This is a genomic window from Mycobacterium terramassiliense, assembly GCF_900157385.1.
GTDB lineage: Bacteria > Actinomycetota > Actinomycetes > Mycobacteriales > Mycobacteriaceae > Mycobacterium > Mycobacterium terramassiliense.
Map to the genome: position 1 here is coordinate 1,043,523 of NZ_LT717701.1, position 111,182 is coordinate 1,154,704.

The 111,182-nt window shown below is 67.0% G+C and carries 118 protein-coding genes, 5 tRNA genes and 1 pseudogene (2 of these 124 cut by a window edge); 59 read left to right on the forward strand and 65 right to left on the reverse strand.

Features of this window, described 5'->3' with window-relative positions:
* The 10 genes from MTAB308_RS19615 to MTAB308_RS19665 form a co-directional block, all read left to right on the forward strand.
* Positions 1-225 carry the final stretch of an MCE family protein gene (locus MTAB308_RS19615; RefSeq protein WP_077101390.1) on the forward strand. It extends 831 nt beyond the left edge of the window, so 225 of the gene's 1,056 nt are visible here — the last part of the coding sequence; its start codon lies beyond the left edge, outside the window; the stop codon is at positions 223-225.
* The gene (locus MTAB308_RS19620) at positions 218-1,273 is read left to right on the forward strand and encodes an MCE family protein (RefSeq protein WP_066916149.1); all 1,056 of its coding nucleotides are present in this window, start codon (positions 218-220) and stop codon (positions 1,271-1,273) included. Before MTAB308_RS19615 ends, MTAB308_RS19620 begins: the two co-directional genes overlap by 8 nt.
* Positions 1,270-2,388 carry an MCE family protein gene (locus tag MTAB308_RS19625; RefSeq protein WP_235852798.1) on the forward strand — a complete coding sequence of 373 codons (1,119 nt, stop codon included), beginning with the start codon at positions 1,270-1,272 and terminating at the stop codon, positions 2,386-2,388. The genes MTAB308_RS19620 and MTAB308_RS19625 overlap by 4 nt, the downstream gene beginning before the upstream one ends.
* Complete coding sequence (locus MTAB308_RS19630) at positions 2,385-3,614, forward strand: MlaD family protein (RefSeq protein ID WP_077101391.1); 1,230 nt, start codon at positions 2,385-2,387, stop codon at positions 3,612-3,614. The genes MTAB308_RS19625 and MTAB308_RS19630 overlap by 4 nt, the downstream gene beginning before the upstream one ends.
* Positions 3,611-4,870, forward strand: a complete 1,260-nt coding sequence (locus MTAB308_RS19635) for an MlaD family protein (protein ID WP_066916145.1) — start codon at positions 3,611-3,613, stop codon at positions 4,868-4,870. Before MTAB308_RS19630 ends, MTAB308_RS19635 begins: the two co-directional genes overlap by 4 nt.
* Before the next feature lie 25 nt (positions 4,871-4,895).
* Positions 4,896-5,612, forward strand: coding sequence for a tetratricopeptide repeat protein (locus tag MTAB308_RS19640; RefSeq protein WP_077101393.1), 717 nt, complete (start codon positions 4,896-4,898; stop codon positions 5,610-5,612).
* 15 nt (positions 5,613-5,627) lie between these two features.
* The gene (locus tag MTAB308_RS19645; protein ID WP_077101395.1) at positions 5,628-6,398 is read left to right on the forward strand and encodes a mannan-binding lectin; all 771 of its coding nucleotides are present in this window, start codon (positions 5,628-5,630) and stop codon (positions 6,396-6,398) included.
* Positions 6,399-7,096: 698 nt separating this feature from the next.
* The gene (locus MTAB308_RS19655; protein WP_077101397.1) at positions 7,097-7,351 is read left to right on the forward strand and encodes a hypothetical protein; all 255 of its coding nucleotides are present in this window, start codon (positions 7,097-7,099) and stop codon (positions 7,349-7,351) included.
* Positions 7,352-7,808: 457 nt separating this feature from the next.
* A tRNA-Thr gene (locus MTAB308_RS19660) sits at positions 7,809-7,884 on the forward strand.
* A gap of 34 nt (positions 7,885-7,918) precedes the next feature.
* Positions 7,919-8,326 (forward strand): HNH endonuclease, encoded by a 408-nt coding sequence (locus tag MTAB308_RS19665; RefSeq protein ID WP_066916137.1) that lies wholly within the window; start codon positions 7,919-7,921, stop codon positions 8,324-8,326.
* Between the two features lie 111 nt (positions 8,327-8,437).
* Here MTAB308_RS19665 and MTAB308_RS19670 read toward each other — a convergent pair whose 3' ends face one another.
* A complete protein-coding gene (locus MTAB308_RS19670; protein WP_066916135.1) occupies positions 8,438-9,166 on the reverse strand; it encodes a hypothetical protein in 729 nt (242 codons plus the stop codon).
* Between the two features lie 159 nt (positions 9,167-9,325).
* Between MTAB308_RS19670 and phoP the strand changes: the two genes are divergently transcribed.
* Both phoP and MTAB308_RS19680 read left to right on the forward strand, forming a co-directional pair.
* On the forward strand, positions 9,326-10,045 hold the full coding sequence (gene phoP, locus MTAB308_RS19675; RefSeq protein WP_077101399.1) for a two-component system response regulator PhoP: 720 nt from the start codon (positions 9,326-9,328) through the stop codon (positions 10,043-10,045).
* A gap of 23 nt (positions 10,046-10,068) precedes the next feature.
* Positions 10,069-11,511, forward strand: coding sequence for a sensor histidine kinase (locus MTAB308_RS19680; RefSeq protein ID WP_066916131.1), 1,443 nt, complete (start codon positions 10,069-10,071; stop codon positions 11,509-11,511).
* Here the strand turns inward: MTAB308_RS19680 and MTAB308_RS19685 are convergent.
* Positions 11,499-11,903: an HIT family protein gene (locus tag MTAB308_RS19685; RefSeq protein WP_066916215.1), complete on the reverse strand. Its 405-nt coding sequence runs from the start codon at positions 11,901-11,903 to the stop codon at positions 11,499-11,501. The two genes, MTAB308_RS19680 and MTAB308_RS19685, sit on opposite strands and share 13 nt — an antisense overlap.
* 95 nt (positions 11,904-11,998) lie before the next feature.
* On the opposite strand from MTAB308_RS19685, the gene MTAB308_RS19690 reads away from it, so the two are divergent.
* Positions 11,999-12,655: a dihydrofolate reductase family protein gene (locus MTAB308_RS19690; protein WP_077101401.1), complete on the forward strand. Its 657-nt coding sequence runs from the start codon at positions 11,999-12,001 to the stop codon at positions 12,653-12,655.
* A gap of 116 nt (positions 12,656-12,771) precedes the next feature.
* Entirely contained in the window at positions 12,772-14,202 is a 1,431-nt protein-coding gene (locus tag MTAB308_RS19695; RefSeq protein WP_077101403.1) for a hypothetical protein, read from the forward strand.
* A gap of 7 nt (positions 14,203-14,209) precedes the next feature.
* Here MTAB308_RS19695 and MTAB308_RS19700 read toward each other — a convergent pair whose 3' ends face one another.
* From MTAB308_RS19700 to MTAB308_RS19740, 9 genes are all read right to left on the reverse strand, one after another.
* Positions 14,210-14,632: a ketosteroid isomerase family protein gene (locus tag MTAB308_RS19700; protein ID WP_077101405.1), complete on the reverse strand. Its 423-nt coding sequence runs from the start codon at positions 14,630-14,632 to the stop codon at positions 14,210-14,212.
* Positions 14,633-14,649: 17 nt separating this feature from the next.
* The gene (locus tag MTAB308_RS19705) at positions 14,650-16,650 is read right to left on the reverse strand and encodes an NAD(P)/FAD-dependent oxidoreductase (protein ID WP_077101407.1); all 2,001 of its coding nucleotides are present in this window, start codon (positions 16,648-16,650) and stop codon (positions 14,650-14,652) included.
* A gap of 19 nt (positions 16,651-16,669) precedes the next feature.
* Positions 16,670-17,797 (reverse strand): NDMA-dependent alcohol dehydrogenase, encoded by a 1,128-nt coding sequence (locus tag MTAB308_RS19710; protein WP_066916122.1) that lies wholly within the window; start codon positions 17,795-17,797, stop codon positions 16,670-16,672.
* A 145-nt stretch (positions 17,798-17,942) separates the two neighbouring features.
* Entirely contained in the window at positions 17,943-18,497 is a 555-nt protein-coding gene (locus MTAB308_RS19715; RefSeq protein ID WP_077101409.1) for a nuclear transport factor 2-like protein, read from the reverse strand.
* Between the two features lie 3 nt (positions 18,498-18,500).
* Positions 18,501-18,710: a ferredoxin gene (locus MTAB308_RS19720; protein WP_077101411.1), complete on the reverse strand. Its 210-nt coding sequence runs from the start codon at positions 18,708-18,710 to the stop codon at positions 18,501-18,503.
* A gap of 13 nt (positions 18,711-18,723) precedes the next feature.
* Complete coding sequence (locus MTAB308_RS19725) at positions 18,724-20,076, reverse strand: cytochrome P450 (RefSeq protein ID WP_066916116.1); 1,353 nt, start codon at positions 20,074-20,076, stop codon at positions 18,724-18,726.
* On the reverse strand, positions 20,073-20,897 hold the full coding sequence (locus MTAB308_RS19730) for an SDR family oxidoreductase (RefSeq protein ID WP_066916114.1): 825 nt from the start codon (positions 20,895-20,897) through the stop codon (positions 20,073-20,075). The genes MTAB308_RS19725 and MTAB308_RS19730 overlap by 4 nt, the downstream gene beginning before the upstream one ends.
* On the reverse strand, positions 20,898-22,124 hold the full coding sequence (locus MTAB308_RS19735) for a cytochrome P450 (RefSeq protein ID WP_077101413.1): 1,227 nt from the start codon (positions 22,122-22,124) through the stop codon (positions 20,898-20,900). It lies immediately after the preceding gene.
* Positions 22,125-22,751: a TetR/AcrR family transcriptional regulator gene (locus tag MTAB308_RS19740; protein ID WP_066916110.1), complete on the reverse strand. Its 627-nt coding sequence runs from the start codon at positions 22,749-22,751 to the stop codon at positions 22,125-22,127.
* Between the two features lie 211 nt (positions 22,752-22,962).
* Here MTAB308_RS19740 and MTAB308_RS19745 point away from each other — a divergent pair, with 211 nt between their 5' ends.
* The 4 genes from MTAB308_RS19745 to MTAB308_RS19760 are packed head-to-tail and all read left to right on the forward strand — an operon-like array spanning position 22,963 to position 26,485.
* Entirely contained in the window at positions 22,963-24,432 is a 1,470-nt protein-coding gene (locus tag MTAB308_RS19745) for an aldehyde dehydrogenase (RefSeq protein WP_066916108.1), read from the forward strand.
* A 14-nt stretch (positions 24,433-24,446) separates the two neighbouring features.
* The gene (locus MTAB308_RS19750; RefSeq protein WP_066916106.1) at positions 24,447-25,196 is read left to right on the forward strand and encodes an SDR family oxidoreductase; all 750 of its coding nucleotides are present in this window, start codon (positions 24,447-24,449) and stop codon (positions 25,194-25,196) included.
* The gene (locus MTAB308_RS19755; protein ID WP_077101416.1) at positions 25,193-26,050 is read left to right on the forward strand and encodes an NAD(P)-dependent oxidoreductase; all 858 of its coding nucleotides are present in this window, start codon (positions 25,193-25,195) and stop codon (positions 26,048-26,050) included. The genes MTAB308_RS19750 and MTAB308_RS19755 overlap by 4 nt, the downstream gene beginning before the upstream one ends.
* Positions 26,051-26,485 carry a carboxymuconolactone decarboxylase family protein gene (locus MTAB308_RS19760; RefSeq protein WP_066916102.1) on the forward strand — a complete coding sequence of 145 codons (435 nt, stop codon included), beginning with the start codon at positions 26,051-26,053 and terminating at the stop codon, positions 26,483-26,485.
* Positions 26,486-26,563: 78 nt separating this feature from the next.
* Here the strand turns inward: MTAB308_RS19760 and MTAB308_RS19765 are convergent, their stop codons facing one another.
* Entirely contained in the window at positions 26,564-27,649 is a 1,086-nt protein-coding gene (locus tag MTAB308_RS19765; protein ID WP_077101418.1) for an aldo/keto reductase, read from the reverse strand.
* Positions 27,650-27,731: 82 nt separating this feature from the next.
* On the opposite strand from MTAB308_RS19765, the gene MTAB308_RS19770 reads away from it, so the two are divergent.
* Together MTAB308_RS19770 and purD are read left to right on the forward strand one after the other, a co-directional pair.
* Complete coding sequence (locus tag MTAB308_RS19770; RefSeq protein WP_077101420.1) at positions 27,732-28,139, forward strand: MarR family winged helix-turn-helix transcriptional regulator; 408 nt, start codon at positions 27,732-27,734, stop codon at positions 28,137-28,139.
* A gap of 24 nt (positions 28,140-28,163) precedes the next feature.
* Entirely contained in the window at positions 28,164-29,432 is a 1,269-nt protein-coding gene (gene purD, locus MTAB308_RS19775) for a phosphoribosylamine--glycine ligase (protein WP_077101422.1), read from the forward strand.
* On the opposite strand, the gene MTAB308_RS19780 is transcribed toward purD, so the two are convergent.
* Complete coding sequence (locus MTAB308_RS19780) at positions 29,429-31,012, reverse strand: gamma-glutamyltransferase family protein (RefSeq protein WP_077101424.1); 1,584 nt, start codon at positions 31,010-31,012, stop codon at positions 29,429-29,431. The genes purD and MTAB308_RS19780 overlap by 4 nt on opposite strands.
* A 10-nt stretch (positions 31,013-31,022) precedes the next feature.
* A complete protein-coding gene (locus MTAB308_RS19785; protein ID WP_077101426.1) occupies positions 31,023-31,940 on the reverse strand; it encodes an alpha/beta hydrolase-fold protein in 918 nt (305 codons plus the stop codon).
* Between the two features lie 61 nt (positions 31,941-32,001).
* Here MTAB308_RS19785 and MTAB308_RS19790 point away from each other — a divergent pair, with 61 nt between their 5' ends.
* Complete coding sequence (locus MTAB308_RS19790; RefSeq protein ID WP_066916058.1) at positions 32,002-32,619, forward strand: TetR/AcrR family transcriptional regulator; 618 nt, start codon at positions 32,002-32,004, stop codon at positions 32,617-32,619.
* Between the two features lie 4 nt (positions 32,620-32,623).
* Here the strand turns inward: MTAB308_RS19790 and MTAB308_RS19795 are convergent, their stop codons facing one another.
* Positions 32,624-33,358, reverse strand: coding sequence for a DUF429 domain-containing protein (locus MTAB308_RS19795; RefSeq protein ID WP_077104552.1), 735 nt, complete (start codon positions 33,356-33,358; stop codon positions 32,624-32,626).
* A gap of 104 nt (positions 33,359-33,462) precedes the next feature.
* Between MTAB308_RS19795 and purB the strand changes: the two genes are divergently transcribed.
* Positions 33,463-34,881, forward strand: coding sequence for an adenylosuccinate lyase (gene purB, locus MTAB308_RS19800; RefSeq protein ID WP_077101427.1), 1,419 nt, complete (start codon positions 33,463-33,465; stop codon positions 34,879-34,881).
* Complete coding sequence (locus tag MTAB308_RS19805; protein WP_066916054.1) at positions 34,878-36,125, forward strand: cytochrome P450; 1,248 nt, start codon at positions 34,878-34,880, stop codon at positions 36,123-36,125. The genes purB and MTAB308_RS19805 overlap by 4 nt, the downstream gene beginning before the upstream one ends.
* 72 nt (positions 36,126-36,197) lie before the next feature.
* On the opposite strand, the gene MTAB308_RS19810 is transcribed toward MTAB308_RS19805, so the two are convergent.
* Positions 36,198-36,827: a hypothetical protein gene (locus MTAB308_RS19810; protein ID WP_077101429.1), complete on the reverse strand. Its 630-nt coding sequence runs from the start codon at positions 36,825-36,827 to the stop codon at positions 36,198-36,200.
* A gap of 41 nt (positions 36,828-36,868) precedes the next feature.
* Here MTAB308_RS19810 and MTAB308_RS19815 point away from each other — a divergent pair, with 41 nt between their 5' ends.
* On the forward strand, positions 36,869-37,762 hold the full coding sequence (locus MTAB308_RS19815) for a phosphoribosylaminoimidazolesuccinocarboxamide synthase (protein WP_066916050.1): 894 nt from the start codon (positions 36,869-36,871) through the stop codon (positions 37,760-37,762).
* Positions 37,759-39,921 carry a S9 family peptidase gene (locus MTAB308_RS19820; RefSeq protein ID WP_077101430.1) on the forward strand — a complete coding sequence of 721 codons (2,163 nt, stop codon included), beginning with the start codon at positions 37,759-37,761 and terminating at the stop codon, positions 39,919-39,921. Before MTAB308_RS19815 ends, MTAB308_RS19820 begins: the two co-directional genes overlap by 4 nt.
* Here the strand turns inward: MTAB308_RS19820 and MTAB308_RS19825 are convergent.
* A complete protein-coding gene (locus MTAB308_RS19825) occupies positions 39,850-40,296 on the reverse strand; it encodes a DoxX family protein (RefSeq protein ID WP_066916046.1) in 447 nt (148 codons plus the stop codon). The two genes, MTAB308_RS19820 and MTAB308_RS19825, sit on opposite strands and share 72 nt — an antisense overlap.
* 91 nt (positions 40,297-40,387) lie before the next feature.
* On the opposite strand from MTAB308_RS19825, the gene MTAB308_RS19830 reads away from it, so the two are divergent.
* Entirely contained in the window at positions 40,388-40,945 is a 558-nt protein-coding gene (locus MTAB308_RS19830) for a TetR/AcrR family transcriptional regulator (protein WP_077101431.1), read from the forward strand.
* Positions 40,946-40,951: 6 nt separating this feature from the next.
* Here the strand turns inward: MTAB308_RS19830 and MTAB308_RS19835 are convergent, their stop codons facing one another.
* Positions 40,952-42,550, reverse strand: a complete 1,599-nt coding sequence (locus tag MTAB308_RS19835; protein ID WP_077101432.1) for a DHA2 family efflux MFS transporter permease subunit — start codon at positions 42,548-42,550, stop codon at positions 40,952-40,954.
* Positions 42,551-42,759: 209 nt separating this feature from the next.
* Between MTAB308_RS19835 and MTAB308_RS19840 the strand changes: the two genes are divergently transcribed.
* Positions 42,760-43,464, forward strand: a complete 705-nt coding sequence (locus MTAB308_RS19840; protein ID WP_066916040.1) for a DUF2334 domain-containing protein — start codon at positions 42,760-42,762, stop codon at positions 43,462-43,464.
* A gap of 48 nt (positions 43,465-43,512) precedes the next feature.
* Entirely contained in the window at positions 43,513-45,180 is a 1,668-nt protein-coding gene (locus MTAB308_RS19845) for an FAD-binding dehydrogenase (RefSeq protein ID WP_066916038.1), read from the forward strand.
* 49 nt (positions 45,181-45,229) lie between these two features.
* On the opposite strand, the gene MTAB308_RS19850 is transcribed toward MTAB308_RS19845, so the two are convergent.
* Positions 45,230-45,868 (reverse strand): MBL fold metallo-hydrolase, encoded by a 639-nt coding sequence (locus MTAB308_RS19850; RefSeq protein ID WP_066916036.1) that lies wholly within the window; start codon positions 45,866-45,868, stop codon positions 45,230-45,232.
* Here MTAB308_RS19850 and MTAB308_RS19855 point away from each other — a divergent pair.
* The 3 genes from MTAB308_RS19855 to purQ are packed head-to-tail and all read left to right on the forward strand — an operon-like array spanning position 45,845 to position 47,535.
* A complete protein-coding gene (locus MTAB308_RS19855) occupies positions 45,845-46,576 on the forward strand; it encodes an ATPase (protein ID WP_211145755.1) in 732 nt (243 codons plus the stop codon). The two genes, MTAB308_RS19850 and MTAB308_RS19855, sit on opposite strands and share 24 nt — an antisense overlap.
* Before the next feature lie 48 nt (positions 46,577-46,624).
* Entirely contained in the window at positions 46,625-46,864 is a 240-nt protein-coding gene (gene purS / locus MTAB308_RS19860) for a phosphoribosylformylglycinamidine synthase subunit PurS (protein ID WP_066916032.1), read from the forward strand.
* Positions 46,861-47,535, forward strand: a complete 675-nt coding sequence (gene purQ / locus MTAB308_RS19865) for a phosphoribosylformylglycinamidine synthase subunit PurQ (RefSeq protein WP_066916030.1) — start codon at positions 46,861-46,863, stop codon at positions 47,533-47,535. The genes purS and purQ overlap by 4 nt, the downstream gene beginning before the upstream one ends.
* A 26-nt stretch (positions 47,536-47,561) precedes the next feature.
* Here the strand turns inward: purQ and MTAB308_RS19870 are convergent, their stop codons facing one another.
* Entirely contained in the window at positions 47,562-48,377 is an 816-nt protein-coding gene (locus MTAB308_RS19870) for a lysophospholipid acyltransferase family protein (protein ID WP_066916028.1), read from the reverse strand.
* Positions 48,378-48,474: 97 nt separating this feature from the next.
* The gene (locus tag MTAB308_RS19875) at positions 48,475-48,945 is read right to left on the reverse strand and encodes a YbjN domain-containing protein (RefSeq protein WP_066916027.1); all 471 of its coding nucleotides are present in this window, start codon (positions 48,943-48,945) and stop codon (positions 48,475-48,477) included.
* A 233-nt stretch (positions 48,946-49,178) separates the two neighbouring features.
* Between MTAB308_RS19875 and MTAB308_RS19880 the strand changes: the two genes are divergently transcribed.
* Entirely contained in the window at positions 49,179-49,439 is a 261-nt protein-coding gene (locus MTAB308_RS19880; RefSeq protein WP_066916026.1) for a hypothetical protein, read from the forward strand.
* A 46-nt stretch (positions 49,440-49,485) separates the two neighbouring features.
* Here the strand turns inward: MTAB308_RS19880 and MTAB308_RS19885 are convergent.
* Positions 49,486-49,712 (reverse strand): annotated as a pseudogene (locus tag MTAB308_RS19885) (UTRA domain-containing protein); the annotation flags it as partial.
* Positions 49,713-49,820: 108 nt separating this feature from the next.
* Between MTAB308_RS19885 and MTAB308_RS19890 the strand changes: the two are divergent.
* On the forward strand, positions 49,821-50,219 hold the full coding sequence (locus MTAB308_RS19890) for a VOC family protein (RefSeq protein ID WP_066916025.1): 399 nt from the start codon (positions 49,821-49,823) through the stop codon (positions 50,217-50,219).
* On the opposite strand, the gene MTAB308_RS19895 is transcribed toward MTAB308_RS19890, so the two are convergent.
* The 8 genes from MTAB308_RS19895 to MTAB308_RS19930 all read right to left on the reverse strand — a co-directional run bounded on the left by MTAB308_RS19895 (position 50,213) and on the right by MTAB308_RS19930 (position 57,366).
* Positions 50,213-50,683, reverse strand: a complete 471-nt coding sequence (locus tag MTAB308_RS19895) for a cupin domain-containing protein (RefSeq protein WP_066916023.1) — start codon at positions 50,681-50,683, stop codon at positions 50,213-50,215. The genes MTAB308_RS19890 and MTAB308_RS19895 overlap by 7 nt on opposite strands.
* Before the next feature lie 3 nt (positions 50,684-50,686).
* A complete protein-coding gene (locus MTAB308_RS19900) occupies positions 50,687-52,141 on the reverse strand; it encodes a dihydrolipoyl dehydrogenase family protein (RefSeq protein WP_077101433.1) in 1,455 nt (484 codons plus the stop codon).
* Between the two features lie 36 nt (positions 52,142-52,177).
* Positions 52,178-52,858: a haloacid dehalogenase type II gene (locus MTAB308_RS19905; RefSeq protein ID WP_066916019.1), complete on the reverse strand. Its 681-nt coding sequence runs from the start codon at positions 52,856-52,858 to the stop codon at positions 52,178-52,180.
* A 95-nt stretch (positions 52,859-52,953) separates the two neighbouring features.
* A complete protein-coding gene (locus MTAB308_RS19910; RefSeq protein WP_077101434.1) occupies positions 52,954-53,835 on the reverse strand; it encodes a DUF427 domain-containing protein in 882 nt (293 codons plus the stop codon).
* Positions 53,836-53,889: 54 nt separating this feature from the next.
* The gene (locus MTAB308_RS19915) at positions 53,890-54,936 is read right to left on the reverse strand and encodes a zinc-binding alcohol dehydrogenase family protein (protein ID WP_077101436.1); all 1,047 of its coding nucleotides are present in this window, start codon (positions 54,934-54,936) and stop codon (positions 53,890-53,892) included.
* Positions 54,937-55,085: 149 nt separating this feature from the next.
* Positions 55,086-55,742 carry a TetR/AcrR family transcriptional regulator gene (locus MTAB308_RS19920; RefSeq protein ID WP_066916094.1) on the reverse strand — a complete coding sequence of 219 codons (657 nt, stop codon included), beginning with the start codon at positions 55,740-55,742 and terminating at the stop codon, positions 55,086-55,088.
* A complete protein-coding gene (locus tag MTAB308_RS19925; protein WP_077101438.1) occupies positions 55,735-56,418 on the reverse strand; it encodes a TetR/AcrR family transcriptional regulator in 684 nt (227 codons plus the stop codon). The genes MTAB308_RS19920 and MTAB308_RS19925 overlap by 8 nt, the downstream gene beginning before the upstream one ends.
* A gap of 75 nt (positions 56,419-56,493) precedes the next feature.
* Positions 56,494-57,366, reverse strand: a complete 873-nt coding sequence (locus tag MTAB308_RS19930; RefSeq protein WP_066916011.1) for an alpha/beta fold hydrolase — start codon at positions 57,364-57,366, stop codon at positions 56,494-56,496.
* A gap of 298 nt (positions 57,367-57,664) precedes the next feature.
* On the opposite strand from MTAB308_RS19930, the gene MTAB308_RS19935 reads away from it, so the two are divergent.
* Complete coding sequence (locus MTAB308_RS19935) at positions 57,665-59,368, forward strand: MOSC domain-containing protein (RefSeq protein WP_077101440.1); 1,704 nt, start codon at positions 57,665-57,667, stop codon at positions 59,366-59,368.
* 14 nt (positions 59,369-59,382) lie between these two features.
* Here MTAB308_RS19935 and MTAB308_RS19940 read toward each other — a convergent pair whose 3' ends face one another.
* Positions 59,383-60,123 carry an SDR family NAD(P)-dependent oxidoreductase gene (locus MTAB308_RS19940; protein ID WP_077101442.1) on the reverse strand — a complete coding sequence of 247 codons (741 nt, stop codon included), beginning with the start codon at positions 60,121-60,123 and terminating at the stop codon, positions 59,383-59,385.
* A gap of 163 nt (positions 60,124-60,286) precedes the next feature.
* Between MTAB308_RS19940 and MTAB308_RS19945 the strand changes: the two genes are divergently transcribed.
* Entirely contained in the window at positions 60,287-61,186 is a 900-nt protein-coding gene (locus MTAB308_RS19945) for a LysR family transcriptional regulator (protein WP_077101443.1), read from the forward strand.
* A gap of 129 nt (positions 61,187-61,315) precedes the next feature.
* On the opposite strand, the gene MTAB308_RS19950 is transcribed toward MTAB308_RS19945, so the two are convergent.
* A complete protein-coding gene (locus tag MTAB308_RS19950) occupies positions 61,316-62,113 on the reverse strand; it encodes a family 1 encapsulin nanocompartment shell protein (protein ID WP_066916003.1) in 798 nt (265 codons plus the stop codon).
* Entirely contained in the window at positions 62,110-63,171 is a 1,062-nt protein-coding gene (locus tag MTAB308_RS19955; protein WP_216823684.1) for a Dyp-type peroxidase, read from the reverse strand. The genes MTAB308_RS19950 and MTAB308_RS19955 overlap by 4 nt, the downstream gene beginning before the upstream one ends.
* A gap of 10 nt (positions 63,172-63,181) precedes the next feature.
* Between MTAB308_RS19955 and MTAB308_RS19960 the strand changes: the two genes are divergently transcribed.
* Together MTAB308_RS19960 and MTAB308_RS19965 are read left to right on the forward strand one after the other, a co-directional pair.
* Entirely contained in the window at positions 63,182-64,438 is a 1,257-nt protein-coding gene (locus MTAB308_RS19960) for a M18 family aminopeptidase (RefSeq protein WP_173842211.1), read from the forward strand.
* 14 nt (positions 64,439-64,452) lie between these two features.
* Positions 64,453-64,800: a VOC family protein gene (locus MTAB308_RS19965; RefSeq protein ID WP_077101447.1), complete on the forward strand. Its 348-nt coding sequence runs from the start codon at positions 64,453-64,455 to the stop codon at positions 64,798-64,800.
* Between the two features lie 108 nt (positions 64,801-64,908).
* On the opposite strand, the gene MTAB308_RS19970 is transcribed toward MTAB308_RS19965, so the two are convergent.
* Entirely contained in the window at positions 64,909-65,304 is a 396-nt protein-coding gene (locus tag MTAB308_RS19970; RefSeq protein WP_077101449.1) for a nuclear transport factor 2 family protein, read from the reverse strand.
* A 125-nt stretch (positions 65,305-65,429) separates the two neighbouring features.
* On the opposite strand from MTAB308_RS19970, the gene MTAB308_RS19975 reads away from it, so the two are divergent.
* From MTAB308_RS19975 to purM, 6 genes are all read left to right on the forward strand, one after another.
* Complete coding sequence (locus MTAB308_RS19975; RefSeq protein ID WP_077101452.1) at positions 65,430-66,221, forward strand: helix-turn-helix domain-containing protein; 792 nt, start codon at positions 65,430-65,432, stop codon at positions 66,219-66,221.
* Positions 66,222-66,239: 18 nt separating this feature from the next.
* Entirely contained in the window at positions 66,240-68,537 is a 2,298-nt protein-coding gene (purL, locus tag MTAB308_RS19980) for a phosphoribosylformylglycinamidine synthase subunit PurL (RefSeq protein ID WP_077101454.1), read from the forward strand.
* A complete protein-coding gene (locus tag MTAB308_RS19985; RefSeq protein ID WP_077101456.1) occupies positions 68,534-69,151 on the forward strand; it encodes an Rv0804 family intramembrane glutamic endopeptidase in 618 nt (205 codons plus the stop codon). Before purL ends, MTAB308_RS19985 begins: the two co-directional genes overlap by 4 nt.
* Positions 69,152-69,155: 4 nt before the next feature.
* Positions 69,156-69,557, forward strand: a complete 402-nt coding sequence (locus MTAB308_RS19990) for a sterol carrier family protein (protein WP_077101458.1) — start codon at positions 69,156-69,158, stop codon at positions 69,555-69,557.
* A gap of 125 nt (positions 69,558-69,682) precedes the next feature.
* Entirely contained in the window at positions 69,683-71,209 is a 1,527-nt protein-coding gene (gene purF / locus MTAB308_RS19995; RefSeq protein WP_077101460.1) for an amidophosphoribosyltransferase, read from the forward strand.
* Positions 71,210-71,280: 71 nt separating this feature from the next.
* Entirely contained in the window at positions 71,281-72,375 is a 1,095-nt protein-coding gene (gene purM / locus MTAB308_RS20000; protein WP_077101461.1) for a phosphoribosylformylglycinamidine cyclo-ligase, read from the forward strand.
* A 77-nt stretch (positions 72,376-72,452) separates the two neighbouring features.
* Here the strand turns inward: purM and MTAB308_RS20005 are convergent, their stop codons facing one another.
* Both MTAB308_RS20005 and ygfZ read right to left on the reverse strand, forming a co-directional pair.
* Positions 72,453-72,647 (reverse strand): DUF3073 domain-containing protein, encoded by a 195-nt coding sequence (locus tag MTAB308_RS20005; RefSeq protein ID WP_077101463.1) that lies wholly within the window; start codon positions 72,645-72,647, stop codon positions 72,453-72,455.
* Between the two features lie 147 nt (positions 72,648-72,794).
* Complete coding sequence (gene ygfZ, locus MTAB308_RS20010; protein ID WP_077101465.1) at positions 72,795-73,889, reverse strand: CAF17-like 4Fe-4S cluster assembly/insertion protein YgfZ; 1,095 nt, start codon at positions 73,887-73,889, stop codon at positions 72,795-72,797.
* Between the two features lie 61 nt (positions 73,890-73,950).
* Here ygfZ and MTAB308_RS20015 point away from each other — a divergent pair, with 61 nt between their 5' ends.
* On the forward strand, positions 73,951-74,817 hold the full coding sequence (locus tag MTAB308_RS20015; RefSeq protein WP_108637457.1) for an aminodeoxychorismate lyase: 867 nt from the start codon (positions 73,951-73,953) through the stop codon (positions 74,815-74,817).
* Between the two features lie 250 nt (positions 74,818-75,067).
* On the opposite strand, the gene MTAB308_RS20020 is transcribed toward MTAB308_RS20015, so the two are convergent.
* The 7 genes from MTAB308_RS20020 to lmeA form a co-directional block, all read right to left on the reverse strand.
* On the reverse strand, positions 75,068-75,715 hold the full coding sequence (locus MTAB308_RS20020; protein WP_077101469.1) for a heme-binding beta-barrel domain-containing protein: 648 nt from the start codon (positions 75,713-75,715) through the stop codon (positions 75,068-75,070).
* A gap of 143 nt (positions 75,716-75,858) precedes the next feature.
* Positions 75,859-76,161 carry a DUF1416 domain-containing protein gene (locus MTAB308_RS20025; protein WP_067883672.1) on the reverse strand — a complete coding sequence of 101 codons (303 nt, stop codon included), beginning with the start codon at positions 76,159-76,161 and terminating at the stop codon, positions 75,859-75,861.
* 1 nt (position 76,162) lies between these two features.
* Positions 76,163-76,996: a sulfurtransferase gene (locus tag MTAB308_RS20030; protein ID WP_077101471.1), complete on the reverse strand. Its 834-nt coding sequence runs from the start codon at positions 76,994-76,996 to the stop codon at positions 76,163-76,165.
* Positions 76,997-77,032: 36 nt separating this feature from the next.
* Positions 77,033-77,497 (reverse strand): DUF4395 domain-containing protein, encoded by a 465-nt coding sequence (locus MTAB308_RS20035; protein ID WP_077101473.1) that lies wholly within the window; start codon positions 77,495-77,497, stop codon positions 77,033-77,035.
* 105 nt (positions 77,498-77,602) lie between these two features.
* Positions 77,603-77,695 carry an Ms5788A family Cys-rich leader peptide gene (locus MTAB308_RS30620; protein ID WP_425436289.1) on the reverse strand — a complete coding sequence of 31 codons (93 nt, stop codon included), beginning with the start codon at positions 77,693-77,695 and terminating at the stop codon, positions 77,603-77,605.
* A gap of 29 nt (positions 77,696-77,724) precedes the next feature.
* Positions 77,725-78,141: a thioredoxin family protein gene (locus MTAB308_RS20040; RefSeq protein WP_077101475.1), complete on the reverse strand. Its 417-nt coding sequence runs from the start codon at positions 78,139-78,141 to the stop codon at positions 77,725-77,727.
* On the reverse strand, positions 78,138-78,950 hold the full coding sequence (gene lmeA, locus MTAB308_RS20045; RefSeq protein WP_077104554.1) for a mannan chain length control protein LmeA: 813 nt from the start codon (positions 78,948-78,950) through the stop codon (positions 78,138-78,140). The genes MTAB308_RS20040 and lmeA overlap by 4 nt, the downstream gene beginning before the upstream one ends.
* 175 nt (positions 78,951-79,125) lie before the next feature.
* On the opposite strand from lmeA, the gene MTAB308_RS20050 reads away from it, so the two are divergent.
* The 6 genes from MTAB308_RS20050 to pstB all read left to right on the forward strand — a co-directional run bounded on the left by MTAB308_RS20050 (position 79,126) and on the right by pstB (position 84,873).
* A complete protein-coding gene (locus tag MTAB308_RS20050; protein WP_077101477.1) occupies positions 79,126-79,899 on the forward strand; it encodes a winged helix-turn-helix transcriptional regulator in 774 nt (257 codons plus the stop codon).
* Complete coding sequence (mshD, locus tag MTAB308_RS20055) at positions 79,896-80,819, forward strand: mycothiol synthase (RefSeq protein ID WP_077101479.1); 924 nt, start codon at positions 79,896-79,898, stop codon at positions 80,817-80,819. Before MTAB308_RS20050 ends, mshD begins: the two co-directional genes overlap by 4 nt.
* Before the next feature lie 147 nt (positions 80,820-80,966).
* Positions 80,967-82,091 carry a phosphate ABC transporter substrate-binding protein PstS gene (gene pstS, locus MTAB308_RS20060; protein WP_077101481.1) on the forward strand — a complete coding sequence of 375 codons (1,125 nt, stop codon included), beginning with the start codon at positions 80,967-80,969 and terminating at the stop codon, positions 82,089-82,091.
* A 44-nt stretch (positions 82,092-82,135) separates the two neighbouring features.
* A complete protein-coding gene (pstC, locus tag MTAB308_RS20065; protein WP_425436290.1) occupies positions 82,136-83,173 on the forward strand; it encodes a phosphate ABC transporter permease subunit PstC in 1,038 nt (345 codons plus the stop codon).
* A complete protein-coding gene (pstA, locus tag MTAB308_RS20070) occupies positions 83,170-84,084 on the forward strand; it encodes a phosphate ABC transporter permease PstA (protein WP_077101485.1) in 915 nt (304 codons plus the stop codon). Before pstC ends, pstA begins: the two co-directional genes overlap by 4 nt.
* 12 nt (positions 84,085-84,096) lie before the next feature.
* Positions 84,097-84,873: a phosphate ABC transporter ATP-binding protein PstB gene (gene pstB, locus MTAB308_RS20075; RefSeq protein WP_077101488.1), complete on the forward strand. Its 777-nt coding sequence runs from the start codon at positions 84,097-84,099 to the stop codon at positions 84,871-84,873.
* Here pstB and phoU read toward each other — a convergent pair.
* The 5 genes from phoU to MTAB308_RS20100 form a co-directional block, all read right to left on the reverse strand.
* On the reverse strand, positions 84,870-85,538 hold the full coding sequence (gene phoU, locus MTAB308_RS20080) for a phosphate signaling complex protein PhoU (protein WP_077101490.1): 669 nt from the start codon (positions 85,536-85,538) through the stop codon (positions 84,870-84,872). The two genes, pstB and phoU, sit on opposite strands and share 4 nt — an antisense overlap.
* Before the next feature lie 58 nt (positions 85,539-85,596).
* Complete coding sequence (locus MTAB308_RS20085; RefSeq protein ID WP_077101493.1) at positions 85,597-87,648, reverse strand: LCP family protein; 2,052 nt, start codon at positions 87,646-87,648, stop codon at positions 85,597-85,599.
* Between the two features lie 165 nt (positions 87,649-87,813).
* Positions 87,814-88,947, reverse strand: a complete 1,134-nt coding sequence (gene dusB, locus MTAB308_RS20090; RefSeq protein WP_077101495.1) for a tRNA dihydrouridine synthase DusB — start codon at positions 88,945-88,947, stop codon at positions 87,814-87,816.
* Between the two features lie 3 nt (positions 88,948-88,950).
* Positions 88,951-89,973: an acyl-ACP desaturase gene (locus tag MTAB308_RS20095; protein ID WP_077101497.1), complete on the reverse strand. Its 1,023-nt coding sequence runs from the start codon at positions 89,971-89,973 to the stop codon at positions 88,951-88,953.
* 143 nt (positions 89,974-90,116) lie between these two features.
* Positions 90,117-90,731: a TetR/AcrR family transcriptional regulator gene (locus tag MTAB308_RS20100; RefSeq protein ID WP_108637363.1), complete on the reverse strand. Its 615-nt coding sequence runs from the start codon at positions 90,729-90,731 to the stop codon at positions 90,117-90,119.
* A 66-nt stretch (positions 90,732-90,797) separates the two neighbouring features.
* On the opposite strand from MTAB308_RS20100, the gene MTAB308_RS20105 reads away from it, so the two are divergent.
* Positions 90,798-91,805, forward strand: coding sequence for an oxygenase MpaB family protein (locus MTAB308_RS20105; protein ID WP_077101499.1), 1,008 nt, complete (start codon positions 90,798-90,800; stop codon positions 91,803-91,805).
* Positions 91,806-91,826: 21 nt separating this feature from the next.
* Here the strand turns inward: MTAB308_RS20105 and MTAB308_RS20110 are convergent, their stop codons facing one another.
* The 3 genes from MTAB308_RS20110 to MTAB308_RS20120 are packed head-to-tail and all read right to left on the reverse strand — an operon-like array spanning position 91,827 to position 93,030.
* A complete protein-coding gene (locus MTAB308_RS20110) occupies positions 91,827-92,030 on the reverse strand; it encodes a zinc transporter Slc39a7 (protein WP_077101501.1) in 204 nt (67 codons plus the stop codon).
* Between the two features lie 42 nt (positions 92,031-92,072).
* Positions 92,073-92,483: an ArsR/SmtB family transcription factor gene (locus MTAB308_RS20115; RefSeq protein WP_077101503.1), complete on the reverse strand. Its 411-nt coding sequence runs from the start codon at positions 92,481-92,483 to the stop codon at positions 92,073-92,075.
* Between the two features lie 46 nt (positions 92,484-92,529).
* Positions 92,530-93,030: a nucleoside deaminase gene (locus MTAB308_RS20120; RefSeq protein WP_245831454.1), complete on the reverse strand. Its 501-nt coding sequence runs from the start codon at positions 93,028-93,030 to the stop codon at positions 92,530-92,532.
* An 88-nt stretch (positions 93,031-93,118) separates the two neighbouring features.
* Here MTAB308_RS20120 and MTAB308_RS20125 point away from each other — a divergent pair, with 88 nt between their 5' ends.
* The gene (locus MTAB308_RS20125; RefSeq protein ID WP_077104558.1) at positions 93,119-94,027 is read left to right on the forward strand and encodes a class I SAM-dependent methyltransferase; all 909 of its coding nucleotides are present in this window, start codon (positions 93,119-93,121) and stop codon (positions 94,025-94,027) included.
* On the opposite strand, the gene MTAB308_RS20130 is transcribed toward MTAB308_RS20125, so the two are convergent.
* Positions 94,017-94,826: a TIGR04255 family protein gene (locus MTAB308_RS20130; protein WP_077101507.1), complete on the reverse strand. Its 810-nt coding sequence runs from the start codon at positions 94,824-94,826 to the stop codon at positions 94,017-94,019. The two genes, MTAB308_RS20125 and MTAB308_RS20130, sit on opposite strands and share 11 nt — an antisense overlap.
* 131 nt (positions 94,827-94,957) lie before the next feature.
* Positions 94,958-95,030, reverse strand: a tRNA-Lys gene (locus MTAB308_RS20135).
* Between the two features lie 135 nt (positions 95,031-95,165).
* On the opposite strand from MTAB308_RS20135, the gene MTAB308_RS20140 reads away from it, so the two are divergent.
* From MTAB308_RS20140 to MTAB308_RS20150, 3 genes are all read left to right on the forward strand, one after another.
* A tRNA-Glu gene (locus MTAB308_RS20140) sits at positions 95,166-95,238 on the forward strand.
* 31 nt (positions 95,239-95,269) lie between these two features.
* Positions 95,270-95,346 (forward strand) — tRNA-Asp (locus MTAB308_RS20145).
* 26 nt (positions 95,347-95,372) lie between these two features.
* A tRNA-Phe gene (locus MTAB308_RS20150) sits at positions 95,373-95,449 on the forward strand.
* Between the two features lie 32 nt (positions 95,450-95,481).
* Here the strand turns inward: MTAB308_RS20150 and MTAB308_RS20155 are convergent.
* From MTAB308_RS20155 to MTAB308_RS20175, 5 genes are all read right to left on the reverse strand, one after another.
* Positions 95,482-96,639, reverse strand: a complete 1,158-nt coding sequence (locus MTAB308_RS20155) for a site-specific integrase (protein ID WP_077101508.1) — start codon at positions 96,637-96,639, stop codon at positions 95,482-95,484.
* On the reverse strand, positions 96,640-96,873 hold the full coding sequence (locus tag MTAB308_RS20160) for a helix-turn-helix transcriptional regulator (protein WP_077101510.1): 234 nt from the start codon (positions 96,871-96,873) through the stop codon (positions 96,640-96,642).
* Positions 96,874-96,883: 10 nt separating this feature from the next.
* The gene (locus MTAB308_RS20165) at positions 96,884-98,230 is read right to left on the reverse strand and encodes a cell division protein FtsK (protein WP_077101512.1); all 1,347 of its coding nucleotides are present in this window, start codon (positions 98,228-98,230) and stop codon (positions 96,884-96,886) included.
* Positions 98,227-98,649, reverse strand: a complete 423-nt coding sequence (locus MTAB308_RS20170; protein ID WP_077101514.1) for a plasmid replication, integration and excision activator — start codon at positions 98,647-98,649, stop codon at positions 98,227-98,229. The genes MTAB308_RS20165 and MTAB308_RS20170 overlap by 4 nt, the downstream gene beginning before the upstream one ends.
* A 98-nt stretch (positions 98,650-98,747) precedes the next feature.
* Positions 98,748-99,527, reverse strand: coding sequence for a GntR family transcriptional regulator (locus MTAB308_RS20175; RefSeq protein ID WP_077101516.1), 780 nt, complete (start codon positions 99,525-99,527; stop codon positions 98,748-98,750).
* Positions 99,528-99,619: 92 nt separating this feature from the next.
* Between MTAB308_RS20175 and MTAB308_RS20180 the strand changes: the two genes are divergently transcribed.
* The 3 genes from MTAB308_RS20180 (at position 99,620) to MTAB308_RS29005 (ending at position 102,782) form a co-directional block, all read left to right on the forward strand.
* Positions 99,620-100,048 (forward strand): NUDIX hydrolase, encoded by a 429-nt coding sequence (locus tag MTAB308_RS20180; RefSeq protein ID WP_077101518.1) that lies wholly within the window; start codon positions 99,620-99,622, stop codon positions 100,046-100,048.
* 140 nt (positions 100,049-100,188) lie between these two features.
* A complete protein-coding gene (locus tag MTAB308_RS20185; RefSeq protein ID WP_157900980.1) occupies positions 100,189-102,171 on the forward strand; it encodes a hypothetical protein in 1,983 nt (660 codons plus the stop codon).
* Positions 102,171-102,782, forward strand: a complete 612-nt coding sequence (locus MTAB308_RS29005) for a hypothetical protein (RefSeq protein WP_157900981.1) — start codon at positions 102,171-102,173, stop codon at positions 102,780-102,782. The genes MTAB308_RS20185 and MTAB308_RS29005 overlap by 1 nt, the downstream gene beginning before the upstream one ends.
* A gap of 25 nt (positions 102,783-102,807) precedes the next feature.
* Here the strand turns inward: MTAB308_RS29005 and MTAB308_RS20190 are convergent, their stop codons facing one another.
* From MTAB308_RS20190 to MTAB308_RS20205, 4 genes are all read right to left on the reverse strand, one after another.
* Positions 102,808-104,280, reverse strand: a complete 1,473-nt coding sequence (locus tag MTAB308_RS20190) for an FAD-dependent oxidoreductase (protein WP_077101523.1) — start codon at positions 104,278-104,280, stop codon at positions 102,808-102,810.
* Positions 104,281-104,350: 70 nt separating this feature from the next.
* Positions 104,351-105,457: a phosphate ABC transporter substrate-binding protein PstS gene (pstS, locus tag MTAB308_RS20195; protein ID WP_077101525.1), complete on the reverse strand. Its 1,107-nt coding sequence runs from the start codon at positions 105,455-105,457 to the stop codon at positions 104,351-104,353.
* Between the two features lie 37 nt (positions 105,458-105,494).
* A complete protein-coding gene (locus MTAB308_RS20200) occupies positions 105,495-106,169 on the reverse strand; it encodes an arsenate reductase/protein-tyrosine-phosphatase family protein (protein WP_173842259.1) in 675 nt (224 codons plus the stop codon).
* Between the two features lie 164 nt (positions 106,170-106,333).
* Positions 106,334-106,693, reverse strand: a complete 360-nt coding sequence (locus MTAB308_RS20205) for an Rv2640c family ArsR-like transcriptional regulator (RefSeq protein ID WP_077101527.1) — start codon at positions 106,691-106,693, stop codon at positions 106,334-106,336.
* Between the two features lie 102 nt (positions 106,694-106,795).
* Between MTAB308_RS20205 and MTAB308_RS20210 the strand changes: the two genes are divergently transcribed.
* Positions 106,796-107,275, forward strand: coding sequence for an ArsI/CadI family heavy metal resistance metalloenzyme (locus MTAB308_RS20210; RefSeq protein WP_077101529.1), 480 nt, complete (start codon positions 106,796-106,798; stop codon positions 107,273-107,275).
* Positions 107,276-107,434: 159 nt separating this feature from the next.
* Here MTAB308_RS20210 and arsA read toward each other — a convergent pair whose 3' ends face one another.
* The 3 genes from arsA to arsB all read right to left on the reverse strand — a co-directional run.
* Complete coding sequence (gene arsA / locus MTAB308_RS20215) at positions 107,435-109,204, reverse strand: arsenical pump-driving ATPase (protein WP_077101531.1); 1,770 nt, start codon at positions 109,202-109,204, stop codon at positions 107,435-107,437.
* Between the two features lie 11 nt (positions 109,205-109,215).
* A complete protein-coding gene (gene arsD, locus MTAB308_RS20220) occupies positions 109,216-109,623 on the reverse strand; it encodes an arsenite efflux transporter metallochaperone ArsD (RefSeq protein WP_077101533.1) in 408 nt (135 codons plus the stop codon).
* A gap of 94 nt (positions 109,624-109,717) precedes the next feature.
* A protein-coding gene (gene arsB, locus MTAB308_RS20225; protein WP_077101535.1) for an ACR3 family arsenite efflux transporter crosses the window boundary here: on the reverse strand, positions 109,718-111,182 show its 3' portion. The gene runs 128 nt beyond the window's last position; the window shows 1,465 of its 1,593 coding nt (coding positions 129-1,593); its start codon lies off the right edge, out of view; the stop codon is at positions 109,718-109,720.

The window sequence follows — 111,182 nt, forward strand, 5'->3', positions numbered from 1 at the left end:
ATCGAACCCCAGCTGGCCTACTTCGGCGACAACATGCCGCTGCTGCTCAAGGGGCTCGCCAGAGTCGGCGACCAGGGCGCCTACGGCAACGCCTACGTGTGCGACGTGAACTTCATGGCGTTCTACCCCGGCTTCAACGACATCGTGCCGATCATCATCAATGCCGCCACACCCGGAAACAAGGCGTGGCACAGCCCGAGATGTCGGAGCACAGCAGATGGCTGATTCGTCCGTATGGCTCCGACTTACGAGTATGAGGAAACGTCCGCTCGAGAGCTACAACAAGATGTGGCTTGGGTCTATCGCGGTCGCGGTGGTGGCGGTGCTGATCGGCACCATGTTGTTGGTTCACGCACTCGGCGCCGGGTATCGGCATTATACCGCGGAGTTTCTGCAGGCTGCCTCGCTGCGAGACGGTAACCCGATCGTGGTCGCGGGCATCCCCGTCGGCAACGTCACCAGCATGAAACTCGTCGGCGACCATGTCGAGGCGGGCCTGAAGATTCGCGGAAATGTCGTGCTGGGCAAGGACTCCAAGGCGAAGATCAAAGTGACTACCATCCTGGGTTCGCGTTACCTCTCCGTGGAGCCCAACGGCCCGGCGTCCCTGCCCAACAACACGTTCGATTTGTCACACACCGAAGTTCCCTACGATCTTCAAGCCGCATTGCGGGACGCCACGACAACTTTCGAGCAGGTCGACTCCGACAGATTTGCGCAATCCCTAGCGGTGCTGGGCAAGCAACTCGAGGGCCTGCCCTCGGTCGTGCCGCAGGCGATCGCAAACATCAACTCGCTCTCCTCGGTCATCGCCGTGCGACGCGACCAACTGGGCCAGCTCCTGCGAAGCACTGAACAGGTGACCAACACGCTGCGGCGCCAGCAAGCAGGCATCGGCAATCTGGTCGACCAAGGGCAAGACTTGCTGAGTCAATTCGTGGCGCGGCGAGCCGTTTTCCACGCGATGATGCGATCACTGACCAGCCTTGTCGACAACATGAGCCAGCTCGTGGTCAACGATCGTTCGGGTCTTGACTCGCTGCTCAACGACATGCGCGACTTCACCACCCTGATTGGTAAACACGACGACCTGCTGCGCAACCTCCTGCAAGTTACCCCGATCTTCTTCCGCGAGGCGGCCAACCTCACCGGTGACGGCAACGCGATCAACTTCAACGCCCCCAACATCCCCGCCATCGACTCATGGATGTGCGCGATCAGCGGCCGCGCCAAACAGTTTGGCATGATCCAATACTTCAAGGATTGCAAGTGACCAGGCTCACGGGCAGGCTCAAGACCACGGTCATCACCGCCGTCATCGCAGCGCTCACGGCGATCGGCGTCGGGTGGTGGTACCTGGGCACCGGGGACGACCCAATCACCGTCACCGCGCAATTCGACAGCGCCTCAGGATTGTACGAAGGCAACGTCGTAGCCGTTTTAGGCATGCCGGTAGGCAAAATCACCAAGATCATCCCCAGGGGAGGCTATGTCGAGGTCCAGTTCACGGTCGACCGCAACGTCAAGGTTCCCGCGGACGCTCAGGCCGTCACTGTGTCGACGTCCATCCTCACCGACCGGCAGATCGAGCTCACCCCGCCGTACCACGGCGGTCCTGCCTTGGAGAACCACGACACGATCGGCTTGACCCGAACCAAGACACCAGTCGAGTTCAGCCGCGTGCTCAGCGTTCTCGACAAGGTGACCAAATCACTTGAGGGAGACGGCCATGGCGGCGGGCCCGTCGCTGACGTTCTCAACAGCGGCGCCGAGGTAGTCGACGGCAACGGCGGCAAGATCAAAGCTGCGCTCGATGAACTTTCCAAGGCGTTGCGGCTCAGCAGCGACGGTGGCGCCCAGACGCGCGAGCAGATCAGCACCATCGTCAAAAACATCAGCACGCTGTTCGACGCCGTGGCCGCCAATGACGCAAAGCTGCGCGAATTCGCCTCCACTCTCCACCAAGTCAGCCAAGTCATGGCAGACGAGGATTTTGGCAGCGGCGACACAGGGAAGAAGCTTCAGCAACTGGTCCAGCAGGCCGGCGACCTCCTCGACGCCAATCGCGACAGCATCAAGCACGCCCTGCCCAACGGCAACAACATTCTGCAGACGGTGACCGACGAGCGCCGCGGCCTCGCCGAACTTCTGGACCTCGGCCCACTCGTGGCCGACAACGCCTACAACATGATCGATCGGGCCAACGGAAGCGTGCGTGCGCGCTTCCTCACGGACCGAATGGTCTTCGACAGCCAGTACACCAAGGAGATCTGCAACTTGATGGGCCTTCGACAACTCGGATGCGGTACCGGGACGCTTCAGGACTTCGGCCCGGATTTCGGGTTGACGTACGTGCTGGACGGCTTGTCTGCGATGGGGCAGGAATGATGACCAGGCGGGCGAAGGCCAGGAAGACCGCGGCGACGATCGTAGCCGCCGCAATCGTCAGCTCCGGATGTGCCACGAATGGCCTTGCCAGCTTGCCCCTTCCGGCCCCCGGCCTCGGTTCGGGCGGCTACACGCTGACCGCGGTATTCTCCAACGCGCTCAACCTACCTATGAAAGCGAAGGTGAAACTGGCCGGTGCGGACGTCGGCCAGGTCGAATCTATGGTTGCCCGCAACTACACGGCGGTCACCACCCTGCGCATTCGCGATGACGTACAACTGCCACGCGGAAGTACCGCCGAATTGCGTACGGCAACACCACTTGGCGACGTGTTCGTGTCGCTTCGGCCGCCCGCGCCGGCTGACCCGAACACGCCGGTGTTGAAGAACGGCGACACCATCGGTCTGGGTTCGACAGCGGCAGCCGCGACCGTTGAATCGGTGCTCAGCTCGGCCGCGATCCTGGTCAACGGCGGCGCGGTGCGCAACTTCACCAACATCATCAACGGTTTCGGGAGGGCGACCGGCAACCAGGGCCAGGCGTTCGGAGACCTGATCCGCAAGTCCGACCAGCTGGTCGGGACGCTCAACTCCCGGTCCGACCAGATCTCGTCCGCACTGACCGAACTATCCGGCCTTTCAAGGCAACTCGACATCAAGAACCACGCCATCACCGAACTGATGGGGGCGGCCAGCCCCGCCACCTCGGCTCTGTCCGCCAACACCACTGAGCTCTCGGACCTGGTCAAGCAAGCCGGTGATACCGCTCGGTTGCTGGGCAGGTTCCCGTCGATCGGAGGAACCGACACCAGCGGCCGCAGCTTGATCCGCGACCTGAACACGATCGCCAGGGCCGCCAACGACGTTGCAGTAAGTCCGGACACGAGTCTGCTGGCCTTGAACCGGCTAATCGGCCCGATGGTCAAAACCACAGCGGGGAACTCGATTTCGGTGCACGTCAGCGTGGACAAACTGGCGCTCGGATCGATCCCCGACATCGGATTCCCCGGCGACATAGGCCTGCATGGACCGCACCGATACAACTGGAACCAGCTCATCGGCACCTTCAAATACACCCTGTGGCGTCTGCAGGAACGTGTGGTCGGCCGAGGCCCGAACTCCCCGCAGGTTCCCGTCATACCGGACCCCATCATCCCCGGCCAGATCGATATCGTCCCCGGTCCTCCCCCGCCTGCACCGAGCCCGCCGCCGGAGCCCCAGCGATGACCCGAGCAGTCGCCGGCCTCGCCGATGTCGTGGTCCGAGTAGTGCGGGCAGGCCACCGGCAACAGATTTGGCTGTCGGTAGCGGGATTGGTGCTCACCTTGATCGTGGCGACCGCTTACCTGCTCGTCGGCGGGTTGCGAGTGACGCCGTTCGCATCGTCCTACAGGGTCACCGTGCAGTTGCCGGAATCCGGCGGCTTGCTGCCCCATCAGGATGTCTCCCTGCGCGGTGTGCGAATCGGACGTGTCGAGTCGCTGCAGATCACCGGCAGGGGCGTGGATGCCGTCGCCAACATCACGTCAAGCGTGCGGATACCGGCGAGCAGCGTCGCGCACGTGTCGGCGCTATCGCCCGCAGGCGAGCAATACATCAATTTCGAAGCCGAATCCGACGCGGGGCCTTATCTGCACGACGGCAGCGTCCTCGCGCTCGACCGTACTAGCGTCCCGGTCAGCTTGGCGCAGTTGCTCGGCGACGCCGACGGAATGCTGGCACAGGTCGATCCACACAAGGTCGAGTCGATCAAGAAGGAACTCAGCCTCAGCAAGGAGGGACCCGGGAAGTTGGCTGCCATCATCGACGGCGGCACGTTCCTGCTATCGACGCTCGATTCGGTGCTACCCCAAACAACCAGCATCCTCAAGACCAGCCGCATAGTGCTCACCCTGGCGAGCGACAAGAATGCCGGCCTCGCCGCCACCACCACCGAACTCAACCGAACGCTGGCCGGCGTCGCCGGAATGCAAAGCGGCTACCGGCGTTTAACCGGGCAGACACCCCAAACACTTTCGGCCGTCGACAACCTTTTCGCCGACAATTCCGACACCATGGTGCAGTTGCTGGGCAGCATGGCCACCATGTCGCAGCTGCTCTACTTGCGCGTGCCCGCGCTCAACGCGCTGTTCCCCGACTACCGTGGTTCGGTGCTGGACGCCATGGCAAGTTCGTTCCACGACCATGGCGTCTGGGCGACGGCGAGTCTCTACCCGCGATATGTCTGCGACTACGGCACGCCGTCGCATCCGCCTTCTTCCGCCGACTACTACGAGCCGTTCATGTACACCTACTGCCGCGACGACGATCCCGGAGTCGGTATCCGTGCGGCCAAGAACGCGCCACGGCCCGGAGGCGACGACACCGCAGGACCGCCACCTGGCGCGGATCTGGGACGCAGAACAGATCCAACACCGCGGGGCCGCTTCACGATTCCGACTCCCTACGGCGGCCCGGCCCTGCCGATCGAACCGCCGCACTGAGACCGACCCAGCCCAGCACAAGGAGATGATTATGGCCGTGACAACCGATACCGAGGACGAAAAGTCGGAAACCACAATCGAAGACATCGGGGCTGAAGACAGCGATGTTGAAGACGCCGAAGCGCAAGAGGAAGCCGTCGAGGAAACGGCCGAAGCCGAAGACAACGGTGCGGCCAAGGACTACCCCTTGGGCGGGACCGACGACTCCGGTGAACAGAAAACGCTTCTCGGGGCGGACGAACCCAGAAGCTGGAGGCGACGGCCATGGGGGCAATACCTTCGTCGCAGCATACTGCCGGTGTTACTCGTTGCGTCTCTTGCGATTTCCGGCTTCCTCGGATGGAAACAGTGGCAAGAGCACCAGGTGGAACTGGCCGGCCAGCAGGCCCAACAAGCGGCGGTCAAGTACGCCGAGGTGCTGACCAGCATCGATTCCAACAACGTCGACCAGAACTTCCGTCAGGTCCTCGATGGCGCAACCGGCGAGTTCAAGGACATGTACACCCAGTCCAGCGTGCAGCTTCGACAGCTGCTAATCGACAACAAGGCGACCGCGCACGGGGTGGTGGTGGACTCGGCGATCGCCTCCGAATCCCCGAATAAGGTTGTGGTGCTGGTCTTTGTCGACCAGACCGTGACCAACATGGCTGCGCCCGATCCGCGCATCGACCGCAGCAGAATCAAGATGACCATGGAGAAGGTCGACGGCCGCTGGCGGGCAAGCAAAGTCCAGCTGCTCTAATCGTTCGGAGCAAGGATGCTGATCGCAAAAGTCATCGCAACATCGGTATTGGTCGCGGCGACAACCGTTCTCGATGCGGGTGCAGCGCACGCATCCGCGCAGTCATTTTGCGGCGAGCTCGGTGGAAACTGGGACGGCCTGTATTGCCACACCTCGGTGACCTCCGAACGCAATGCCCTGCGCGACATCAAGGTCGCTGTGCCGGACGACCTCGTCGACAACCCGACCACGGGTCCGGTGGTGCGCGATTATCTGCGCACCCTCGTCAACAATTGGAGGACCGCCGGAGCCCACATGGTCGCGGACAGCTTCGGCGAGGAAAATTATCAAGTGTTCCAGCACGGCAGCCTGCTCAGCGTGGTGTTCCACGAGGATTACCACGCCGACGGGCCCAAGCCCAACAATGCCTACCGCACGTTCACGTTCGACATGGCACGAGGCAGGCGACTACAGCTGTCGGACCTCACCACGGCAGATCCCCTCACCGCCATCCCCCCGCTGGGTGCGCCGTTCATCCAAACCGCGCTCGACCAGGCCCCGCCACCCCACGATCCGGGCAGCTACCCGTTCGTCTTCGACCGCTGGACTCCCGACAAGGTCTACTCGGGCGCATACAAAGCCTGGGCGCTGACCCCCAATGAGCTGATTCTCTACATGCCCGACTACCCGGTGGCGCACGACGAGCCGATCAACTTCGCGCCGGGAGCCCTGCAGTGGTTCATGGACGGGGGCAGCGTAAAAGCGCACATCCCGCTGTCAGCCCTGGCCCCCGTGCTGCGCATCTAAACACTTGCCGGCCCGCCAGGTGTCAGCGTTGCCGGCCTTCCACCCTGGATGCTGTACTCCTTGAGCGCTTCATCCGGGAATCCGCATCTATCGAACGTGACGATCACTTCGGCCGTCTCTCGTACGGCGGCAGCGAGGACGTGTCTGTCCTCGTTGTTCTTCATCACAGGAATTAGGTCCCGGTAGCCCGTGATCTCGGCGTCAACGAAATTTTCCTGCATCAGTGTTAGACGCCGATCGGCTTTGTCCGCTTCTCCACCATGGTTCTGCGTGTCTCGGCCAGGATGTCCGACGACCACAACGGCCTTTAGGTCTGTTCATCCGCCAGCCGGAGCAGCATATCGGCCAGCGGGTACGGCGCAAGCACACGTCGCCGGTCATGGGCGATGTTGAACCGGCACCCGACGACGGCCCTTTCTAATTAGATGGGCTCAAATCCAGTTGTTGGTTGCAACGGGCAGGTGCCTTCGCGGGCATCCGCGAGTTGAGCAGTGAGCTGTCTAGGAGCGCAATCTATTTCAGACTGAAACATGTTAAGCGTCCTCTAAGGTTGAGCATGTAAAACGAGGGCCCGTGAAGCTGCGATGTTTATCTAGGCGCCATGACTGGCGGCATGACGACGTTGCGCAAGAAGGTCGGGGGCGCGCATTGCGGAACCTCGAAGTGGTTTCCCTACCAATGAGCAGACAGGGGCGCCCATGAGTACACCGCCCGAGGTCAAGGCGCTCATCGAAGCCCTCGCCGGCGACATTTACGAAGCTTTCCTCGCTAATGCTGCGTGGGATGGCGAAGAACACGAGAACCATCCCCGCGCGGTGGGGGCGGCGAGGTTCTTGTCACGCCACCTCGTCAAGAGGGGATGGGGGCGAGCGCAGATCGAGTTGCCGAAATGCCCGTATGGAACACCGATTTGCTTCGATCCGGAACCGCACACGTTGTGCATGAAAAGCTAGCCGTCGGACTGTTGCGCGGCCATCGTGTTCGACGGTAAAGAGGTCGCTTCGATGCCTTCGTATTGCGTGTTGCATTCAACGGTCCACGGCCCCCACGTGCCCCCACCCAAGTCGGTGATCTTCGCCGCGACGTTGCCGCTTGCACCTGTGACGAACGGTCCGACCGTCCAGGGTCCCGCCGCCCTGTGGTGAAGGCCCCGTTAGCGGACGTGGGTTGCGGGAAGGCGAGTGTCACTGTGCCGTCTTTGTTGATCGTCGCGACGGGCGCAGCGTCGGAGCCCCCTGTCAGGATTGAGCTGACGACCGCTCGCTCACCAGGCGCTCCTTCCGCGAGTTTCGGCCCGGCATGACGACACGACCGCGCTGCCGGCCAGCACATCCGCCGGCTTGGGTCGGCGCGCAGCTCCGACGGAACCACCCCGTCGTAGAATCCTCATGGCTCATTGAGCCGGCCCCGGCCGCGTTAGCTCAGTTGGTAGAGCGTCGCTCTTGTAAAGCGGATGTCGAGAGTTCGAGTCTCTCACGCGGCTCCATTCATGTCGGCATTGAGGGATAGCGTCTGTCCTTATGTCAATGGCCTGTCTCGGGTGCGGAGTCGTTTTCGAAGGCCATCGGCTAAAGGTGTTCTGCACCAATGCATGCCAGCAGTCACACCGCCGACGCTTGCTTTTGGAGGCCTGGCTCGAGACCGGAGTCTGTGGTCGCACGTCCTACCAGGGCCACTACGTCCGGGACTACCTCTATGAGCAGCAGGGGGGTCGTTGTGCGATCTGCGGGATCGAGGACAAGTGGAACGGCGTGACCCTGGCGCTGATCGTCGACCACATCAATGGGGACGCAAACAACAGTCGCCGTGAGAATCTGCGGCTCATTTGTCCCAACTGCGACAGCCAGCTGCCGACGTACAAAGCGAGGAATCGCGGCAGCGGTCGCTACCACCGGCGACTGCGGTACGCCGACGGCAAGTCCTATTGACGCTCCAGCCGCCTGAGCATCCAACTAACGTTCGGCCCGCCCGTTTACCAAGGCGAGTGCTCTACCACTGAGCTAAGGAGGCCGGGTAAATCAGGGTGCCAGCCTAGCCGCTCACTCCTCGCCTTCGATGATGCGCGTGGAGCGCACCGACCGCGGCGACGTACGCCTTCCGGGGCGGCGGCCGGGGAACGGAATCCGGTCGGCGATGTTGCTCAACGGGTTGACCACCATGGTGAGCCCGATGACGGCGTCCTGCAGGGTGGCAATCGCCGGCTCCAGCGCTTCCATCCCGGGGGTCAGCCGCGCCAGCGTGTCGGCGACGTCGGCGAGCTGGTCCAGCGGACCGCGCTTGGCCGTCAGCTTGTCGATCAGCCCGCCCTCGGAAAGCAGCCGGTCCGCCAGACCGTCCTCCGACAACACCCGCTCGACCAACCCGTCCTCGTCGAGCAGCTGGTCGGCCAGCCCGCCGGGTTGCAGGGCGCGCTGCAGCGCGCCGCCCTCGGCGGTCAGCCGGTCGAGCACGCCGCCCTCCGACGTCAGCATGTCCACCACCCCGCCCGGGCGTAGGAGTCGGTCGAGCGGCCCGTCGGGCGCCACGGCGCGACCCAGCGGCGCGTCATCGTCGAGCAGCCGGGCCAACCGGTTGGCGCGGGTGATCGCGTCGTCCAGCCCGAACATGGAGGCCATCGCGTTGGTCCTGGCGTCACTGCCCGCCTCGCCCAGCGCGCGCTTCGCCACGCCCACCGCCGCGGCGGCGACGGTCAAGCTCGCGTCGGCGGCGGCGAGCCCGGCTCGCGCGGGGGCGGTCGCAAGCGACACGATGTCTTTGGCGAAGTTCATGCCATCAGAGTCTATTCGCGACACGGCAGGTAAATCCGCATCATTCCAAGGTCATGCGATGATTCCTGGCAGACTGTTAGCAGACGACTGGCACCGAGCTTTCAGGAATCGCACAATAATCGGAAAGGCAACGTTCAAACAAAGGGACGGAATTACCTCATGACAGCGCCAACCTCAATCGAAACCAAACCGGAGGCTCGCGTACTCGTAGTCGACGACGAGGCCAACATCGTCGAACTGCTCTCAGTCAGCCTCAAGTTCCAGGGGTTTGAGGTCTACACCGCAACCAACGGGGCCCAGGCGCTGGATCGCGCCCGTGACGCGCGGCCCGACGCGGTGATCCTCGACGTGATGATGCCCGGCATGGACGGCTTCGGGGTGCTGCGCCGGCTGCGCGCCGACGGCATCGACGCCCCGGCGCTGTTTTTGACCGCCCGCGACTCCCTGCAGGACAAGATCGCCGGCCTGACGCTGGGCGGCGACGACTACGTGACCAAACCGTTCAGCCTCGAGGAGGTCGTCGCCCGGCTGCGGGTCATCCTGCGGCGCGCCGGCAAGGGCGGGGCCGAGCCTCGCAACGCCCGGCTGAGCTTCGCCGACATCGAGCTCGACGAGGAGACCCACGAGGTGTGGAAGGCCGGCGAACCGGTGTCGCTGTCGCCGACCGAGTTCACCCTGCTGCGCTACTTTGTGATCAACGCGGGCACCGTGCTGAGCAAGCCGAAGATCCTCGACCACGTCTGGCGCTACGACTTCGGGGGCGACGTCAACGTTGTGGAGTCCTACGTGTCGTATCTGCGGCGCAAGATCGACACCGGGGAGAAGCGGCTACTGCACACCCTGCGAGGGGTCGGCTATGTCCTGCGGGAGCCGCGCTAAGAGCGGAGGCGAAGAATAAGAGGATGGCCGACAAGGTTCGACGCGGGGTGCCGTTGCGGGTGGGTCTGGTGGCCGCCACCCTGCTGTTGGTGGGCTGCGGGCTGGCCGTCTCGGGGTTCGCCGTCACCTCGATCCTGCGTCACGTCCTGATCGGCCGGATCGACCAGACGCTGCTCGAGGCCTCCCGCGGCTGGGCGCAGGCCCCGCGGCGCCAATCGCCGCCCCCGTACGAAGGGCCCGACCCGGGACGGCCGCCGTCGAAGTTCTACGTGCGGGGCATCGGCACCGACGGCACCCCGTTCACCGCCATCAACGACCGCAACGCCGAACCGGCGCTGCCGCCCGACAACGACGTGGGCCCGAGCCCGACGACGCTGCCCTCGATCAACGGCTCCGACATTCAATGGCGCGCGGTGTCGGTGCGCGGACCGCACGGCCTGACGACGGTCGCGATCGACCTGTCCGACGTCCAGCACACCCTGAGCTCCCTGGGCTGGCTGCAGTTCGGCATCGGGGTCGCGGTGCTGGTGGTCGTCGGGATCGCCAGTTTCGCCGTGGTGCACCGCAGCCTGCGCCCGCTCGTCGAGGTCGAGCACACCGCCGCGGCGATCGCCGCCGGCCAGCGGGATCGCCTTGTTCCGGAGCGTGATCCCCGAACCGAGGTGGGCCGACTTTCGTTGGCGCTCAACGGGATGCTCACCCAGATACAGCAGGCGCTGGCGTCCTCGGAGTCGTCGGCTGAGAAAGCCCGCCGCTCCGAGGACCGGATGCGACGGTTCATCACCGACGCCAGCCACGAACTGCGCACGCCGCTGACGACCATCCGCGGCTTCGCGGAACTGTATCGGCAGGGCGCGGCCCGCGACGTGCCCATGCTGTTGTCGCGAATCGAAAACGAAGCCAGCCGGATGGGCCTGCTGGTGGACGACTTGCTGCTGTTGGCCCGGCTGGACGTGCAACGACCGCTCGAACGCCACCGGGTCGACCTGCTGGCGTTGGCCAGCGACGCCGTCCACGACGCGCAGGCGATCGACCCCACGCGCACCATCACCATGGAGGTCCTCGACGGCCCCGGCACCCCGGAAGTGCTCGGCGACGAACCCCGGATTCGCCAGGTGCTCAGCAACCTGGTCGCCAACGCCCTGCAGCACACCCCGGACAGCGCCGATGTCACGGTTCGCGTCGGCACCGAGGGCAACGACGCGGTGCTGGAAGTGGCCGACAAGGGTCCCGGCATGAGTCAGCAGGACGCGTCGCGGGTGTTCGAACGTTTCTATCGCACCGACTCGTCCCGGGCCCGGGCCAGCGGCGGCACCGGACTGGGGTTGTCCATCGTCGACTCGCTGGTGCGCGCGCACGGCGGCGACGTCACCGTGCTGACCTCACCCGGCGAGGGGTGCTGCTTCCGCGTCACGCTGCCCCGCGTCAGCGAGGTCCCCGCGCCGGCGCCGGCTCACGCCAGCTGAGCCAGCGCGGCCTTGATCTTGGCCTGGGCGTTGTCGAGCGACTCCTGTGACGGGTTGCGGTCGACGTTGGCAAAACCGAAGTCGCTCAGGCTGCGGGTGGGAAAGACGTGGACGTGCAGATGGGGCACCTCGAGGCCGGCGATGATCATCCCGGCGCGCTCGGTCTTGAACGCCTTGCACACGGCCTTGCCGATCAGCTGGCTGACCGCCATCACCCGGGCGAACACCGCACCGTCGACGTCCTGCCACTGGTCGATCTCGGCGCGCGGCACCACCAGCGTGTGGCCCTGGGTCATCGGCTCGATCGTCAGGAACGCGACGATGTCGTCGTCCTCGTAGACGAAACGGCCGGGCAGTTCGCGGTTGATGATCTTGGTGAAGATCGAAGCCATGGGCCCCAGCATATGTTCGGCCACTGATCGATGAGTTCCGCGGGTGTTGATGGTCAGTCCGGAAAGGACCCACAACGAAGGAACGAGATTTCGTCATGTCACAGGTGCGAGTGCACAACTTTTCGGTTTCCCTCGACGGTTTCGCGACGGGCATCGGACAAAGCCTGCACGAGCCGTTCGGGCACGCGGGCGGCCGGCTACACGAATGGTTTTTCGCCACCCGCACGTTCCGCGCGATGCACGGAGAGGCGGGCGGGACCACGGGCATCGACGACGCCCTGGCCGGCATGTGGGCGCCGGGCATCGGCGCCGAAATCATGGGACGCGGCAAGTTCGGGCCGCAGCGCGGCCCGTGGAGCGGCCAAGCGGGTCGTGCGGAGTGGAATGGCTGGTGGGGCGCCGAGCCGCCGTTTCACACCCCGGTCTTCGTGCTGACCCACCATCCACGACCCTCGATCGAGATGGCTGGCGGCACCACCTTCCACTTCATCGACGCCGGCCCCGTCGAATCCCTCGCGTTGGCACGAAAGGCCGCCGGACACAGCGACATTCGCCTCGGCGGTGGACCGTCGACCGTTCGTCGATTCCTCGCCGCTGACCTCGTCGACCATCTGCACATCACAGTGGTACCGATCGTCCTGGGGCGCGGCGAGCGATTGTGGGACGGATTGGAGGGCCTCGAGCAGCGATTCGCGGTGGAATCGGTGAGCAGCCCCAGCGGCGTCACGCATCAGATCTTCACGCGCCGCTAGCCAACTGCCGACCGGTGTGCCACGCCGTCTCGAAGCCGAATCGTTAGTCCAGCGTTGCGGATTCGTTCTGTGACCTCGGGAAAATCACTGTACGCAATTCACGGGAGGAGACCTCTGTGCGGTTTCCCGTGGCATTGCTGACCGCGTGCGCCGTGTCCCTTGCCCCCGCCCTTGTCTCGGGCGCCGACGCGCGGGCCGCCGACGCGTGGGGGCCGTTCGCACCGCCCAACCCGTTCATGGCGCCGCTGGGCCTCGCGTCGTTGCACAACGACGCCGAATCATCCGACGCCGGGCCGCTTCCCGGGCCCGGCGCACACCTCAACGCGATCTTCGGCTACCCGCTGCTGGCGGCCTGCCCGACGATCATGCAGGGCACCGACGGCCTGGTGTTGGCCCTGTGCACCAGCGACCTCACGCAGACCCCGACGATCTTCCTGATCGATCCCGGCGGCCGCGTCCCAGTCTTCGTCCCGCTGGCCAAACTTCAAGTCGCCAAGGGCAGCCTGCTCGGCGGCGTCTACGCCTACCTGGACAACAACAACCAGGTGGTGATGATCGACGGGACCAACCACCTGCTGCGCATCGCGCACGCCAAAGGGGGGCCGCTGGGCTGCTGGAAGCTGATCGTCACCGAGTCCACCGACCTGTCTGGAGCGATACCGGCCGGCGACAACTCGGTGGGCCTGGTTCCCGACTATGCGGGCAACGTCTGGTTCGCCACCGGTAGCGGCGTCGTGGGTGTGGCCAAGACGGGCGGCGGCGTCGCCACTGTGCAGCTGCCCGCGGGAGAACAGGTGGCCAACAGCATCTCGTCGGCGCCGAGCGGTCGCGTCGCGGTGGCCACCACTTTCGCCCTCTACGAGCTGAACCTCGACATCGCCGGCAACCCCCAAACCCTTTGGCGGTCCGCCTATGACCGCGGCCCCGCCCGCAAGCCGGGGCAGCTCAGCTGGGGGACCGGCTCCACGCCCGTCTACTTCGGCCCCGTGACGGGCGCCGATTACCTGACCATCGTCGACAACGCCAGCCCCCAGGTGCACGCGCTGATCTACCAGTCCGGTACGGGCCAATTGATCTGCCAGCAAACGGTTTTGACTCAGGGCGGCCCGGGCAGCGAAAACGCGCCGATCGGGCTCGGCAACTCGGTGTTCGTGTCCAGCACCTACGGCTACCCCTACCCCGCGGTCCCTGCGGGCGCCCCTCCGGCCGTTCCCGCGACGGCGCCGTTCGTCGGCGGCATGACCAGGGTGGACGTCGACAATCCGGGCTGTCATACCGTGTGGGAGAACAAGGTTCGCAGCGCCGCGCTGCCGCACCTGTCCGCCGCCGACGGCCTGCTCTACACCATCACCCGGATCGGGGTCGACCGCACCACGCCGCTCGACCTGTTCGCCTACGGCGTCGTCGACGCCGGCAACGGGGCGCTGCTGTGGCAGCAGCCGAAATCGGCCACCATCCTCAGCGATCCGCTGCAGACCCCGACCATGGTGCTGACGGACCATCGGGCCATGCAGGGCAACCTCACCGGGCTCGGCCTCATCGGCTGAGCGGGCCTCACCCCTCCTGGCCGAACTCCATCATGTCGAGGTTCCAGTAGCCGCGCATGTTGGTGATCAGGCCCGCGTCGTTGACCTTGTAGGTGAACACCCCGCGCACCGTGCTGGTGACGCCGCCCTCAAACCTGCTGCGCAGCACCAGGATGTGCGCGATCTCGTCGGGCGAGCTCGACGGGAACGTCTCCTCGCAGGTGATGGTGAGCTGGTTGGCCGCGATGTTGGTGTCGTAGAAGGCCGCGACGCCCTCCTTGCCCCGCACCCCGGTGCCGTCGGGATTGGTGACGGACTTGCCGATCGGGTCCTCGACGACGACGTCGTCGGCCATCAGCGCCAGCCAGCCCTCGCGGTCGTGCGCTTGCACGCAACGCCACGAGGATTGCGAGGCGGTCAGCGCGGGGGAGGCCTGCGCGGTTTCGGTCATTTCTCTCTCCTCTATCTCTAGATCGCGCACGCGGCGCGTGCGCCCTCCTCGGTGGCCTTGCGGATGAGTCCCAGCCCGGTGCAGTCGCCGGCCGCGTGCACCTCGGAGCCGGGCAGGGCCGCGACCAGGCTGTCGAACAGGCGGGTGTCCGGTTGAACCGTCCCCGCGACGACGACGCTGTCGGCGGGCAGCTCGCGAGGCGCGCCGCCGGCCGGCGTAAACACCACGTCGCGCGCGGTGATCCGGTCGACGGCCGCGCGGACGTGCACCGTGACGCCGAGCCGATCGAGACGATCCATGTGCTCGGTCTTGCGTTTGTTACCCACCTCGGGGGCGATGTCCTTGCCCGGCTCGAGGATTGACACCTGTCGGCCCCGGCTCGCCAGAAACTCGGCAAGTTCGAGGGCGACCAGGTCGCCGCCGATGATCGCGACGCGCCGGCCGATCGGCATCCAGGCCCGGGTCGCGAGCCGGAACGCGGCGGGACGTACCAGTCGCTGCCGCCAGCCGGCGAACAACTCGCGCAGCGCGGGACCGGTGCGCACGTGGGGCAGGTCGGCACCCGGGATGGCAGGCACCGCGACGTGGCCGCCGGTGGCCACCACCACCGCGTCGGGTGCGGATCGGGCGATGTCGGCGGCCGAAACGCGCTGCCCTAAATGGACTTTCGCCGTGCTGAGCTTGATCTCGTCAAGCAGGTAGTGCAGGAACGGCTGGTTTTCCGGGTGCAGCACCGCCGCCCAGCGCAAGGCCCCGCCGAGTTGGCCGCTGCGCTCGAAAAGCGTGACGCGGTGGCCGCGCTCGGCCGCCACGCGGGCGGCCTCCAGCCCGGCCGGTCCGCCGCCTACCACCACCACCCGCTTGGCCCGGCCGGCGCGGCGGGCGGCCAGTTCGCGCTCCTTGCCGGCGCGGGGGTTGACCGCGCAGTCGACGGAAAAGCGTTGTTCCATTGCGTCGATGCAGTTTTCGCAGGAGATGCACTTGCGCACCCGGCGCGCCTGGCCGGACCGCAGCTTGCGGGGCAGCTCGGGGTCGGCCAGCAGCGGCCGTCCCATCGCGACGAAATCGGCGCGGCCCTCGGCCAGGATCCGCTCGGCCGCGACCGGGTCATGGATGCGGCCGACGACTATCACCGGCACGTCGACCACCTGTTTGACCGCGGCCGCCGCGCCGACATTGACCCCGTCGCCGTCGTCGGCGCCGTTGACCATTCCCGTGACCAGCCGGTCGATCACCCCGCCGCTGACATGGAACGCGCTGACCCCGGCGGCCACGAGTTCGGGTGCCAGCCGCGCGGTTTCGTAGCTGGGTCGCCCGCCCGCGACCCGCTCGTAACCGGAGATGCGCAGCGTGATCGGTAGGGCGTCGCCGACCTCGGAGCGAATCGCGGCCAGCGTCTCCACCACCACTCGCGCCCGGCCGCGCGCCGAGTCACCCCGGTAGTCGTCGGTGCGCCGATTTCGTTGGGGAGCAAGGAAAGACCCCAGCAGCATGTAGCCGTGCGCGGCGTGCAGCTCGATGCCGTCGTAGCCCGCCTCGGCGGCGCGGCGCACCGCGGCCTTGAACTGGTCGAACACCTCGCACAGCTGACGCTTGCTGATCTCGGCCGACGGACGCCCGGTGAGGTAGGACGGAATCACCGACGGCCCCAGGGAGGTGACGCCGAACATCTCCGGCCCCAGGCCGTCGGGCCCGGCGTGCACGATCTGCGGCTGGATCTTGGCGCCGTGTTCGTGCACCACCTCGACCAACGCCCGGTGCGCGTCCACCGCCTCGTCGGTCGCCAGGTGGAGGCCACCGGGCGTCTCGGGGTGATGGTGGTCGACGCCGGTGGCGCCGACCGTGATCAGGCCGACGCCACCCTCGGCGCGGGCGGCGAAATAGTCGCGGGTGCGCGCCGACGGCAGCCCGTCGGGGGTGCCGTACATCGTCTCCATCGGAGACATGACCACCCGGTTGCGCACCGTCATGGCGCCGATTCGTCCCGGCGCCAGCAGGTGTGGGAAGCCGGTGCTCACCGGCGCGGCTGCGGTGGACTTACCGATCGGCGTCGGTGTAGCGGATGACGCCGCGAATGTTCTTGCCGTCCAGCATGTCCTGGTAGCCGTCGTTAATCTGCTCGAGCTTGTACTGGCGGGTGATCATGTCGTCCAGGTTGAGCTTGCCGGCCTTGTACATCGACAGCAGCTGCGGGATGTCGTACTGCGGGTTGCCGCCGCCGAAGATGGTGCCCTGCAGGTTCTTCTGCATCAGGGTCAGCATCGCCAGGTTCAGCGTCACGTTGGTGTCCAGCAGGCTGCCGATGGCGGTCAGCACGCAGGTGCCGCCCTTCTGGGTGATGTTCAGGTAATTGTCGATGTCGGCGCCGTGCAGCTCGCCGACCGTGACCACCACCTTGTGGGCCATCAGGCCGTAGGTGACCTCGGCCATGCCGGCCATCGCGGCCATGATGTCGGGGTAGACGTGCGTGGCGCCGAACTTCAGGGCCTGGTCGCGCTTCCACTCCACCGGGTCGATCGCGAAGATGTAGCGCGCACCCGCGTTGACGGCACCCTGCAGCGCGGCCATGCCGACGCCGCCGACGCCGACGATAGCGACGTCTTGACCCGGCCGGATGTCGGCGGTGCGGACCGCCGAACCGTAGCCGGTGGTGACGCCGCAGCCGACCAGGGCGGCCACCTCGAACGGCACCGACGGGTCGATCTTCACCACCGAGCTGCGGTGCACGACCATGTACGGCGAGAAGGTGCCCAGCAGCGTCATGGGAAAGACGTTTTGGCCGCGGGCCTGGATGCGGAACGTGCCGTCGGACACCGCGGCACCGCCCAGCAACCCGGCGCCCAGGTCGCACAGGTTGCGCAGGCCGGCCTGACAGGTCGGGCAGGACCCGCAGGACGGGATGAACGACAGCACCACGTGGTCGCCGGGGGCGATGTCTTCGACGCCGGGCCCGACCTCGGTGACGATGCCGGCGCCCTCGTGGCCGCCGAGCACCGGGAAGCCCGCCATCGGGATACCGCCGGTGACCAGGTGGTGGTCGGAGTGGCACATGCCGGCCGCTTCCATCTGGATCTTGACCTCATGCGCTTGCGGGTCGCCGATCTCGATTTCCTCGATGGACCACGGCTGGTTGAACTCCCAGATCAGAGCGCCTTTTGTCTTCACGTTGGACCTGACCCCATTTCGCCTTTGAAGTGAGACTGCCCGACCCGTCTTGCCCGGCAGCAGTGGTGACGAGTGCCACAGGGCACCCCTGTCGCGCCAGCATAGCGCGTACAACAAATCAAATGCTTGGTTGGGTACACACCGCTCACCAGATCGGGACGGGCGCCTGCCCGAGCGGGTAGTAGCCCGGCAGCTTCTCGCCGGCGATGCTGCGTTGGATCCGGTTCTGCATGCCGGCGGACAGGTCGCCGGACTCGATGAGGTTCGCGAACATCTTCGCGACGTGACCGAAGTCGAAGAAGTCCCGCTGCCACTCGATGAGCAGGTCGTCGTCGAGGCGGAACCAGCTGCCGCCGATGCCGTAGATCTCGTCCTGGGTGCCGTCGGTCTTGTTGACGATCTGCTTCCAGAAGCCGACGATCTCGCCCTGCTTCTCGTCGATGAGCACCTTCTGGTACTCGTACACCCAGTTCTCCAGGCCCTCCATCTCCAGACCGAGGGCGATGTCGCGGATCTCGTCGACGCCGACGCACATCACGTCTTCCTTAGGGCCGATGTTCCAGCCGTAGGTGGCGTCTTTGGTGTAGAAGTCGGCCAGCGGTTTCCAGTCACCGGCCTTTTCGCAGTCCTTGTTGGCCTGCAGCCAGCGGTCGACCCATGCTTCGAGATCCGCGCGTGAACCTGACGCCTTGAAATTCATGGGTCAGCCTTCTTTCTCTTTGATGAACAGTGCTTGCGTAGGGCACATCGCGACCGCGCGCTCGACCTCATCGCGGGCGTCTTCGGGCGGTTCGGGGTCGAGGATCTCGACCTTGCCCCGTTTGGGCACCCGGAAGTAATCCGGCGCCTCCAGCTCGCACATGGCGTGGCCCTGACACAAATCCAGATCGGCCTCGACCCTGAATCCGCCCATCGGTTTCCACTCCTTACCCGTTGCGCTTGCGGTAGCGCACCTTGGCCGGCCGGGCGAGCTGGACAACCATCTTGGAGTGGTCGTTGTGGTAGCTGTCGGCCGGCTGGGCCATCTCGAACCGGTACTCGCGCAATAGAACCGAGAAGATGGCCTTGATCTGCATCTGGGCGAAAGCGGCCCCCACGCAGCGGTGTCGGCCGGCGCCGAACGGGATCCAGGTCCACCGGTTGACGATGTCGGCCTGCTCGGGCTTGTTGTAGCGATCGGGCTTGAAGGCGTCCGGATCGGGAAAGTCCTCGGGAATCCGGTTCGAAATCGCCGGGGACGCCGCCACATAGTCTCCGGCATGGATCGGGAAGCCCTCGACCTCGAACTCGCCCTTGGCGACCCGCATCAGGATGATCAGCGGCGGATGCAATCGCAGTGTTTCCTTGACCACGTTGTCCAGCTTCGGAATCGAGCGCAGCGCATGGAAACTCACCGCCTGGCCGTCGGCGTAGAGTTCCTCGAGCTCGGTGAGCACCTCGGCGTAAACATCGGGGTGGCGGATCAGCTCGATCAACGTCCACGCCGACGTGCCCGAACTGGTGTGGTGCCCCGCGAACATCAGCGAGATGAACATCCCGGTGACCTCGTCGGCGGAGAAGCGCGGCCTGCCGTCCTCGTCCTTGATCGAGACCAGCACGTCGAGCATGTCGCGGTCGGCCTTGTCCTTCGGCGGATTGGCCAGCCGCTGGTCCATGATCTCTTGCACCACCGCAACGAGTTTCACGCGTGCTTCATCACGACGCTGGAAGCTCTCGATCGGCAGGTAGGGGTCGACATAGCACAGCGGGTCGGTGCCGCGTTCCAGCTCGTGGTAGTACTCGGCGAACCGGTGGTCGAGCTGCTCCCGGAACTTCAGCCCGATCAGGCAGGCCGTCGAGGTGTAGATGGTCAGCTCGGCGAAGAAGTCGAGCAGCTCGATCTCGCCCTCGTCGCCCCAGTTGGCGATCATCTTTTTGACTTCGCCCTCGATGGTGGCGGCGTGGCCCTTCATCTGCTCGCCCCGCAGCGCCGAGTTGTGCAGCATCTCCTTGCGCCGCTCGGGGCTGGCATCGAACACCACGCCCTTGCCGAAGATCGGCGTCATGAACGGGTACGCCTCGGCCTGATCGAGGTCCTCGTCGGCGGAACGGAAGAAGAATTCGTTGGCGCCCGCGCCGGAGAGCAGGATCACGTGCTTGTCGACCAGCTGGAACCAGCCGACATCTCCGCATTCATCGCGGACGCGCTTCATCAAACCGATGGGGTCGGTGCGGAACTCCTCGAGGTGGCCGTGCTCTTCTTCGCCGCCGGAAACCCGCGGCACGATGGCGGTTGTCATGAGTCCAATGCCTTTTCGTCGAGTGCGAGCTTCTGGCGATCTTTCTTGTCGGCCAACGGGGCTTCGGGCTGCAGCTCCATGTTCGCGATGAAGCCACCGCGCGGGGTCTCGGCGACGAACGTGATGGCCCGCGCCAAATCCGCCGCCCGCAGGAAGTAGTCGTGGCGGGCCTGGCCCCACTTGGCCCAGTCTTCGAGTGCGGGGCCGACCTTCTCGGCCGGCAGGCTCCAGCCCATCGATGTCTTCGTCGGGCCGGGGTGCACGATCGAGGCCCGCACGCCGGTGCCCTCGAGCTCCATCTGGAAGTTGGTGACCATCGCGACGAGCGCGGCTTTGGCCGCGCCGTAGGCGCCCATGTGCGGCCGCTGGCGCAGGGCCACGTCGGAGCCGACGAAGATCAAATCGCCGCGCTGCCGCTCCAGCATGCCGGGCAGCACGGCGGCGGCCAGCCGGTTGGCGCCGACGAGGTGGATCTGCAGCTGCGACTCGAACTCGTCGGTGGTGATCTCGGCCAGTTTGCCGAAGTACGTGTCGCCCGCGCCGGCCACCAGCACCTCGATGTCGCCCAGCGCGTCGACAGACTGTGCGACAAAGGATTTCACCGAATTCGGGTCGGTGACGTCCAGGTGGAATCCGACCGCCTCGCCGCCTTCGGCGTTGATCTTGCCGACGATGTCGTTGAGCTTCTCCACCCGGCGGGCGCCCAGCGCGACCGGGAAGCCGTGCGCCGCGAGCTCGATGGCGGTGGCCTCTCCGATGCCGGACGAGGCGCCGGCCACGATCGCCGGCCGGCGTTCGGGCAACGGGTCAAAGCGGGGCATTCAGCGGACCTCCACGCTCATGGGTAGGTGAGCGAATCCGCGGACATTGCTGGAGTGGACGCGGACGGCGTTGGCCTCGTCCACCTGATATCCGCGGATTCGCTTGAACAACTCGCTCAGCGCGACCCGGGCCTCCATCCGCGCCAGGTGCGCGCCCAGGCAGAAGTGTGCGCCGCTACCGAAACTCAATAGCTTGGGCCCGATTTCGCGCCCGATCACATAGTCGTCCGGGTTGTCGAAGACCCGCTCGTCGCGATGGCCCGAACCGGGCAGCAGCAGCAGGACGTCGCCCTCGGGGATCGTGGTGCCGTAGAGAGTGAGTTCCCCGGCCACGGTGCGGGCCAGGATCTGGCTCGAGGTGTCGTAGCGCAGGGTCTCCTCGACCCACGGTGGCACCCGGGACAGGTCGGCGTAGACCGGGGCCAGCTGATCGGGGTTTCGGTGCCCCCAAAACGCCGCGTTGGCAAGCAGTTTGGTGGTGGTCTCGTTGCCGGCGATCACCATCAGGAACATGAAGCCGAGCACCTCGTCGTCGGTGAGCCGGTCGCCGTCGATCTCGGCCTCCAGCAGCGCCGACGTCAGGTCATCGGTCAGCATCTTGCGCCGCTCGGCCACCATCCCCTGGTAGTAGACGATCAGGTTGAGGGACGCCTCGACCGCCTCCGGTGGCACGTCGGTGACGCCCTCGGCGCGGTGCATCACGCCGTCGGCCCAGGCCCGGACCTGGACCCGATCCGGCTCGGGGACGCCCATCAACTCGGAGATGACGTCCATGGGCAGCTTGCCGGCGAACTCGTCGACGTAGTCGACCGTGCCGTCCGCCGAAGACCGGGCCTTGTCCAGCATCGTGTCGAGGTGCTGGGTCGCGATCTCGGTGACACGGGGTTCCAGCTCCCGAATCCGCCTGGGGGTGAACCCTTTCGAGACCAACGTCCGCAGCCGCAGGTGGGCGGGATCGTCCATCGCCAGGAATGACATCGTCTTGGACGCGTGCGGGCCGCGCGACGCGGGATCCAGCGAGACGCCGTACTTGTTGGACAGCGTCGTGCTGTTGCGGAAGCCTTGGAGCACATCCTGGTGCCGCGACAGCGCCCAGAACTTCAACTCGTCGTTGCGATACAGCGGCGCCTCGTCGCGCAGCCGCTGGTAATACGGATACGGATCCTCGTGGAAGTCGTAGTCGTAGGGATCCAGGACCAGCTCGTGGTCGCCGACGTGCACGGTCATCTAAGTACCTGTCTCCTCGCTGGCGGCGCCCAAGATGAGTCCCGCCACGTCGCCAAGGCGGTCGGCTATCTCGCGGTAGGTGAGCTGCCCGCTGGCGGCCTGCACCAGGGCGCCGAAAAACGCCATCTCGAGCGCGGATACGGTGGCCGCGTCGGCGCCCGGACCGATCGCCGAGGCGATGCGGCGGTGAATTTCCGCCCCAATTCGGTCGCGTGCCGCACACACGGCGGGATCGGTCCCGCCCCCCAGCAGCGCCGCCGTGCACGCCGCGCCGACCTCGGGTTCGTCGGCGACCACCAGCGCCAGATGGCGCAATACCTTGTCCACGCGGGTGGGCATGGGGTCGTTCACGTCGGTGAAGTAGGGGACCTGCCGCACCAGGTCGAGGTAGACCTCGGCGATCAGATGGTTCTTCGACGAGAAGTAGGTGTACGCGGTGGCCGGGGCCACTTTGGCGCGGGCCGCCACCGCGCGCACCGTCAGGTCGGCGTATGACTTCTCGCGCAGGGTTTCTATGCCGGCCGCGAGGACCTTGCGGAAGGTCTCCTCCTGGCGGCGGTTGCGCAAAGTCGCTCCGGCCTGACGGTCGGCGTGGGATGCGATCGTAACCGGTGCATCGCTGGACACATGTCCAAGCTATCGGATGTCGGCGACGGGAAGCAAGACTGGTTTGCAAATACCCAGCTTAATCGGGTAAGTCGCCGGTGGTTGTGGTGGCCGGCGCGATCCGCTCTTGCACCGCCGACGACCTGGCGACTATGGTTCGATGCGACTATATCGGACAACTGTCCACTCAATCGGCATGCATCACTGAGCCGCGCAAAGACGGGAGCGGGAGATGGCCTTGTTGGCCGACGGCGCGAGCGCACTGTTCATCGACGGGAAGCTGTCGCCGGGCAACGCCGGCACGTTTTCCACGATCAACCCGGCAACCGAAGAAGTGCTCGGAGTTGCCGCCGACGCCGACGCCGACGACATGGGTCGCGCCATCGACGCCGCGCGGCGGGCCTTCGACGACACGGACTGGTCCCGCAACACCGAGCTGAGGGTTCGGTGTGTGCGGCAGTTGCGCGGGGCGATGCAGCAGCACCTCGAAGAGCTGCGCGACCTGACCATCGCCGAAGTCGGCGCGCCGCGAATGCTCACCAGCATCGCCCAGCTGGAGGTCCCGGTAAACGACCTGGCATTCGCGGCCGACACCGCCGAATCGTACGAGTACAGCCAGGATCTCGGCGAGGCGTCGCCGATGGGCATCCCCACCCGGCGCACCATCGCCCGAGAGGCCGTCGGTGTCGTCGGCGCCATTACCCCGTGGAACTTCCCCCACCAGATCAACCTCGCCAAGATCGGGCCGGCGCTGGCCGCCGGGAACACCGTCGTCTTGAAGCCCGCCCCCGACACCCCCTGGTGCGCCGCCGTGCTGGGCGAGCTCATCGCCGAGCACACCGACTTTCCGCCCGGCGTGATCAACATCGTCACCTCCAGCGACCACGGCGTGGGCGCGCTGTTGGCCAAAGACCCTCGGGTGGATATGGTTTCGTTCACCGGATCGACCGCCACCGGCCGCAGCGTGATGGCCGACGGCGCGGCCACCATCAAAAAGGTCTTCCTCGAGTTGGGCGGCAAGTCGGCGTTCATCGTCCTCGACGACGCCGACCTGGGCGGCGCGGTGGGCGTGGCGGGCTTCTCGGTCTGCATGCACGCCGGGCAGGGATGCGCAATCACCACCCGGCTGGTGGTGCCGCGGGCGCGGTACGACGAAGCGGTCTGGATCGCGGCCGCGACGATGGGCGGCATCAAGGCCGGTGACCCCACCGACCCCGGAACCATCTGCGGGCCAGTGATTTCGGCGCGCCAGCGGGATCGGATACAGGGCTATCTCGACTCGGCGATCGCCGAGGGCGGGACGTTCGCGTGCGGAGGCGGGCGGCCGGCCGACCGCGGCGTCGGTTTCTTCATCGAGCCCACCGTGATCGCGGGCCTGGGCAACGACGCCCGCTGCGCCCGGGAGGAGATCTTCGGCCCGGTCCTGACGGTGATTCCGCACGACGGCGACGACGACGCCGTGCGCATCGCCAACGACTCGCCATACGGATTGTCGGGCACCGTGTTCGGTGCCGACCCGGAGCGGGCGGCCAGGGTTGCCGCGCGAGTCCGCGCGGGCACGATCAATGTCAATGGCGGCGTGTGGTATTCGGCCGATGCGCCATTCGGCGGTTACAAGCAATCCGGCAACGGTCGCGAGATGGGCCTGGCCGGTTTCGAGGAGTACCTGGAGATCAAGACCATCGCGACAGCGGTTAACTAGAGGAGCTTGAGAGCATGCGATTCGAGGACAAGGTCGCCATCGTCACCGGGTCGGGTGGCGGCATCGGTCAGGCGTACGCCGAGGCGCTGGCCCGTGAAGGCGCCGCGGTTGTCGTGGCCGACATCAAGGCCGAGGCGGCCGAGGGGGTGGCCAAGCAGATCGTCGCCGACGGTGGCACGGCGCTGGCCGTTCCGGTCGACGTGTCCGACCCGGCGTCGGCCAAGGCGATGGCCGACCGCACGCTGGCCGAATTCGGCGGCATCGACTACCTGGTCAACAACGCGGCGATCTTCGGGGGCATGAAGCTGGATTTCCTGCTCACGGTCGACCCCGAGTACTACAAGAAGTTCATGAGCGTGAACCTCGACGGCGCGCTGTGGTGCACCCGCGCGGTGTACAAGAAGATGGCCAAGCGCGGCGGCGGGGCGATCGTCAACCAGTCGTCCACCGCCGCGTGGCTGTACTCGAACTTCTACGGCCTGGCCAAGGTCGGCATCAACGGCCTGACCCAACAGCTATCCCGCGAACTCGGCGGCCAGAACATCCGGATCAACGCGATCGCGCCCGGGCCCATCGACACCGAGGCCAACCGGACCACCACGCCGCAAGAGATGGTCGCCGACATCGTCAAGGGTCTTCCCTTGTCGCGCATGGGAACTCCGGCGGACGTCGTCGGGATGTGCCTATTTCTGTTGTCCGACGAGGCGTCGTGGATCACCGGGCAGGTTTTCAACGTCGACGGCGGGCAGATAATTCGATCATGAGCAACGATCTGAGGCTTGGGTACATCGGCCTGGGCAACATGGGCGCCCCGATGGCCACGAAGATGACCGAATGGCCTGGTGGGGTGACGGTTTACGACATCCGGACGGAGGCGATGACGCCGCTGGCCGAGAAGGGCGCCAGCCTGGCCGACAGCGTCGCCGACGTCGCCGCCGCGGACATCATCCACGTCACCGTCCTGGACGATGCGCAGGTGCGGGAGGTCGTGGGCGAACTGGCGGTACACGCCAAGCCCGGTAGCGTCATCGCGATCCACTCGACCATCGGCGACACCACAGCCGTAGAACTGGCCCGCGAGCTCAAACCACGGGGCATTCACATCGTCGACGCACCGGTCAGCGGTGGCGCGGCTGCCGCCGCGGAAGGCGAGCTGGCCACGATGGTGGGCGCCGAGCGCGAGGTGTACGAACGGATCAAGCCGGCCTTCAAACACTGGGCGGCGATGGTGGTCCACGCCGGGGAGCCCGGCGCGGGGACGCGAATGAAGCTGGCCCGCAACATGTTGACGTTCACGTCGTATGTCGCGGCCTGCGAGGCCATGAAACTGGCCGAGGCGGCCGGGCTCGATCTGCAGGCGCTGGGCCGGGTGGTGCGTCACACCGACGCGCTCACCGGTGGGCCGGGGGCGATCATGGTCCGCGATGACATGAAAGACCTTCAGCCGGAACACTTCCTGTACCAACCGTTTATGCACACCCGTGGTCTGGGGGAGAAGGACCTGAGCCTGGCGCTGGGTTTGGGTGAGGCATTGTCGGTCGACTTGCCGCTGGCCCGGTTGGCTTTTGGAAGCTTGGCCGCCGGCCTTGGGGTGCCGCACACGGAGAAAGAGACCTAAATGGACGAGCTGCGCCGCAAGGGCCTCGAGAAGATGAACGAGGTCTACGGCTGGGAGATGCCCAACATCGAGGGCGACGCGTACTTCGACCTGACCGTCGATCACCTGTTCGGCAGCATCTGGACGCGACCGGGTTTGTCGATGCGCGACAAGCGCATCATGACGCTGACGGCGGTGACCGCGATCGGGAATCGCGACCTGGCCGAGATCCAGATCAACGCCGCGCTGCTCAACGGCGAACTCAGCGAGACCGAGCTGAAGGAGATGGCCGTCTTCCTGACCCACTATCTCGGCTTCCCGCTGGGTTCGGCGCTCAACGGCGCCGTCGACGCCGTCGTGGCGAAGCGCAAGAAGGCCGCGGCGAAGGGCGCCGGAGAGGACAAGAAGGCCAACGTGGACGCCGCGTTGAAGATGCACTCGGGTGATAAGGACTGACCCGCCGAGCAGACGCAGAATCGCGTGCTTCGAGGCGAAAATGTGCGATTTTGCGTCTGCTCGCGGTGATGACGGACCTCAGTAGGGTTGGCCGCCTGCGGGCATCACATACTCGGAGGTCGGCGCGGAGACGCCGTTGACCGTCGTTCCGCCGTTGAGGATGCCCGGTGCCATTTCCAGCATGTTGTGCGGGAAGCCAAATTTCGGCATTGTCAGCGCGTCGAGACGGCCCAGTTCGTCCGCGCCGAGGCTCACGTCGACGGCGCGGAGGTTGTCGTCGAGCTGGGAGAGCCGGCGCGCCCCGATGATGACGGACGAGACTGCGGGCTGTGCCCTGACCCACGCGAGCGCCACGCTGGCGACGGTCGTCTCATGGGCCTTGGCGATGACCTCGAGTTCGTCGATCAGCGCGTAGGTCTTCTCGTTGAGGAACGCGTTGACCATCGCGCCGCGGTCGGCGTCGTTCCGGCCGGCATTGGCCCGGGTGTACTTGCCGCTGAGCACGCCGCCCTTCAGGGGCGACCACGGCGTGATGCCGAGGCCGAATTCGGATGCCATCGGCACCAGTTCCTGTTCGACGTCGCGTTCGAGCAGCGAGTACTCGATCTGCAACCCGACGAATGCCGACCAGCCGCGGAACCGGGCGACGAGGTTGGCTTCGGCGATCTTCCACGCCGGGGTGTCCGAAACGCCGATGTAGCGCACCTTGCCCGCGCGGACGAGGTCGTCGAGTGCCGCCATGGTCTCCTCGATCGGGGTGTTCGCGTCCCAGATGTGCAGCCAGTACAGGTCGATGTAATCGGTTTGCAGTCGCCGTAGCGAGTTTTCGCAGGCGCTGATCAGGGACTTGCGGCCCGAGCCGCCTCCGTTCGGATCGCCCGGATACAGGTTGCCGCTGAACTTGGTGGCGACCACCAGGCGATCGCGGCGGGCGGGGTGGCGCCCGATGTGGTCGCCGATGATCTTCTCGGAGTGGCTCCGGGTGTAGAAGTTGGCGGTGTCGATGAAGTTGCCGCCGAGGTCGGTGTACCGATCGATGATCTGTTGGGACTCTTCGACACTGGTGCCCCAGCCGAGGTCTTCGCCGAACGTCATCGCGCCGAGGCACAGGGGGCTGACGCGCAAGCCGGAGCGTCCGAGTGTCACGTATTGATCCAGAGGCATGGCGGCCGCTTTCTGGTAGATTGTACGATTATGCGTTTGTTCCGTTCTAAACTAGTTCACGACTGAACGATCTGGCAAGTCGATGTCAGCGGTTGATGCGGCCAAAATCTGGTCGCTGAACTACCGGGTGCTGGTCTCGGTCATCGCGTGCGCCGAGCCCGAAATCTGCGCGCTCGGCCTCGAGTCCAAGGAGCTGTTCCTGCTCGCCGAGATCGACGAGCATCCCTACCCCGCCGAATTGGCCGCGGCGTTGAGCATGCCCAAGGCGACGGTGACGGTCTACCTGAAACGGCTCGAGGCGGCCGGGTTGGTGCGCCGCGAGATCGACCCCGCCGATCTACGACGCCATCGGCTTCTGCTCACGCCGGCCGGCCGTAAAGCCGCCGCCGACGGCCTCGCGCTGCTGTCGGCGGAGTTCAACAAGCGGCTGGGCCGTCTCACCGTCGCACAGCAAAAAGAGCTGAAAGGCCTGCTGGAGCGAATTGTCTGAACGCCTCAGCTAGTCTGACGTGTCGTGCGCGTCCTGGTGATCGGTTCCGGTGCCCGTGAGCATGCGCTGCTGCTGGCGTTGCGCAAGGATCCGCAGGTCACGGAGCTGGCCGTTGCCCCCGGCAACGCCGGCACCGCCCGGCTGGCCGAGCAGCGCGACGTCGACGTCACCTCGGGCGAAGCGGTGGTCGCGTTGGCGCGCGAGGTTCGCGCCGACCTCGTGGTCATCGGTCCCGAGGTACCGCTGGTGCTGGGGGTGGCCGACGCCGTGCGCGCCGCCGGCATCGCCTGCTTCGGACCCGGCAAGGACGCCGCCCGGATCGAGGGCTCCAAGGCGTTCGCCAAGGACGTCATGGCGGCGGCCGGCGTGCCCACCGCCGCGAGCGAAATCGTCGACAGCCCGGCACGTTTGGACGCGGCCCTGGACCGCTTCGGCCCGCCGGCCGGCAACCCGGCGTGGGTGGTGAAAGACGATGCCCTGGCCGCCGGCAAGGGGGTGGTGGTCACCCCCGATCGCGACGTGGCGCGCGCCCACGCCGCCGGCCTGCTCGAGGCGGGTCACCCGGTGCTGCTGGAGTCTTTCCTCGACGGTCCCGAGGTGTCGTTGTTCTGCGTGGTCGACGGCCCCACCGTGGTGCCGTTGTTGCCGGCGCAGGACTTCAAGCGGGTCGGCGACGGCGACACCGGGCCCAACACCGGCGGCATGGGCGCCTACGCGCCGCTCGCGTGGCTGCCCGAAGAAATGTACCGGCAGATCGTCAGCCGGATCGTCGAACCCGTTGCGGCCGAACTGGTTCGGCGCGGCTGCCCGTTCAGCGGCTTGCTCTACGTCGGCCTGGCGATCACCGCGAAAGGGCCCGCGGTGGTCGAATTCAACTGCCGGTTCGGGGATCCCGAGACACAGGCGGTGCTGGCCCTGCTGGAGTCGCCGCTTGGCCAGCTCCTGCATGCCGCGAGCACCGGGGCGCTGGCCGATTTCGGCGGGCTGCGCTGGAGCGAAGGCGCCGCGGTGGCGGTGGTGCTGGCGGCGGAAAACTACCCGGGGCGCCCCCGCGTCGGCGACGTCGTCGTCGGCGCGGAAGCCGATGGCGTGCTGCACGCCGGAACCGCGCGGCGCGACGACGGGGCGATCGTCTCGTCGGGCGGCCGGGTGTTATCCGTGGTGGGCACCGGGGCCGACCTGTCCGCCGCCCGCGCGAACGCCTACGAAATCCTGGGTTCGATTCGATTGCCCGGCAGCCACTTCCGAACCGACATCGCCCTCGCGGCGGCGGAAGGAAAGGTCAGCGTCTAAAACCCCGCAGCCAGGCCATCGCGGCGTGGATCGCTGACCGCCAGGTACCCGTCGTCGAGGCGCCAGATCGCTTGGCAGCTGCCGAATTGGTTGTAGTCGTCCACGGCGACCAGATCGTGGCCGCGCCGCCGCAATTCGTCGAGCGTCGACTCCGGGAAACCCCGTTCACAGCTGACCTGCGTGCCCTGCACCCAGCGGAACCGCGGGCCGTCGCACGCCGCCTGCGGATTCTGGCCGTGGTCGGCGATGCGCACTATCACCTGCACATGGCCCTGCGGCTGCATCGTGCCGCCCATCACCCCGAAGCTCATCACCGGGGCGCCGTCCTTAGTGACGAACCCCGGGATGATGGTATGGTACGGACGCTTACCGGGGCCGACCCGGTTCGGATGTCCCTCGGCCACAGCGAAATCCGCGCCTCGGTTTTGCAGCGACACTCCGGTGCCCGGCACCACCACGCCGGAGCCGAAGCCCATGTAGTTGGACTGGATCATCGACACCATGACCCCGGCGGCGTCGGCCGCGGTCAGATAGACGGTGCCCCCTCGCGGTGTGCCCGCGGACGCCGGCTTGGCCCGCGACCGATCGATCAGTGCGGCACGGTGCCGCAGATATTCCTTGTCCAGCAGGTGATCCGGAGTCAGCGCCATGTGATCGATGTCGCCGACGTAGGCCTGCGCGTCGGCGAACGCCAGCTTCACCGCCTCGATCTGCAGGTGCACGCTGTCGGCGGAATCGGCCGGCCACGAGGACATCTCGAAGTGTTCCAGGATCCCCAGGGCGATGAGTGCCACGATCCCCTGGCCGTTGGGCGGTATCTCGTGCACCGTGTACCCGCGGTAGGCCGCCGCGATCGTGCCCACCCAGTCGGCGCGGTGCCCGGCGAGGTCGTCGGCGCGCATCGCCCCGCCGTTGGCCAGCGCGTGTGCCTCCAGTTTCGCGGCCACGTCCCCGCGGTAGAACGCCTCCCCGTTGGTCGCGGCGATCCGCTCGAGCGTGGCCGCGTGATCGGGAAACCTGAAGAGCTCACCGGGTTTGGGCGCGCGCCCCCCGGGCAGGAACGCCTCGGCGAACCCCGGCTGGTCCTTGAACAGCGGCACCTGGGCCGCCCATTGCTCCGCGACCGTCGGCGACACCAGAAAGCCGTTGCGGCCATAGGAGACCGCGGGCTCGAACAGCTTCTCAAACGTAAGCTTGCCGAACTTGGCGTGCAGCTCCGCCCACGCCGACACCGCGCCGGGCACGGTCACCGAGTTCCAGCCGAGCGCGGGAACGGCGTTGCCGCCGAAGTACTCCGGCGTCCAGGCCGTGGGGGAGCGGCCGGAGGCGTTCAGCCCGTGCAGCCGCCGGCCGTCCCAGACGATGGCAAAAGCGTCCGAGCCGATGCCGTTGGACACCGGCTCCACCACGGTCAGGGTGATGGCGGCGGCGATCGCGGCGTCCACGGCGCTGCCCCCCGCGGCGAGCATGCGCAGACCCGCCTGGGCGGCGAGGGGTTGCGACGTGCACACCACATTGGCCGCGAGGACCGGCTTTCGCGGCCACGCGTACGGGAGGCTCCAGCCGAAAGGTGTGGTCACCTCCGCGAGACTAGGCCGTCAGCAGCGGCGCCAGCCACGTCAGCTCGGCCGGCAGTTGCGAGCTCCAGAACGCCGCGTTGTGCCCGCCGGGTGAGAAACCGCCCGCGGGCGGGTTGGGCAGTTGCGCGATGAACTGCTTCGTCGCCCCGTAGAACGGGTCGCTGTCGCCGCAATCCACCCGGATCGGTATCGACGCCAGCGCCGGCATCCCGAACACCGAGTTCGCCGCGAAGTCGTCGGGCCCGTCGAACGCGCCGGGTGCGGCCGCCCCGGAGGACATCCACAGCGCCGGGCTCACCGCGCAAATCGCGGCGGTGCGCGCGGGCCCGAGCCGCCCGCCCAGCAGCAGCGCGCCGTAGCCGCCCATCGACCAGCCCAGGAACGCGACCCGTGAGGTGTCCAGGTCCTGGCCGCCCAGCATCGGGATCAGCTCGTCCAGCACCATGGCCCCGGCGTCCTCGCCCGACGCCCGCTTGTGCCAATAACCGCCGCCCCCGTCGACGGCCACCACCGCGAACGGCGGCAGCCCGGCGCTGACGGCCTGGGCCAGCCCCTGCTCGACGCCGCCGGCCATCACGGTGGCCGCATCGCTGCCCTTCCCGTGCAGGGCGATGACCGATCGCAGCGCCTGGGTCTGTCCCGGTGGTCGGGCGATGGCCCAGTTGGTGTTGATGCCGCCGCGCGCCGCCGAAACAAACGAGCCCGTCACCATGGTCGGCGCGGGCGCGGCCGGTGCCGCCGGTTCAAGGGGCACGCTGGGCGGCGGAGCTGAGGGCGCCCGGGTGCCGGCCGCCGACACCGGCGTGGCGTGAGATGTTCGGGGCTCTAGCAGGATGTCCAGGGCGTATGCGCCGGCGGCGCCGACGGCCGCGCTGGCGCCCAGACCGAGCAGGGCGCGGCGGCTCAAGTCGGGCATGCGGGCCATCATGCCACGGTCGTTTGGTCAAAATGGCAATGGAGTACCACTTTTGCTGGCACCATGGCTACTCGTGACGGCAGCTGTTACTCCAAAGGGAGAACGTCGACGGTATGCGCTCGTGAGCGCCGCCGCCGAGCTGCTTGCCGAGGGCGGCTTCGAAGCGGTGCGCCACCGGGCGGTCGCCCGGCGGGCGGGCCTGCCGTTGGCCTCGACCACCTACTACTTCTCGTCGCTGGACGATTTGATCGCGCGCGCCGTCGAACACATCGGGATGATCGAGATCGCCCAGCTTCGGGCGCGGGTCAACGCGTTGTCCCGGCGTCGCCGGGGACCGGAGACCACCGCCGAGGTGCTGGTCGACCTGCTGGTGGGGGATCTGTCCGATCCGGCGCTCACCGAGCAGCTGATCTCCCGTTACGAGCGGCACATCGCCTGCACCCGGTTGCCCGCGTTGCGCGAGACGATGCGTCGCAGCCTGCGCCAGCGCGCCGAGGCCGTGGCGGAGGCCCTCGAACGATCCGGCCGGTCCGTGCGGATCGAGCTGGTGTACACGCTGATCTGCGCGGTGGACGGTTGCGTGGTCTCCGCGCTGGTAGAGGGCGCGGATCCCGTCGCGGCCGCGTTGGGCACGGTGGTCGAGCTCGTCGACGTGCTCGCGCCCATCGATCCGCGGCCGGTGCAGATCTGAACCGCTAGGAGCACGGCAGCGACGGCGTCACGATGTATCCGGTGGCGAAGTCGCCATAGATCGTGACCGCGGCCGGGCAGCGCTGGAAGTACCGGGCCACGTACGCGCAGACGACGGCGTCGACGGGATCTTCGGCGCGGCGCAGCTCGCTCTTGCGTTGCGCCGCGACGACCTGCCGACGCAGCCCCGCCCAGCCGTCATGGCCCGCGACATGCAGTGGGACCGCGGCATCGGCGAGCTTTTCGACGCCGTCCATCAGCAGCAGGAGCTGGGACTTGAGCCCGTCGACGGTGCGGCCGGGCTTCGCCTTGTATTTCAGCGTCCGCTCCAACCGGAACAGCGCGACGGTTGCCGCGTGCGGGTAGACCTCGATGGCGCGGCGCCCGGCCGGCGACCGCGGATCGAGATCGAGGCCCAGCGCCGCGGCCAGCCGGCCCCCGCGTGGGCCGTCGGCGAATTCGGGTTTACCGGTGTTGGCCGGGTGCGCTCCGGCTTCGAACCGGCGGAAGTCACGGTTGAGGGCCGCCTCGGCGGGCCGGTTGCCCGTCGGATTGGTCACCACCAGCGGCGCGTCGAAGGCGACCAGGCATTCGTCGCGGACGTAGGGCGACAGGGCGGCCAGCACCGCCGCGTCGTCGCGCACGGCGCACAGGTGAACCAGGCGGCCGTCGGCGTCGAGCACCGCGACACCGGTGGGGTTGCGGCCGGCCCACGCCAGGTCGACGCCGGCGAAGTACACCCGCCACATTGTGCCGCGAAAGTGCAACTACCGGCGTCGCCACCCGGCGGATGCGTCGCCAGTCGCACTTTCGCGCCGCCGGGCGAACCGTAAGCTGTGTGCTTGTGAGCATTCCGAACGTCCTGGCCGCCCGGTACGCCAGCGCGGAAATGGTCGCGATCTGGTCGCCGGAGGCCAAGGTCGTCGCGGAGCGGCGGCTGTGGCTGGCGGTGCTGCGGGCCCAGGCCGAGCTGGGAGTGGACGTTCCCCCCGAGGCGATCGCCGATTACGAGCGGGTGCTCGACCGCGTCGACCTGGCCTCGATCGGCAACCGTGAACGGGCGCTGCGCCACGACGTGAAGGCCCGCATCGAGGAATTCAACGCCCTGGCCGGCCACGAGCATGTGCACAAGGGAATGACCAGCCGCGACCTCACCGAGAACGTCGAGCAGCTCCAGGTCCGGCGATCGCTGGAACTGGTGTTCTCCCACGGCATTGCGGTCGTCGCGCGGCTCGCCGAGCGGGCGGTGGGCTACCGCGATCTGGTGATGGCCGGGCGCAGCCACAACGTCGCCGCGCAGGCCACCACGTTGGGCAAGCGGTTCGCCTCCGCGGCCCAGGAGACGCTGATCGCGTTGACCAGGCTGGGGGAGTTGATCGACCGCTACCCGCTGCGGGGGATCAAGGGCCCGATGGGCACCGCGCAGGACATGCTGGACCTGCTGGACGGCGATGTCGCCAAGCTGTCCGAACTCGAGGGACGCGTGGCCGAGTTTCTCGACTTTGCAACGGTTTTGACCAGCGTCGGCCAGGTATATCCACGCTCGCTGGACCACGACGTGCTCTCGGCGCTGGTGCAGCTCGGCGCCGGACCGTCGTCGATGGCCCACACCATCCGGCTGATGGCCGGGCACGAACTCGTCACCGAGGGTTTCGCGCCGGGGCAGGTGGGCTCGTCGGCGATGCCGCACAAGATGAACACCCGCAGTTGCGAGCGGGTCAACGGGCTGCAGGTGGTGCTGCGCGGCTACGCCTCGATGGCCGCCGAGCTGGCCGGCGCGCAGTGGAACGAGGGCGACGTGTTCTGTTCCGTGGTGCGCCGAGTCGCGTTGCCGGACAGCTTCTTTGCCATCGATGGGCAGATCGAGACGTTCTTGACGGTGCTCGACGAGTTCGGCGCCTACCCGGCGGTGATCACCCGCGAGCTGGACCGCTACCTGCCGTTCCTCGCCACCACCAAGGTGCTGATCGCCGCGGTGCGCGCCGGCATGGGGCGCGAGGCGGCGCACCATGTGATCTCCGAACACGCGGTCGCGACGGCGCTGGCCATGCGCGAGCGCGGCGCCGAGCCCGACCTGCTCGAGCGGTTGGCCGCCGACGAGCGGCTGCCGCTGGATCGCGCGGCGCTGGACGCCGCGCTGGCCGACAAGAAGTCTTTCACCGGGGCCGCCGGTGACCAGGTGGACGAGGTGGCCGCGATGGTGGATGCGTTGGTGAGCCGCTATCCGGAGGCGGCGAAATACACTCCGGGTGCGATCCTGTGACGCTCGCCGGCGCGCTTTCGGGGATCGACTTCACCGACCTGGACAACTTCGCCAACGGATTTCCGCATGACCTGTTCGCCGTCCATCGGCGCGAGGCGCCGGTGTATTGGCACGAGCCGACCGACAACACCCCGGACGGCGAGGGCTTCTGGTCCGTCGCCTCCTACTCGGAAACGCTTGCGGTGCTGAAAGATCCGGTGACCTTCTCCTCGGTCACCGGCGGTAAGCGCCCGTTCGGCGGCACGCTGTTGCAGGACCTGGCCATCGCGGGCCAGGTGCTCAACATGATGGACGACCCCCGGCACTCGCAGATCCGGCGCCTCGTCAGCTCCGGGCTGACGCCGCGGATGATCGGCCTCGTCGAGGACGATCTGCGGTCCCGGGCGCGCCGGCTGCTCGACGCGGTGGTGCCGGGCGAACCGTTCGACTTCCTTGTCGACATCGCCGCCGAACTGCCCATGCAGATGATCTGCATCCTGCTGGGAGTGCCGGAATCCGAACGGCATTGGCTGTTCCAGGCCATCGAGCCGCAGTTCGACTTCGGCGGCTCCCGCAAGGCGGCCCTTTCGCAGCTGTCCGACGCAGACGCCGGGTCGCGGATGTACGCCTACGGCCAGGAGCTGATCGCGGCCAAGCGCGCCGAGCCGACCGACGACATGCTGTCCGTGGTCGCGAACGCCACGGTCGACGACGAAAACGCGCCGGCGCTTTCCGATCTCGAGCTGTACCTGTTCTTCAGCCTGCTTTTCAGCGCGGGCGCGGAGACGACGCGCAACGCCGTCGCCGGCGGCCTGCTGGCGTTGGCCGACCACCCAGGGCAATTGCGCGCGCTGCGTTCGGATTTCGGCCCGCTGCCCACGGCGGTGGAGGAGATGGTGCGGTGGACGTCGCCGTCGCCGTCGAAGCGGCGCACCGCCACACGCGACGTCACCCTCGGCGGACAATCGATTCGGGCGGGTCAGAAGGTTCAGATCTGGGAGGGTTCCGCCAACCGGGACGCCGACGTGTTCGACCACCCCGACGAATTCGATATCGTCCGGAAACCCAACCCCCACTTGGGCTTCGGCCAAGGTGTGCACTACTGCCTGGGTGCCAATCTGGCCCGGCTGGAACTGCGGGTGCTGTTCGAGGAGCTGTTGACGCGCTTTTCCGCCGTGCGGGTCGCGCGGCCAGTCGAATGGACCCGCAGCAATCGGCACACCGGCATCCGGCACCTGGTCGTGGAGCTGATCGAGGGACCGTGACCACCCGGCTCGCCGATGCCGAGCCCTCACCCGGCGCATAGCCGGGCTGCTGCGCTCGTGCCCTGAATCCGGTCAGCCCGTGCGCAGCGCGATCCCGGCCGCCCTCAGCTCCAGCGCGGCCAGCGCCCGGATCGTGACGGGATCCTCGTGGCGCCACCCGCCGACCGGATCCGCGCTGATCGCGGCCAGCTTGCGCGGCGGCCGGTTCGTCAGGGCCCGCAGCGCCAGGAGCTGTTCGCCGGCCGGGGTCGCGGCCAGCCCGGTGACGGTCCACTTGCGCCGGAAGAACCGCAGCCGCAGGAACAGCCACGGGACGACCACGATGAGCAGCGGCACCGCGACGACGGCCAGCGACAGCAGCACCGCCAGCCCGCCCGCCGTGGTGTCAAGGCTGTGTCCGGCCCCCGCGATGTCCAGAGCGGCCGCGCTGGCGGAGACGAGCGGCTTGCTGACCGCGTCCCCGACCACCGGAATGTGCTGCGCACCTTGGCCCGCCGATGCCAGATTGCCGGCGATGCCGTTGGCGCCGACCTCGACCTGCCGGCCGGCCTCGGCGATCGTCGAGATGGCGTCGTAGACGGCCGTGCCGACGAGCAGCCAGATCACCGACCACAAAAAGATGGCGAAATCGCTGAAAAGTTGGGCGGCCAGCCGGCCGGGCGTGGTGGCGTAGGGCAGGATCCGCAATGGCAGCGACGTCATAGCCTCGATCCCAGCACAGGGCCGCCCGATAGGCTGACCCGATGCGTCCAGCACTGTCCGACTACGAGCATGTGGCCAGCGGCAAGGTCCGGGAAATCTACCGCGTCGGCGACGAGCACCTGCTGCTGGTGGCGACCGACCGGATCTCCGCATACGACTACGTCCTGGACAGCACCATCCCGGACAAGGGCCGGATACTGACCGCGATGAGCGTGTTCTTCTTCGGCCTCGTCGAGGCCCCCAACCACCTGGCCGGGCCGCCCGACGACCCGCGCATCCCCGACGAGGTGCTTGGCCGCGCGCTGGTGGTGCGGCGGTTGGAGATGCTCCCGGTGGAATGTGTGGCCCGCGGTTACCTGACCGGGTCGGGGCTGCTGGACTACCAGGCGACCGGCCAGGTCTGCGGCATCCCGCTGCCCCCGGGTCTGGTGGAGGCCAGCAGGTTCGCCACCCCGATATTCACTCCGGCAACGAAAGCGGCGCTGGGCGACCACGATGAGAACATCTCGTTCGCCCGGGTGATCGAGATGGTGGGTGCGGTGCGCGCCAACCAGTTGCGCGACCGCACGCTGCAGATCTATGTTCAGGCCGCCGACCACGCGCTGAGGAGGGGAATCATCATCGCGGACACCAAGTTCGAGTTCGGCACCGACGCGGGCGGCAACCTGCTGCTGGCCGACGAGATCTTCACCCCGGATTCCTCTCGGTACTGGCCCGCCCAGGACTACCGGGCGGGTGTGGTGCAGACCAGTTTCGACAAGCAGTTCGTGCGCAACTGGTTGACCAGCCCGGAGTCCGGCTGGGACCGGCACGGTTCGCAACCCCCGCCACCGCTGCCCGACGACATCATAGACGCCACCCGAAGCCGTTATATCGAGGCTTACGAACGCATTTCCGGCTTGAGCTTCGGCGGCTGGATCGGCCCGGGCGCATGACGGAGGCATCGCTGGAAGCGCTGGTGCCACCGGTCGCGAAGCGGGTCGATACCCGGCGCGAACATCACGGCGACGTCTTCATCGACCCGTACGAATGGCTGCGCGACAAGGCCGATCCCGAGGTCATCGGCTACCTGGAGGCCGAGAACGACTACGTCGACCGGATGACGGCCCACCTGGAACCGTTGCGGCAGCAGATCTTCGACGAGATCAAGTCGCGCACCAAGGAGACCGACCTGTCGGTACCGACCCGGCAGGGTGACTGGTGGTACTACGCCCGCACCTTCGAAGGCAAGCAGTACCGCGTCCAGTGCCGGTGCCCGGTCACCGATCCTGATGACTGGGATCCGCCGATCCTCGACGAGGACACCGAAATCCCCGGCGAGCAGGTTCTGCTCGACTCGAACGCGGAGGCCGAGGGCCACGAATTCTTTGCACTGGGCGCCGCGATGGTCAGCCTGGACGGGAACCTGCTGGCATACTCCGTCGACACCGTCGGCGACGAACGCTATACCCTGCGGTTCAAGGACTTACGCACCGGGCAGCCGTACCCCGACGAGATCGCGGACATCGCGGCGGGAGCGACCTGGGCGGCCGATCACCGCACCGTGTACTACCTGACCCTGGACGCGGCCCACCGTCCCGACAAAGTCTGGCGGTACCGGCTCGGCTCGGGGGAGCCGCCGGAGCTGGTGTATCACGAAGCCGACGAACGGTTTTGGCTGGGGGTGGGGCTCACCCGAAGCGAGAAGTACGTGTTCATCGCCTCGGGGTCGTCTATCACCACCGAGATGCGTTACGCGGACGCCGCCGACCCGGACGCGACGTTCACCGTCGTGCTGCCCCGCCGCGAAGGAATCGAGTATTCGGCCGAGCACGCCGTCATCGGTGGACAGGACCGATTCCTGATCCTGCACAACGACGGGGCCGTGAACTTCACGCTCACCGAGGCCCCGGTCAGCGATCCGACGCGCCAGCGCACCCTGATCCCGCACCGTGACGATGTCCGGCTCGACGCCGTGGACGCCTTCGCCGGTCAGCTGGTGGTGAGTTACCGGCGCGCGGCGTTGCCGCGAGTCCAGTTGTGGCCCTTCGGGTCCGACGGGACCTACGGCAAGCCCGAGGAAATCTCGTTCGACTCCGAGTTGATGTCGTGCGGGTTGGGCGGCAATCCCAACTGGGATTCGCCCAAGCTGCGGATCAGGGCCGGATCTCTGGTGACCCCGGCGCAGATCTACGACGTCGACCTCGCCACCGGTGAGCGGACGCTGCTGCGCGAGCAACCCGTCCTGGGCGGCTACCGGCCCGCCGACTACATCGAACGGCGCGACTGGGCGCAGGCGGACGACGGCACCGAGATCCCCGTGTCGATCGTGCATCGCGCCGACGTCGAATTCCCTGCGCCCACAATGCTGTACGGTTACGGCGCCTACGAGCTGTGCACCGACCCGAGCTTTTCGATCGCCCGATTGTCGCTGCTGGACCGCGGCATGGTCTTCGTCATCGCCCACGTACGTGGCGGTGGCGAGATGGGCCGGCTGTGGTATGAGCACGGCAAGCTGCTGGCAAAGAAGAACACCTTCACCGACTTCGTCGCGGTGGCAAGGCACTTGGTGGACTCAGGTCTGACCCGGCCGCACCAGCTGGTCGCGCTCGGCGGTAGCGCCGGCGGTCTCCTGATGGGTGCGGTGGCCAACCTGGCACCGGATCTCTTCGCCGGCATCCTCGCGCAGGTCCCCTTCGTCGACCCGCTGACCACCATCCTCGACCCGTCCTTGCCGCTGACCGTCACCGAGTGGGACGAGTGGGGAAACCCGTTGAGCGACAGCGATGTCTACTCGTACATGAAGTCGTATTCGCCCTACGAGAATGTCGAGGCCAAGAGGTATCCGGCCATCCTGGCGATGACGTCCCTGAACGACACCCGCGTGTATTACGTGGAGCCGGCCAAGTGGGTTGCGGCGCTGCGGCATGCCAACACCGACGGCAACCCGGTCTTGTTGAAGACGCAGATGAATGCGGGACACGGCGGCGTCAGCGGTCGTTACAAGGCCTGGCAGGAAACCGCTTTCCAGTACGCGTGGCTGCTAGCCGCGGCCGACCGCGACCGCTATGGCGGCGGCCAGGAAGACAACCTGGATGGCCGTCCGCAGGGGTAGCCGGGTCGTCATCGATTTGGGCGGATCTGGCATCCGGGACGCATAGACATTGGCCGGGAACATGGCCAGCATCAGCACTACGAGGCAGACGGCGGCCGCCACCCGGGTCGCGGGAACCAACAGGCCCACGGCGCCCAGCAACTCCAGCAGGCCGGTGAACGTCACGAGGTAGCCGGGAGCGGGCAGGCGGGGCGGCACGATCGCGACGAGATCCCGCCGCAGCGGCGGCGCGAAGTGCGAAAAGCCGGTCAGCAGGAACATCGCCGCCAGCCCGACGGCGATCGCGGCGGTCCAGTTGTTGACGTAGGCGACGCCGAGCGCCCCGATGCTGCGGGCGGCGATGGTGCTCAGGAGCAGCGTGATCAACGGGGCCATCTGACATTCCAATCTAGACAGTGACAAGATTGTAGCACTCGAAGATAGCACCTATCTAGTCACTGTCAAGTTCGGTCGGTATGCTGGCGGCGTGAACCGCTACCACCACGGCGACCTGCGCGCGGTGATCCTCGCCGAGGCGGGCCGCCTGGTCGCCGAATGGGGCGCGGACGGGGTCTCGTTGCGCGAGTTGGCGCGCAGCGCGGGCGTGTCGCACGCCGCCCCGGCCCATCACTTCACCGATCGGCGGGGCTTGTTCACCGCGCTGGCGACCCAGGGATTCCAGCTGCTGGCCGAGGCGCTGGCGAATGCTCGTGGCCGCTTCGCCGACGCGGCCCTCGCCTACGTGCGGTTCGCCCTCGAGCACCCCGGCCACTACCAGGTGATGTTCAACAAGTCGCTGCTGGACGCGGCCGACACCGAACTGGCCGCGGCCGAGGCCGCCGCCGGGGCCGAGCTTTCCCGCGGCGTCGCGACCCTGCGGGACCCCAACGCGCGGGCCGACCCCGCGGGCGCTCAACTCGCGGCGTGGTCACTGGTGCACGGGTTCTCTACGCTGTGGCTCAACGACGCGGTCAACGTCCACATCAGGCAGACCGATCCGATGGACACGGTCGCGCGGATCGCGGCGATGCTGTTCGAGGGGTGAGCGGCGCTAGTCGTGGGCCGTTTGAATGGCCGGCTGCTTCGGTAGGAACGCCGCCGGGATGATGGTGAACGTCACCAACACCACCGCGATCGCGAATACCAGTGTGTACGCGTGCGAAAGGTCGTGCAGCACGCTGCCCGGGAAGCCCGGGGCCAGCGTCTGCGGGGGCACCGCGGACGGGTCGACCGGCACGCCGGTGGCGGCCGCCTTCTGTTGGAGCGTCGCCAGTTTACGTGCCGCGGCGATGTTCTCGCTGTGGTTGAACTGGTTGGTGAGGACCATCGACATCAACGCGGTTCCCATCGAACCGCCCACCTGATGGCTGACGCTCATCAGCGTTGTGCCGCGGGCGATCTGGTGCGGGGACAGCGCCTGCACCGACGCGACGGACAGCGGCATCATGGTGCAGCCCATGCCCAGGCCCGTGATCGCCAACCCGACCAGCAGTGTGGGTAGGTACGGGGTCTGCTTGGCCACCCCGAGGGCAAAGGTGCCCAGGCCCGCAATGATCAACGCGATGCCGACCAGCACGATCTTGCCCGGCCCCTGCCTGTCCACCAGCGGCCCGGTCAGCCGCATGGTCAGCATGGCGCCCAGCCCCTGCGGGATCATGTGCACGCCGGCCTGCATGGGCGTCTGGTGCAGCACCTGCTGGAAGTAGCTCGGCAGCAGCAGGCCCGCGCCGAAAAAGGCGGTGGCGAACAGCAGCATCGTCACATTGGCCTGGGTGATCACCTTGTTCTGGAACAGCCGCAGATCGATGAGTGGGTGATCGGCACGGCGCCGCGCGTGCACGACGAACGCGGCAATCAAGGCCAGGCCGACGACCGCCGGAAGCAAGACACGACGATCGGCCACGGTCCCGCAGCGCGGGACGGACGACACCGCGAACAGGAACGTGGCCAGCCCCGGCGACAGCAGCAATCCACCGACGACGTCGAACGTTTCCGACCGCGCCGCTTGATCGCCGGGGAACACGATCGCCGCCAGGACCAGCGTCACGAGCCCGATCGGCAGGTTGATCAGGAAAATCCACCTCCAGCTGGAGGTGTCGATGAGCCAGCCGCCCAGGATGGGCCCACCGATCGGGGCGAGCAGCATGGGGATGCTCAGGATGGACATCAGACGGCCGAGGCGGGCGGGGCCCGCTTCGCGGGTCATGATCATGAATCCCAGCGGCATCAGCATGCCGCCGCCGATCCCCTGGACCACTCGAAACACGATGAGCTGCACAATCGTTGAGGCCACCGCGCACAGCAGCGAACCCAGGGCGAACGCCACCACCGATCCCATGAACAACCGTTTGGTGCCGAAGCGGTCGGCCGCCCACCCCGTCAACGGAATCACCGACGCCAACGCCAGCGTGTAGCCGGTCATGGTCCAACCGACCACGGCCTGGCTCGATCCGAATTGATCGATGAAGGTGCGTTGCGCGACGGCGACGACCGTGACGTCCAGGATCGCCATCACCGTGGCCAACAGGCACACCCCGGAGATCCGCAACAGCCCCGCGTCCAGCTTGGCCGGGAAGGCATGGGCGCCCGGCGGCTGTGCTGAAGCGGTGGGCGGCGCGGTGTCGGCCGCTGCTGATCGGGCCTTGTCCATGGCGTTGCTTAGCATATCGAATCGATCGCGCCGGCCCGCGCCGGGACGCGTTTGCTGACCGGGCGTGCGGGCGGGTCCTTTCGGGCGGGTTCCGGCCCACCGGCGCGGCCCGTTTTGCGGCTTCCGGGCGGCGCCGACCTGGGCCGATATACGCCTGCTGTCTGCGTGTCCTTCACCATCCCGACACCTGGCATCGTCAAACTGCGGGTGTGTCTGGAAAATTGATCGTCTCGGTGTCGGGGATTGGCGAACGCACCCTGGACGACGTCGCGGCGTTCTGCGCGCAAATGGACGCCCGCGAAGTTCCGGTCTCATTGCTGGTTGCTCCACGGCTCAAGGGTGATTACCGGCTCGACCGGGACCCGCACACCGTCGACTGGCTGACCGCCCGGCGGGCCGGCGGCGACGCCATCGTGCTGCACGGCTACGACGACCCCGCCACCAAGAAGCGCCGCGGAGAATTCGCGGTCCTGCGCGCCCACGAGGCCAACCTGCGACTGATGGGCGCCGATCGGGTGCTCGAGCACCTCGGCCTGCGCACCCGGTTGTTCGCGGCGCCGGGCTGGGTGGTGTCACCCGGCGTCGTCAAGGCGTTGCCACAGAACGGCTTCCGGTTGCTCGCCGATCTGCATGGGATCACCGACCTGGTCCGGCGCAGCACCGAGCGCACGCGGGTGCTGGGCATCGGCGAGGGCTTCCTGACCGAGCCGTGGTGGTGCCGCATGGTGGTGCTGTCCGCGGAGCGGATCGCGCGCCGCGGCGGCATCGTGCGGGTGGCGGTGGCCGCGCATCAATTGCGCAAGCCCGGCCCGCTGCAGGCGATGCTGGACGCCGTCGACCTCGCTCAGATGCACGGTTGCGCGCCCACGGTGTACCGGTGGCGGTCCAGCAAGGCGATCCTCGACGCGGCCTGATCCAAGCGCCTGATCGGCCCCCGCCCGGGGGCATTACCCTGGTGCTACATGAGCGAATCTTGGGGCTCGGATTTCGCCGCTGACGCGGTCATCGTCGGTGCCGGGCTGGCGGGCCTGGTAGCCGCGTGCGAATTGGTGGAGCGCGGGCTGCGGGTGCTGATCGTCGACCAGGAGAACAGCGCCAACCTGGGCGGGCAGGCGTTTTGGTCGTTCGGCGGCTTGTTCTTTGTCGACAGCCCGGAGCAGCGCCGGCTGGGCATCCGCGACAGTCATGAACTCGCCCTGCAGGATTGGCTCGGCACCGCGGCGTTCGACCGGCCCGAAGACTACTGGCCGCGCCAATGGGCGCATGCCTACGTCGATTTCGCGGCCGGGGAGAAACGCAGCTGGCTGCGTGCCCGCGGGCACAAGATTTTTCCACTGGTGGGTTGGGCGGAGCGCGGCGGTTACGGTGCTCAGGGGCATGGCAACTCGGTGCCGCGTTTCCACATCACGTGGGGTACCGGGCCGGCGTTGGTGGAAATCTTCGCGCGTCAGTTGCGCGACCGCTCCACGGTGCGCTTCGCCCATCGCCACCAGGTCGACGAGTTGATCGTCGAAGGTGGCGCGGTGACCGGCGTCCGCGGCACCGTGCTGGAGCCGTCGCCCGCGGCGCGCGGAGTGGCCTCGTCGCGGAAAGCGCTGGGCCAATTCGAGTTTCGCGCCCCCGCGGTGCTGGTCACCAGCGGGGGCATCGGCGGCAACCACGAGCTGGTGCGAAAGAATTGGCCCAAGCGAATGGGCCGGGTTCCCGAGCAATTGCTCGCCGGGGTACCTGCGCATGTCGACGGTAGGATGATCGCAATTTCCCAACGGGCCGGCGCGCGGGTGATCAACCCCGACCGGATGTGGCATTACACCGAGGGCATCACCAACTACGACCCGATCTGGCCGCTGCACGGCATCCGGATCATTCCGGGGCCGTCCTCGCTGTGGCTGGACGCGTCCGGTAAGCGGTTGCCGGTCCCGCTGTATCCCGGCTTCGACACTCTGGGCACGCTGGAGTACATCACCCAGTCTGGGCATGACTACACCTGGTTTGTGTTGAACGCCAAGATCATCGAGAAGGAGTTCGCGCTGTCCGGTCAGGAGCAGAATCCCGATCTGACCGGCCAGAGCGTGCGCGAGCTGCTACGTAATCGGGCCAGCTCCGGGGCGCCGGGGCCGGTGCAGGCCTTTGTCGACCGGGGCGTGGATTTCGTCAGCGCGGGCTCCTTGCGCGAGTTGGTGACGGCGATGAACAAGCTGCCCGACGTGGAGCCGCTCGACTACGCCACGGTCGAGGCCGAGGTCACCGCCCGCGACCGTGAGGTGGCCAACAGGTACACCAAGGACAGCCAGATCACGGCGATCCGGGCCGCCCGGGGCTATATCGGGGACCGGCTGGGCCGGGTGGTCGCGCCGCACCGGTTGACCGATCCGAAGGCCGGGCCGATGATCGCGGTTAAGCTGCACATCCTGACCCGAAAGACGTTGGGCGGCATCGAGACCGACCTGGCCGGGCGGGTGCTCAAGGGCGACGGCACCCCGCTCTCCGGGCTGTACGCGGCCGGCGAGGTGGCCGGATTCGGCGGCGGCGGCGTGCACGGCTACCGGGCGCTGGAGGGCACCTTCCTGGGCGGCTGCATCTTCTCGGGCCGCGCGGCGGGCCGCGGCGCCGCCGACGACATCACCTAGCTCCGTCTGCTCGCCCAAGCGGCAAGCGGGCGGTGCCGCCAGCCCGCGCTTAAAAGGTGACCGCGTTTTCCTCGGGCAGCACTTGGAAGTCGGTGCTGGTCATCTCGGAAAGCCGGCCGTAGTAGATGCCCCTGGCATCCGGGGCGACGATGCCCTGGTGGATGGGTACCGCGCGGGCCGGTGCCACCGCGCGCAGGTAGTCGACGGCCTCGGCGATCTTCATCCACGGGGCCGCCGCCGGAGTGGCCAAGACGTCCACCGGCTCGTCGGGAACGAAGAGCGCATCGCCGGGATGCATCAGCCTCGCCGGATGCTCTGAGTCGCCGACCAGAAACGAAATGTTCTCTATCACCGGGATTTCCGGATGTATCACGGCGTGCCGGCCGCCGACGGCCCGCACGGTCAGCTGCCCGATCTGCAGCTCGTCGCCGACGTGCACGGCCCGGCACGGCGCACCCAGCTGCTCGGCGGTTTGCGGATCGGCGTAGAGCGCCGCGTCGGGGTTGCCCTCGAGCAGCGACGGGAGCCGCCCGACGTCGACGTGGTCGGGGTGCTGGTGGGTGATCAGGATGGCGCTCAGGCCGGTGATTCCCTCGAAACCGTGCGCGAAGGTACCGGGATCAAAAAGCACACGGGTGTTGTCGAACTCGGCAAGTAGGCATGAGTGGCCGAAATGCGTCAGTTGCATGACTACGATTGTGCCCCGACGAAGGGTGATGCGATGCGGGTGATCCTGGCCACGATGCTGCTCGTCGGTGGCTTCGCGGTGGCCCTGATTGCCGTGATTCCCGCGCAGGCAGACCCGGAGACTTGCCCGACCACCTGCGACCAGATCCCGAATACCGCGTGGATACCGCAGCACGCGGTGCCGCTGGACGCGGTCTACGGCTGGCCCCCGCTGGCCGGTGCGGCGGTCCCCCTGACCGGGACGGGGACGGCGAGGTTTCGGTTCGAGGAGCTGTGTGACTCACCGGCGCTGCCGCGGGATCCCCGCGACTACGCGGTCGCGGCCCGCGTGACGGTGACTCACCCGGACGGTCAGTGGCAGCTGCAGGCTCAGATCCTGCACTGGCGCGGCGACACGGCCCGCGGCGGCCAGCTGGCGGCTTCGGTGTTCAGCACTGCCGTCGGCGCGCTTCGCGCCTGCCAGCAGCGCGCACCGGCGGAGTCGCCGTCGATCACCACCGACGAAACGAACCGGATGGCGGCGGTCATCAGCGGTCCGGTCGTCATGCACACCTACCTGGTCGCCCACGTGGCGAGCAGCACCATCACCGAGCTCACGCTGTGGTCGTCGGGGCCGCCGCAGGTGTCCTGGCCGGCGATGGCGGACGACTCCGTGCTGAACGCACTGACCGCGCCGCTGTGCGACGCCTACATCGCCTCGTGCCCGTGACCCTGCCGGTAGAGTTGGCGCCGAGATGAACTCTGAGGAGGAGCGCCAGTGAGCCGGGTGGTCGTTCATGTGATGCCCAAAGCGGAGATTCTGGACCCGCAGGGTCAGGCGATTGTCGGTGCGCTGGGGCGGCTCGGCCACCCCGGTATCTTAGATGTCAGGCAGGGCAAGCGGTTTGAGCTCGAGGTGGATGACACAATCGGTGACGCCGAGCTCGCCGAGATCGCCGAATCGCTGTTGGCGAACACGGTGATCGAGGACTGGACGATCAGCCGGGAGCCGCAGTGACGGCGCGGATTGGCATCATCACCTTCCCCGGGACGCTCGACGACGTGGACGCCGCCCGCGCGGCGCGGCGCGTCGGGGCCGAGGCGGTCGCTCTGTGGCACGCCGACGCCGACCTCAAGGGAGTCGACGCCGTGGTGGTGCCCGGCGGCTTTTCCTACGGCGACTACCTGCGGGCCGGCGCGATCGCCCGGTTCGCCCCCGTGATGGCCGAAGTGGTCGACGCCGCGGGGCGCGGCATGCCGGTCTTGGGCATTTGCAACGGTTTTCAGGTGCTCTGCGAGGCCGGGCTGCTGCCGGGGGCCCTGACCCGCAACGCGGGGTTGCACTTCGTGTGCCGCGATGTGTGGCTGCGGGTGGCGTCGACCTCGACAGCCTGGACGTCGCGCTTCGAGCCCGATGCGGACCTGCTGGTGCCACTGAAGTCCGGCGAGGGCCGCTACGTTGCGCCGGAGAACGTGGTCGACGAGCTGGAGGGCGAGGGCCGGGTGGTGTTTCGCTACCACGACAACCCCAACGGCTCGCTGCATGACATTGCCGGCATCAGCTCCGCCAACGGTCGCGTCGTCGGGCTGATGCCGCATCCCGAGCACGCCATCGAAGCGCTGACGGGCCCCTCCGACGACGGCCTGGGCCTGTTCTATTCGGCGCTGGACGCCGTGCTGGCCGCTTAGCCGAAAACTCCGCCGCACAGCGGAATTCAGCCAAGCACGGGGAAGCGGCGCTGAGCGGCCAGCCGCCTGAGCGCGGACTCCATCACCCCGCGCACGTGGGCGTCGACCTCGTCGACGTCGGGGTCGTTGCCGAAGCGGACGGTGACATCGATCGGGTCAAGCACCTCGGTGACGATCTTTGCCGGCAGCGGCAGGTTGGGCGGGAAGATCACGCTCGGACCGAACGGGAAGCCGAAGCTCACGGGTAGGATGTCCATGCGGGCCTTGGTGAGCCCCAACTTGCGCGCCAGCCAGTTGCCGCGGGTAAGGAACAGCTGGGTCTCCTGGGCGCCGATGGACACGGTCGGCACGATCGGCACCCCCGCCTCGATGGCGGTCCGCACGTAGCCGGTGCGGCCGTTGAAGTCGATGGTGTTCGCGCTGAAGGTGGGTCGATAGGAGTCGTAATCGCCGCCGGGGAAAACCAGCACGACCGCGCCCGAATGCAGGGCGGTGGCAGCGTTTTCCCGGCTCGCCTCGATGACCCCGAGGCGGCGCAGCCATCCGTCCAGCGGGCCGATGAACAGGCCGTAGTGAGCCAGCGTGTAGACGGGGCGTTCGTAGCCGAACCTGTCGTAGAAGGCCGGCGCGAAGATCAGCACGTCGGGTGTCAGCATGCCGCCCGAGTGGTTGGACACCACGAGCGCCCCACCGGTCGCGGGGACGTTGCCCACGTTGCGCACCTCGGCGCGATACCACCGCTTGACGACGGGTCCCAGAGTCTTGGCGACCTGCCGGATAAGGGCCGAATCCCACTTGACGGTCTCGTCGTTGTGGGCCGCCCGGCGCTGTGTGGCTGTCATTTGCTAGCGGTTGCCCGCTGCGACGGGGGCCTTAAACGTCGGCGCGAGCGTAACGCCACCGCGAAATACCGCCCATGATTTCGCCGTGGCGTTACGCTCAGCCGGCGTCGAGCAGCATCGGATGCCCCGCCGACGGCAATTCGACGGTGGGGGCCAGTTGGCCGAACAGGTCGATCGCGTCCGCGATGGCGGCGTCAACGAAGGATGCGAAGTCGTCGAAAGAAACGCCCTTTCGGATCCATTGCGACCTGCGCGCCACCACGCCGATGCGCTGCGGGTCGGATGATCCGTGCACGATCGCGATGACCCCGCGGTCCTGCGCGTTCCACGTGTCGGCGAAGTGTGTCAGCCAGGGACGGTCGCTGGCGGGGAAAAAACATGCGGGTGTCACCCGGATCATCAGCACGTCGCCGTGCGTCGGGCAGACCTCGAGGTGGACGTGCAGCCTCCGCGGGCGGGTATTGGCGACGTAGAAAAACTCGCCGTCATGGTGGCCCCGGAAATACCGGCTGCCGCGCGTGCACAGGTAGCGTTCGACCAGGTCTGCGCAGAGCGGCTGACTCGTCATGAGTTAGATGGTGAGGCCGGCGGCTTTGCAGATCCTGGGAGCCGAGCTAGCCGCGACCCAAGAAATTGTTGAGAATCGGCTGAGCGAAGCGACGGCTGTGTGCTCGTACCGTTAGTCGCCTTAGTCCCAATAGTGACTTCACCTTTCTACCGTTGGCTAGAGAAGGAACAGGGGGTGTCGTCGTTGACCGCAAATGACCAATCCGGGGGCGCGCATCGTCGGGGCTGGCCGACATGACCACCGCGATGCCTACGCACGCCCTGGGTTCCGGCTACCCGATGAACGGGCATGAGGATGCCGACGGTGAATCGATGCTCAGCGCCGGGACTGCCGTGGCCACCAGAGGCAGGGCACTGGCCTGGCGAGTCGAAACCGCCATGCCGCGCTGGCGACCCAGCGAAGACGAAATCGTGCGCGCTGCGATCACGGTGATACTGGTGGCCCTTGGGACCATCATCGCGCTGGCCGCAATGGCGATTCTGACGATGGGCTAGCGAGGACAGCGGCGCGGCCGCTGCGTTCACGCGCGATCGCGCTCGACTACCCCGGCGCCGTTCTCGGCAGCGTGACCAAAAACGGTACCGCTCTGGCCGATAATGAAATTCGACCACCTCGAGGGGCTTGTCGCCCTCGCCGTAGCTGGTGCGCTCGAGGACCAACACCGGTGACCCCAGCGGCACGCCCAAGGCGCCGGTCACGTCGAGAGACGCGCCGGCGGCGTGAATCTCGTGCCCGGCCCGGGCGACGCGAACTCCGAGCCGCTGCTGCTCATGAGACGAATAAAAACGTCTTGTGGCAGGTTGTCAACGCGGCGCGCCACGCCCGAAGGTGGGGCGAGTGGACTGACAACGCCACACCGATCGGAAGGACTGAACGTGGGATTCGCGGTGGAACGGATCGACCATATCGTGCTGAACTGCCGAGACCTGGAGGCCACCGCGTCGTGGTACGAGCGGGTCCTGGGCATGCGGCGCGAGACGTTCGGGCCTTCGCAGAGAACGGCCGTGTGCTTCGGAAATCAGAAGATCAACCTGCGGCCGGTCGGAGCAATCGACGACGATCCCGACTGGGTCACCGGGTCCGTCGAGGCGGCCGGCTCCGAGGACCTTTGCTTTATCACCGAGGCGACCGCCGACGAGGTGCGCGCCCACCTCGGGGCCTGCGGGGTCGACGTCGTCGCGGGACCAGTAACCAAGGTCGGCGCGCTGGGGCCGATGACCTCGCACTACTGCCGTGACGTCGACGGCAACCTCATCGAAATCGCCGTCTATTGAGACTCTTTGAGCGGATACAGTTCGGGAAGGTTGATCACAACGGCCTCTTGGGTGCTGCGCGCGATCACGACCTCGGCGGACGAATTCGGGTCGGGATTCTCCTCCCGGTGCGGCAGGTACGGCGGGATGAAGACGTAATCGCCGGGCGCGGTGGAGATGCGAACCTCCCCAACGCCGTTATGGAAGACGAACTCCGGGTTGCCGCTTCGCACGTAGATCGCGGTTTCCGAATCGCCGTGATGGTGGTTCGACGACACTGTTGCCGGTGACGCGTGTGTCTCGCCCATCCACAGCTTCTCGGCGCCCACCGACGTGCCGGACAGCGCGGCAAACCGGCGCAGGCCCTCCGATTGCGCGGTGTCGGAACTGAGGTCCGACGCCTTGATGTGGTGCACCCGGTTGCGGGTGAGCTCCGCCGCTGCCGCATCGTCGAAGTCGGGATGAAATCCGTCTGGAGTCGCCATGGCTCAATTATCGTCCGCGGCGTCCCGATAGGCCTCGAGCAGTCGGAGCCACAGTTCGCTGACCGTGGGGAAGCAGGGGACCGCGTGCCACAGCCGGTGGACGGGCACCTGGCCGGCCACGGCGATGGTGGCCGAGTGCAGCATCTCGGTCACCCCGGGACCGACCAGCGTCACACCGAGCAGGTGGCCGCGATCCGCATCGACCACCATCCGCGCCCGACCGGCGTATCCGTCCGCGTAGAGCTTGGCTCCCATGACGACGTCTCCGATCTCCACGTCGACCGTGCGGATCTGGTGGCCGGCGTCCTCGGCCTGCCGTGCGGTCAGCCCGACGGCGGCTGCTTCGGGGTCGGTGAAGAAGGCCTGGGGCACGGCGTAGTGGTCGGCGGTGGTCGCGTGCACGCCCCACGGCGAGGTGTCCAAGGGCTGTCCCGCGGCGCGGGCCCCGATCGCCGCACCGGCGATGCGCCCTTGGTACTTGCCCTGATGGGTGAGCAGGGCCCGGTGATTGACGTCGCCCGCCCCATAGAGCCACCCGTCCTCGATGGCCCGCACACGGCAGGTGTCGTCGACGTCGAACCAGCTGCCTGGTGTCAGCCCGACCGTCTCGAGGCCGATGTCGTCGGTGAGCGGCGCCCGCCCCGTGGCGAAAAGTACTTCGCTGACCGCCAATTCGGATCCGTCGCCCAATTCGAGGACCGCGCGTCCGCCCTCGGCGCGACGCAGCCCGCGCACCGATGCCCCCAGGCGGACGTCCACGCCGGATTCGGCCAGCCCGCGGGCGATGAGTTCGCCCACGAAGGGCTCCATCCGCGGCAGCAGTCCCGAACCGCGAGCCAGCAGGGTCACCTGGGAGCCCAATCCTTGCCAGGCGGTGGCCATTTCGACGCCCACGCCGCCGGCGCCGACAACGGCGAGCCGCTCCGGGACATAGCTGCTGCCCGTGGCCTCGCGGTTAGTCCACGGTTTGGCCTCGGTGATGCCGGGCAGGTCGGGGAGCGCGGGCCGGCTGCCGGTGCAGACCACGACCGCATGCCGCGCCGTCAGCACCGGCTGCTCGCCGCCGGGCGTGCTGACGGCGACTCGTCGGGGACCGGCCAGCCGCCCGTGCCCGCGTATCAGGGTGGCGCCGATTCCTCTCACCCAGTCGGCTTGGCCGCTGTCGTCCCAGTCGCTGACGTAGCGGTCGCGCCGACCGAAGACGCCCGCGCTGCTGATCGAACCGCTGACCGCCTCGCGCGCGCCGTCGACCCGACGGGCGTCGGAGACGGCGATGACCGGCCGCAGCAACGCTTTACTGGGTACGCAGGCCCAATATGAACACTCGCCACCGACGAGTTCGCGCTCGACCACCGCAACGTGCAGCCCAGCGGCGCGCGCGCGGTCGGCGACGTTCTGCCCGATCGGCCCGGCCCCGAGCACAATGACGTCGTAGTCCCGTCCGATGTCTGCGGCCATGGTCGAAGTTCCTTCCCCGAGTTGTCCGTAGGTTTTCTATCCCCCGACGAGGCGCTCGGCCAGCTCGCGCAGGTCGCTTACCACGAGGGTCGGTTGGGGCAGCCCGTCGACGGGCAACGGTGGATTGCCCGGTCGGGTGATCAGGGCCGAGCTATAGCCGACATGTTGCGCGCCGAGGGTGTCCCACACGTGTGCGGCCACCATCATGCAATCAGCCGGAGCGACGCCCAGTGTCTCGCAGACGTACCGGTACACCGCCGGAGCGGGCTTGAAGGCGCGACGGGCATCGACGCTCAACTGTAGTTCGAAGAAGTCGCCCAGCCCGGAATTCTGCAGCGCCGTCGGCCCGTTCGGGTTGGGCGGCGAGTTGGTCAGGGTGACGAGGCGGAATCCGTTGTCGCGCAGGGTGGCAAGCCCGTCCGCAGCATCCGGGTACGCCGGCATGGTAAGCAGGGCGGTCTTCAGGCGACGCAGGTCGGCGTCTGTGATGGCGACGTCGTAGATGTCGCCGATCATCCGCAGCACGCCCTGGGCGAGCGTCGAGAAGTCGACATAATTGCCCGCCAAGGTGACGGTCATCGAGTACATGACAAGCTGGGAAAACCATTCGCGAAGCACCCGCTCGTCACCGAACTTCTCTCCGAAAATCGGTGCCAGCGACTCGATATCCACCAACGTCTCATTGACGTCGAAGACAAGCACGGACGGTGTCGGCATGGCTGGGCCTCAGCATTCTCAACGGAGCGTTCCGGGCGCAAGCACCCGATCAGACTCATACAATTATCGCCACGCAGGGCCCTCGCCGGGCGCCGTCATCCCGTCCTCCCGGTGGTCGCCCTCCCGAGCACTTCATCGGTATCCAGGCCTCGGTCAACACCGTGGGGTATGACGGTTTGGCCCGGCTCCAGCCGGAGCTGTCTGCCGTCGAGATACACGTCGATCTTGTCGGGTTCGAAGGACACCAGATTGGCTACCCGCCCCACCTCCGGCCAGGCGTCGACGTAGGACCAGGCGGCGCGCTTGCGGCCGCCGATGTCGTAATACGAGCAGATCCCCTTGTACGGGCAGAAGGTCTGGAGCGCGACAAGCTCGAGGGCGCTCTCGTCGATGTCCTTCCTGGGCACATACCACCGGGGCGCGAAGCCGGATTCGTACAACGCCAACGGAAGCGTCGTGTCCGCGATCACCCGGTCGCCGACCCGGACGACGAGATGGCGTGAAGTGGAACGGATGTCGATGCGGTGATAGGCGTCGGCGGCATGCCCGACGATTCGGTCGTCTTCCTCGTAGAAGGCGTCCATGGCGCGCCAGGCGAATGCCAGCCGCCCGTCCAGAACCGCCGCGTGCGGCGGCAGCGCGGTGTGTTGCCAGGCGGCGTGACTGGCGTCTCGCTCCGGAACTTTGACGGTGAACCACTGGGTGTCGCCGAGGTCGCGGTGCTGCGTGACCCGGTCTTCGGCGACCATAATTCCCGGCTCGACATCGCCGAGGGGAAAGTAGGCAACCGGGTAGCGGCCCGGTTCGTGTAGCAGGATGACGTCGTCACTTTCGGCGATCCGCCGGTCGGCGAAGCACACCCCCATGCGCCGCCGGAGCGGCTCGACGAACAACAACCGCGGCGGCAGCGGCTGCTCAGTGAGGAAGTGTCCTATCGATCCGGATGCCAATGGTCCTTGCTGCCATGCCAAACCCATCGTCGTATTCCTCTCCCCGAAATCGATTGCTCAGTCGGCTGTTTCGGCTGTGCATCAACCCACCACGACGACCATCTTGCCGCCGGCTTCTCCCGACTCCATGACTCGGTGCGCTTCGCGAATGTCGTCGAAGGAGAAGACACGTGACGGTTTCGCTTCGAGCTTGCCCTCGGCGACCCGTCGGGCAATACCTTGCAGGGGCACGTCCGACAGCGGGAAACCCGGCATCCCAAATACGAAGCTGCCGAAGAAGTTCCAGTTCACGCCGCTGGCCATGCGCAGCAACGGGTTGAAATCCCCGATGGGGTCCAGCCCGCCCAGCCAGCCCGCCAGGCAGGCCGTGCCGCCGCGACGCAGCATGTCGAGGGAGTCGAGGATGGTGCTGTTCCCGACGAGGTCCAGCACGGCGTCGATCTCCTTTGCCTCCGGGAGCTGCGCGGCAAGGTCGGGCTGCTCCAGCTCGACGCGCGATGCGCCCAGTTCCTCGAGCATGCAAAAGCGTCCGCGGCTCCGCGTGGTGGCGATGACGCGAGCGCCGGCGGCGACGGCCATCTTGAGCGCGGCCTGCCCGAGCGACGACGTCGCGCCGCGCAGCACCAGCGTCTGTCCGGCATCAAGGTCGAGGTTGCGGAAGAGGCATGTCCATGCGACCGCATAGGTTTCGGGCAGCGCCGCCAAGTCCGACCAAGGCAGGTCGGACTCGACGCGTGCGACGTTCGCCGCACGCACGCGGGTGTATTCGGCGTAGCTGCCGTTGATGGTTCGGCCCAAACCGCCCATCAACGCCGCGACCTTCGCTCCGACCGGGAACTCGCCCCCCGGACAGGACTCGACGACGCCGACGCATTCGATGCCGCTGACCTCGGCGGCCTCGGCCCATTCCCCGCGCCGCATGTGCATCTCGGCGTGGTTGATTCCGAATCCCTTCACCGCGATCACCACCTCGCCGTCCTTGGGCAGCGGCTTGGGGATGTCGGTGTACACGAGGCTGTCCAGGCCGCCGAAGCCTTTGAGCACGATCGCCCGCATGGTTTCCCCACCCGGCCGCTCGCGCACCATCGACGGCGCGGTGGGTAGGTCGGGTGACTCGGGGGCGGACACTAGCTGCCTCTTCTTTCGGATATCTCGACAGGTGACGCGGCACTGGCCCCGATCACGCCCCGCCGTACGCACATGTTGAATGGGCCAACTAACCCAATATTATGGGCCAGAAGACCCAATATGTCCAGGGTGGGCCGCCGGTAATCCGGTCAGGATTTAGCTGGGCGGCGCGCCCTGCGCGGCGCGGGAGGCGCCGCGAATAAGCGCACGTAGTCGACGCCGGCGTTGACAGCGACCCGCAGCGGGTCGGGATCACCGGTCGCGTAGGTGACCATCGCGCCGCCCTGGTGTGCGACAACCAGCGACACGGCCAGGTGTCGCGGGTCGGCGTCGGGGCGCAGGTCGCCACGGCGCTGCATCGCCGTGAGGCCGGCCTGAAACAGCCCGATCCACTGGTCGTAGCCGGTGGAAAGATCGTCGTGCAGCTCATCGTCGGCGTCGATCAGCTCACCGGCCAACGAGCCGTAGACGCAACCGCCGACGCGGTACACGGCGTCGATGTCGGCCACGCACGCATCGGCCCACGCCTGCAGAGCATCGATGCTGTCGAGCCCGCCCAACGACGGTTGGGTATGGAAGGCCCGTACATCGTCGCGCCGGGCGGCGACGACGTGGCGGGTCAGGTCGCGTTTGTCGTCGAAGTAGTGCGAGATCTGCGATCCACCCACGCCGGCGAGGCGGCGCACCTGGTCGATGCTGGTGTTGGCGACGCCGCGCTCGAACATCAGGCGGGCGGCGACCCCGACGATCCGGGCCCGGGTCGCCATTCCCTTGCGGGTGAACCGCGCTGCACCGTCGTCAGCCATGTCGGCGCCCGCGGCGACCCCGGGCGGGCCGCGGAACCCGTTCGGCGGCATCGGTGGCGAACGTCCGCAGATAGTTGACCGCGAAGCGGACGGCGTCGGCGTGCGGCCATTCCGCCCAATAGGTGAAGGCCAGGGTGCCTCCCCCCTGGTGAGCGCTGACGATGACCAGCGCCACCCGTCGTGGATCGGCATCCCGGACCACCGCGCCGTCGTCTTTCATCCGCTGGATCGCCTCCTCGAGCAGCTCGACCCACTGCCAATAGCCCCACCCCAGCGTCTCGCGCGTTGCTTCGTCGGACTTCGCCAGCTGCGCCACCAGGGCGTGGTAGGTCGGCGTGCCGAAGTATCCGATCTGCCTGAGGTAGCGCAAGTTGAGGTCGATCCAGCGCTCGAAGTCGTCGAATGACCGCAGGCCGTGCAGCCTGGGTTGGCGGTGAAAATCGAGGACCACGCCGATCTGACGCCGGATCACCGCGCGAATAAGTGCGCTCTTGTCGGTGAAATAGTGCGCGAGCTGCGAGCCGCTGACCGACGCCGCCCTGCGCACGTTCTCCATGTTCGACGCGGACAGGCCCTCGGTGACGATCAGCTGGGCGGCCGCATCCACGATTCGGTCACGGGTGGCGCGCCCCTTGGCGGTCAACCGTTGTTCGGCGTGAACATCGGGATGGACCATCGCGACAGGCTAACCCGCGGGCCTCGCGAGCTATGGGATATTCAACCCATTGGTGCCCGCGCGCCCGCGGGCCCATCAGGCGGCCGCGGGGACCTTCGCGAGGAAGTTGCGGATCAGCTCGGCGACTTCGTCCAGTGCGGACTCGAGCAGGAAGTGCCCGCCGTCGAGGAGGTGGATCTCCGCGTCGGGTAAGTCGTCGGCGAACGCCTCGGCGCCGGCGGGGCCGAAGATTTCGTCACCCCGGCCCCACGCCGCCAGCAGCGGCACCCGGGTCGCGCGGAAGTACTCGTGGAGGCGGGGATAGAGCGGGGCGTTGGTGGCGTAGTCGCGCAGCAGCTTCAGCTGCACTTCGTCGTTGCCGGGGCGGGAGATCAGCGCGTAGTCGTGATGCCACGATTCCGGGTCGACCAGGCTCTCGTCGGGGACGCCGGTGAGGTATTGCCACCGGGTGGCGTCGAGCGTGAGGAACTGCCGTACGGCGGCCTCGGTGTCGGGCGTCGGCTCGTTTTGATAGGCCCACACGACCTTCCAGAAGCTGTCGACGAATCCGGCGTCGTAACCGTTTCCGTTCTGGGTGATGATCGCCGTGATGGCGGACGGATCTCGCAGTGCCAGCCGCCAGCCGATGGGCGCGCCGTAGTCCTGTACGTACATGGCGTGTCGATCGATGCCGAGCGAGCGCAGCAGTCCCTCGGTCAGGTCGGTGAGCGCATCGAAGGTGTAGTCGAACTCCTCGACCGGCGGCGCGTCCGAGAGCCCGAAGCCGAGGTGGTCGGGCGCGATCACGTGGTGGCGGTCGGCGAGCGCCGGTATCAGGTTCCGGAACATGTAGGAGCTGGTCGGAAACCCGTGCAAGAGGACTAGCGCGGGGGCGTCGGCGTCGCCGGCCTCGCGGAAGAACAGTCGATGGCCGTCGACGGTGGCGTAGCGATGATGGACGGTCGCCATGGGGAATCCTCCTGGGCTCAGGCGCAATTGGCGTCGAGCGCCAGCGCGGCGTTCGACGAAAGCTCCCGAACCGCGCTGGTGCGATTATGGGTTATCCAACCCATTATGCATCAAAGTGGTCGTGTGCAACAGCCCATGGCACCGGTATGTTGCCGTGCTCATCCGTCCTGGCATATTCTGGGCTGGCTATCCCAGTTCGGGAGATCGGGTGTGTGCCCGCCAGACCGGGGAGCGAGCGCAGGGTGGGTAACGCGTCGCGGGATGACCTAGGCTCTTCCCGGGGCACCAAGGAGACACAGTGGGCAGGCTCGTTTCGATCAACGTGGGCATGCCCAAGGACGTCCAATGGCGGGGCAAAACGGTCTTCACCGGGATATGGAAGACCCCGGTCCAGGGGCCGGTCATGGTGCGCCGCCTCAACCTCGACGGCGACGGCCAGGGCGACCTGGGCGGCCACGGCGGTGAACAGCGCGCGGTCATGGTCTATCAGGTGGAGTCGTACGAGTTCTGGAGGACGTACCTGGGTCGCGACGACCTGGGGCCCGGCCAGTTCGGTGAAAATTTCACCATCACCGGGCTCGGTGACGACGAGGTCTGCATCGGCGACCGCTACCGCATCGGTGAGGCGGAATTCGAGGTCACCCAGCCGCGTGTTACCTGCTTCCGGGTCGGTATGCGCCTGGGCGAACCCAAGATGCCCAATCTGCTTGTCTCCCAGCACCGCCCGGGATTCTATTTCCGGGTGATCAGCGAGGGCACGGTTCGCGCCGGCGACGACATCGTGCGGACCCGGCGTGGCCGTCATGAGCTCAGCGTCGCCGACGTCGACGCGCTGTTGTACCTGCCGAACCGCAACGACGAGCAACTTCGGAAGGTCGTCGACGTCGCCGCGCTCAGCCCCGGCTGGCAACAGTCCTTCCGTGACATGCTGGCCGGGCCAGGGAGCGCCGCGGCGCCTCCGATCGGAGTCGAACCGTCCTGGGCCGGATTTCGCCCGTTGCGGGTCACCCAGATACACCGGGAAAGCCCCCAGGTGCTGTCGATTCGCCTCGAGTCCGAGGACCGCGCCGCCTTGCCCCCGCCGCTACCGGGCCAATACCTGCCGGTGCGGCTTGCCGGAGCCGGCGAACCCGCGCCGCTGCGCAGCTACTCGCTGTCGGGTGACCCCGCCGCGGGGGAGTACCGGATCAGCGTCAAGCGCGAGGATCACGGCCTGGTGAGCCGCTGGCTGCACGCCCACATCCAGCCGGGATCGGTGATCGAGGCGGCCGCGCCGCGCGGCGATTTCTACCTCACCGAGGACAACGGCCCGGTCGTCCTCTTTTCGGCCGGAATCGGCGCCACCCCTGTCCTGGCGATGCTGCACGCGCTGTCGGCGGCCGGTAGCGGCCGCGACGTCTGGTGGCTGCACACCAGCCGCAATCCCGAAACCGAGCCATTTGCAACCGAAGTCACCGCCCTCATCGACCCGTTGCCCCACGCTCATCGTCGCGTCTTCTACACCGAGACGCAGGGCCGCCTCGACCAGGAGTCGATCGCGGCGCTGGGCCTGCCGCCGGAGGCCACCGTCTACCTCTGCGGCCCAACACAATTCATGGCAGACATCCGCGAATACCTCGCGGCCGCCGGCTTGGACCCCGCACGCATTCACAGCGAACTCTTCGGTGCCCTGCCAGCGATCAACCCCGGTGTTGTCGAAACCGGAGAACGCCGAACGCCCCATCCACCCGACGGCACGCCGGGCGCCGGGCCGTCGATCAGCTTCGCGCGCAGCGGGCTGACGGTCAATTGGTCACCGGACTACGCGAGCATCCTCGACCTCGCCGAGGCGTGCGATGTCCCGACGCGTTTCGCCTGCCGAAGCGGTGTGTGCCACGTGTGCGTCACCGGCATCGTTTCGGGGACGACGACATACCTGCAACCACCGCTGGAGGATCCCGGCGAGGGCAAGGTGCTGATCTGCTCGGCCGCGCCGTGCAGTGATCTCGTGTTGGACCTCTGAAGGCCGTCGAGCCGTTATGGGGCGATCGCCAGTTGTCCGCCGTTGGCCTGCACGATCGCGCCGTTGATGTAGCTGGCCTGCGGAGACGCCAAAAACGTGACGGCATTGGCGATTTCGTCGGGCCCGGCTACCCGGCCGAGCGTGGTTACCGTGGCGAAGCTTTCGGCGAGGCCGGGGGTGGCCGCGGTTCCGGGCGTTTCGGTCGGCCCGGCCTGCACAGCATTCACCCGCACCCCGGACCGGCCGAATTCGTCGGCCCAAACCCGGGTCAGCAGTTCGACACCGGCCTTGCTGGCGCCGTACACGCCGCCCATCCGCGCCGGAACCGCGGCGGCAATGGTGCTCAGGTTGACGACGACGCCCCCGCCCCGCGCGGCCATACCGGGCACGAGTTGCGCGACCAAGATGTAGGGGGCGCGCAGGTTGATGTTGATGTGTTCGTCGAAGAACGCGTCGTCGGTGTCGGCGGTTGTCCCGAACTTGTACACACCGGCGTTGTTGATCAGGATGTCGACCGGGCCAACCTCGGCCGCCAGGCGCCGGACGTCGTCGGCCTCGGCAAGGTCGGCCGCGACGAAACGCGCTTTGCCGCCGGCATTTTGGATTTCCTGCACCGTCTTGGCGCCGCGTTCGGCACTGCGCCCGTGCACCACCACCTCGGCGCCGAGCGCGGCGAGTTGCAGCGCGACGGCCCGCCCGATGCCTGCGGTGGCGCCGGTGACCAGTGCAATCGAACCCTCAAGAGTTTTTGTCATCGGAGCCCTCCTCGACGAATTAGTGCACATACCGCAGCCAACAGCGCCTCCGCCCACCCATTTAATTCCGCCGCCGGCGGCCGGGCTATCGGCGTTGCTGATGGCGGCCATTAACTAAGCTGAGCGGATAGCGGAAGGAGTTGGCCAGGAACGGCTACCAGCCATGGAGTTGCGAGAACTTAGTGCCTTTGTCGCCGTCGTGGAAGAGGGCGGCATGTCGGCGGCCTCTCGCCGGCTGCACGTGAGCCAATCGGCGATTTCCCAGACCGTGAGCGCTCTCGAGCGCGAAATCGGGGTTCGGCTGCTGGAGCGCGTCAGCACCGGCGTGCGGCCCACCGAGGCGGGCGTGGCCCTGCTCGGGGAGGCGCGCGCCGTCCTGGCCCGGTACCGGCAGGCGGTGCGCACGATGTCCAGCTATGGCGGCGAGGCCAGCGGGGTCATCAGGCTGGGCATCCCGCTGGAGTTGGCCTCGCACGTGCTGCCCGGAGCGCTCGCCAAGTTCGCGGCCGAGGCGCCCGAGACGCGAGTCGTTCCGCGTCATCTATCGACGGCCGCGCAATTCGCCGCACTGCGCGACGACGAGCTCGATGTCGGCCTGGTGCGCGAGCGTCCCACCGGGTCCGAATTCGACGCGATGCTGGTGGCCCGCGAAAGCCTTGGCGTCCTTCTGGATTCGTCGATCGCCGCGGGCCGCGTCGGGCCCGGTGGGATCTCCCTGAACGACCTGAAAGACCTACGGTGGACGGGTTTTCCGCGGTCGAGCAGTCCGGCCTGGTACGACGAGCTCACGGCGGCGCTGCGCAGCCACGGCATCGAAACCGGGCCGCCCGCACCGGACGGGCACGTGCTGATCGCCGACGTGAAGTTCGCCGCGGTGAGCGGCGGTCATGCCTTCGCGCTTGCACCGGCGGACCAGCCTCGACCGTTGCCGGACAACGTGACATGGGCCCCGCTGGTCGGACGCCCCCTGGAGCGCCGCACCTGGGTGGTGTGGCCGGCCGACTCGCGCCGCCGCGATATCGGCCGGCTCGTCGCTTCGTTCGAGCTGCCCGACGACGGTTGAGCAGCCCGGCGAGGCTACCTGACGATCGAGCGGCGCCCGGCGGCACGGAGCGAATCGGCGAGCAGTCCCGTCCGCTATCGCTAACCGCGGTAACGGATATCGATGAATCCGATAGCCGTCGATGAACTCCTACGGCGCCAGGCAGACCGACGCTTCGGCGGTGTAGCACAAGAACGTCAGGGTCTCCTGCAGATATAGCTGCACGGTCTCGGCGTCGTGGCGCAGGTACCCGATCGCGACGTCGGTGCCCAGCTGCAGATCGAAGTCGCCGCCGCGCGTGGTCAGCACGAAGGCGCCGTCGATGGCCGGCGCCCAGATGATGTCCCCGTCCACCAAGCGGTTCAGGTGCTCGCGGATGGGATATCCGTGTTCGGTGGTCTCACTCACCTTGGTGTAGACGTCGGCGGCCAACAGCACCGAGTACGGGCCGTCGACGCCGGCCAGCCGCAGGCCGGTCAACGCCTGCGAGATGACGTCGGGCATGTCGCGGGGATCCTCGGGCAGCGTCAGCGGAGGGTTGGAGCTGCACCCGCGGATGCCGTCGATCGACCCGGCGGCGTAGCCCTCGAAGATGGCGCGGTCCTCGACGAACGCCAGCTTCTTGGCCGCGGCCTTCACCGGGTCCCAGTCGGAGTCCTGCGCGCCACGTTCGACGTTGTCGATTTCGTAGCGTGACAGGGTGAACGGAACACGCAGGCGGACAAGGGGTTTGCTGGCCCGCAGGTGCGCCTCCACGCCATCGGTGGGCGCCTCGACATCGAGCAGCCGGCCGGTGCTGACCGACGCGGTGACCGGCCCACCGGGTTCGCTGACGTCGACGACGCGCCGCCCAGCGATGTGGCGCTTGAAGGTTCGGGTGGCCTCCAATTCGATTTCGGCCCAGGCGGCTTCGGTGACCGGTGCCAGGTCGCGGTAGAGGTTGTTCATCGAGTGGTTCCTTTCAGGCTGCCGATCGCGAGTGAGCCGTCGTCAGATGCCGGGGCGGCCGGCCGCGCCGTCACCAGCGGCGCGGGCAACGGCGGTGGGTCGTCGAGGAAATCGGCGGTGGGGGAGAAGAACAGGCCGCCGGTGATCGCGGTGGAGAAGTCCAGGATGCGGTCGGTGTTGCCGGGCGGATCGCCGAGGAACATGTTCTCCAGCATCTGCTCGGTGACCCGCGGCGTTCGTGAATACCCGATGAAGTACGTGCCGTATTCGCCCTTGCCCAGCTCACCGAAGGGCATGTTGTGCCGCAAGATCTTCAGCTCGGTGCCATCGTCGTCTTCGATGACGTTCAGGGCGATGTGGGCGTTGGCCGGCTTGTCGTCGTCGCCGAGTTCGATGTCTTCCAGCTTGGTCCGGCCGATCACCAGTTCCTGCTCGGTGACCGACAGCGCGTTCCACGCCGACATGTCGTGCACGTACTTCTGCACGTGCACGTAGCACGAGCCCGCGAAGTCGGGATCCTCATCACCGATGGCGGTGGCGCTGACGGCCAGTGGGCCATCGGGATTCTCGGTGCCGTCGACGAACCCCAGCAGGTCGCGGTTGTCGAAGTAGCGGAACCCGTGCACCTCGTCGACCACGGTGACCGCGCCGGCCATCGCCCGCAGGATGCGGTCGGCCAGCTCGAAACAGACGTCCAAGCTCTCGGCCCGGATGTGCAACAACAGGTCCCCGGGCGTGGCCGGGGCGGTGTGGCGCGGGCCGTTCAGCGCGGTGAAGGGACGCAGTTCGGCGGGACGCGGCCCGGAAAACAGGCGATCCCAGGCGTCGGAGCCGATCGAGGCGATCGCCGACAACCGTTTCGGCGGCTCGCGGAAGCCGATCGCGCGCACCAATCCGGAGATCTTCGGCAGCGCGTCGTGCACCGTCGCCTCCCCGCCGTCGTCGATGGTGACAACGAGAAACATGGCGGCGGGTGTCAACGGCTGGAGGATGGGTTGCGGCTGGACCGGAGGCACTCTGGCAACCCTAGCGTGAAGTCCTCGGCGCCCGACAGCCATGATGGTCAACATGCCGGCCGGAGCCGCAGGCCTCTGCGAATTCATCGACGCATCCCCGTCGCCGTTTCACGCCTGCGCCACGGCGGCCGCCCGGCTGGCCGCGTCCGGCTACGCCGAACTCGCCGAGACCGACCGTTGGCCCGGGCAACCCGGCCGCTACTTCATCGTGCGGGGCGGCTCGCTGGTCGCCTGGAACTCCGAGGGGGCCGACGGTCCTTTCCGAATCGTCGGCGCGCACACCGACAGCCCCAACCTGCGGGTCAAGCAGCACCCGGACCGGCTGGTCGCCGGCTGGCGGGTGGTGGCGCTGGAGCCGTACGGCGGCGCGTGGCTGAACTCCTGGCTGGACCGCGACCTGGGCATCAGCGGGCGGCTGTCGGTGCGGGACGGGAACGGGATCGACCATCGGCTGGTCCGGATCGACGACCCGATCTTGCGGGTGCCGCAGCTGGCGATCCACTTGGCCGAGGACCGCAAATCCGTGACTCTGGACCCGCAGCGACACGTCAACGCGGTCTGGGGCGTTGGGGAACAACGGGGTTCGTTCATCGACTACGTCGCCGAGCGGGCGGGAGTGGCGGCGAGAGATGTGCTGAGCGCCGACCTGATGACGCACGACCTGACCCCGTCGGCGGTGATCGGCGCCGACGCCGGACTGCTCAGCGCGCCCCGGCTGGACAACCAGGCCAGCTGCTACGCGGGGACGGAGGCGTTGGTCTCCGCCGGCCCGGCGGCGTTCGTGCCGGTGCTGGTGCTCTTCGACCACGAGGAGGTGGGATCGACCTCCGACCGCGGCGCGCAGTCCAACCTGCTGAGCGCCGTGCTGGAGCGGATCGTGTTGGCCGCGGGCGGGGACCGGGAGGACTTCCTGCGCCGGCTGCCGGCGTCGCTGTTGGCTTCGGCCGACATGGCGCACGCCACCCACCCCAACTACCCGGAACGGCACGAGCCCGGCCACCTGATCGAGGTGAACGCCGGGCCGGTGCTCAAGGTGCACCCCAATCTGCGCTATGCCACCGACGGGCGCACCGCGGCGGCGTTCGAGCTGGCCTGCCGGCAGGCCGGGGTGGTACTGCAACGTTACGAGCACCGCGCCGACCTGCCGTGCGGCTCGACGATCGGGCCGCTGGCCGCCGCGCGCACCGGCATCCCGACCGTCGATGTCGGGGCCCCACAGCTGGCCATGCATTCCGCGCGGGAGTTGATGGGCGCGCAGGACGTGGCCGCCTATTCGGCGGCGCTGCAAGCCTTTCTGTCGCCGCGCTGACCTACGATCCGGCCATGACGCTCAACGTAGAAATGGTCACCTTCGACTGCAGCGATCCCGCGGGGCTGGCCGGTTGGTGGGCCGAGCAGTTCGGTGGGACGACGCACGTCATCCTCGCCGAGGAGTTCGTCGCGGTGATTTTTCCGGAAGGGCTGCGGCTCGGCTTCCAGAAGGTGCCGGATCCCACGCCCGGAAAGAACCGGGTGCACCTCGACTTGGGTGCGGCCGACGTCGACGCCGAGGTGGCGCGGCTGACGGCGGCCGGGGCAACCGAACTGGGACGGCACAACTTCGGTGACAAATTCCGCTGGGTGGTGCTGGCCGATCCCGAGGGCAACGCCTTTTGCGTGGTGCGCCAGTGAGTGTGCGCCCACGGCGTTCGGTGTGCGCGTAGGGCGGGAAAATCGCCGGATTTTCGCCGTCGGCGCACACATAAGTACGTGAGCGCACACTCGAGCCCCGGCCGCCGTTCAGCCCCGGGGGAGGATCGGCGGGTCGTAGCGGATCACGTTCTCCACGACGATCCCGTCGCGGGTGCGAACCCGGTCGATCCCGCGGATGCGGAACGGCCCGTCGGGCCCGGTACCCCGGCCGACGTAGTGCAAAAACACCAGCTCCTCACCCGCGACGGGGCCGGGCACGGTGGCGCTGTCGATGACCTCGAGCTTCAAATCCGGTGCGGCGTCGAGTATTTCGGCGATCTTGGCCGTGTAGGGCTCGATGCCCCGGACCGGTTCGGCATCGCCCGGCCAGTAGCCCACGATGTCGTCGGCCAGGATGTCGAAGCCGCGCGACATGGTGGGCGCCGCCCAGTACGCGGCGAACACCTCGGCGCTGAACTTGGGGACGGATTGGATGTCGGTCATCGTTCCTCCTTGGGTCGGGCGCTCCGATCGAGCGCGTCCCGCCAAGCGTGTCGCGGCGGCGTGCGGCGGCACAATTACCTCCGAGGTCATCGCTACCGGTACACCGGCGTGGTTACCGTGGCTTGGTGAGCCACGCGGCGGTCGGTGCCCTGTTGCGCGAATGGCGGGAGCGTCGACGCGTGAGTCAGCTCGACCTGTCGCTGACCGTCGGGGTGTCGGCGCGGCACCTGAGCTTCATCGAGACGGGGCGCTCGCGCCCCAGCCCGGAGATGGTGCTCGCCCTCGCCGAGGGTCTCGACGTTCCGCTGCGCGAGCAAAACACGCTGCTGCTTGCGGCCGGCTTCGCGCCCCGTTACCCGTCGCGTCCGCTGGAGGATGCCGCGCTGTCCCCGGCCCGCGACGCGGTGCAGCGCCTCCTCGATGCCCACGACCCCTACCCCGGCATCGTGATCGACCGCTGCTGGAACATCGTGGGAACCAATACCGCCGCGTCCGCGCTGACCGCGGGCCTGCCCGACGATCTGCTCGGCCCACCGGCCAACGTCTACCGGCTGTCGCTGCACCCCGACGGCCTCGCCGGGCGGACCCTGAATTTCCCCGAGTGGGCGGGTTATCTGCTGCACCAGCTCCGGCGCACGATCGCGCTCACCGGCGACCCGGGGTTGCAGGCGCTCGACGACGAGGTGCGCGGGTATCCGGGGGTCGCGGGCGCCGCCACGGCGCGCGGCGCGTCACCGGACGGCGCCGGCGGGCTGCTCATCCCCTTCGTGCTGGACGTCGGCGGGGGGCAACCGCTGTCGATGTTCACCACGCTGACGACGTTCGGGACCCCACTCGATGTCACGCTCGCCGAATTGGCCGTCGAGCTGTTCTATCCGGCCGACGCCGAAAGCGCCAGGCTGCTGCGCGGCAGGTAGCGCTCTTACACTGGTCGGGTGACTGTCTCCGGGACGAGCGCGCGCACCCACACCGTCGACACCGTCGAACACGCCGCCACCACGCCCGACCAGCCGCAACCCTTCCACGAGCTGGGCCTCAAAGACGACGAGTACCAGCGGATCCGCGAGATCCTGGGCCGCCGGCCCACCGACACCGAGCTCGCGATGTACTCGGTGATGTGGAGCGAGCACTGCTCCTACAAGTCCTCGAAGGTGCACCTGCGCTACTTCGGTGAGACCACCACCGACGAGATGCGCGCGGGCATGCTCGCCGGCATCGGCGAGAACGCCGGCGTCGTCGACATCGGCGACGGCTGGGCGGTCACCTTCAAGGTGGAGTCGCACAACCACCCGTCCTACGTCGAGCCGTACCAGGGCGCGGCGACCGGCGTGGGCGGCATCGTGCGCGACATCATGGCGATGGGCGCGCGGCCGGTCGCCGTGATGGACCAGCTGCGGTTCGGCGCCGCCGACGCCCCGGACACCCGCCGCGTGGTCGACGGCGTGGTGCGCGGCATCGGCGGCTACGGCAACTCGCTGGGCCTGCCCAACATCGGCGGCGAGACCGTCTTCGACGCGTGCTACGCCGGCAACCCGTTGGTGAACGCGATGTGCGTCGGCGTATTGCGCCAGGAGGATTTGCATTTGGCGTTCGCCTCGGGTGCCGGCAACAAGATCATCCTGTTCGGCGCGCGCACGGGGCTGGACGGCATCGGCGGCGTGTCGGTGCTGGCGTCGGACACGTTCGACAGCACCGGATCCCGCAAGAAGCTGCCCTCGGTTCAGGTGGGCGACCCCTTCATGGAGAAGGTGCTCATCGAGTGCTGCCTCGAGCTGTACGCGGGCGGGCTGGTGATCGGCATCCAGGACCTCGGCGGGGCCGGATTGGCCTGCGCCACTTCCGAATTGGCATCGGCCGGGGACGGTGGTATGGCCGTCCAACTCGACGCGGTGCCGCTGCGGGCCAAGGAGATGACACCCGCCGAGGTGCTCTGCAGCGAGTCGCAGGAGCGCATGTGCGCGGTGGTGGCCCCGGAGAACGTGGACGCCTTCATGGCGGTGTGCCGCAAATGGGAAGTGCTGGCCACCGTCATCGGCGAGGTCACCGACGGCGACCGGTTGCGGATCACCTGGCGCGGCGAGACCGTCGTGGACGTGCCGCCGCGCACCGTGGCCCACGAGGGGCCGGTGTACCAGCGGCCGGTCGCGCGCCCCGAATCGCAGGACGCCCTGAACGCGGACCGCTCGACGGGCCTGCCGCGTCCTTCCACCGGCGACGAGCTGCGCGCGACTTTGCTTGCGCTGCTGGGCAGTCCGCATCTGTGCAGCCGCGCGTTCATCACCGAGCAGTACGACCGCTACGTGCGAGGCAACACCGTGCTGGCCGAGCATGCCGACGGCGGCGTGCTGCGCGTCGACGAGTCGACCGGCCGCGGCATCGCGGTGTCGACCGACGCGTCGGGGCGCTACACGCTGCTGGACCCCTACGCCGGGGCCCAGCTCGCGCTGGCCGAGGCGTACCGCAACGTCGCCGTCACGGGTGCGACCCCGGTCGCGGTGACCAACTGCCTCAACTTCGGTTCGCCCGAGGACCCGGGGGTGATGTGGCAGTTCTCGCAGGCGGTGCGGGGCCTGGCCGATGGTTGTGCGGCCCTTGGGATTCCGGTGACCGGCGGCAACGTCAGCTTTTACAACCAAACCGGGTCGGCGGCGATCCTGCCCACGCCGGTGGTGGGCGTGCTCGGCGTGATCGATGACGTCGCCCGGCGCATCCCCACCGGCCTGGGCACCGAACCGGGCGAAACCCTGCTGCTGCTGGGCGACACCCGCGACGAGTTCGACGGTTCCGTCTGGGCCCAGGTGACCGCCGACCACCTGGGCGGTCTGCCGCCCCGGGTCGACCTGGCGCGGGAAAAGTTGCTGGCCGAGGTGCTGGCCTCGGCGTCGCGCGACGGGCTGGTATCCGCCGCACACGACCTGTCCGAGGGCGGCTTAGCCCAGGCCATCGTCGAGTCGGCGCTGGCGGGTGAAACCGGTTGCCGCATCGTGCTTCCCGAGGACGCCGACCCCTTCGTGACATTGTTCTCGGAGTCGGCGGGCCGGGTGCTGGTGGCGGTGCCGCGCACCGAGGAGAGCCGCTTCCGCGCGATGTGCGAGGCGCGGGGGCTGCCCGCGGTGCGCATCGGCGTCGTCGATCAGGACTCGGACGCGGTGGAGATTCAGGGCTTGTTCACGGTGTCCCTGGCGCAACTGCGCGAGACGTCAGAGTCGGTGCTGCCGCGTTTCTTTGGATGAGGCGGCTCAACGCGCTGTCATTGGCCGTCTCAATGGCCACCGCGCTCGTCGGCTGGAGCTTTGTCAGCCCGCGGCTACCCGCCGTCGCGCGTGTCACCCTGCAGGCGGTGGTGGGCGCGCTGCTGATCGCGGTGACGCGTGCGCCGCTGGGCCTCCGCCCGCCGCGGCTGTGGGCGGGGGTACGGCTGGGGTCGGTGGCCGGTTCGGTGGCGACGACCGCGATCGCCGCCTCGACGGCGGTGCCCGCCGTGCGCGCTGGGATGGCCGTGCGCGAACCCCCGGCGTCGGCGCCCGCGTGGCTGTTGCTGCGGATCCCGCTGGGCACGGTCTGGGCCGAGGAGGCGGCCTTCCGCTCGGCGCTGGGCGCCGCCGGCGCCGCCGCGTTCGGCACGCGCGGCGGAAGGTTGCTGCAGGCAAGCGCCTTCGGCCTGTCCCACATCGCCGACGCCCGCGCGGCGGGCGACCCGGTGGTGGGGACCGTACTGGTCACCGGCGTCGCGGGCTGGGTGTTCGGCTGGCTTGCCGAGCGCTCCGGCAGCCTCGCCGCGCCGATGCTGGCGCATCTGGCGATCAACGAGGCCGGCGCAGTCGCCGCGCTGACCGTGCGACGCTAGGGCCATGGCCGCCCGCCAACGAGCCGACCCGGCAAAGACCCGTCAGGCGGTGCTGGCCGTCGTGGACTGGCTGCGCGACGACTCCCGCGCGGCGCCCGACCGGGATGCCCTGGCCGCCGCGGTCCGGCTCACGGCGCGCACGCTGGCGGCCGTCGCGCCCGGCGCCAGCGTCGAGGTCCGGATCCCGCCTTTCGCCGCCGTCCAATGCATCACGGGCCCGCGCCACACCCGCGGCACACCACCCAACGTCGTGGAGGCCGACCCGCGCACCTGGCTGCTGCTGGCCACCGGGCTGGTGCGGCTCGAGGAGGCCGCGGGCACCGGGGCGGTGACCCTGTCGGGCTCCCGAGCGGGTGAGATCGGCCACTGGCTGCCGTTGTTCGACGTGGGCGAAACACAAGTCTGAACTGCAGGTTTAGGGTTTTAAGAGCGATTTTCGGCGCCCAACACGCCGGTCGGATTCGGCGCCACGACCGTCCAGCCCGTAGACTCCCTTACGTCACCAATCGTTCGCCAGGGAGCCGCCGAACCGTGACCGTCCAGGAGCCCGAGCAGGACCTGAACTCCCCCCGTGAAGAGTGCGGCGTATTCGGGGTATGGGCCCCGGGCGAGGAAGTCGCCAAACTCACCTACTACGGCCTCTACGCGCTGCAGCATCGCGGGCAGGAAGCCGCGGGAATCGCCGTCGCCGACGGATCCCAGGTATTGGTCTTCAAAGACCTCGGCCTGGTCAGCCAGGTGTTCGACGAGCAAACGCTGGCCGCGATGCAGGGCCACGTCGCGATCGGGCACTGCCGCTACTCCACCACGGGCGACACGACGTGGGAGAACGCGCAGCCGGTGTTCCGCAACACCGCCGCCGGCACCGGGGTTGCCTTGGGGCACAACGGGAATCTGGTCAACACTGCCGAACTCGCCACACGCGCGCGCGACGCGGGCTTGATCGGCACCCGATGCCCGGCCCCCGCCACGACCGACTCCGACATCCTGGGCGCGCTGCTGGCCCACGGCGCGGCCGATTCCACGCTGGAACAGGCGGCGCTGGAACTGCTGCCGACCGTGCGCGGGGCCTTCTGCCTGACGTTCATGGACGAGAACACGCTGTATGCGTGCCGCGATCCGTTCGGGGTGCGGCCGCTGTGCCTCGGACGGCTGGACCGCGGCTGGGTGGTGGCGTCCGAAACCGCCGCGCTCGACATCGTCGGCGCCTCGTTCGTGCGCGACATCGAGCCGGGCGAGCTGCTGGCCATCGACGCCGACGGCGTGCGTTCGACGCGATTCGCCAATCCCGAGCCCAAGGGGTGCGTCTTCGAATACGTCTATCTGGCACGACCGGACAGCACGATCGCGGGCCGATCGGTGCACGCCACCCGGGTCGAGATCGGGCGCCGGCTGGCGCGCGAAAGCCCCGTGGAAGCCGACCTGGTGATCGGCGTGCCCGAATCGGGCACCCCGGCCGCCGTCGGATACGCCCAGGAGTCCGGGATCCCGTATGGCCAGGGCCTGATGAAGAACGCCTACGTCGGGCGCACCTTCATCCAGCCCTCGCAGACCATCCGCCAGCTCGGCATCCGGCTTAAGCTCAACCCGCTCAAAGAGGTGATCCGCGGCAAGCGGCTGATCGTCGTCGACGACTCGATCGTGCGGGGCAACACCCAGCGGGCCCTGTTGCGCATGCTGCGCGAGGCCGGCGCCCTCGAAGTGCACGTGCGCATCGCGTCGCCGCCGGTGAAGTGGCCGTGCTTCTACGGCATCGACTTCCCGTCGCCGGCCGAGTTGATCGCCAACGCCGTGGAAGACAAAGAGGAAATGCTCGAGGCGGTGCGGCACGCCATCGGGGCCGACACGCTGGGCTACGTCTCGCTGCGGGGGCTGGTCGCGGCCTCCGAGCAGCCGGGGTCGCGGCTGTGCACCGCCTGCTTCGACGGCAAGTATCCGATCGAACTGCCCGGGGAAAACGCGCTGGGCAAGAACGTCATCGAGCACATGCTCACCAACGCCGCGCGCGGAGCCGCGTTCGACGACCTGGCGCCCGATGAAGTTCCCGTCGTGCGCTGACCCTGTGGGTTCTCGTTGGTTCACAGACGCGTGATACCGGCGCCGAGCGCAGCCCGGTAGCCTTTATCGCGATGACGGATCCCGGAAAAAGCCCCGGACGAAACCCGGGCAGCCAGGGCATCACCTACGCGTCGGCCGGGGTGGACATTGAAGCCGGTGACCGCGCCGTGGCCTTGTTCAAACCGCTCGCCACCAAGGCGACCAGACCCGAGGTGCGCGGGGGGCTGGGGGGGTTCGCGGGGTTGTTCGCGTTGCGCGGCGATTACCGCGAGCCGGTGCTGGCGGCCTCGACTGACGGGGTCGGCACCAAGCTGGCGGTCGCCCAGGCGATGGACAAGCACGACACCGTCGGCCTCGACCTGGTCGCGATGGTGGTCGACGACCTCGTCGTGTGCGGCGCCGAACCGCTGTTCCTGCAGGACTACATCGCGGTCGGCCGCACGGTGCCGGAGCGCCTGAGCGCGATCGTCGGCGGCATCGCCGAGGGTTGTGTGCGCGCCGGGTGCGCACTGCTGGGCGGCGAAACCGCCGAACACCCCGGCCTGATGGAGCCGGACCACTACGACATCTCGGCGACCGGCGTGGGCGTCGTGGAGGCCGACGACGTGCTGGGCCCCGACAGGGTCAAGCCCGGCGACGTCATCATCGCGATGGGCTCATCGGGCCTGCATTCCAACGGGTACTCGCTGGCCCGCACGGTCCTGCTCGAGATCGACCGGATGAACCTGGCCGGTTACGTGGAAGAGTTCGGCCGCACGCTGGGCGAGGAACTGTTGGAGCCCACCCGCATTTACGCCAAAGACTGCCTGGCGCTCGCCGCCGAAACCCACGTGCGCACGTTCTGCCACGTCACCGGCGGAGGCTTGGCCGGCAACCTGCAACGCGTCATTCCGCCCGGGCTCGTCGCCGAAGTCGACCGCGGCACCTGGACGCCGGCGCCGGTGTTCGCGATGATCGCCCAGCGCGGCCGGGTGACGCGGCCGGAGATGGAGAAGACGTTCAACATGGGCGTCGGCATGATCGCCGTCGTCGCGCCGGAGGACACCGACCGGGCGCTTGCCATCCTGACCGCGCGGCATCTGGATTGCTGGGTGCTGGGCACCGTCGGCAAAGGCGGGAAAGACGGCCCGCGGGCCACGCTGGTCGGCCAACACCCGCGCTTCTGATGGCCGAAACTGGCCGAGACTGAGTCGTAACGAGCACTGTGCCGATGCTCAGCGCATCGGCACAGCGGTTTCCGGTCCTAGCGGCGCCACTCGTCGTGGTCGTCCCAAGAATTGCCCGCGGGTAGTCCGTCCGAGTCGTCCAGTTCGTTGGATTCGTCGGCGTCCGTTCCCGACAGCTCGCGCTGAAGCCGCTGGAAGTCGGTCTGCGGGGAACTGTATTTGAGTTCTCGAGCAACCTTGGTCTGCTTTGCCTTCGCCCGGCCGCGGCCCATGGGGGAACCCCCTCGCGCAATAACGGAGCGGCCTAACGAGTAGGCGGCTCCGATCTCTTGGTGTCGTTATTGTCCTGCCGACAGTTTACCGTGCCTTACGGTCGGGTGTCGGCGACCCCTGCCCGCTGTGGCGGACCTCATCGAGGATTATCTCGCACCGCCCCGCAACCGTTCAACGGCTCGCCGGCCCGCACCGACGTGTTCCGTGGCGGGCAGCGAATCGGCGTCGATGACCGCGGCGACCGCGGCCTCGGGGCCGGTCGTCAACGCGGTGTCGGCCGGCACCCCGCGCTTGAGTAATGCCAGCGCCACCGGCCCGAGGTCCACATGATCGACGACGGTTCCGAGCCGCCCGATGGCACGACCGCCGGCCAGCACCGCATCACCCGTCGAGGGCCGCTCGACCGAGCCGTCGAGGTGCAACAGCACCAGCATCCGAGGCGGTTTACCGAGGTTGTGCACCCGCGCAACGGTCTCCTGCCCGCGATAGCAGCCCTTGTCCAGATGTACCGCCCCCTCACCGGGACCGCCGATCCAACCCACCTCGTGGGGGATCGTGCGCTCGTCGGTGTCGACGCCGAGGCGCGGGCGCAGCGCCGCCACCCGGTGGGCTTCGTAGGCCCACACCCCGGCCGGCCGCAACCCGGCCCGGGTCAGGCGGTTCAGCCAGCCGGCCGCCTCGCCGCGCGGCACCACCAGGTCCAGCTCGATCGGGCCCGCGGGTGCGGCGGGCATCCGCCGCACAAAACCGCCCCCGGGGACCGAAACCGCGGTGAGCTCGGCGGGGAGGGCGTCAAGGCCGAGCGCGTCGAGCACCGCGCGGTCCGCCAGCCGCGGACCCAGCAGCGACAACACCGCCATGTCCGCGCCGGCCGGGGTGACCTCGGACCAGAAGACCATCTTGCGCAGATAGGCCAGCAGCGGCTCGCCCCGCCAGGGCTCGGTGTCGAGGTACGTCGTGCCGCCCAGCTCCGTCTGGATCCAGTGGTCCTCGACGCGGCCCTGGCCGTCGAGGCTGAGGTTCTGCGTGCTGGCGCCCTCGGCGAGTTCGCTCACGTGCTGGGTGGAGATGCTGTGCAGCCAGGCCTGCCGGTCCTTGCCGGTGAGGGTGAGCACCGCGCGGTGTGAGCGGTCGATCACCACCGCCTCGGTCTCGGCGGCGCGCTGCTCGCCGAGCGGATCGCCGTAATGCCAGACCGCGCCGGCGTCGGGGCCGGGATCGGGTGCGGGAACTGCAGTCACACGACAACTCTACGGACCCGGCGCGCGGCTAGGCTTACCCTCCATGGCCGACCGGACGGGTGTGATCGTCACGCTGGACGGTGGGATCCATCCGCCGGGGACGCCGCTGCTGCACGCCGACGACCTGGCCGCGGTCCGCGGCGACGGGATCTTCGAGACGCTGCTGATCCGCGACGGCCGGGCCTGCCTGGTGGAGTCGCATCTGCAGCGGCTCACCCATTCGGCCAAATTGATGGACCTGCCCGCGCCGGACCTTCCCGGCTGGCGGCATGCCATCGAGGAGGCCACGCGCCGGTGGGCCGCGGGCACCGCCGACGAAGGCGCGATGCGCCTGATCTACAGCCGCGGCCGCGAAAGCGGTTCGGCGCCGAGCGCCTACGTGATGGTCAACCCCGTCCCGGACAGGGTGACCGCGGTTCGCCGCGACGGGCTCGCGGCGATCACCCTCGACCGCGGGTTGCCGGCCAACGCCGCCGACGCCATGCCGTGGCTGCTGGCCGGCGCCAAAACGCTGTCCTACGCGGTCAACATGGCCGCCCTGCGGCACGCCGACCGCCAGGGCGCCGGCGACGTCATCTTCGTCAGCTCCGACGGCTACATCCTGGAGGGCCCCCGCTCGACGGTGGCGATCGCCACCGACGCCGGCGCGGACGGCACCCCCTGCCTGCTGACCCCGCCGCCCTGGTACCCGATCCTGCGGGGCACCACGCAACAGGCCCTCTTCGAGGTGGCGCGGGCCAAGGGCTACGACTGCGACTACCGCGCGCTGCGGGCCGCGGATCTGCATGCCGCCCAGGGGATCTGGCTGATATCGAGCATGACCCTGGCGGCGCGCGTGCACACGCTGGACGGTCGGCGGCTGCTGCGGTCTCCGATCGCCACCGAATTCGCCGAACTGGTCGACGCGGCCATCGTCAGCGATCGCTGAGCGCTGAATTCGGTTGTCGCTTCGCGCAATGGCGGGTAACTTCGGCCGTACACAAGGAAGGAGGTGGTCCGCGAATTGATAGCTTCATGGACATGTGAGGTGGCTACGCGCTAGCTGCACTGGCTCGGAAGAGTCGGCGTTCAACGCACGCTGGCGAATTCCCCGTAGCCACCCGGCCCCCGAGCTTCCGGTCAGTCCAACCAGGAGCTTTTGCTCGGGGGCCGCTCCATGTCAGGACACTGGCGGGCGACTATCCGGCAAAGCGCGACAGCCGCGCCGAAAGATGCGGCACCAGGCCGCCGTCGGCGTCCACCCGCTCCTCGACGTAGGCCAGATCACCGCCTTCGACGATCCCGTACAGGCGCTTGGCGCCACCGACCAGGAGGCCGGAACGACTGCGGGCCAGGGCGTCCGTGGCGAGTTCCCACGACGATTGCGTGCGGGGCCGCCCATAGAACAACTCGATGTAACCGGCCGAATGGGCCAACAACAGCTCGATGGCCTGCGATTCGGTCGGATCGTCGGGGTCGCTGACGAAGCGCCAGAAGCCGCTCTCGCGCAGGCCGGGTTCCTGGTAGTTGCCCGTGTCGTCGAGCCGCCAGGACCGCGCTTCCCAATTGAGATAGTCGCCGCCGTCGTGGCTGACCACGATCTGCTGGCCGAACCGATAGTCCCCGTCGTGTCCGCGGCCCTCGCCCTCGCCGCGCCACACTCCGACCAGCGGCAGCAGCGCCAGCAGCGCGTCGTTGAGGTTGGCACCTTCGCGCAGGTTCGCGGTGTCGGCGGGGACCGGCAGGTCGTCGAAGGCCGGGATGTTGCGGGCAGCGGTCACCTTGGCGCGTTCGGCGGCGGCAGCCACGGCGCGGTCGCCGGAAGCCGTGGGATCGTCGGAACTCACGACTCGTCAGTGATGAGCCGGTAGAGGGTGTACAGCGCGAACCATGAGATGACCACGACCGATATGACCAGCATGATCTCGAAGAAGAGCACCACGCACACGAGTCTATTCGTGCCGCGCGGCCGCCGGGGTCGGCCGGTCCGTCAGGCGATCTTGACGTCGACCTCGTGAATGCCCGCACCGGAGGGCGCCACCACGGCGTCGCCGTTGCCGATCGGGGACAGCGCGCGCAGCGTCCAGGACCCGGGTGCGGCGAAGAAGCGGAAGTCACCGGTGGCCGACGCGACCACCTCGGCCGTGAACTCGTCCGAGGAGTCCAGCAGGCGGACGAACGCGCCACCCACCGCCTGGCCGGCGCCGTCCACAACGCGTCCGGTGATGACCGTTTCCTTCTCCAGATCGACGCTGGCGGGCAACGTCAGTCCTTGCTTCGGTCCAGAGCACATATCAGCTTCCCAACTCGATCGGGGCACCCACCAGGGAGCCGTATTCCGTCCAACTGCCGTCGTAGTTCTTGACGTTTTTGTGGCCGAGTAATTCCCGCAGCACGAACCAGGTGTGCGACGAGCGTTCCCCGATGCGGCAGTACGCGATGGTTTCCTTCGTGCCGTCCAGCCCGGCGTCGGCGTAGATCTTGGCCAATTCCTCGTCGGACTTGAAGGTGCCGTCCTCGTTGGCGGCCCTGCTCCACGGCACGTTGATCGCGCCGGGGACGTGGCCGGGCCGCTGGCTTTGCTCCTGCGGCAGGTGTGCCGGCGCCAGGATCTTGCCCGAAAACTCGTCGGGGGAGCGCACGTCGACCAGGTTCTTGACGTTGATCGCCGCGATCACCTCGTCGCGGAAGGCCCGGATGCTGTTGTCCGGCGCCGCCGCGGTGTAGGAGGTGGCCGGCCGGTTCACCGTGTCGGTGGTCAGCGGGCGCCCGTCGAGTTCCCATTTCTTGCGTCCGCCGTCGAGCAACTTGACGTCGGCGTGGCCGTACAGCTTGAAATACCAGTAGGCGTAGGCGGCGAACCAGTTGTTGTTGCCGCCGTAGAGGACCACCGTGTCGTCGTTGGAGACGCCGCGGTCGGACAGCAGTTTGGAGAACTGCTGTGCGTCCACGAAATCGCGCTTGACGGGGTCCTGCAGATCGGTGCGCCAGTCCAGCTTGATTGCGCCGGCGATGTGGCCGGTGTCGTAGGCGCTGGCGTCCTCGTCCACTTCGACGAAGACGACGTTTCCGGCATCGAGATTGCTCTCGGCCCAGTCCGCGGAGACCAGGACGTCGGAGCGTGCCATGGTGGGTGTTCCTTTCGATTGCTTGTGACGTAGGGGTTATGCGGAGATCGGTCGAAAGCGTGCGACCAACGGGTAGAGCTGGCAGCCCAGGCAGATGCCGAAGGCCGCGTTGAGGAAGGCGGCCACCAACGCGGCCGCGGTGGCGATCAGGCCGAGCACAAAGGCGCCGACGGCGAATCCCACGACACCGACGACCGCGAAGATCAGGCCGACGAGTTGGGCAAACTTCAGCGGCGCGACGGGTTCGCGTTCCGTGACGGGTCCCAGGCGGGGCGCCACGGCGCGGGCAAACACGCGCCCGTAGGGGTGGCGCCGGGGCCCGCCGAGGGCGCCGACCGCGAAGATCAGGGCCTGCGCCCCCAGAATGACGGCAGCCGCCAACGGGCTGGCGGCTGACACAATGAGCGTGAGCAAGAGGACCGCGGACGTCACCCAGGCGGCGAACCTGGGCCCGCGCACGTCGACGCGGTCGGGCTCCACTGCGGTATTGCTGCTTGGCACGGGACTACTCCTAGAAATTCTTGTTGCGCGGAAAGCCGGGGGGCACGCCTTGGAAGCCTGGGTAGGGGTCCGAAGCTGCTCCGAGTGCGCGCGGGGCGCTGCTACTCAACAGCTACAGCAACAACAACAACAACCCGCGATGCGGCACAGATCGACTGCGCGACGCGTGGTGAGCATGGGCTCCAGGCGGGCTGACACGTCGGCAAGCTTACCCAATGACGTGGTGCTCAGGCCAACAGAGGCTGCAGCGCCGAACGCAGGTCCGCGGCCTTGGGCACCCCGGAGGCGCGGTACCGCTGTCGTCCCTCGACATCGAAGATCAGCGTGGTGGGCAGCGACAGCACCGAGAAGCGCCGGGCCGTCGCCGGGTTGGCGTCCAGGTCGATCTCGACGTGGGCTACCTCGGCCATGTCCTCGCAGACCTGGCCGACCACCCGGCGAACACGATCGCAGGGCCCGCACCATGGGGCGCTGAAGTGCACGATGGTCGGCCCGCTCTGAGACAACGCCAGCTCGCCGGCGTCGGGTCCGCCGCCAGGATCGGCATGGATCTCGCGGACCCTTCCCGATGCGCGGGTCAACAGCCAACCGGCGACGGTAGCCACGGCGAGTGCTCCGACGATGGCCGCAAGCACGGTGATCATGACTGCTTAAACCCTTCCAGGGTGAGCGTTACTCCCCGGGCGACCCCTTCGATGATGACGTCGGAGCCGCGCGCGCCCTCGGTCGTGGGCGCAACTCCGAACGGCAGCCGCTGGTTGGGCAGCCTGGTGCTGAACGCGCGGAGCACCGCATCCCGCTTGTCGTCCGGGACGGGCTGATCGGCGGTGTCGGGCCCGGTGAGGACGCCGGTCGGGGTGATCACCAGCGTCGCGGGGTCGTCGGGGGCGATGGAAAGGTCCGCCGAGACGCTGACCCGGTGCTCGAAGCCCGCCGCGTGCGGCGTGCCGCTGAACACCAACCCGTGGCTGTCGGAGATGCCCGATGCGGTGACGCCGCCGGTCGCGGTGTTGGTTTCCCTGGGGGGCGCCTCCACCATCAGATCGCTGATGCCCAGGTAGCGGCCCAGGTGCGTCGAGTCGATGATGATGCGGCTCTCCAGCCTGCCCACCGGCAGCTTCGCGTCGGGTCTGATCAGCCAGGACGCCTGCGTGAGGTCCACCGAGTACATGGTGGCTTCGAGGGTGGCCGTGCCGACCATCGTGTGATCGACGGCGTTGGCCTTGATCTCCAGCTGGTTGTAGTGGTGGCGCATCGCCTGCGGGATGAAGGGGAACGCCACGATCGCGACGAACGGGTCGGAACCGAGATGCGCCACCCTGCGCACGCTGGTCGACAGCCGGTATTCGGCGTAGATGCTGGTTGCGTAGTCGGCGCCGACGGCGCCGACGACCGGTACGGCCACGGCGATCGCCGCCGCCGCCGCGCCGATCAGCACCTTGCGCATCCGCACATTGTCGCGTAATCCGCTGGCCACCGTGTCGCCGGCCGCCCGGTGGCGGGGCTCACACTGCCACCCACCCCACCCCGAAAAGGCAGGTGGCACGTTATCGTTACATGACCTGGCAACTAACGCGTCGTGGCGTTACGAAATGGGAGACGCCTTCCCCCCGAGATGGAGGGGCTAGTTGGAGCTACTACTGCTGACCTCGGAACTGCACCCCGATCCGGTGCTGCCGTCGTTGTCGCTGCTTCCTCACACCGTCCGGACGGCGCCGCCAGAGCCATCCTCGTTACTGGAGGCCGGGACCGCGGACGCCGTGCTGGTCGACGCGCGCACGGACCTGTCGTCCGCGCGCGGCCTGTGCCGGCTGCTGAGCACCGCGGGCCGGTCGGTCCCCGTCCTGGCCGTGGTGAGCGAAGGCGGGCTGGTGGCGGTGAGCGCCGACTGGGGGTTGGACGAGATCCTGCTGCCCAGTACCGGGCCCGCCGAGATCGACGCCCGGCTGCGGCTGGTGGTCGGGCGCCGTGGCGGGCTGGCCGACCAGGAAAGCGCGGGCAAGGTCAGCCTGGGCGAGCTGGTGATCGACGAGGGCACCTACACCGCCAGGCTGCGCGGCCGCCCGCTCGATCTCACCTACAAGGAGTTCGAGTTGCTGAAGTACCTGGCGCAGCACGCCGGCCGGGTGTTCACCCGGGCGCAGTTGCTGCACGAGGTGTGGGGCTACGACTTCTTCGGCGGCACCCGCACGGTCGATGTGCACGTGCGTCGACTGCGCGCCAAGCTCGGCCCCGAATACGAGGCGTTGATCGGCACCGTGCGCAACGTCGGTTACAAGGCCGTCCGGCCGGCGCGCGGTCGACCCCCGATCGCGGACCCCGCCGAGGCCGACGCCGACGAGGCCGAGCCCGATTCGGAGCACCTGCAAGAGCCGCTCGGCGACCCGTTGCGCAGTCAGTGAGCTCGCCCGACTGGCGCGCCGCTCTTACCGCCACCGAGCAGCAGACTGTGCGCGAACTCGTCTCGGCGGCAACGCAATTCGATGGCGTAGCCCCCGTCGGCGAGCAGGTGCTGCGCGAGCTGGGGCACCAGCGCACCGAACATCTGCTGGCCACCGGTGTCCGGCCGGGCACGATCGCGGGCTACCTGAATCTCAGCCCGCCCCGTGACGGCGGTGCGGGGATGGCGGAACTGGTGGTGCATCCCCAGGCGCGCCGGCGCGGCGTCGGCACTGCCATGGCACGCGCGGCGCTGGCCAAAACCGATGGGCGCAATCACTTTTGGGCGCACGGCACCCTCGAGCCGGCCCGGGCGACCGCCGCCGCGCTCGGGCTGACCGCGGTGCGCGAACTCGTCCAGATGCGACGCTCCCTGCGGGACTCCCCCGACTCCGTGCCGCCGGTTGCCGGGGTGGAAATTCGCACCTACCGGGGGACGGCCGACGACGCGGAGCTGCTGCGCGTCAACAACGCCGCGTTCGCCCAACACCCCGAACAGGGCGGGTGGACCGAGGCCGATCTGGTCGAGCGGCGCGGCGAACCCTGGTTTGACCCGGAGGGTTTGTTCCTGGCGTTCGGCGCGCCCGACAGCGATCAGGCGGGAAGGCTACTGGGCTTCCACTGGACCAAGGTGCACCTCGACCGACCGGGCTTGGGCGAGGTCTACGTCGTCGGGGTCGATCCGTCGGCGCAGCGCCGGGGCCTCGGGCAGGCGTTGACCGCGATCGGGATTCAGGCCCTGGCACGCCGGCTGGCCGGTTCGGCCGAACCCACCGTGATGCTGTACGTCGAGTCCGACAACGTCGCCGCGGTGCGAACGTATGAGCGCCTCGGCTTCGCCACCTACAGCGTCGACACCGCTTACGCGGTGGCCACCGGCTGACGGGCCGATCGTTCACCCGGCATTCATCTCAACCGAGTTGTGTGGGCAGCACCGACGCATACTTTCGCGGCGAGTTGGCTACCTCCCTTGGGGACGGCCGGCGGCGCCTGCATGCGTCGGGGGGAGCGCGTCAAGAAAGCGAGATCGGTGAGGCTCGACGGGGAGGGCAGGGCGTTGGCGGCCGCGGCGTTGGCGCTTGCGATCTGCGGTGCGACGTTGACCGCGTGCGGCGGCGACGACAACCGCCGCGGCGCGTCGACGGCCGCGATCTCCGGGTTGGCCGACACGGCGGGCTGCGCCGGCAAGAATGGCCTGACGGCGGAGGGCTCGACCGCCCAGCAGAACGCGATGTCGGTGTTCAACCAGGTGTGGGGGCAGTCCTGCCCGGGCAAGGCGGTTGCGTACAACCCCACCGGGTCGGGCGCCGGCCGCGAGCAGTTCATCGCCGGCCACGTCGATTTCGCGGGATCCGACTCGCCGCTGGTCGCCGACCAGATCGGCCCGGCCGCCAAACGCTGCGACGGAAACCCGGCTTGGGACCTACCACTGGTGTTCGGGCCGGTCGCCCTCGTGTACAACCTGCCGGGCGTGCCGAAGTTGGTCCTCAGCAGTGATGCCCTCGCCAAGGTCTTCAGCGGCAGGATCACCGCGTGGAACGACCCGATATTGGCGGCGCTCAATCCCGGCGTGGCGCTGCCGGACACCAAGATCGTGCCGATCTACCGAGCGGACTCGTCGGGAACGACCGACAACGTCCAGAAGTATCTGACGGCCGCCGCGCCGCAGAGCTGGACCCGCGGGGTGGGCACCGAGTTCCAGGGCGGCGTCGGCGAAGGGGCCACGAAGTCGGCGGGAGTGATCCAGGCCGTGCGGGTCACCGCGGGCGCGATCGGCTACGTCGAGAAGGGGTTCGCCGACCAGGCCGGCATGCCGTACGCCCAGATCGACACGGGTAACGGCGTGGTGCCGCTGACCAACGACACCGCCGCCAAGGCCACCCAGGCGGCCACCTTCGTGGCCGACGGCAACGATCTGGTACTCGACCTGTCCCCGATGTACACCGCTGAGCGGGCGGATTCCTACCCGTTGGTGCTGGCCAGCTACGAGATCGTGTGTTCGAGCGGCTACGACACGGACACCTCGGCGGCGATCAAGTCGTTTCTGAGCGCGGCCGCGACCAACGGGCAGGGCGGTCTTACGTCCGCCGGTTATGTGCCGTTGCCCGATAAAGTCAGGGAGCGATTGGTTACCGCGATCAACGCGATCCGGTAGCCGGCGGGCGCAAGGAGCGACAGCAGGACTGTGACGGGATCACAGTGATAACGCCAGACCCATCCGCTGCGGGTTCGGGTGCGGTCGTGGCCGCGCCCTTTCCCGAGTCGCCGGTGGTGCCGATCAGCCCGTGGGGACGCGCCCAGCCGCGCCCGGGGGACAAGGTTTTTCGTTGGCTGGCGCAAGGTTCCGGGGTTTTGATCGTGGTGCTGATCGCCGCGATCGGGGGCTTCCTGTTGCTGCGCGCGATCCCGGCCTTGCAGCGCAACCGGGAGAACTTTTTCAGCTACGCCGGCAACTGGGTCACCACCGACACCTCGGCCATGCACTTCGGAATCCTCGAGCTGGTCCAGGTGACCGTGCTCGTGTCGGCGTTCGCCTTGATGCTGGCCATGCCGATCGCCTTGGGCGTTGCGCTGTTCATCACGCACTACGCTCCGCGCCGGGTCGCCGCGCCGCTGGCCTACGCGGTCGACCTGCTCGCCGCGGTCCCCTCGATCGTCTACGGCGTGTGGGGCCTGTACGTGCTGGCCCCGCAGCTGCGACCCGTCGCCACCTGGCTGAATCACACCCTCGGCTGGTGGTTCCTGTTCGCCACCGGCAACGCGTCGGTCGCGGGGGGCGGGACCGTCTTCACTGGCGGGATCGTGTTGGCGGTGATGATCTTGCCGATCGTCACCGCGGTCACCCGCGAGGTGTTCATGCAAACCCCGAACGACGAGATCGAGGCCGCGCTGGCGCTCGGCGCCACCCGCTGGGAAGTGATCAGGACGATCGTGCTGCCGTTCGGGCTATCCGGGTACGTCAGCGGTGCGCTGCTGGGCCTGGGCCGTGCCCTCGGCGAGACGGTCGCGCTGCTGATCATCCTGCGGGGCACCCAGGCCGCGTTCGGCTGGTCGCTGTTCGACGGCGGGTCGACCTTCGCGACCAAGATCGCGGGCGCCGCCTCGGAATTCGACGACCGCTACCAGGCCGGTGCCTATATCGCCGCGGGACTGGCGCTGTTCGTGCTCACCTTCCTCGTCGACGCCCTGGCTCGCTATGCCGTCGCGGGCGCCCGCAACACGCGGGGGGCCCGATGACCTCGATGCTGGACCGCCCCCTCAAGCCGCGGGCCTTCCCGGCGATCGGCCGCCGTCGCCGCGCGGCCAACACGCTGGCGACCGCCCTGATGACGCTGTCGATGGCGATCGCCGTGACACCGTTGCTGTTGGTGCTCGGCACGGTCATTGCCAAGGGGTTCAGAGCGATTGCCACGACCGCATGGTGGACGCATTCGCAGGCGGGCATGACGGCCTTCGTGGCGGGCGGCGGCGCCTACCACGCGATGGTCGGCACGCTGTTGCAAGGACTGGTGTGCGCGGTCATCTCCGTGCCGATCGGGATCATGGTGGCGATCTACCTCGTCGAGTACGGTGGCGGCACCGCCCTGGGCCGGCTGGCCACGTTCATGGTGGACATCCTCGCCGGCGTTCCCTCGATCGTGGCGGCGTTGTTCTGCTACGCGCTGTGGGTGGCGACGCTGGGGCTGCCCCGCTCCGGTTTCGCGGTGTCCCTGGCCCTCGTCTTGCTGATGATTCCGGTGATCGTGCGGGCCACCGAGGAGATGCTGCGGATCGTTCCGATCGACCTCCGCGAGGCCAGCTACGCGCTGGGGATCCCGAAGTGGAAGACGATCGCGAGGGTCGTCCTGCCCAGCGGGTTGTCCGGCATCATCACCGGGATCCTGCTGGCGGTGGCTAGAGTGATGGGTGAGACTGCGCCGCTGCTGATTCTGATCGGTTATTCACAATCAATGAACTTCAACGTTTTCCACGGGTTCATGGGGTCGCTGCCCGGCATGATGTATAACCAGACATCGGCGGGCGCGGGCATCGACCCGGTGCCCACGGATCGGTTGTGGGGTGCCGCGTTGACCCTCATCCTGGTGATCGCGATCATCAATGCCGGGGCGAGGGTGATCGCGCGAAGGTATGCCCCCAAGAAGGCGTAGGCAGGAGCAGTAGTGGCCAAGCGGTTGGACCTCAAAGCCGTCAACATCTATTACGGGTCGTTCCAGGCGGTCGCGGATGTGACGTTGTCGGTTCTGCCCCGCAGCGTGACCGCGTTCATCGGCCCATCGGGCTGCGGCAAGACCACCGTCCTGCGCACGCTGAACCGGATGCACGAGGTGATTCCGGGCGCCCGGGTTGAGGGCAGCGTGCTGCTCGACGACCAAGACATCTACGGCCCCGGTATCGATCCGGTCGGGGTGCGCCGCGCGATCGGGATGGTCTTCCAGCGGCCGAACCCGTTCCCCGCCATGTCAATTCGCGACAACGTCGTCGCCGGCTTGAAGCTGCAAGGGGTGCGCAACCGCAAGCTGCTCGACGAGACGGCCGAATACTCGCTGCGCGGTGCCAACCTGTGGGACGAGGTCAAGGATCGGTTGGACAAGCCGGGCGGCGGGCTGTCGGGCGGTCAACAGCAGCGCCTGTGCATCGCGCGCGCCATCGCCGTGCAACCCGATGTGTTGCTGATGGACGAGCCCTGCTCCGCGCTCGACCCGATCTCGACGATGGCCATCGAGGAATTGATCAGCGAGCTCAAGCAGGACTACACGATCGTCATCGTCACCCACAACATGCAGCAGGCGGCCCGCGTGAGCGACCTGACGGCGTTTTTCAACCTGGAGGCCGTCGGAAAGCCCGGCCGGCTGGTCGAAATCGACGACACCGAAAAGATCTTTTCTAACCCGACCCAGAAGGCGACCGAGGACTACATCTCGGGCCGCTTCGGCTAGCTCGTCAGTGGTTTCGTGTCGTCCTCGGGCAGCCTGCCCGTCGCCTGGAAAATGACGCGCCGCGCCACTTCCACCGCGTGGTCGGCGAAGCGCTCGTAGAACCGGCCCAGCAACGTCACATCGACGGCCGCCGCCACACCGTGCTTCCATTCCCGGTCCATCAGCACCGAGAACAGGTGGCGGTGCAGGTCGTCCATCGCATCGTCTTCTTCTCGGATCCGCGCGGCCTTCTCCGGATCGCGGGACAACACCACCTCTTGCGCGCTATTGCCCAATTCCACTGCGACTCTGCCCATTTCGGCGAAATACCCGTTGACCTCTTCGGGCAGCGCGTGCTGTGGATGCCGTCGGCGGGCGATCTTGGCGACGTGCAGGGCCAGCGCGCCCATGCGGTCGATGTCCGCCACCATCTGGATGGCGCTGACGATGGACCTGAGGTCACCGGCGACCGGCGCCTGTAAGGCCAGCAATACGAAGGCGCTTTCCTCGGCTTGCGCGCTCAGCGTCGCGATCTTTTCGTGGTCGGAAATCACTTGTTCGGCCAGCACCAGATCGGCCTGCAGCAGGGCTTGGGTTGCCCGCTCCATGGCGATCCCGGCCAGCCCGCACATGTCGCCGAGGCGCCCGGATAACTCCGAAAGCTGCTCGTGGTAGGCGGTCCGCATGTCGCCAAGCCTACGTTCTCGACACGGGAAATGGTCGGCGCCGTACCGCCAAAATTCTTTACTCGCAGGTGGTGTCGGCCGCGTTGGTCACCGTCAGGTCGTCGGGCAGCTGGGTCGGCGCGTTGCCCGACCCGCGTTCTATCTGCATGCTGACCGACGAGCCGGTCGGTGCCGGAGTGGCAACCGCGTTGAAGTCCGGGCCCAACACCACCTGGATGACCTGCCCGTAGCCGGAGACCCGTTGGACCTTCGCGTTGGCGAACGACGACGCCACCGTGGCGGCGGCCTGCTCGTTGCCCGGCGAGAACAACACCGTCGTCGTGTTGACCGAACTCGGGTAGTCATCGGGCGTCATCACGTTGAAGCCGTGGTTCTTGAGCTGTTTGGTCGCGGTGGCCGCCAGCCCGCTCTGTGTCGTCGCATTGGACACCCGCACCGTGACGTCTTGCGGCGACGCGGTCGTCACCTGTTGGTGCTGAGCCTCGGGTGCCGCGGTGGGGGTCGGCGTCTTCTTGGTGGTGGGCGCCTTCGTCGCTCCCGAGGTGGGTGACGACCCGCCCAAAGGCTTGGCGTTCTGGTCGTTTTCCTCGGGCAGCGGGTCGTCGTTGATGATGGCGTCGAAGAGCGCCCGCATGTCGGCCATCCGCGGCGGCTCATCGCCGTTCTGGTCCGTGACGCCGGTCGGCACCGTCACGAACGTCATGTGCCCGGCCGCCATGCCCTGCAACGACTGACCCAGCTGGACCAGGTCCTTGGTCTTGACGTTGTCGACGGAAGTGAGGTTGATGAACATGTTGACGACGTTGTTGAGCTTGTTGAGGTCGAGCAACGTGTCCTCGGAGATCAGCGATCGCAACAGCGACGACAAGAACAACTGCTGGCGTTTGATGCGGCCGTAGTCACCGTTGGTCTCGGTCGTCACCTGGCGGGCTCGCACGTAGTTCAACGCGGTTGCGCCGTCGAGGACTTGGCGTCCCGCGTGGTCGAGCACCGTGCCCAGTTCGTAGTCGTGCAGCGGGGTGCGGCTGCACACTTCGACGCCGCCGAGGGCGTCGACCATTTTGGCGAACCCGGCGAAGTCGACGGCGATGAACCGGTTGATGTTGAGGCCGGACAGCTTCTGGATCTCCTTGACCAGACATTTGGGGCCGCCGAACGCGTATGCGGAGTTCAGCTTGGTCTCGGTGTAGACCATCTTGGAACCCCAGGTCTTGGTCTTCTCGTCGTAGATCGGTCCGTACTTGCCGGTGTTGGGGTTGTAGGCCTCGCATTGGATCGGGGTGATCGCCAGGTCGCGGGGGAACGACACCGCGACCACGCGTTTCCGGTTCGCCGGGATGTTCACCAGCATGACGGTGTCGGACCGCGCGCCATCGGCGTCGTCAGTGCTGCCGGCGCCCATGTCGGCGTTTTCCCCGGCCCGCGAGTCGACGCCGACGATCAAGAAGTCCTCGTCGCCGTACTGCCCACCGGGATCCCGGATGTCGCTCGAATTCGGGTCGAGCGCGCTGATCATGTTGAGGCGGTTATTCTTCGACGCGCTCCATTGCCACGCGCCACCGGTCAGGGCCAGCGCCAGCACGGCGGCCAGGGCCGCCGCCGAGCGCGCGGCGACCCGTATCGGCCGCCGGCGGGACGTCGGCTTCGACTCGCGGCTGTTGGGCGCGCGCTCGGAATCCGGGGTGGCCGCCGAGGTGTCGAACTCGTCGTCGTTCGGATAATGGGCGGCCTGGAGGTCCGGTAGTTCCGCGGCGGCGTCGAGGGAATACGCCGGGGTCTCGATCACCTGGGTGTCCTGCAGCTCGACGGGCAGACCCGGCGCGTTTTCGGCGGGTTCGGCGTCGGAGGCGGCGCGGCGGTGGCTGGGCCGGGCGGCGCTGGGCGCCCCGACCTTGGCGATCAGATCGGCGACCGTGAGCCCACCGTCGGCGTGGCAGCCCGCTTTTTCCGGCTCTTCGGCCGCGGGCTCGATCAACGCCGGCTCGGCCTGCCATCGGTGAACGCCGTCATCGGCCGGTGCTTCGGCGAACCGTTCCCACGGGGCCGAGCCCAGTCGTGGTTGCGGGGTGCGCCGATGGTCAAGAGTGGCGTCAGTGCCGCCATCACTCATGTCCTATCGGCCTCCGAAGCTCTCATGCGACGGTAGGGGAGCCCGTACGCAAATCCCAGCGCGCTCCCGCAGCGGCACCAAACCGACCCCCACGGAAGCGCAATGCGGCAAGGTCCACATCGTACTGAGTTATCGGTCCCGAAGCGATTTCGAGCGTGTTAACGCTCAGCCACCCGAGTGCATCACGTCCGCCCCGGCCGGCACCGTGCAGTCGTCCGGGTCGGTCAGCCAGCCTTCGGGCAGCGTCACGCGGGCCGGTGAACCCTGTCGGCCGCGAGGGCCGGTCGCCGAGTCCGGGAAGGGCACCGAGCCGTCCAATCGGCCGAGCAGCGTGTCGAGTTCGTCCAGCGTCGTGACCATCGCCAGCGCCCGGCGCAATTCCGATCCGGCGGGGAAGCCGTGCAGGTACCAGGCGATGTGCTTGCGGATGTCGCGCATGCCCTTGTCCTCGCCGAAATGCGCCGCCAGCAGCCTGCCGTGCCGGCGCATGATGTCGGCGACCTCGCCCAGCGTGGGAGGGGTCGGAGCCGGCCGGTCGGTGAACGCGGCCGACAGCTCGGCGAACAGCCACGGCCGGCCCAGGCAGCCGCGGCCGATGACCACGCCGTCGCAACCCGTGGAGGCCATCATCGCCAGCGCGTCGCTGGGGTCATAGATGTCGCCGTTGCCCAGCACCGGGATGGTCCGCACCTGCTGCTTGAGCTGCGCGATCTGTTCCCAATCGGCGGTGCCGGAGTAGCGCTGCGCCGCCGTGCGGGCGTGCAGGGCGACCGCGGCGGCCCCCTCGGCTTCGGCGATGCGGCCGGCGTCCAGGTGCGTGTGGTGCTCGTCGTCGATGCCGATGCGGAACTTGACGGTCACCGGTATCCGGGTGCCCTCGGTGGCCCGCACGGCGGCCGCGACGATCTGACCGAACAGCCGCCGCTTGAACGGCAGCGCCGCCCCGCCACCACGCTTGGTGACCTTGGGCACCGGGCAGCCGAAATTCATGTCGATGTGATCGGCGAGGTTCTCGTCGGCGATCATCCGCGCGGCCGCGTAGGTGGTCGCCGGGTCGACGGTGTAGAGCTGCAGCGAGCGGGGCGACTCGTCCGGCGCGAACGTGGTCATGTGCATGGTGACCGGATGCCGCTCGACGAGGGCGCGAGCGGTCACCATCTCGCAGACGTACAGGCCGCTGACCGTGCCGACCTTCGACAGTTCCAGCTCGCGACACAGCGTCCGGAACGCGACGTTCGTCACGCCGGCCATCGGCGCCAGCACCACCGGGCTGGCCAGCGTGATCGGACCGATGCGCACGGACTACCGGCGGCTCATCGCCAGCTTGCCAGCCGTCTGATGTAGCTCGAATGCCGTGGTCCTCTTGCCCGTGCGGGCCTCCCGATCGAGTTGGCGCTGCTTGGAGACCTCGAACTTGTCGCAGGACGCCTCGAGCTCCTTGATCAGCAGTGCAAGGTCCTCGCGCAACTCGGCCGCCTCACCGGTGATGTCCTCGCGCTCGAAGAAGCGCCATTTCTTCAGGATCGGCATGACGACGTCGTCGAGGTGGATGCGGGGGTCGTACACGCCTCCCATGGCGATCAACACGGCTTTGCGCCGGAATTCAGGTACCTGGAAGCCGGGCATCTGGAAGTTGCGCAGGATCTTGTGCAGCGACCTCGTCGCCTGGTTGGGATCGATCTCGAACCCGGCCTCGCTGACGTCGCGGTAGAAGATCATGTGCAGGTTCTCGTCGGCCGAGATTTTGGCGAGCATCTGGTCTGCGATCGGCTCGTTGCAGGCCTTACCGGTGTTGCGGTGCGAAATCCTGGTCGCCAGCTCCTGGAACGTGACATAGATGACCGAATCGAACAGGCTCTCGGCGAACAGGTCTTCACGAACCTGGTGGTTCTGGCCCGGGCTGAAACCGCGGTTCACCACCTCGATGCGCAGCTTCTCCAACTCGACCGGGTCGACGGCGCGGGTCACCACCAAATAGTCGCGCAGCGCGATCCCGTGCCGGTTCTCCTCGGCGGTCCAACGGTTGACCCACTGCCCCCAGGCGCCGTCCATGCCGAAGTTCATCGCGATTTCGCGGTGATAGGAGGGCAGATTGTCTTCCGTCATCAGATTCTGCACCATCGCCACCTGGGCGAGGTCGGAGAGCTTGCTCTGCTCGGGGTCCCAATCCTGACCGCCGAGCGCGTAGAAGTTCTTGCCGTCCGACCACGGAATGTAGTCGTGCGGGTTCCAGTCCTTGTGCACGCTCTCGTGCCGGTTGAGGTATTTCTCGACCACCGGCTCCAGTTCGTGCAGCAGCTGTAGGTCGGTCAGCTGGGCTGACATGGCCCCTCCAGTTATCTGTGTCTACGGGTTGCAGTCAATATATCTGTGCCCGCCGGTAGCATCAAGTTTCTCCAGCCCGCGCGCCGTCGGGATTCCGGATCGTTACTTCTCATGGCTAGCCAGCTCGGCGCCGACGGAAACCGCTACTCGGATTTGGCCTGCTCGGCCGCGGAGACGTACGGCGACGCCGCGGTGAACAGCATGTTGACGCAGTAGTCGATGAACTGCGTTCGGCTCGCCCCGAGCTGGCCGTTGAGGTAGGCGGTGAACAGGCTCGTCAGCCCGCCGACCAGGCTCGTGGCGATCATTTTCTGCAACACCGAATCGCCGATCCGGGACAGCTTGCGCTGCAGCAAGTCGATGAAGTTGGGCATCCACTCCGCGCCGGACTGGGTCAATATCGGCTCCACCGTGGGCGCCAGCAGCAGCACCCGCCCACGCACGGGATCGTCGACCATCAGCTCGACGAACTGTTCGACGGCCTCGCGCGGGGTTTTCGCGGACGTCAGGGTGTTCATCGCCCGCGTGCACACGTCGTCATAGACGGCGCGCACGAATTCGTCACGGTCGGAGAAGCTTTCGTAGAAGTAGCGCTCCGTGAGCGCGGCCTTGCGGCACACCGCGCGCACGGTCAACGCGGGGCCGCGATCGCTGCCGAGCAACTGCACACCGGCGGTGATGAGATTGTCGCGACGCAGGGCGTGCCGGCTTTCCAGGGGGACGCCGGTCCAGCGGCCCCGTCGTTGACCGGTCGGCACATCGCTCCTAAGCTCTAAATTGACAACGCATGTAGTCAGTTTGCCGATACTTACAGGAATCCAATAGTGACCCAACATACGTCCGCACCCCACTCGCTGACCAGCGGCTCCGACGGCGTCGCCGGCGGGTGCCCGGTGTCGCCACTGGGCTACGCGGTGCCACCGACGCCGCTCGGCCCGGATTCTTTGACCTGGCGGTACTTCGGGGACTGGCGCGGCATGCTGCAGGGTCCGTGGGCGGGCTCCATGCAGAACATGCACCCGCAGCTCGGCGCGGCCGTCATCGACCATTCGACGTTCTTCCGGGAGCGCTGGCCACGACTGCTGCGCTCGTTGTACCCGATCGGTGGCGTCGTCTTCGACGGCGACCGCGCCCCGGTCACCGGCGCCGAGGTGCGCGACTACCACACCGATATCAAGGGCGTCGACGAACAGGGCCGGCGCTACCACGCGCTGAACCCCGACGTGTTCTACTGGGCTCACGCCACCTTCTTCGTCGGCACGATCCATGTGGCCGAACGCTTTTGCGGGGGTCTGACGGAGGCGCAGCGGCGCCAGCTCTTCGACGAGCACGTCGAGTGGTACCGCCTGTACGGCATGAGCATGCGCCCGGTGCCGGCGTCCTGGGAGGACTTCAAGGTCTACTGGGACCACATGTGCCGCAACGTCTTAGAGAACAATTGGGCCGCCCGCGCGGTCCTCGACCTCACCGCGCTGCCCAAACCGCCGTTCGCTCAATGGCTTCCGGACCCCTTGTGGGCCGCACAGCGCAAACTGCTGGCCCCGTTTTTCGTGTGGCTCACCGTCGGCCTCTACGACCCGCCGGTGCGCGAACTGATGGGCTACCGGTGGTCGCGCCGCGACGAATGGCTGCACCGGCGCTTCGGCGACCTCGTCCGCGTCGTTTTCGCCTGTGTACCACGGCGATACCGGAAACATCCGCGGGCGCGGGCCGGCTGGGATCGCGTCACCGGACGGATCCCGGCGGACGCACCGCTGGTGCAGACGCCGGCGCGCAACCTGCCGCCATTGGACGAACGGGACAACCCCAAGCACTACTGTCCGCGGGTCTAAGCCCGTCCGCCGACCGTATCTCTACCCGTGGACGTGGTTGTGCGCGCCTTCGAGGTCGGACTGGTGCACGTGTTGGTGAGTGTGCTCGGTTCCGTCGTCGTGGGCGTGGGGATGCTCGTGGCTGACATGGTCGTGCTCGTGCGTGGTGTGCGCGTGTGAATGGGTCGCGTCGCCGTGGCGGTGTTCGTGCGCGTGCGGCGCGTCATGGGTGTGCGGCTCGGTCATTATGTCACCTGTCTCTCTGAAACCTGTTGTGCCCCTTGGTCGTCAAGCCGGGCCCCGACGCGGACGAGCGCTTCGCGTCGACGACGGTCCGGCGACGGCCTTCAGGTCACTCTCGCCCCGGTGATGGCGGGGAACCCCGGGCCCGGCGTGCTCGGCGTTGCAGACCGCATCGATGACGAGCTGCCGGACGTGGTCGTTCTCCAGGCTGTAGAAGATGCTGGTGCCGTCGCGGCGCGTGCGCACCAGCCGCGCCATGCGCAGCTTCGCCAGGTGCTGGGAGACCGACGGCGCGGGCTTTCCCACATGTTCGGCAAGTTCGTTGACCGACATCTCGCGGTGCGTCAACGACCAGAGCACTTGCACGCGGGTGGGGTCGGCGAGCATCCGGAAAACCTCGACGACGAGGCCGGCCTGGTCGTCGGGCAAGCGGTCTTCGCTATTACCTGCATGCATACGCAAATAGTAGCGGAGGGTGTTCTGTGCGGCAATGCCGCGGTAGTCAGCCGGGGGGGACGACCGTCGACGTGCGCCGGCCGCCGTTGCGCTCGTTCCAGAACCGGTACACGTCCACTGCGGCTTCGTGGGGCCGGTAGCGCATCGGGAGGCGACGCCGGTCCCAGGGCTTGGCGAATTCGTCGTAGAACGTGGCGACCTCGAAGTATTTGCGGTCATCGAGGTAGTACTGCTCGTAGGACTCGCGAGTGATCAGGAAGACGACTTCCCTGGGCGAGCAGTAGTACAGCGAGCCCAGGCACATCGGGCACGGATGGGCCAGCACATAGATGGTGCTGTCGACCAGGTGCTCGGTGCCGAGCTTCCGGCACGCCTCCCCGATCGCCAGTATTTCGGCGTGAGCGGTTGGATCGTTCGTCTGGGCCACCCGGTTGGCGCTCTCGGCGAGGACTTCGCCGTCCCGCGCGATCACCGTCGCGAAGGGCCGACCGCCGTCCGCGACGTTGCGACGTGCCAATTCGATCGTGCGCTGGGCGAAGTCCATCACAGGTCGGAGGGTAGTCGCGCGGGGCGGCCGCCGGCGCTGTGGTAGTAACTAGACAATCTATATTTCTCGGCTGGGGATGAGGAACACCATGGCGCGCACCGACCGCGATCGTTGGGATTTGGCGACGAGCGTCGGGGCGACGGCGACCATGGTCGCCGCGCAGCGGGCGCTGTCCAGCGCCGAAAAGTTGATCGAGGACCCCTACGCGGCGCCGTTGGTGCGCGCGGTGGGCATCGACGTCTACGTCCGGTTGGTCAACGGCGAGATCCCGGTCGGGGAGGAGTCCGAGTTCGATCCGCAGCGGATGGCGCGCGGGATGGCTTGCCGCACCAGGTTTTACGACCAATTCTTCCTCGACGCGACGCGCGGCGGCATTGGTCAGGTGGTGATCCTCGCCTCGGGCCTGGACGCGCGCGCCTACCGCCTGCCGTGGCCGGCGGGCACCGTCGTATATGAGGTCGACATGCCCGAGGTGATTGAGTTCAAGACGCTGGCGCTGCGCGACCTCGGTGCCGAGCCGACCGCCGAGCGGCGCACCGTTGCCGTCGACCTGCGCGACGACTGGGCCGGGGCGTTGCGGGCCGCGGGCTTCGATCCGCAGGCGCCGGCGGCGTGGAGCGCCGAGGGCCTCTTGGTCTACCTGCCCGACGAGGCCCAGGACGCCTTATTCGACAACATCACCGCGTTGAGCGCCTCGGGCAGCCGCCTGGCCTTCGAATTCGTGCCGGACACCGCCGTTTTCGCCGATGAGCGCTGGCGCGCGCACCATGACCGGATGAGCGAACTCGGGTTCGAGATCGACTTCAACGACCTCGTGTATCACGGTCAGCGCAGCCACATTCTCGACCATCTGGCCCAGCGCGGATGGCGGACGTCGTCCCAAACCGTCAAGGAGTTGCACGCGGCCAACGGCTTCGTCTATCCCGACGACGACGCCGCCGATGCCTTCGCCGACGTGACCTACAGCAGCGCGGTGTTTACCGGGCTTAGCGGCTGAGCAGGTCGTCCTTCAGGCGGGTGGTGAGCATCTCCTGAAACACGGTGCGGGCCGGGTCGTAGAGGTCCTGGAAGGTCGCCAGCACCGTGCTCCGGTCGTATTCGGGGATTGACCCGAGCGGGGTCCAGAAGCTGTCGATGTCCAGGAGGAAGAACGGGCCCTGCGCGGCCGGCATCGTGCGGCGCAGGTGGTAGCTGGCGTCCAGCGCCTGGCCCACACCCGGGCCGTAGCGCACGATCATCGACTTGCCTGGGTTCGCCTCCCGGTACACCGCGGCTCCCTGCCATTCGGTCAGGGTCAGGCCGGCGGGCGCGATGCGCTGCGGTCCGAGCAGTGGCTCGGCGATCCAGTTGGCCCACTCGATGCGGCCGTCCACGCCCTGCGGGACGCGGATCTCGAGGACGTAGCGCAGGCCGAGGCGCTCCACCCCGACGATCGGCGAAAACTGTGAGCGGGCGTCGATGACCCGCATCACCAGGTCGACCAGCTCCTCAAAGTTGGTGTATGCGGTGGTCTCGATGACGACCGCCTGGGTCTTCATCGAGGCGGCGAGCGTGTTGTCGCGGTTGACGTAACGCACGAACCGCTCGGCGGCGGGTTGCGGATTTCCGCCGGCGCCCATCGCCCAGGCCACGTCCTGCGCCTGGCGTTCGATCGGCAGTAGGTCAGCGAGCAGGCGTCTGAGCTCTCCGCTCGAGGATTCGGTGAGGGAATCCGTTGCCGGGTGACGGATTTCCATGGTTACCAGGGCTACAGGCGCGTTTGGGTAGGCCGCATCGACACTCACATTTCCGAGCATAAGCCAAGCCGCTTGGCCGCCGAACGAGGGCCACACCCCGCGGCGCAGGACCCGCGGGGTGATTCGCAGTGGTGCCGGGCACGCCAGGACGGCGCATGCTCGGCATCGGCCGAGGTAAGGACCGCTTTAAGTGCCCCCACTAGGACTCGAACCTAGGACCTGCGGATTAAAAGTCCGTAGCTCTACCAACTGAGCTATAGGGGCGCGAAGGTTCAGAATACTGCGTTCGGAACACCGCCCGGACGGCGCTCGTTTGAGGATTGGGCCTGCGGTGACCTAAGCTGACGTGGCTCCCAACGGTAACTGCGTTGCGAGTGCCCCCGGAGTGATTCGGTTCTGGCCCCCATCGTCTAGTGGCCTAGGACGCCGCCCTTTCACGGCGGTAGCACGGGTTCGAATCCCGTTGGGGGTACGCGCGACGCAATGACGCGGAGCGATAGCGAGGCCCTGTGGCGCAGTTGGTTAGCGCGCCGCCCTGTCACGGCGGAGGTCGCGGGTTCGAGTCCCGTCAGGGTCGCCAGCACGGCGAGGCAGCCCATGCCTTCCGGCCAGGTAGCTCAGTCGGTACGAGCGTCCGCCTGAAAAGCGGAAGGTCGCCGGTTCGATCCCGGCCCTGGCCACCAGTCTTGAGCTGCATGGACGCGGTGACGGCACTCTATGGACGTTTTGGTGCGTCCGGTTCCTGTCCGTTCGCCTGGTTGGCGGCGGAGCTGTGGAGCCGGTCAAGGTTCGTGGCTACGTGGTCGAGTTCATCGGCGTAGAGGTCGCTGTAGATGTTCGCGGTGACAGTTGGCGTCGAGTGCCCCATGGTTTTCTGGACGTAGCGAAGGTCAGCGCCGGAAGCCCGGGCCAGGCTGGCGTACGTGTGTCGTAGGTCGTGAATCGTCAACGGCGCGAGGTTGGTTGTCTGAAGTGCACGAGACCAGCGGACGTGTCGACGCCAGTTGTTGGACCTCAGGAAGCCACCATTAGGTGAGGTGACCGCTTGTTCGCCTGGTGCGCGGCCCGCGACTCGTGGCTTCAGTGCGTCGATGACGATATGGGGTAGCGGGACGGTTCGCACCGCGGCGCGAGTCTTTGGCGGTCCGACAATGATCCGCCCTTCCACTTCCGGCGCCGCCTGGCGGACGTAGAGCCGGCGCGCCGACAGGTCGATATCGCCGACGCGCAGGCCGACCAGTTCGGACCAGCGCAGCCCGGTCAAGGCCAGGATGGTGACGACGTCCCCCTGGTCGCCGCATGCCGCCGCTAGGGCGGCTACTTCTGTCGTGGTGAGGTAGCGGTGACGTTCTCGGGCCGGAATCCGCCCCGCTGATACGCCTTGCGCCGGGTTGGTGTGGATGCGGCCGTCCTCGCGGGCCATTTCGAGGATCGACCGCAGGAGTCGAAGGGTGGCGAGTTTCGCCCACGGCCCGACGGTGAGGGTATCGATGAATTGCTGGATATCTTTGCGGGTGATCTCGTCGAGCGGGACATGGCCGAAGCGCGGGCTGATGCGGAGTTTCCAATGCTGGGTGTAGCCGCTCCAGGTCTTGGGTGACACGGCCGGGCGTTTGGACGCGCTGTAGTGAGTCCAGATGCCGGAAAGGCTCACACGGCCAAGCCGAGGGTCGAAGCGCCTGGCACCGATCGCCGCTTCGCCGTCGCGCTCAGCTTTGAAGGCCCGCGCTTCGCGGAGGCTGGCGAACGTCGATGACGTTTCCACCCATCCCGATGACGAATCTGGATCCCGCACCAGGTAGCGCACTTGATAGCGCGGCTGGCCGGCTGCGTTGGTCCTCTTGCGGATACCGCGCGGTCCCGATCCGGCCACTTAGCGGCGCACCTGGCGTAGCCACGCGCGGACTTCCGCTGCGTCCCAACGTCTTACCCGGTCCGATAGCGTGTAGCACGGCGGTCCGACTTCGGCGCCGTGTTCGCGCATCGCGCCCCATCGGCTCACGGTCGCGGCCGACACGCCGAGCAGCTCGGCCACCTGCTCTGCTGTCAGCAGCTCCGGAAAAGTTGCGGCAACGGTGGCCGCGGTGCTGATGCCGAGAGTTGCCATGGCGATGTCCTCAGTTCTCCGCCGGACCTTGGTAGCTTTGAGTAGCCACCCCGTATTCGTTTGCAACTGAACGGATTAACGAGTCGGGCCAGTAGTCGGCGCGGACCCGCACCGTTGATCCGTCTTCGTCGATTACGTATCCGGTTCCAGGTTCATTGGCGTCGATGCGGTGCGCGGGCGCGGCATCGGCGAGGCCATCGCCCAGCACCATCGCGACCTCGTCGCGTGAACGCAGACGAAGTGCAACGGTTTGGGTGAATAGTCCGCGCATGGGCAGGATCTCTTTGCGTGGGTCCTGCATGAAGGCAGCGACGACGATTCCGACAGCTCTGCCTTTTGTCAGAATGCGTGAAAGCGAGGCCGCAACTTGCTTCTTGCTGGCGGCGTCTGTCATGTAGGCGGTCAGGCCGGCCAATTCGTCGATGAGCAGAACCATGAGCGGCTCGGCCGTGCTGAGTGCGTGCGAACGCGCTCGGCCGGCCATCCGGCGTCCGCGGCTATCCAATAGTTCCTCTAGCTTGGCCAGCAGCCTGGCGGCCTCGGCCTCGGTCGTCGCGACTTCGGTGAATAGCGCGGAGCCGACTGACACTTCGATCCCGTACTTGAGGTCTACCGCGAAAAGCCGCACAGTCCCCGACCTCACGGCCGGAGCCAATCCGCCTGCGATGCCCCAGAAAATGGAACCCTTTCCCGCCCCTGAGCACGCGACAGTCAGGGTGTGCAAGCCAGCGACACGGAGAATCCAGGCCGACCCGTTCTCGCGCCGACCTATGTCCACTGCCTTCGCCGCGTCACTGATTGGCTGTCTAGCAGTTTCGACAAAAGAAAGATGTTGCTTCGTAACGAATTCCATCCGGACCGTGCCGGGCGCAACGACCGTCGAGCGGGCGGAATGTGCCCCGACGGCATCACGGATTGCGGGCACCGAATTCTCCAGGTCATCCACCGTCTGGCCGGTCCGTGTGCGGACGGTCATTCGCAGGCAGTCGCCTGACATGCTCACCCCGAGAAGGCGAGGATGAGTCCAGACTGTCCTCGTCTTGCTCTTGCCCTGTAAGTCCGTGCGCGTGACGCGCTCTGAAGTGGACAACCCGCAGGCCTTCGCAACTCGCGGCCAGGAGATCAGCGCCCATAGCAGCCATCGAGCCCGCCGCGCTGGGGTTGCAACATAACGCCTAAATGTGGCGGGCGAACGCAGTCTCCAAACGACGAGCGAAAGGGTGACCACGCCGATCACCGCGATGAGCCACATGGCGCCGACCGCCAGTAGGTGCGTGAGGTCAAGGAGGTCCATCCCGGCATCGGGATCTGGAATCGAATACGGATCGCTAAGTACTACGGGGTCGTAGGGACTCATGCTGATGCCCGGTCTGCCGCTGAGGACCCCGCCTTGCCGGTGTCCGCAATCATGCCCGAGGCCCGAAACGACCACGCGATGCGGCCGGATTCGCTCGAACGGTCTACGTACGGCAATACGCACAGCTCCTCGAAAATCACTGGCGTGAAGGGCATTCCGGCAGCGTTCGGCGGGCACACAGGTTGATTGGGTGTTGCGAACTTGACGGTGAGAGTGCGTGCTCGCTTGCTAGCGGCCGGGTCGCCGTCGAGGACTTCGACCTGCCACAACGGGACGCCTGATTCTCGATCAGTCGCCTGAACCTTGCTGTCCTTTGTTGACCGCTCGTAATCGATCACCGCAGTGACGTCGGACACCACGAACGCTCGGTGCGGGAAAACCTGCTGGTGAGACACCTTGAGCCATTTAGGAACGGACATCGTGGACCTTTCATGAGAACTGCTCTAGACAAGTTGAGGTTACATAGTCGTCTAGAGGAGTGCAACGATCGGAGCGCGACGGATCGAAGACTTTGGCCTCAGCGCGCCGGAAACTCGTATTCGAGCAGGTAGGCCGAGCTAACCTTCACCGTGTCGCAGACCTCAACCGCCACATCATTCGCGTCGTAGGCGGTTCGGAGCACAGTCAATACGGGAACGCCGGGCTCAAGTTCCAGCTCCCGCCGTTCCTCGGGAGTGGGCATCCGGGCTGCGACTTCCTCGGTGAAGCGGCCGAGTACATGACCGTTCTCTTCCAGGCGGGCGTAAATACCACCAGGCCCCGTGTCGACCTGCTCGATCTTCGTACCTTCAGCGAAAGCCGCCGGGATGAAGGAGACCGCTGTCTCAACCGGCCGGCCATTCGCGAGGTACCGCCTCGATCGCACGACCACGTCATCATTGGGCGAGACTCTAAGTCTCTCAGCTACAAAGGAATTCGGCTTCTGTCGATTCACGACGATACTGTCGACCTGCGGCGAGTAACCGGATTTCTCAGCTTCCACGGTGAATGCCGCCTTGCCTTCCGCGCGGTGCTTTCGCGCGAATCGATCTGACGCCAGTCTGTGAATCGGCGCCGTCGGGCGGACGAACACTCCGCGGCCATGTTGCGAGATGACCAGTCCCTCGGAACGAAGCTCATGCATCGCTTGTCTTACAGTCATGCGGGCCACGCCGAAGTGCTCGATCAATTCAGCCTCGGACGGCAGTCGTTCCCCGGGGGGTAGCTGGTTGTGAATAATCGCTTCGCGCAACATGCCCGCGATCTGCCGATATGGCGGCTTGTCGTCCGCCCGGTCGATCTGTCCAAGTTGCAGCACCCGGTGGCCTTCCCTTACATGTCTAGACGACTAGTCTAGGAAGCCAGTCAACCTCGTGTCACGTCGCCGGCATCGAACAATGGAGACCACCGATGGGAAACACGCCAAAGCACTCGGTGAGTGTCGCCGGCATCGTCGTCCGGGATGACGGTCTGGTTCTTGTGATCCGCCGAGACGACAACGACCACTGGGAGGCTCCCGGTGGCGTACTCGAACTGCACGAATCCTTCGAGGATGGCGTCCGGCGCGAAGTGCTCGAAGAAACTGGTCTGGACGTCACGGTGGAACGTCTGAGCGGCGTTTACAAGAACCTCACTCACGGGATAGTCGCTCTCGTCTATCGTTGCCGTCCGGCCGAGGGGATCACCCACCCGACGGCCGAGGCGCGCGAAGTTCGTTGGATGACCAGGGGAGAAGTTCAGTCAGCGATGAGTCCTGCCTTCGCCGTGCGCGTCCTGGATGCGTTCGACGAAAGCGTTCATTCGCGCGCTCACGACGGAGTCAGCGTCGTATCGGGCTGACAGTCTCCGCTGCCGGTTCGTTCCTAGGCAACTGTCTGGAGCGGATCGATCCAACCAGCGCGCGTACGCGGCTCAAACCGCTGCTGCCTTTAGCATTACTCAGGCAGGCGGCAGATTGAATTTCGGAAGGTCCGGCGTTCGTGGCTCGAGTTGAATGGACCCGACAGTCAGGCGAAGAGGTTGAGACCGTCGTCGGGATGCTCCTGTGTAGCAAATTCCCGAATGCAGTTCGTGTGCGTCCAAGCCAAGGCGACGGCGGAATCGACATCTTCGTTCCTGGCCCCGCTGGCTGGGGCAAGGAGCGCGCAGTTTGGCAGATCAAGCGGTACTGCGACAACTTGAATGGAACCCAGAAGCGTGCAATCAAGCGGTCGTTCTCGCGGGTCGTTGAAACCAGTAAAAAAGAAGATTGGCTGATTACGGAATGGCATCTCGTCATGCCACTCGACCTGACTAACCAAAATCTCGGCTGGTTGGACGCTCACACTGCGAATGCTGACTTTCCTCGCGCGACACACGGTTTGCTGATGTGCGACACCCTTGCAGCCGAGTATCAGAACGTCATCGACTACTACCTGCGTGACGGCAAGGAACGCCTGCAGGCGGCGATGGATCATCTCACCAGGATCCTCTCCGTCCGGAAAGATCGGCAAGAGAACGAACCTCTAATGCCATCCGACGTAATGACGGATCTGACGTCAATATATAAGGCGCTCAACGAATGTGATCCATTCTACAAGTACAGCTTCGATGTCTCAGACAAGCCGCCACCCGATGAGCCGTCGTCGTATGAAGAGGGTTTGGTCGCGGCTTACGCAATGTGTCAGGACTCGGTGTGGATCACTATCAAGATCTTTGCGCGCTCGTTGGCGGCGGTCCAGGAGCGCCCGATCACTTGGCGGCTGCAGCTTGCGGTCCCCGCGGACGACGAGGAACTCCGGCAGCAAGTGGAAAAATTCATCGACTACGGCGCACCCCTATCGATGCCGGTGGGCACGGTAACCGGCTCTCTCGACCTGCCGGCCGGCCTGGGTGGGGACCTGAGCGGTGCCAGCCTTCAGGTAATCAACGTGATCGAGCAGTCCGTCGACGACGAAGACACCGAGCTTGCCATCGCGATGCTGGCGCCGGACTCTGACACGGTGATCGCCAGCACCACCATCAAGCGGACGGAATTCAGTCAGGGCCAAGGTGGCGTTCGCGGCATCTGGGTGGATAACGCCAAGTTGTTCACGGTCGAGATGTTGGCCAAGAAGACCGCGCAGCGCGAACTCACCTGGAACATCAGCACGGAATACAACCTAAGCGGCCGGCGCCCCGCCGACATCGTCGAAGGTCTGAAGTTTCTGGCCGCCATGCATGCCCCGAACCGAATCGGGATCGGTTTAGCTTACGGTCCAAAGCAATTCACTAGCGGTGGCCCTGCGCCGAGACCCGATCATCATGACAATGCGGCGAAACGATGGTCGGTCGTCGCCGAAGCTCTTGCCCGGATTCAGAACCACGTAAGTGTGCTTCTCCGGATGCCTGCCGAGATGACCAAAGATGAGGCGATCGCCATCATTGAGGCGGCAAAGCTCCTGTCGAGAGAGACGCGTAGCGGCCCCCTTACTGGACCGTTCACGATCATCAGGCGGGAGACGCAACTCGAGCCTGTAGTGGACACCATCTACGAATTCATCGCGATCAAGTCGCTGAAGATCACGCTTGGCTCCGACGAGATTCTCGTTGGGAAGCAGGCACTGTTCTTTCGAGGGAAGTATCTGGATATTCAGGACGACGAGTTCACAATCGAACCGATCTCGGACGGCGTCAGCGCCCTGTACACCGGCGAAGCAGAAGCCGGTCGACTGTTCGGGCGCCCCGTCCGTGCCATGCCGTTGTTGACGCCACTGGGTGAAAAGTGGCCGTCCCTACGCAGCGCGGCACTGGTGCGAATTATCGAGAAGCACTGTGGCGCTCCGCAGCGGCGAATGAAGTCACAACGGCGGTACAAGGGGAAAAGTCGCGAGTTCACATTTGCGTTCCCAGATCGCGCGGAGGTTTCTGGGAAGATCGTTCGCCGTGTGTTAGTCGAAGATGTCGGTCTTAGTCCAGATGAAGCCCGAAACGAGGTGGACTGATGTCACATCCAATACAGACAGTCATATATCACCACGACGCGGCACACACCCCCGCTTGGCAGTTCTTCTCTCTGCCGGACAGCATCGTCGGTGGCGGCAACACTCTAGACTCGGCACGAGCAAAATATCGTGGCGCTCTGAAGTTTTCGCGTGGGGTAGGCGGGCTCCCCGACATTAACGAATACGTCGAGACGGAAGCCGATAACCTAGACATTTGGGTCCGAACCCCATTGAGTGATACCGAGCGGGAAGCCGCGACGACCGATGCCACACGCCAGCTTGAAACACACCCCGAAGACCGCGCGTGGTTCGACGAGCATTTGACTGCGGGAGGCTATCCGGTAGTCGTACCTGGCGTCCTTGATGATCCCATTTCCTCGATCTTTAATCAGATGACGGCATTTGACTCGCTAGTCGTGTGGACCGTTTATCGCTCGGCTGATAGGGCGTCGAGCGTGTGGCTCGTCATGGCCGGAAATCGATCCGCAGGCGACGAATCACTTACCAGTCTAGAGACGCTCGGCCTGACGGAGAGCTCACCGTTGAGCGAGCTGGTTCATCTGGCGGTCGAACGTGAACTAAATACGTTCGCGGCCCGGTTCCCTCGCTAGGCGAAACCTTCGAAAAATGGCACCGTCAGGTCGAAGTCGTCGCGTCGCCGCTCAATAACCGCATCGAGAGGTCATCGGTCTCTGTAGCGGCACTCGTGGCGGATTGATGTTGACCGCGCACCCATGCTTGGGCAGCCATTTGGGTTGCGTCCCAGGGTGATCCAAGCGGCGGGGTGTAAGACAGGTCGAGCGCACTGAGGCCGTCGACGGACATCTCGTGGAACAGGGCGGTGGCGTAGGTGTCGACGCGTTTGGCGATTTCGGCGCTGCGGTGTCCGACCAGCTGGGCGCCGAGCAGGCGGCCGCTCTGCTGGTCGCCGGTGATACGGATGTTGATCGGGGTTGCCCCTGGGTAGTAGGCCTTGTGGTCGTCCGGGGTCGATTGGCTGGTGACTGGGGTCCAGCCGTTGTTGGCGGACAGGGCTTCGTGTTCGCGGAGGCCGGTGCGGGCGGCGACGAGGTCGAAGACCTTGACGACTTGCGTACCGAGGCTGCCCGCGAAGTGGGTGCAGCCACCGAGGGCGTTTTCGCCTGCCACGCGGCCTTGTTTGTGGGCGGTGGTGCCCAGCGGGAGCCAGGTGATGCCGAGGAGCCGGTGGTGGGTGTGTACGCAGTCGCCCGCGGCGAAGACATCGGGCAAGTTGGTGCGCATAGCTTCGTCGACAACGATGGCACCTTTCACGCCGAGTTCGGCGCCGGCGTCTGCGGCCAGTTCAGTGTCGGGACGCACTCCAACCACGACGAGAACGAAATCGACGGTGCGCGAGATTGTTTGGCCGTCCTGGCTGGCGGTCACGGTAAGCGCGCCGGTGTCGGCGCGGGTGATGGCGGTGACCGCGGTGTCGGTGAGGACTTCGACACCGTTGTGCTCGAGTTCAGTGTGCACGAGGGCGCCGAGTTCAGGGTCGACGGTGGGCAAAACTTCGGGCAAGGCTTCGATTTGGGTAACGCGGATGCCGCGCGTGGTAAGGGCTTCGGCCATCTCCAGGCCGATGTAGCCGGCGCCGACGATCGCCGCCGTGGCGGGGTTGCGTTGCTGCAGGGAGTCCATGACGGCGAAGGTGTCGCCCATGGAGTGCAGCAAGTGCACGCCATCGTCGGGTCTGAGCGCGTCAGCGCCGCTTAGCCCAGAGATGGGTGGGCGGGTACTGATGGCGCCGGTGCCCACGATCAGGGAGTCGTAGACAAGCTGTTGTGGGGCGCCGATGGAGTCGAGGATGTCGAGGGTGTGCTCTTTGACATTGATGCCGGTGGCGCGGGTGTCGGTGAGCACCCGCATGCCGGTGGCGGCCAGGTCGGCGGCGGTGCGATGAGCCAGGTTGGTCCAGTGGGTGACTTCCCCGGAGACGTAGTAAGGGATGCCGCAGATGGAGAAGTTGGGATAGGCGTCGGCGACAACCACGGTTACGTCGGTTGTGGGGTCGAGCTCGCGGGCGCGCAGCGCTGCGCTGATGCCGGCGTCACTGCCGCCGACAGCTACGATATGACGAGGTGTCATGCGGGTTTGGCTCCCGTGGTGTCAGGGTTTTGCGGTGGCGGTGCAGCGCTGCGCCGATGGGTGTGATGTCTTAGCTTATGGCGTCCACGGCGCTAAGCACCTTTGCCTGAAAGCCATTGGGCAGCGGGAAGTATCCGTGATCTTCAAGGTCGGCCTGGCCTGGCCCGATGGTGGACTGCAGAAACGCCCGCACCGCCCGTGCGGTCTGTGGGTCAGCGTATTTCGAGCACACCAGTTCGTAGGTCGCCAGCACGATCGGGTAGGTGCCGGGATGGGTGGGCTTGTAGAACGACGAGGTGTCTAGCACCAGGTTGTTACCCTGGCCCACGATGGTCGCTCCGGAGACGGCCTTGCCGACCGTGTCGGCGGTGATGGCCACGGGATCGGGCCCGGCTGAGGTCAGGATTCTGGCGGCGAACAGCCGCTGCGCTTGGGCGAACGAGTATTCGTTGTAGCTGATCGCACCCTCGGTGGACTTGATTTTCGCTGAGGTGCCCTCGTTGCCTGGTGCGCCCTCGCCAACTCCGCCGTTGAACACCTTGCCGGTTCCTTTGCCCCACGCGCCGTTGGAGGCGGCGTCGAGGTAGAGCTGGAAGTTATCGGTGGTGCCCGAGGCGTCGCTGCGGAATACCACGTCGATGGGTTCCATGGGCATCTCCTCGCCGTTGAGCGCCTTGATGGCTGGGTCGTCCCACCGGGTGATCTTGCCGTTGAAAATCTTGGCTAGTGTCGGGGCGTCGAGCGTCAGTCTGTTTACGGCTTCGAGGTTGTACGTGATCGCCAAAGGACCGAACACCACTGGCAGATCCCAGGCATCCGACCCGCACCGCTCCTTGGCCGTGGTGTACTCGTCGCCAGCGAGCGGCGAGTCCGAGCCACCGAAATCCGTTATGCCGCGGAGGAATTCGCTCACTCCCGCCCCCGAGCCGTTCGACGTGTAGGTGAGTGTCTGCCCAGGGCAGGCTTTTTCGTAGGCTTGGACGAACCGGGTCATCGCATTGGCCTGCGCGGTCGAGCCGCTGGCCTTCAGCGACTGTTTACCGCCGCAGTCAACCTTCGCCGTGGTGGCGTATGAGGGGTTCGAATGTTCCCTGGCACATGCCGAAAACCAAAACACCAGCGCGGTCACTGCCAGCAAGCTCGGCACGCCCCAAAGTAGTTTTCGTGAAATGCTCATCGCGGTTTCCTCCGGTCGTCAGCGCACGGTGTTGTTGCTAGTCGGGGTCCAGGGTGGGGGCGAGGTGATCAATGCGCACGGTCAGCTCGTCGAGGGCCTGGTCGAAGGCGTCGGCCCGGCCGGTGCGGACCGGGTCGGGGATCGACCAATGCAGGCGCCTGCTGTCGGCGGGCAGTTGTTCGTGGGCGCTGTCGCAGACCGCGATGATCACGTCGGTAGGCTTCACGATGTCATCGAGATGGCGCGGGGTGTGGGGTCGCATCGGCAGCTTGCGGCGCTTCGCGGCGGCTACTGCCGACGGGTGTACCTCGGCGGCGGGATGGGTCCCGGCTGAGGTTGCCGGTAGCGAGCTTCGGCGATTCCACACCGCCACCGCCAACTGGCTGCGTGCCGAATTCTGGCTGCAGACAAACACCACCCGCTCTGCACGCCACGCAGTCGAGGGCACCAACAAATCCAGCGACTCGGGGATCAGCTGCAGATAGCTGCGACGACGATCTCCTTCTGATCGGACTCGGCGCACGATGCCGGCTCCCTCAAGCACCCCCAGATGGTGGGCGATCAGACTCGATGACATCGACAGCGCGGCTTGAAGCTCAGAGGGCGATGCGTCGGCGAGCAGCAATCGATCGACGATAACGAGCCGGCCAGGGTCGGCTAAGGCGGCATGGATCTGAACCCGCCGCACCGCGTCAGAGGATAGCTCAATCATAATTAAGTTAATTTCTACTGAGCTACCGCCCAAAAATCAAGGTGTTGGCTTGGTTTGGTGACCGTGTCTTCTCACGTTCGCCACTGCGAAGCCAGGCATTTACCCATGAGTCGACCCTCACCACCCGTCCGGATCCTCGGAGGTTTACCCGCATTGGCGAAAGATCAGTTGCAGCACCGCGGGTCGAGCACCGCGCACAGGGCGGCCATCGCGTCACGGTGAGGACGGTGATAGACGTTCATGCCGCGGCGCTCCGACTCCACCAGGCCCGCGTTACGCAGTTGGCCAAGATGGTGGCTCACGGTTGATTCGGTCAGTTCGACAACGGCGGCCAGGTCGCTGGTCTTCTGCTCACCCGCAGACGAGCTGAATAGCAGGGACATGATCTTGACCCGCGCGGGATCTGCCAACGCCTTGAGGCGCAAGGCAACCCGCAGGGCGTCGTCATCGCTCATTGGGCCTGCCGCCAGCGGCGCACAGCATGCCGGCGCGGTGATGTCGACCAGGGGTAACGCCTTCGGCATGACGCAATAATGCCAGAAGGTTTGACATATATCAAAAAGGTGGCATCCTAAGCGTGTCGGACGAATTTGATATATGTCTCACACCTACGGAGGTCTGATTCCATGTCCCGTGTACAACTTGCCCTCAACGTCGATGACCTCGACGAAGCGATCATGTTCTACTCCAAGCTGTTCAATACCGAGCCGGCGAAACGCAAGCCCGGCTATGCCAACTTCGCCGTCGATGAGCCGCCGCTCAAGCTGGTGCTGCTCGAAAACCCCGGTAAGGGCGGCACCCTGAACCACCTCGGCGTGGAGGTCCAGTCCAGTGAGAAGGTGCACGAGGAGATCGCTCGGTTGCAGGGCGAGGGCTTGTTCACCGACGAGGAGATCGGAACGACCTGTTGCTTCGCCACCCAGGACAAGGTCTGGGTGACAGGGCCGGCCGGGGAGAAGTGGGAGGTCTACACCGTGTTGGCCGACTCGGAAACTTTCGGATCAAGCCCGCAGCACCTCGACCCCGAAACCGAAGGTGCTGCGTGCTGTGGCCGATCGGCGGCTGACGACAATACAGAACCCGCGCCGACCGCCTCTTGCTGCTAACGCCCAACAATCGACCGCGTAATCGCATTGTGCTGCAACAATTCTCGCTGCCCTTAGAAACCGAACCGAGAACAGCCGTAGCGGCCGCGAGGCGTGCGACCGGGCACCGCGGGATCGCGCTGATGATCAAGGATTAGATTGCGTCGATGTGATTGCTGGTTACGTGGCCAAGACGCCTCGGGCCGTCCCGAGCGCTTCAAGCGCGGGGATACCCACTGGTTCGGTCGAAAGCAGCGGTACCACCGCGACCCGATCCGCGTGCTGACCCTTGACCTTGTCGATCTCCGGCAGTTCCGCGGCGGCGCGCTGCCGGAGCAGCGGTGCGGTCGGGTTTGCGGCTGCGAGCGAGTTGTTGATCACCCAGGCCCAGGGGCGGATGCCGGCGCGTTCGAGTTCGTCCTGCAATCCGGCGGCCTCGAGGACCGGGGTGGTTTCGGCGAGGGTGACGATGATGACTTTGGTCTGCTCCGGGTTCTGCAAACGCATAAGCGGAGTCGTGAAGCGTCGGTTGCCCAGTTGCCGTGCGACCTCGCGATGGTAGGAGCCGGTGGCATCGAGTAGGAGCAGCGTGTGCCCGGTTGGGGCGGTGTCCACGACGACGAACTTGTGCAGCGATTCACCGATGACCCGCGAGAACGCCTGGAACACAGCTACTTCCTCGGTGCATGGCGAGCGAAGATCCTCTGCGAGGGTCGCCCGGCCGTGCTCATCGAGCGCGGCGCCTTTGGTGGTGAGCACATGTTCGCGGTAGATGCGGGTCGCCTCGACCGGGTCGATGGCCGACACCTGCAGGTTCGGCAGTGTTCCGTGGAGGGTGTCGATGAGGTGCCCGGCGGGGTCGGTCGTGGTCAGGTGCACTTGGTGACCGCCCTCGGCGAGAGCGACAGCGATCGCGGCAGCAATCGTTGTCTTGCCGACTCCGCCCTTACCCATGCACATGATCAATCCGTGGTCCCCAGTGGCCAGTTCATTGATCAGATTCGCCAGCGGGGTGTCAATAACGGCGGGGACCATTTCTTGTTGCTCATCCGGCCCGCCCGCATCCGAGGTGAATAGCGACGCCAGGGCGTCCAGGCCGATGATGTTGCTGGGCTTGAGATCGACCAGGTCCAGGGGCAGGGTCCGTAGTTCCTCGGGCAGCGACGCGATCGCCTGCTGTTCGCGCTGGTAAATCGCCACGGCGAGCGGGTCAGTGCGCCCGGCAGATGCGGGCAGGACACCATTGATCACGACGTACTGGTGGGTCAAGCCAATCGCAGCGAGTTCACGCTGCGTGCGGGCGATCTCAGCCAGCGTCGACCTCTGGGCACGGGCCACCAGCACTAGGCGGGTGCGCTGGGGATCGGCCAGCGCGGCGACCGCAGCGGCGTAGACGACGCGTTGTTTTTCCAGACCGGACAGCGGCCCCAGGCAGGATGCATCGCCCTTGCCCTCGTTGAGGAAGTCAGTCCACGAGCCCGGCAATTGCAGCAGGCGGATGGTGTGCCCGGTAGGGGCGGTGTCGAACAGCACATGGTCGAACTGGCCGAGTTCGCCGTCGGAATCGGTTAGGAGTTCGGTGAATTCGTTGAAGGAGGCGATCTCGGTGGTGCACGAGCCGGAGAGTTGTTCGGTGATCGATGCCACCTCCGCGTCCGGCAATAGCCCACGCACCGGGCCGATGATGCGTTCGCGGTAAGCGTCAGCGGCCTGTTCGGGATCGATTTCCAGAGCCGACAGACCGTCGACCGCGGGGATCCCGGTGATGGTGTTGCCGATCGTCAGCCCAAAGACTTGTCCGACGTTGGATGCCGGGTCGGTGCTGACTAGCAGCACCTTGTTGCCGTGGCGGGCCAGCGCGATCGCGGTGGCACACGCGATGGAGGTCTTGCCCACCCCGCCCTTGCCGGTGAAGAACAGAAATCGTGGCGGAGCGTCCAGAAACTTCATGGCCGGTTCTTTCAGCAGCAGTCGGTGGCGTTTGAGCTGTCGCTGCTGCAGCAGCCGCCTCCGGCAGTGGCCGTCTCGGTGATATCGAGGCTGGTCGGTCCGGCTGGTCCGGGAGCCTCGATGCCGGCCCAGGTGGCAAGTTGAGCGCGGTCGGGGTACCGCCCGGTCATCGCGGTGACTCCGTCCACCAGAACCAGCGGCAGCCCGTCGGATCCGGCAACGTGCAGGAACGCTTTCACGGTTTCGGATTCGGCGAACGCACTGGGTTCGCTTGCCAGGTTGTAGCGGGAAACGTCACCACCGCGGCTGCGGACGTAATCCAGGTCGGCGGAGAACCTGACCAGTCGTTGGTCGACGTCTTCACCGCAGACACCCGTGGCGCAACACAATGCGGGCTCGAACACCTGAACCTTGCTCATAGAACGATCTCCTTAGTTTCTGCCTGCTCGAGGTTGGTCGACGTCGCTGACGAGCTGCAAGATCACGGGCCCCACTTCGTCCCCACGGGGTTCCTCACGGATGGCTCCCCTGGGGAGGACTAGCGGGGACGAGTTCGCCGATCAAGTCTTGGACCCGGGCCTTGATATCGTCGCGGATCGGGCGGACCGCCTCGATGCCCTTGCCCGCAGGGTCGGGCAACGCCCAGTCCCGGTAGCTGACGCCCGGGAAAACCGGGCAGGCATCGCCGCAGCCCATGGTGATCACCACGTCGGATGACTCGACCGCGTCGGCGGTGAGGATCTTGGGGGACTGGTCCGAGATGTCGATGCCGATCTCGGCCATCGCCTCAACGGCGGCCGAATTGATCGTGTCGGCCGGGGCGCTACCGGCGGAGCGGACTTCGATCCTGTCGCCGGCGAGATGGGCCAGGAATCCGGCGGCCATCTGCGAACGGCCGGCGTTGTGAACGCAGACGAACAACACACTGGGGCGAGAAGCCATGGGGGTCAACCATTCCGAAATTGATGCTGATCTGTGAGGAGTCAGGATTTGGTGCTGGACGTACGTGGCCGATTCCGCGGGCGACGAGTCGGGTTGCGTCGGTTGAACGAATCGCCTACGTAGGGCAAGGGAGACATAGACGAGAGCGACAAGAACGGGCACCTCAATCAGCGGGCCGACCACCCCGGCCAGGGCTTGTCCTGAGGCAGCGCCATAGGTGGCGATCGCAACCGCGATCGCAAGCTCAAAGTTGTTGCCGGCGGCGGTGAATGCCAGCGTGGTGGTGCGTTCATAGCCCAAGCCGAGGACAGCGCCGAGGACATAACCTCCGCCCCACATGATGGCGAAGTACGCAAGCAACGGAAGTGCAATCCGCGCGACATCCAAAGGCCGGGAAATGATCTGATCGCCTTGGAGCGCGAACAGGATCACGATGGTGAACAGCAGCCCGTAGAGAGCCCACGGTCCGATCTTGGGCAGGAACCGCGACTCGTACCACTGCCGGCCTTTGGCCCTTTCACCCCAGCGGCGGGTCAGGAAGCCCGCCAGCAGCGGGATACCCAGAAAGATCAGGACCGATTTGGCGATCTGCCACACCGAGGTATTGATGGTGGTCCGCTCCAAGCCCAGCCAGCCCGGCAGTACGGAGAGGTAGAACCAGCCCAGCACGGCGAACATCACCACCTGGAACAGTGAGTTCAGCGCCACGAGCACTGCGGCGGCTTCTCGGTCGCCGCAGGCCAAGTCGTTCCAGATGATAACCATCGCGATGCACCGCGCGAGTCCCACAATGATCAGACCGGTGCGATATGCGGGCAGGTCGGGTAGCAGCAGCCAGGCCAGGGCGAACATTAGTGCCGGCCCGATGACCCAGTTCAAGACCAGCGAGGCCGCCATGAGCTTGCGGTCGCCGGTGACGGTGTCGAGGCGGTCGTAACGCACCTTGGCAAGTACCGGGTACATCATCACCAGCAGGCCGATGGCGATGGGCAGCGAGATTCCGTCGACCTCGACGGCGCTCAGCGCGTCACCGAGG

Bases quoted from the DNA above. Each gene is read 5' to 3' on its own strand.
- MTAB308_RS19950 (WP_066916003.1), bottom strand. From the start codon at position 62,113: ATGAACAACCTCTACCGCGACCTGGCACCGGTCACCGAAGCCGCCTGG.
- MTAB308_RS20005 (WP_077101463.1), bottom strand. From the start codon at position 72,647: ATGGGCCGCGGCCGGGCGAAGGCAAAGCAGACCAAGGTTGCTCGAGAA.
- MTAB308_RS19755 (WP_077101416.1), top strand. From the start codon at position 25,193: ATGAGCAACGATCTGAGGCTTGGGTACATCGGCCTGGGCAACATGGGC.
- MTAB308_RS19670 (WP_066916135.1), bottom strand. From the start codon at position 9,166: ATGAACTTCGCCAAAGACATCGTGTCGCTTGCGACCGCCCCCGCGCGA.
- MTAB308_RS19785 (WP_077101426.1), bottom strand. From the start codon at position 31,940: ATGATGGCCCGCATGCCCGACTTGAGCCGCCGCGCCCTGCTCGGTCTG.
- MTAB308_RS19990 (WP_077101458.1), top strand. From the start codon at position 69,156: ATGGCCGCCCGCCAACGAGCCGACCCGGCAAAGACCCGTCAGGCGGTG.
- MTAB308_RS19955 (WP_216823684.1), bottom strand. From the start codon at position 63,171: ATGGCTGTCGGGCGCCGAGGACTTCACGCTAGGGTTGCCAGAGTGCCT.
- MTAB308_RS19925 (WP_077101438.1), bottom strand. From the start codon at position 56,418: ATGGTCCATCCCGATGTTCACGCCGAACAACGGTTGACCGCCAAGGGG.
- MTAB308_RS19970 (WP_077101449.1), bottom strand. From the start codon at position 65,304: ATGACCGACATCCAATCCGTCCCCAAGTTCAGCGCCGAGGTGTTCGCC.
- MTAB308_RS20115 (WP_077101503.1), bottom strand. From the start codon at position 92,483: ATGCATGCAGGTAATAGCGAAGACCGCTTGCCCGACGACCAGGCCGGC.
- MTAB308_RS19815 (WP_066916050.1), top strand. From the start codon at position 36,869: ATGCGTCCAGCACTGTCCGACTACGAGCATGTGGCCAGCGGCAAGGTC.
- MTAB308_RS29005 (WP_157900981.1), top strand. From the start codon at position 102,171: ATGTCACATCCAATACAGACAGTCATATATCACCACGACGCGGCACAC.
- MTAB308_RS19645 (WP_077101395.1), top strand. From the start codon at position 5,628: ATGCTGATCGCAAAAGTCATCGCAACATCGGTATTGGTCGCGGCGACA.
- MTAB308_RS20095 (WP_077101497.1), bottom strand. From the start codon at position 89,973: ATGTCAGCCCAGCTGACCGACCTACAGCTGCTGCACGAACTGGAGCCG.
- MTAB308_RS20025 (WP_067883672.1), bottom strand. From the start codon at position 76,161: ATGTGCTCTGGACCGAAGCAAGGACTGACGTTGCCCGCCAGCGTCGAT.
- MTAB308_RS20040 (WP_077101475.1), bottom strand. From the start codon at position 78,141: ATGATCACCGTGCTTGCGGCCATCGTCGGAGCACTCGCCGTGGCTACC.
- MTAB308_RS19810 (WP_077101429.1), bottom strand. From the start codon at position 36,827: ATGACGTCGCTGCCATTGCGGATCCTGCCCTACGCCACCACGCCCGGC.
- MTAB308_RS19960 (WP_173842211.1), top strand. From the start codon at position 63,182: ATGCCGGCCGGAGCCGCAGGCCTCTGCGAATTCATCGACGCATCCCCG.
- MTAB308_RS19895 (WP_066916023.1), bottom strand. From the start codon at position 50,683: ATGGCGACTCCAGACGGATTTCATCCCGACTTCGACGATGCGGCAGCG.
- purM (WP_077101461.1), top strand. From the start codon at position 71,281: ATGACGGATCCCGGAAAAAGCCCCGGACGAAACCCGGGCAGCCAGGGC.
- MTAB308_RS20110 (WP_077101501.1), bottom strand. From the start codon at position 92,030: ATGACCGAGCCGCACACCCATGACGCGCCGCACGCGCACGAACACCGC.
- MTAB308_RS19760 (WP_066916102.1), top strand. From the start codon at position 26,051: ATGGACGAGCTGCGCCGCAAGGGCCTCGAGAAGATGAACGAGGTCTAC.
- MTAB308_RS20030 (WP_077101471.1), bottom strand. From the start codon at position 76,996: ATGGCACGCTCCGACGTCCTGGTCTCCGCGGACTGGGCCGAGAGCAAT.
- MTAB308_RS19715 (WP_077101409.1), bottom strand. From the start codon at position 18,497: ATGAATTTCAAGGCGTCAGGTTCACGCGCGGATCTCGAAGCATGGGTC.
- MTAB308_RS19655 (WP_077101397.1), top strand. From the start codon at position 7,097: ATGAGTACACCGCCCGAGGTCAAGGCGCTCATCGAAGCCCTCGCCGGC.
- MTAB308_RS19665 (WP_066916137.1), top strand. From the start codon at position 7,919: ATGTCAATGGCCTGTCTCGGGTGCGGAGTCGTTTTCGAAGGCCATCGG.
- MTAB308_RS19920 (WP_066916094.1), bottom strand. From the start codon at position 55,742: ATGGCTGACGACGGTGCAGCGCGGTTCACCCGCAAGGGAATGGCGACC.
- MTAB308_RS19680 (WP_066916131.1), top strand. From the start codon at position 10,069: ATGGCCGACAAGGTTCGACGCGGGGTGCCGTTGCGGGTGGGTCTGGTG.
- MTAB308_RS19820 (WP_077101430.1), top strand. From the start codon at position 37,759: ATGACGGAGGCATCGCTGGAAGCGCTGGTGCCACCGGTCGCGAAGCGG.
- MTAB308_RS19735 (WP_077101413.1), bottom strand. From the start codon at position 22,124: ATGACCGTGCACGTCGGCGACCACGAGCTGGTCCTGGATCCCTACGAC.
- MTAB308_RS19965 (WP_077101447.1), top strand. From the start codon at position 64,453: ATGACGCTCAACGTAGAAATGGTCACCTTCGACTGCAGCGATCCCGCG.
- MTAB308_RS20190 (WP_077101523.1), bottom strand. From the start codon at position 104,280: ATGACACCTCGTCATATCGTAGCTGTCGGCGGCAGTGACGCCGGCATC.
- pstA (WP_077101485.1), top strand. From the start codon at position 83,170: ATGACCTCGATGCTGGACCGCCCCCTCAAGCCGCGGGCCTTCCCGGCG.
- pstS (WP_077101525.1), bottom strand. From the start codon at position 105,457: ATGAGCATTTCACGAAAACTACTTTGGGGCGTGCCGAGCTTGCTGGCA.
- MTAB308_RS19945 (WP_077101443.1), top strand. From the start codon at position 60,287: ATGGAGTTGCGAGAACTTAGTGCCTTTGTCGCCGTCGTGGAAGAGGGC.
- MTAB308_RS19825 (WP_066916046.1), bottom strand. From the start codon at position 40,296: ATGGCCCCGTTGATCACGCTGCTCCTGAGCACCATCGCCGCCCGCAGC.
- MTAB308_RS19745 (WP_066916108.1), top strand. From the start codon at position 22,963: ATGGCCTTGTTGGCCGACGGCGCGAGCGCACTGTTCATCGACGGGAAG.
- MTAB308_RS20085 (WP_077101493.1), bottom strand. From the start codon at position 87,648: ATGAGTGATGGCGGCACTGACGCCACTCTTGACCATCGGCGCACCCCG.
- MTAB308_RS19850 (WP_066916036.1), bottom strand. From the start codon at position 45,868: ATGCAACTGACGCATTTCGGCCACTCATGCCTACTTGCCGAGTTCGAC.
- MTAB308_RS20160 (WP_077101510.1), bottom strand. From the start codon at position 96,873: ATGGCAACTCTCGGCATCAGCACCGCGGCCACCGTTGCCGCAACTTTT.
- MTAB308_RS19875 (WP_066916027.1), bottom strand. From the start codon at position 48,945: ATGACGAGTCAGCCGCTCTGCGCAGACCTGGTCGAACGCTACCTGTGC.
- arsA (WP_077101531.1), bottom strand. From the start codon at position 109,204: ATGAAGTTTCTGGACGCTCCGCCACGATTTCTGTTCTTCACCGGCAAG.
- MTAB308_RS19730 (WP_066916114.1), bottom strand. From the start codon at position 20,897: ATGCCCCGCTTTGACCCGTTGCCCGAACGCCGGCCGGCGATCGTGGCC.
- MTAB308_RS19905 (WP_066916019.1), bottom strand. From the start codon at position 52,858: ATGCCGACACCGTCCGTGCTTGTCTTCGACGTCAATGAGACGTTGGTG.
- MTAB308_RS20180 (WP_077101518.1), top strand. From the start codon at position 99,620: ATGGGAAACACGCCAAAGCACTCGGTGAGTGTCGCCGGCATCGTCGTC.
- MTAB308_RS19620 (WP_066916149.1), top strand. From the start codon at position 218: ATGGCTGATTCGTCCGTATGGCTCCGACTTACGAGTATGAGGAAACGT.
- phoP (WP_077101399.1), top strand. From the start codon at position 9,326: ATGACAGCGCCAACCTCAATCGAAACCAAACCGGAGGCTCGCGTACTC.
- MTAB308_RS19835 (WP_077101432.1), bottom strand. From the start codon at position 42,550: ATGGACAAGGCCCGATCAGCAGCGGCCGACACCGCGCCGCCCACCGCT.
- MTAB308_RS20125 (WP_077104558.1), top strand. From the start codon at position 93,119: ATGGCGCGCACCGACCGCGATCGTTGGGATTTGGCGACGAGCGTCGGG.
- arsD (WP_077101533.1), bottom strand. From the start codon at position 109,623: ATGAGCAAGGTTCAGGTGTTCGAGCCCGCATTGTGTTGCGCCACGGGT.
- MTAB308_RS19690 (WP_077101401.1), top strand. From the start codon at position 11,999: ATGTCACAGGTGCGAGTGCACAACTTTTCGGTTTCCCTCGACGGTTTC.
- MTAB308_RS19700 (WP_077101405.1), bottom strand. From the start codon at position 14,632: ATGACCGAAACCGCGCAGGCCTCCCCCGCGCTGACCGCCTCGCAATCC.
- MTAB308_RS19770 (WP_077101420.1), top strand. From the start codon at position 27,732: ATGTCAGCGGTTGATGCGGCCAAAATCTGGTCGCTGAACTACCGGGTG.
- MTAB308_RS20200 (WP_173842259.1), bottom strand. From the start codon at position 106,169: ATGATTGAGCTATCCTCTGACGCGGTGCGGCGGGTTCAGATCCATGCC.
- MTAB308_RS19900 (WP_077101433.1), bottom strand. From the start codon at position 52,141: ATGGCCGCAGACATCGGACGGGACTACGACGTCATTGTGCTCGGGGCC.
- MTAB308_RS20210 (WP_077101529.1), top strand. From the start codon at position 106,796: ATGTCCCGTGTACAACTTGCCCTCAACGTCGATGACCTCGACGAAGCG.
- MTAB308_RS20165 (WP_077101512.1), bottom strand. From the start codon at position 98,230: ATGAGTCCCTACGACCCCGTAGTACTTAGCGATCCGTATTCGATTCCA.
- MTAB308_RS20130 (WP_077101507.1), bottom strand. From the start codon at position 94,826: ATGCTCGGAAATGTGAGTGTCGATGCGGCCTACCCAAACGCGCCTGTA.
- MTAB308_RS20170 (WP_077101514.1), bottom strand. From the start codon at position 98,649: ATGTCCGTTCCTAAATGGCTCAAGGTGTCTCACCAGCAGGTTTTCCCG.
- MTAB308_RS19635 (WP_066916145.1), top strand. From the start codon at position 3,611: ATGACCCGAGCAGTCGCCGGCCTCGCCGATGTCGTGGTCCGAGTAGTG.
- MTAB308_RS19765 (WP_077101418.1), bottom strand. From the start codon at position 27,649: ATGCCTCTGGATCAATACGTGACACTCGGACGCTCCGGCTTGCGCGTC.
- MTAB308_RS19720 (WP_077101411.1), bottom strand. From the start codon at position 18,710: ATGGGCGGATTCAGGGTCGAGGCCGATCTGGATTTGTGTCAGGGCCAC.
- MTAB308_RS19880 (WP_066916026.1), top strand. From the start codon at position 49,179: ATGACCACCGCGATGCCTACGCACGCCCTGGGTTCCGGCTACCCGATG.
- MTAB308_RS19640 (WP_077101393.1), top strand. From the start codon at position 4,896: ATGATTATGGCCGTGACAACCGATACCGAGGACGAAAAGTCGGAAACC.
- MTAB308_RS19910 (WP_077101434.1), bottom strand. From the start codon at position 53,835: ATGGGTTTGGCATGGCAGCAAGGACCATTGGCATCCGGATCGATAGGA.
- MTAB308_RS19750 (WP_066916106.1), top strand. From the start codon at position 24,447: ATGCGATTCGAGGACAAGGTCGCCATCGTCACCGGGTCGGGTGGCGGC.
- MTAB308_RS20205 (WP_077101527.1), bottom strand. From the start codon at position 106,693: ATGCCGAAGGCGTTACCCCTGGTCGACATCACCGCGCCGGCATGCTGT.
- MTAB308_RS19630 (WP_077101391.1), top strand. From the start codon at position 2,385: ATGATGACCAGGCGGGCGAAGGCCAGGAAGACCGCGGCGACGATCGTA.
- MTAB308_RS19685 (WP_066916215.1), bottom strand. From the start codon at position 11,903: ATGGCTTCGATCTTCACCAAGATCATCAACCGCGAACTGCCCGGCCGT.
- MTAB308_RS19985 (WP_077101456.1), top strand. From the start codon at position 68,534: ATGAGGCGGCTCAACGCGCTGTCATTGGCCGTCTCAATGGCCACCGCG.
- MTAB308_RS19940 (WP_077101442.1), bottom strand. From the start codon at position 60,123: ATGACAAAAACTCTTGAGGGTTCGATTGCACTGGTCACCGGCGCCACC.
- phoU (WP_077101490.1), bottom strand. From the start codon at position 85,538: ATGCGGACCGCCTACCACGAGCAGCTTTCGGAGTTATCCGGGCGCCTC.
- MTAB308_RS19930 (WP_066916011.1), bottom strand. From the start codon at position 57,366: ATGGCGACCGTCCATCATCGCTACGCCACCGTCGACGGCCATCGACTG.
- MTAB308_RS19725 (WP_066916116.1), bottom strand. From the start codon at position 20,076: ATGACAACCGCCATCGTGCCGCGGGTTTCCGGCGGCGAAGAAGAGCAC.
- MTAB308_RS19870 (WP_066916028.1), bottom strand. From the start codon at position 48,377: ATGACAGCCACACAGCGCCGGGCGGCCCACAACGACGAGACCGTCAAG.
- MTAB308_RS19845 (WP_066916038.1), top strand. From the start codon at position 43,513: ATGAGCGAATCTTGGGGCTCGGATTTCGCCGCTGACGCGGTCATCGTC.